The 112,745-nt window shown below is 65.7% G+C and carries 99 protein-coding genes and 1 pseudogene (2 of these 100 only partly in view); 35 read left to right on the top strand and 65 right to left on the bottom strand.

Annotated elements, in window-relative coordinates; translation table 11 throughout:
* On the bottom strand, positions 1–376 hold the start of the coding sequence (locus MRBLST15_RS11075; protein ID WP_367785917.1) for a S41 family peptidase. It extends 656 nt beyond the left edge of the window; only the first 376 of its 1,032 coding nucleotides appear in the window; it begins with the start codon at positions 374–376; its stop codon lies beyond the left edge, outside the window.
* Between the two features lie 374 nt (positions 377–750).
* Between MRBLST15_RS11075 and MRBLST15_RS11070 the strand changes: the two genes are divergently transcribed.
* Positions 751–1,173 carry a hypothetical protein gene (locus tag MRBLST15_RS11070; protein WP_367785916.1) on the top strand — a complete coding sequence of 141 codons (423 nt, stop codon included), beginning with the start codon at positions 751–753 and terminating at the stop codon, positions 1,171–1,173.
* 137 nt (positions 1,174–1,310) lie between these two features.
* Here the strand turns inward: MRBLST15_RS11070 and MRBLST15_RS11065 are convergent, their stop codons facing one another.
* The 6 genes from MRBLST15_RS11065 to MRBLST15_RS11040 all read right to left on the bottom strand — a co-directional run bounded on the left by MRBLST15_RS11065 (position 1,311) and on the right by MRBLST15_RS11040 (position 10,381).
* Positions 1,311–4,445 (bottom strand): autotransporter outer membrane beta-barrel domain-containing protein, encoded by a 3,135-nt coding sequence (locus tag MRBLST15_RS11065; protein WP_367785915.1) that lies wholly within the window; start codon positions 4,443–4,445, stop codon positions 1,311–1,313.
* Between the two features lie 285 nt (positions 4,446–4,730).
* Positions 4,731–5,798, bottom strand: coding sequence for an acyltransferase family protein (locus MRBLST15_RS11060; RefSeq protein WP_367785914.1), 1,068 nt, complete (start codon positions 5,796–5,798; stop codon positions 4,731–4,733).
* Entirely contained in the window at positions 5,798–6,946 is a 1,149-nt protein-coding gene (gene nagA / locus MRBLST15_RS11055) for an N-acetylglucosamine-6-phosphate deacetylase (protein WP_367785913.1), read from the bottom strand. Before nagA ends, MRBLST15_RS11060 begins: the two co-directional genes overlap by 1 nt.
* Positions 6,946–7,974: an SIS domain-containing protein gene (locus tag MRBLST15_RS11050; protein WP_312704740.1), complete on the bottom strand. Its 1,029-nt coding sequence runs from the start codon at positions 7,972–7,974 to the stop codon at positions 6,946–6,948. Before MRBLST15_RS11050 ends, nagA begins: the two co-directional genes overlap by 1 nt.
* 7 nt (positions 7,975–7,981) lie before the next feature.
* Positions 7,982–9,049 carry a LacI family DNA-binding transcriptional regulator gene (locus tag MRBLST15_RS11045; protein ID WP_099821016.1) on the bottom strand — a complete coding sequence of 356 codons (1,068 nt, stop codon included), beginning with the start codon at positions 9,047–9,049 and terminating at the stop codon, positions 7,982–7,984.
* A 39-nt stretch (positions 9,050–9,088) separates the two neighbouring features.
* On the bottom strand, positions 9,089–10,381 hold the full coding sequence (locus MRBLST15_RS11040) for a sugar MFS transporter (RefSeq protein WP_265952687.1): 1,293 nt from the start codon (positions 10,379–10,381) through the stop codon (positions 9,089–9,091).
* A gap of 384 nt (positions 10,382–10,765) precedes the next feature.
* Between MRBLST15_RS11040 and MRBLST15_RS11035 the strand changes: the two genes are divergently transcribed.
* The 3 genes from MRBLST15_RS11035 (at position 10,766) to MRBLST15_RS11025 (ending at position 17,056) form a co-directional block, all read left to right on the top strand.
* Positions 10,766–11,782 carry a glucokinase family protein gene (locus MRBLST15_RS11035; RefSeq protein ID WP_099820930.1) on the top strand — a complete coding sequence of 339 codons (1,017 nt, stop codon included), beginning with the start codon at positions 10,766–10,768 and terminating at the stop codon, positions 11,780–11,782.
* Positions 11,783–11,925: 143 nt separating this feature from the next.
* Positions 11,926–14,589 (top strand): TonB-dependent receptor, encoded by a 2,664-nt coding sequence (locus tag MRBLST15_RS11030; RefSeq protein WP_367785912.1) that lies wholly within the window; start codon positions 11,926–11,928, stop codon positions 14,587–14,589.
* 112 nt (positions 14,590–14,701) lie between these two features.
* Positions 14,702–17,056 (top strand): beta-N-acetylhexosaminidase, encoded by a 2,355-nt coding sequence (locus MRBLST15_RS11025; RefSeq protein WP_367785911.1) that lies wholly within the window; start codon positions 14,702–14,704, stop codon positions 17,054–17,056.
* Positions 17,057–17,146: 90 nt separating this feature from the next.
* Here the strand turns inward: MRBLST15_RS11025 and MRBLST15_RS11020 are convergent, their stop codons facing one another.
* A complete protein-coding gene (locus MRBLST15_RS11020; protein ID WP_367785910.1) occupies positions 17,147–17,539 on the bottom strand; it encodes a VanZ family protein in 393 nt (130 codons plus the stop codon).
* Positions 17,536–18,720: a class I SAM-dependent methyltransferase gene (locus tag MRBLST15_RS11015; protein WP_312704737.1), complete on the bottom strand. Its 1,185-nt coding sequence runs from the start codon at positions 18,718–18,720 to the stop codon at positions 17,536–17,538. The genes MRBLST15_RS11020 and MRBLST15_RS11015 overlap by 4 nt, the downstream gene beginning before the upstream one ends.
* Before the next feature lie 59 nt (positions 18,721–18,779).
* Between MRBLST15_RS11015 and MRBLST15_RS11010 the strand changes: the two genes are divergently transcribed.
* The gene (locus MRBLST15_RS11010) at positions 18,780–19,517 is read left to right on the top strand and encodes a pteridine reductase (protein ID WP_265952693.1); all 738 of its coding nucleotides are present in this window, start codon (positions 18,780–18,782) and stop codon (positions 19,515–19,517) included.
* A gap of 65 nt (positions 19,518–19,582) precedes the next feature.
* Here the strand turns inward: MRBLST15_RS11010 and folK are convergent, their stop codons facing one another.
* Positions 19,583–20,068, bottom strand: a complete 486-nt coding sequence (gene folK / locus MRBLST15_RS11005; protein ID WP_265952695.1) for a 2-amino-4-hydroxy-6-hydroxymethyldihydropteridine diphosphokinase — start codon at positions 20,066–20,068, stop codon at positions 19,583–19,585.
* 93 nt (positions 20,069–20,161) lie between these two features.
* Between folK and MRBLST15_RS11000 the strand changes: the two genes are divergently transcribed.
* A complete protein-coding gene (locus tag MRBLST15_RS11000) occupies positions 20,162–20,911 on the top strand; it encodes a 20S proteasome subunit A/B (protein WP_265952696.1) in 750 nt (249 codons plus the stop codon).
* 104 nt (positions 20,912–21,015) lie between these two features.
* Here MRBLST15_RS11000 and MRBLST15_RS10995 read toward each other — a convergent pair whose 3' ends face one another.
* From MRBLST15_RS10995 to MRBLST15_RS21060, 4 genes and pseudogenes are all read right to left on the bottom strand, one after another.
* Positions 21,016–22,527 (bottom strand): hybrid sensor histidine kinase/response regulator, encoded by a 1,512-nt coding sequence (locus MRBLST15_RS10995; RefSeq protein WP_265952697.1) that lies wholly within the window; start codon positions 22,525–22,527, stop codon positions 21,016–21,018.
* Positions 22,528–22,531: 4 nt separating this feature from the next.
* Positions 22,532–22,972: a response regulator gene (locus MRBLST15_RS10990; RefSeq protein WP_025878695.1), complete on the bottom strand. Its 441-nt coding sequence runs from the start codon at positions 22,970–22,972 to the stop codon at positions 22,532–22,534.
* Positions 22,969–24,786: a sensor histidine kinase gene (locus MRBLST15_RS10985; RefSeq protein ID WP_265952700.1), complete on the bottom strand. Its 1,818-nt coding sequence runs from the start codon at positions 24,784–24,786 to the stop codon at positions 22,969–22,971. Before MRBLST15_RS10985 ends, MRBLST15_RS10990 begins: the two co-directional genes overlap by 4 nt.
* A gap of 201 nt (positions 24,787–24,987) precedes the next feature.
* Positions 24,988–25,227 (bottom strand): annotated as a pseudogene (locus MRBLST15_RS21060) (BON domain-containing protein); the annotation flags it as partial.
* Between the two features lie 335 nt (positions 25,228–25,562).
* Here MRBLST15_RS21060 and MRBLST15_RS10975 point away from each other — a divergent pair.
* A complete protein-coding gene (locus MRBLST15_RS10975; protein ID WP_367785909.1) occupies positions 25,563–26,606 on the top strand; it encodes an oxidoreductase in 1,044 nt (347 codons plus the stop codon).
* A 290-nt stretch (positions 26,607–26,896) separates the two neighbouring features.
* Here the strand turns inward: MRBLST15_RS10975 and gnd are convergent, their stop codons facing one another.
* The 7 genes from gnd to MRBLST15_RS10940 form a co-directional block, all read right to left on the bottom strand.
* The gene (gnd, locus tag MRBLST15_RS10970; RefSeq protein WP_176019582.1) at positions 26,897–27,802 is read right to left on the bottom strand and encodes a phosphogluconate dehydrogenase (NAD(+)-dependent, decarboxylating); all 906 of its coding nucleotides are present in this window, start codon (positions 27,800–27,802) and stop codon (positions 26,897–26,899) included.
* A gap of 10 nt (positions 27,803–27,812) precedes the next feature.
* Positions 27,813–29,051, bottom strand: coding sequence for a hypothetical protein (locus MRBLST15_RS10965; protein WP_367785908.1), 1,239 nt, complete (start codon positions 29,049–29,051; stop codon positions 27,813–27,815).
* Between the two features lie 17 nt (positions 29,052–29,068).
* On the bottom strand, positions 29,069–29,704 hold the full coding sequence (locus MRBLST15_RS10960) for a DUF2242 domain-containing protein (protein WP_367785907.1): 636 nt from the start codon (positions 29,702–29,704) through the stop codon (positions 29,069–29,071).
* Between the two features lie 175 nt (positions 29,705–29,879).
* Entirely contained in the window at positions 29,880–32,057 is a 2,178-nt protein-coding gene (locus MRBLST15_RS10955) for a carboxy terminal-processing peptidase (RefSeq protein ID WP_265952704.1), read from the bottom strand.
* A gap of 280 nt (positions 32,058–32,337) precedes the next feature.
* Positions 32,338–33,348 carry a lipoyl synthase gene (gene lipA, locus MRBLST15_RS10950; RefSeq protein ID WP_367785906.1) on the bottom strand — a complete coding sequence of 337 codons (1,011 nt, stop codon included), beginning with the start codon at positions 33,346–33,348 and terminating at the stop codon, positions 32,338–32,340.
* Between the two features lie 17 nt (positions 33,349–33,365).
* On the bottom strand, positions 33,366–34,046 hold the full coding sequence (lipB, locus tag MRBLST15_RS10945) for a lipoyl(octanoyl) transferase LipB (protein ID WP_265952708.1): 681 nt from the start codon (positions 34,044–34,046) through the stop codon (positions 33,366–33,368).
* A 20-nt stretch (positions 34,047–34,066) separates the two neighbouring features.
* Positions 34,067–34,345, bottom strand: coding sequence for a YbeD family protein (locus MRBLST15_RS10940; RefSeq protein WP_032975372.1), 279 nt, complete (start codon positions 34,343–34,345; stop codon positions 34,067–34,069).
* Between the two features lie 294 nt (positions 34,346–34,639).
* Here MRBLST15_RS10940 and MRBLST15_RS10935 point away from each other — a divergent pair, with 294 nt between their 5' ends.
* On the top strand, positions 34,640–35,698 hold the full coding sequence (locus MRBLST15_RS10935) for a lipid A deacylase LpxR family protein (protein ID WP_414716158.1): 1,059 nt from the start codon (positions 34,640–34,642) through the stop codon (positions 35,696–35,698).
* A gap of 104 nt (positions 35,699–35,802) precedes the next feature.
* On the opposite strand, the gene MRBLST15_RS10930 is transcribed toward MRBLST15_RS10935, so the two are convergent.
* The 4 genes from MRBLST15_RS10930 to rodA (MRBLST15_RS10915) form a co-directional block, all read right to left on the bottom strand.
* Entirely contained in the window at positions 35,803–37,023 is a 1,221-nt protein-coding gene (locus MRBLST15_RS10930) for a D-alanyl-D-alanine carboxypeptidase family protein (protein WP_099820912.1), read from the bottom strand.
* Positions 37,024–37,125: 102 nt separating this feature from the next.
* Complete coding sequence (locus tag MRBLST15_RS10925; protein WP_367785905.1) at positions 37,126–38,370, bottom strand: septal ring lytic transglycosylase RlpA family protein; 1,245 nt, start codon at positions 38,368–38,370, stop codon at positions 37,126–37,128.
* Complete coding sequence (gene mltB / locus MRBLST15_RS10920) at positions 38,367–39,512, bottom strand: lytic murein transglycosylase B (RefSeq protein WP_099820910.1); 1,146 nt, start codon at positions 39,510–39,512, stop codon at positions 38,367–38,369. The genes MRBLST15_RS10925 and mltB overlap by 4 nt, the downstream gene beginning before the upstream one ends.
* Before the next feature lie 975 nt (positions 39,513–40,487).
* The gene (gene rodA, locus MRBLST15_RS10915) at positions 40,488–41,564 is read right to left on the bottom strand and encodes a rod shape-determining protein RodA (protein WP_367785904.1); all 1,077 of its coding nucleotides are present in this window, start codon (positions 41,562–41,564) and stop codon (positions 40,488–40,490) included.
* 424 nt (positions 41,565–41,988) lie between these two features.
* On the opposite strand from rodA (MRBLST15_RS10915), the gene MRBLST15_RS10910 reads away from it, so the two are divergent.
* Entirely contained in the window at positions 41,989–42,399 is a 411-nt protein-coding gene (locus MRBLST15_RS10910) for a hypothetical protein (RefSeq protein WP_265956148.1), read from the top strand.
* A 305-nt stretch (positions 42,400–42,704) separates the two neighbouring features.
* On the opposite strand, the gene rodA (MRBLST15_RS10905) is transcribed toward MRBLST15_RS10910, so the two are convergent.
* From rodA (MRBLST15_RS10905) to MRBLST15_RS10885, 5 genes are all read right to left on the bottom strand, one after another.
* Positions 42,705–43,817: a rod shape-determining protein RodA gene (gene rodA / locus MRBLST15_RS10905; RefSeq protein WP_312704725.1), complete on the bottom strand. Its 1,113-nt coding sequence runs from the start codon at positions 43,815–43,817 to the stop codon at positions 42,705–42,707.
* Complete coding sequence (gene mrdA / locus MRBLST15_RS10900; RefSeq protein ID WP_367785903.1) at positions 43,814–45,892, bottom strand: penicillin-binding protein 2; 2,079 nt, start codon at positions 45,890–45,892, stop codon at positions 43,814–43,816. The genes rodA (MRBLST15_RS10905) and mrdA overlap by 4 nt, the downstream gene beginning before the upstream one ends.
* A 3-nt stretch (positions 45,893–45,895) precedes the next feature.
* Positions 45,896–46,381 carry a rod shape-determining protein MreD gene (gene mreD, locus MRBLST15_RS10895; protein WP_265952016.1) on the bottom strand — a complete coding sequence of 162 codons (486 nt, stop codon included), beginning with the start codon at positions 46,379–46,381 and terminating at the stop codon, positions 45,896–45,898.
* Positions 46,378–47,505, bottom strand: a complete 1,128-nt coding sequence (gene mreC / locus MRBLST15_RS10890) for a rod shape-determining protein MreC (RefSeq protein WP_367785902.1) — start codon at positions 47,503–47,505, stop codon at positions 46,378–46,380. The genes mreD and mreC overlap by 4 nt, the downstream gene beginning before the upstream one ends.
* A 121-nt stretch (positions 47,506–47,626) precedes the next feature.
* Positions 47,627–48,673: a rod shape-determining protein gene (locus tag MRBLST15_RS10885; RefSeq protein ID WP_025877255.1), complete on the bottom strand. Its 1,047-nt coding sequence runs from the start codon at positions 48,671–48,673 to the stop codon at positions 47,627–47,629.
* Positions 48,674–48,955: 282 nt separating this feature from the next.
* On the opposite strand from MRBLST15_RS10885, the gene MRBLST15_RS10880 reads away from it, so the two are divergent.
* Positions 48,956–49,894 carry a carbohydrate kinase family protein gene (locus tag MRBLST15_RS10880; protein ID WP_049463859.1) on the top strand — a complete coding sequence of 313 codons (939 nt, stop codon included), beginning with the start codon at positions 48,956–48,958 and terminating at the stop codon, positions 49,892–49,894.
* 179 nt (positions 49,895–50,073) lie between these two features.
* On the opposite strand, the gene MRBLST15_RS10875 is transcribed toward MRBLST15_RS10880, so the two are convergent.
* The 5 genes from MRBLST15_RS10875 to ubiE form a co-directional block, all read right to left on the bottom strand.
* Positions 50,074–52,047, bottom strand: a complete 1,974-nt coding sequence (locus tag MRBLST15_RS10875; protein WP_367785901.1) for an LTA synthase family protein — start codon at positions 52,045–52,047, stop codon at positions 50,074–50,076.
* Positions 52,048–52,357: 310 nt separating this feature from the next.
* The gene (locus MRBLST15_RS10870; RefSeq protein WP_367785900.1) at positions 52,358–52,987 is read right to left on the bottom strand and encodes an HAD family hydrolase; all 630 of its coding nucleotides are present in this window, start codon (positions 52,985–52,987) and stop codon (positions 52,358–52,360) included.
* Complete coding sequence (locus tag MRBLST15_RS10865; protein ID WP_367785899.1) at positions 52,975–53,706, bottom strand: hypothetical protein; 732 nt, start codon at positions 53,704–53,706, stop codon at positions 52,975–52,977. Before MRBLST15_RS10865 ends, MRBLST15_RS10870 begins: the two co-directional genes overlap by 13 nt.
* A 124-nt stretch (positions 53,707–53,830) precedes the next feature.
* On the bottom strand, positions 53,831–55,759 hold the full coding sequence (locus MRBLST15_RS10860) for a M1 family metallopeptidase (protein WP_367785898.1): 1,929 nt from the start codon (positions 55,757–55,759) through the stop codon (positions 53,831–53,833).
* Between the two features lie 275 nt (positions 55,760–56,034).
* Complete coding sequence (ubiE, locus tag MRBLST15_RS10855) at positions 56,035–56,796, bottom strand: bifunctional demethylmenaquinone methyltransferase/2-methoxy-6-polyprenyl-1,4-benzoquinol methylase UbiE (protein ID WP_025877269.1); 762 nt, start codon at positions 56,794–56,796, stop codon at positions 56,035–56,037.
* A 79-nt stretch (positions 56,797–56,875) separates the two neighbouring features.
* Between ubiE and MRBLST15_RS10850 the strand changes: the two genes are divergently transcribed.
* The 4 genes from MRBLST15_RS10850 (at position 56,876) to MRBLST15_RS10835 (ending at position 58,687) form a co-directional block, all read left to right on the top strand.
* Positions 56,876–57,328 carry a nucleoside deaminase gene (locus tag MRBLST15_RS10850; protein ID WP_005411083.1) on the top strand — a complete coding sequence of 151 codons (453 nt, stop codon included), beginning with the start codon at positions 56,876–56,878 and terminating at the stop codon, positions 57,326–57,328.
* Between the two features lie 200 nt (positions 57,329–57,528).
* Positions 57,529–57,789 (top strand): hypothetical protein, encoded by a 261-nt coding sequence (locus MRBLST15_RS10845; RefSeq protein WP_367785897.1) that lies wholly within the window; start codon positions 57,529–57,531, stop codon positions 57,787–57,789.
* 75 nt (positions 57,790–57,864) lie between these two features.
* Positions 57,865–58,191, top strand: a complete 327-nt coding sequence (locus MRBLST15_RS10840; protein ID WP_265952008.1) for a hypothetical protein — start codon at positions 57,865–57,867, stop codon at positions 58,189–58,191.
* A 73-nt stretch (positions 58,192–58,264) separates the two neighbouring features.
* Positions 58,265–58,687 (top strand): low affinity iron permease family protein, encoded by a 423-nt coding sequence (locus tag MRBLST15_RS10835; RefSeq protein WP_265952007.1) that lies wholly within the window; start codon positions 58,265–58,267, stop codon positions 58,685–58,687.
* A gap of 169 nt (positions 58,688–58,856) precedes the next feature.
* On the opposite strand, the gene smeF is transcribed toward MRBLST15_RS10835, so the two are convergent.
* From smeF to smeD, 3 genes are read right to left on the bottom strand one after another with little or no spacing between them, the layout of a single operon-like run.
* On the bottom strand, positions 58,857–60,242 hold the full coding sequence (smeF, locus tag MRBLST15_RS10830; protein WP_265952006.1) for a multidrug efflux RND transporter outer membrane subunit SmeF: 1,386 nt from the start codon (positions 60,240–60,242) through the stop codon (positions 58,857–58,859).
* A 60-nt stretch (positions 60,243–60,302) separates the two neighbouring features.
* The gene (gene smeE / locus MRBLST15_RS10825; RefSeq protein ID WP_265952005.1) at positions 60,303–63,428 is read right to left on the bottom strand and encodes a multidrug efflux RND transporter permease subunit SmeE; all 3,126 of its coding nucleotides are present in this window, start codon (positions 63,426–63,428) and stop codon (positions 60,303–60,305) included.
* A gap of 12 nt (positions 63,429–63,440) precedes the next feature.
* Entirely contained in the window at positions 63,441–64,622 is a 1,182-nt protein-coding gene (gene smeD / locus MRBLST15_RS10820; RefSeq protein ID WP_099820612.1) for a multidrug efflux RND transporter periplasmic adaptor subunit SmeD, read from the bottom strand.
* Positions 64,623–64,849: 227 nt separating this feature from the next.
* Between smeD and smeT the strand changes: the two genes are divergently transcribed.
* A complete protein-coding gene (gene smeT, locus MRBLST15_RS10815) occupies positions 64,850–65,509 on the top strand; it encodes an efflux transporter SmeDEF transcriptional repressor SmeT (protein ID WP_099820611.1) in 660 nt (219 codons plus the stop codon).
* Between the two features lie 130 nt (positions 65,510–65,639).
* Here smeT and hslU read toward each other — a convergent pair whose 3' ends face one another.
* The 9 genes from hslU to MRBLST15_RS10770 form a co-directional block, all read right to left on the bottom strand.
* Entirely contained in the window at positions 65,640–67,019 is a 1,380-nt protein-coding gene (gene hslU, locus MRBLST15_RS10810; RefSeq protein ID WP_089236974.1) for an ATP-dependent protease ATPase subunit HslU, read from the bottom strand.
* A gap of 76 nt (positions 67,020–67,095) precedes the next feature.
* Positions 67,096–67,647: an ATP-dependent protease subunit HslV gene (gene hslV, locus MRBLST15_RS10805; RefSeq protein ID WP_025877284.1), complete on the bottom strand. Its 552-nt coding sequence runs from the start codon at positions 67,645–67,647 to the stop codon at positions 67,096–67,098.
* 74 nt (positions 67,648–67,721) lie between these two features.
* On the bottom strand, positions 67,722–67,922 hold the full coding sequence (locus tag MRBLST15_RS10800) for a DUF3079 domain-containing protein (protein ID WP_025877286.1): 201 nt from the start codon (positions 67,920–67,922) through the stop codon (positions 67,722–67,724).
* Between the two features lie 176 nt (positions 67,923–68,098).
* Positions 68,099–68,992, bottom strand: coding sequence for a tyrosine recombinase XerC (xerC, locus tag MRBLST15_RS10795; RefSeq protein ID WP_367785896.1), 894 nt, complete (start codon positions 68,990–68,992; stop codon positions 68,099–68,101).
* Between the two features lie 16 nt (positions 68,993–69,008).
* Positions 69,009–69,683 carry a DUF484 family protein gene (locus tag MRBLST15_RS10790; RefSeq protein WP_025877290.1) on the bottom strand — a complete coding sequence of 225 codons (675 nt, stop codon included), beginning with the start codon at positions 69,681–69,683 and terminating at the stop codon, positions 69,009–69,011.
* Positions 69,680–70,531, bottom strand: coding sequence for a diaminopimelate epimerase (gene dapF / locus MRBLST15_RS10785; protein ID WP_367785895.1), 852 nt, complete (start codon positions 70,529–70,531; stop codon positions 69,680–69,682). Before dapF ends, MRBLST15_RS10790 begins: the two co-directional genes overlap by 4 nt.
* On the bottom strand, positions 70,524–70,763 hold the full coding sequence (gene lptM, locus MRBLST15_RS10780) for an LPS translocon maturation chaperone LptM (protein WP_265952003.1): 240 nt from the start codon (positions 70,761–70,763) through the stop codon (positions 70,524–70,526). The genes dapF and lptM overlap by 8 nt, the downstream gene beginning before the upstream one ends.
* A gap of 128 nt (positions 70,764–70,891) precedes the next feature.
* The gene (locus MRBLST15_RS10775; protein WP_312704718.1) at positions 70,892–71,314 is read right to left on the bottom strand and encodes a YbaN family protein; all 423 of its coding nucleotides are present in this window, start codon (positions 71,312–71,314) and stop codon (positions 70,892–70,894) included.
* 56 nt (positions 71,315–71,370) lie between these two features.
* Positions 71,371–73,503 carry a S9 family peptidase gene (locus tag MRBLST15_RS10770; RefSeq protein ID WP_367785894.1) on the bottom strand — a complete coding sequence of 711 codons (2,133 nt, stop codon included), beginning with the start codon at positions 73,501–73,503 and terminating at the stop codon, positions 71,371–71,373.
* Positions 73,504–73,695: 192 nt separating this feature from the next.
* Here MRBLST15_RS10770 and MRBLST15_RS10765 point away from each other — a divergent pair, with 192 nt between their 5' ends.
* On the top strand, positions 73,696–74,880 hold the full coding sequence (locus tag MRBLST15_RS10765; RefSeq protein ID WP_207761043.1) for a pyridoxal phosphate-dependent aminotransferase: 1,185 nt from the start codon (positions 73,696–73,698) through the stop codon (positions 74,878–74,880).
* Between the two features lie 78 nt (positions 74,881–74,958).
* Here the strand turns inward: MRBLST15_RS10765 and MRBLST15_RS10760 are convergent, their stop codons facing one another.
* Both MRBLST15_RS10760 and MRBLST15_RS10755 read right to left on the bottom strand, forming a co-directional pair.
* The gene (locus MRBLST15_RS10760) at positions 74,959–77,055 is read right to left on the bottom strand and encodes a prolyl oligopeptidase family serine peptidase (protein ID WP_265951999.1); all 2,097 of its coding nucleotides are present in this window, start codon (positions 77,053–77,055) and stop codon (positions 74,959–74,961) included.
* Between the two features lie 69 nt (positions 77,056–77,124).
* Complete coding sequence (locus tag MRBLST15_RS10755; protein ID WP_265951998.1) at positions 77,125–77,442, bottom strand: hypothetical protein; 318 nt, start codon at positions 77,440–77,442, stop codon at positions 77,125–77,127.
* A gap of 126 nt (positions 77,443–77,568) precedes the next feature.
* On the opposite strand from MRBLST15_RS10755, the gene MRBLST15_RS10750 reads away from it, so the two are divergent.
* Positions 77,569–78,168, top strand: a complete 600-nt coding sequence (locus MRBLST15_RS10750; protein WP_265951997.1) for a lipocalin family protein — start codon at positions 77,569–77,571, stop codon at positions 78,166–78,168.
* Between the two features lie 79 nt (positions 78,169–78,247).
* On the opposite strand, the gene MRBLST15_RS10745 is transcribed toward MRBLST15_RS10750, so the two are convergent.
* From MRBLST15_RS10745 to MRBLST15_RS10735, 3 genes are all read right to left on the bottom strand, one after another.
* Entirely contained in the window at positions 78,248–78,937 is a 690-nt protein-coding gene (locus MRBLST15_RS10745; RefSeq protein ID WP_265951996.1) for a methionine ABC transporter permease, read from the bottom strand.
* Positions 78,934–79,941, bottom strand: coding sequence for a methionine ABC transporter ATP-binding protein (locus tag MRBLST15_RS10740; RefSeq protein ID WP_205405507.1), 1,008 nt, complete (start codon positions 79,939–79,941; stop codon positions 78,934–78,936). The genes MRBLST15_RS10745 and MRBLST15_RS10740 overlap by 4 nt, the downstream gene beginning before the upstream one ends.
* 178 nt (positions 79,942–80,119) lie before the next feature.
* Positions 80,120–81,016 carry a DMT family transporter gene (locus MRBLST15_RS10735; protein WP_265951995.1) on the bottom strand — a complete coding sequence of 299 codons (897 nt, stop codon included), beginning with the start codon at positions 81,014–81,016 and terminating at the stop codon, positions 80,120–80,122.
* A 254-nt stretch (positions 81,017–81,270) separates the two neighbouring features.
* Between MRBLST15_RS10735 and MRBLST15_RS10730 the strand changes: the two genes are divergently transcribed.
* A complete protein-coding gene (locus tag MRBLST15_RS10730; RefSeq protein ID WP_089236993.1) occupies positions 81,271–81,753 on the top strand; it encodes a YajQ family cyclic di-GMP-binding protein in 483 nt (160 codons plus the stop codon).
* Positions 81,754–81,791: 38 nt separating this feature from the next.
* On the opposite strand, the gene MRBLST15_RS10725 is transcribed toward MRBLST15_RS10730, so the two are convergent.
* From MRBLST15_RS10725 to MRBLST15_RS10715, 3 genes are all read right to left on the bottom strand, one after another.
* Positions 81,792–82,883, bottom strand: coding sequence for a helix-turn-helix domain-containing protein (locus MRBLST15_RS10725; protein WP_367785893.1), 1,092 nt, complete (start codon positions 82,881–82,883; stop codon positions 81,792–81,794).
* Between the two features lie 340 nt (positions 82,884–83,223).
* A complete protein-coding gene (locus MRBLST15_RS10720; RefSeq protein WP_367785892.1) occupies positions 83,224–84,351 on the bottom strand; it encodes an NAD(P)-dependent alcohol dehydrogenase in 1,128 nt (375 codons plus the stop codon).
* A gap of 17 nt (positions 84,352–84,368) precedes the next feature.
* A complete protein-coding gene (locus tag MRBLST15_RS10715) occupies positions 84,369–85,835 on the bottom strand; it encodes a benzaldehyde dehydrogenase (protein WP_367785891.1) in 1,467 nt (488 codons plus the stop codon).
* Between the two features lie 194 nt (positions 85,836–86,029).
* On the opposite strand from MRBLST15_RS10715, the gene MRBLST15_RS10710 reads away from it, so the two are divergent.
* Positions 86,030–86,596 (top strand): DUF1415 domain-containing protein, encoded by a 567-nt coding sequence (locus MRBLST15_RS10710; RefSeq protein ID WP_099820594.1) that lies wholly within the window; start codon positions 86,030–86,032, stop codon positions 86,594–86,596.
* A complete protein-coding gene (locus MRBLST15_RS10705) occupies positions 86,593–87,393 on the top strand; it encodes an SDR family oxidoreductase (RefSeq protein WP_367785890.1) in 801 nt (266 codons plus the stop codon). Before MRBLST15_RS10710 ends, MRBLST15_RS10705 begins: the two co-directional genes overlap by 4 nt.
* 134 nt (positions 87,394–87,527) lie before the next feature.
* Here MRBLST15_RS10705 and MRBLST15_RS10700 read toward each other — a convergent pair whose 3' ends face one another.
* Complete coding sequence (locus MRBLST15_RS10700) at positions 87,528–89,558, bottom strand: M3 family metallopeptidase (RefSeq protein ID WP_367785889.1); 2,031 nt, start codon at positions 89,556–89,558, stop codon at positions 87,528–87,530.
* A gap of 170 nt (positions 89,559–89,728) precedes the next feature.
* Here MRBLST15_RS10700 and MRBLST15_RS10695 point away from each other — a divergent pair, with 170 nt between their 5' ends.
* Positions 89,729–90,133: a hypothetical protein gene (locus tag MRBLST15_RS10695; RefSeq protein ID WP_180165554.1), complete on the top strand. Its 405-nt coding sequence runs from the start codon at positions 89,729–89,731 to the stop codon at positions 90,131–90,133.
* A 97-nt stretch (positions 90,134–90,230) separates the two neighbouring features.
* Here the strand turns inward: MRBLST15_RS10695 and MRBLST15_RS10690 are convergent, their stop codons facing one another.
* Positions 90,231–91,343: a PLP-dependent cysteine synthase family protein gene (locus MRBLST15_RS10690; RefSeq protein ID WP_180165552.1), complete on the bottom strand. Its 1,113-nt coding sequence runs from the start codon at positions 91,341–91,343 to the stop codon at positions 90,231–90,233.
* A gap of 126 nt (positions 91,344–91,469) precedes the next feature.
* On the opposite strand from MRBLST15_RS10690, the gene gloA reads away from it, so the two are divergent.
* Positions 91,470–91,988 carry a lactoylglutathione lyase gene (gloA, locus tag MRBLST15_RS10685; protein ID WP_312704710.1) on the top strand — a complete coding sequence of 173 codons (519 nt, stop codon included), beginning with the start codon at positions 91,470–91,472 and terminating at the stop codon, positions 91,986–91,988.
* A gap of 120 nt (positions 91,989–92,108) precedes the next feature.
* Complete coding sequence (locus MRBLST15_RS10680; protein ID WP_025877330.1) at positions 92,109–92,537, top strand: VOC family protein; 429 nt, start codon at positions 92,109–92,111, stop codon at positions 92,535–92,537.
* A 91-nt stretch (positions 92,538–92,628) separates the two neighbouring features.
* On the opposite strand, the gene MRBLST15_RS10675 is transcribed toward MRBLST15_RS10680, so the two are convergent.
* The 4 genes from MRBLST15_RS10675 to glmS form a co-directional block, all read right to left on the bottom strand.
* Positions 92,629–93,060 (bottom strand): CBS domain-containing protein, encoded by a 432-nt coding sequence (locus MRBLST15_RS10675; protein ID WP_367785888.1) that lies wholly within the window; start codon positions 93,058–93,060, stop codon positions 92,629–92,631.
* A 504-nt stretch (positions 93,061–93,564) separates the two neighbouring features.
* On the bottom strand, positions 93,565–94,026 hold the full coding sequence (locus MRBLST15_RS10670) for a DUF2846 domain-containing protein (RefSeq protein WP_367785887.1): 462 nt from the start codon (positions 94,024–94,026) through the stop codon (positions 93,565–93,567).
* A 108-nt stretch (positions 94,027–94,134) separates the two neighbouring features.
* Complete coding sequence (locus MRBLST15_RS10665) at positions 94,135–94,503, bottom strand: hypothetical protein (protein WP_265954364.1); 369 nt, start codon at positions 94,501–94,503, stop codon at positions 94,135–94,137.
* 112 nt (positions 94,504–94,615) lie between these two features.
* Positions 94,616–96,454 carry a glutamine--fructose-6-phosphate transaminase (isomerizing) gene (glmS, locus tag MRBLST15_RS10660; protein WP_312704709.1) on the bottom strand — a complete coding sequence of 613 codons (1,839 nt, stop codon included), beginning with the start codon at positions 96,452–96,454 and terminating at the stop codon, positions 94,616–94,618.
* Positions 96,455–96,670: 216 nt separating this feature from the next.
* Between glmS and MRBLST15_RS10655 the strand changes: the two genes are divergently transcribed.
* The 11 genes from MRBLST15_RS10655 to MRBLST15_RS10605 all read left to right on the top strand — a co-directional run bounded on the left by MRBLST15_RS10655 (position 96,671) and on the right by MRBLST15_RS10605 (position 109,542).
* Complete coding sequence (locus MRBLST15_RS10655; RefSeq protein ID WP_367785886.1) at positions 96,671–97,948, top strand: efflux RND transporter periplasmic adaptor subunit; 1,278 nt, start codon at positions 96,671–96,673, stop codon at positions 97,946–97,948.
* Between the two features lie 38 nt (positions 97,949–97,986).
* Entirely contained in the window at positions 97,987–98,709 is a 723-nt protein-coding gene (locus MRBLST15_RS10650) for an ABC transporter ATP-binding protein (RefSeq protein ID WP_032976565.1), read from the top strand.
* A gap of 10 nt (positions 98,710–98,719) precedes the next feature.
* On the top strand, positions 98,720–100,021 hold the full coding sequence (locus MRBLST15_RS10645) for an ABC transporter permease (protein WP_367785885.1): 1,302 nt from the start codon (positions 98,720–98,722) through the stop codon (positions 100,019–100,021).
* 18 nt (positions 100,022–100,039) lie between these two features.
* A complete protein-coding gene (locus tag MRBLST15_RS10640; protein ID WP_367785884.1) occupies positions 100,040–101,257 on the top strand; it encodes an ABC transporter permease in 1,218 nt (405 codons plus the stop codon).
* Between the two features lies 1 nt (position 101,258).
* The gene (locus tag MRBLST15_RS10635; RefSeq protein WP_367785883.1) at positions 101,259–101,651 is read left to right on the top strand and encodes a PDZ domain-containing protein; all 393 of its coding nucleotides are present in this window, start codon (positions 101,259–101,261) and stop codon (positions 101,649–101,651) included.
* A 136-nt stretch (positions 101,652–101,787) separates the two neighbouring features.
* Complete coding sequence (locus MRBLST15_RS10630; RefSeq protein WP_367785882.1) at positions 101,788–103,134, top strand: sigma-54-dependent transcriptional regulator; 1,347 nt, start codon at positions 101,788–101,790, stop codon at positions 103,132–103,134.
* Entirely contained in the window at positions 103,131–104,498 is a 1,368-nt protein-coding gene (locus MRBLST15_RS10625; RefSeq protein ID WP_367785881.1) for a sensor histidine kinase, read from the top strand. Before MRBLST15_RS10630 ends, MRBLST15_RS10625 begins: the two co-directional genes overlap by 4 nt.
* A gap of 234 nt (positions 104,499–104,732) precedes the next feature.
* Complete coding sequence (locus tag MRBLST15_RS10620) at positions 104,733–104,879, top strand: hypothetical protein (RefSeq protein ID WP_367785880.1); 147 nt, start codon at positions 104,733–104,735, stop codon at positions 104,877–104,879.
* 63 nt (positions 104,880–104,942) lie between these two features.
* The gene (locus MRBLST15_RS10615) at positions 104,943–106,121 is read left to right on the top strand and encodes a radical SAM protein (RefSeq protein ID WP_367785879.1); all 1,179 of its coding nucleotides are present in this window, start codon (positions 104,943–104,945) and stop codon (positions 106,119–106,121) included.
* Between the two features lie 82 nt (positions 106,122–106,203).
* Entirely contained in the window at positions 106,204–107,256 is a 1,053-nt protein-coding gene (locus MRBLST15_RS10610) for an aKG-HExxH-type peptide beta-hydroxylase (RefSeq protein WP_367785878.1), read from the top strand.
* Positions 107,257–107,331: 75 nt separating this feature from the next.
* Positions 107,332–109,542 (top strand): peptidase domain-containing ABC transporter, encoded by a 2,211-nt coding sequence (locus MRBLST15_RS10605; RefSeq protein ID WP_367785877.1) that lies wholly within the window; start codon positions 107,332–107,334, stop codon positions 109,540–109,542.
* Positions 109,543–109,738: 196 nt separating this feature from the next.
* Here MRBLST15_RS10605 and MRBLST15_RS10600 read toward each other — a convergent pair whose 3' ends face one another.
* Together MRBLST15_RS10600 and glmU are read right to left on the bottom strand one after the other, a co-directional pair.
* A complete protein-coding gene (locus MRBLST15_RS10600; RefSeq protein WP_367785876.1) occupies positions 109,739–110,272 on the bottom strand; it encodes a GNAT family N-acetyltransferase in 534 nt (177 codons plus the stop codon).
* Positions 110,241–111,608 carry a bifunctional UDP-N-acetylglucosamine diphosphorylase/glucosamine-1-phosphate N-acetyltransferase GlmU gene (gene glmU / locus MRBLST15_RS10595; protein WP_312705849.1) on the bottom strand — a complete coding sequence of 456 codons (1,368 nt, stop codon included), beginning with the start codon at positions 111,606–111,608 and terminating at the stop codon, positions 110,241–110,243. The genes MRBLST15_RS10600 and glmU overlap by 32 nt, the downstream gene beginning before the upstream one ends.
* Positions 111,609–111,687: 79 nt before the next feature.
* Between glmU and MRBLST15_RS10590 the strand changes: the two genes are divergently transcribed.
* The gene (locus MRBLST15_RS10590) at positions 111,688–112,071 is read left to right on the top strand and encodes a GtrA family protein (RefSeq protein ID WP_265952364.1); all 384 of its coding nucleotides are present in this window, start codon (positions 111,688–111,690) and stop codon (positions 112,069–112,071) included.
* Between the two features lie 77 nt (positions 112,072–112,148).
* Here MRBLST15_RS10590 and MRBLST15_RS10585 read toward each other — a convergent pair whose 3' ends face one another.
* Both MRBLST15_RS10585 and atpD read right to left on the bottom strand, forming a co-directional pair.
* Entirely contained in the window at positions 112,149–112,571 is a 423-nt protein-coding gene (locus tag MRBLST15_RS10585) for a F0F1 ATP synthase subunit epsilon (protein WP_025877355.1), read from the bottom strand.
* A gap of 112 nt (positions 112,572–112,683) precedes the next feature.
* Positions 112,684–112,745 carry the end of a F0F1 ATP synthase subunit beta gene (atpD, locus tag MRBLST15_RS10580; protein WP_089237045.1) on the bottom strand. The gene runs 1,345 nt beyond the window's last position, so 62 of the gene's 1,407 nt are visible here — the last part of the coding sequence; the start codon falls outside the window, past its right edge — the gene reads right to left on this strand; its stop codon occupies positions 112,684–112,686.

The following is a 112,745-nucleotide window of genomic DNA, read 5'->3' as shown; positions in this document are numbered from 1 at the left end:
GCCGATCCAGTAAATCGACCGGCACAGGCGCTTCCGGCGCGGTGGCCACTGCGGCATTGGAGCGACCAAGACGCCGCGCCTCCAATTGCAGCCGCTGGGAACTGATCCAGCGGCCATGACCACCGGAGCTGCGGTCAATCGCCTCGCGTAGAACGTCACGCGTCCTGCCCGGATCGCCCTGCGCGGTCTTCAGGCGCGCGCGGATGGCTGGCCATTCCACGCGGTCACGGTACAAGGCCTCGCGCTCCAGCATATCCAGCAGTTCGGCTTGCGCCTGCGGCGTTGGCAGTTCGATGGGCTCCCCTGCCACCGCTGGCATCGCGATGAAGAAAAGCGCCCCCAGTGCAGCGACCATCGGGCGGATATCAAGGTGCATTTGACGTTCCTTCGTCATTGGTGGGTACCGCAGCATACCGCCTCGGGATACGCGCAGCGTGTCGCATCAGGCACATTTGTATCGGATTGCGATTTACAACTTTGCTCATGTCATCGCGCGGGTGAAAGCACGAAGGTTGTTCTGCCACCGCGCTTTGCGTTGGCCGGGATTGGCGTCCCGAATCAAACATTCAAGCGATCAGATTGCCGCTTCAACGGCAATCACGACAATGCACCTGCTCGCTCATGGCGGGCGGTGCGTGGGGATCCTCGCGATCCGTCGGCTTTTTTCGCTTGGATTTTGACCGGCACGCCAACCCGCACCGCCCGCCACCTTGCATCCCGCAGGTGGCACAGCCCTGTGAGGTTGTTGCCATGACCACGCTCTACCCCACCTATCCTCGCCTGCACACACTGCTGGGCGATGCCCTGCCCGACCTGCAGCTGTCCAACGCCGCTGCCGAGGCATTGGAAGACGCGCTGACCGAAGCCGATGAAGCCGCTCCCACGCCCGCCTTTTTCAAGCGGTTGCGCGACATCACGCGCTGCCACGCCGCCGACGGCGAGCCGTGGACGGAACTGCGCATCACGCCGGCGCGTGCCCGCGATCTGGCCGGGACCACGCGCTGCCTGCTGGCATTGTCGGCATTGGGTGGCGTGTTGCTGGCGACGCAGGCCGCGCGTGAACTGGACGACGCGGAGGCGCAATGCCCGCCGGTGACAGAGGAAGGGTTGCTGCATGCGGTGCAGCTGCTGGCCGATCACGCGGGTGCGTTGCTGGGGCGTTCGCCGTTGTAATGCAGCAGCGTGGGGATTGATTGACTGCTGCCAAGGCGTGTCGACCTAGGTCGACACCTACCAGGGCGGTGCATGGCGCCCGTTGGATTCGTGCCGACCGAGGTCGGCACCCACCAAAGCAACCAAAGCAGCGGTCGTCACCAGTCAGCGCGCAGGCCGATGTTCCCTTCGATGATGCGGCGCTTGCCGTTGTCGCTGCCACCGACCTCGCGGGTGTAATCGGCCACGGCATACGCGCTGATCGTGCGGTTGAAGCGCCCGACCACGCCGACACCCGCTTCCAGTGCGCGCGAACGCTGCGAATTGATGATTGCATCGCTGTCGAACAGGATGCGGTCCTCGCCCGAGCGCCCGTGCCAGTAATTCAACTTGAAGTACGGCTGCCAGCCGTTGTCAGCCAGTTGGTAATCACCCGCCAGCCGCAGGCCGACGCGGCCGGTCCAGGCGTTGTCGTTGTCGAAGGAAATGGTGGACACCAGATCACGCTGGTCATCCAGCGAACTGCGTTGCCAGATCACCTGCAGCTGCGGTTCCAGCCACCACGATGACTGTCCGAACTGCAGCAGTGGCTTACCCGCTTCCAGCGACAGCGTGGTGCCGTCGCCCTTGAGGTCGATGCCCAGCCCGCGCGACGAACGCGTGCGGCCGTCGTAACGGCTCTGCATCGCCACTGCGTCGATGTAGCCGCCACTGTTGTCAGTCAACGTCCAGTACAGGCCCACGTGCTTGTCGTCCAACCGGCTCTGGCCGACCAGCACATTGTCCCAGCCCACGGCCAGGCCGGTGATCCTGCCATCGGCACGGGTACGGCCGACGAACACGCCGATCTGGTTGCGATGGTTATCGGCGGCAGCGGCCCATACGTCCAGGCCCGCCTGCACGCCCATCACGTCGCCATCGAAGCCGGGCCGTGCATCTCCCTTCCAGTGGATCTCGCTGCTCTGCCCCACCAGCCGCCCCCACGCGGTGCGGAACGCGCCCTGGCTGTACAGCAGGCGTTGTTCGCCCTGACGCTCGTGGAAGGTACCCAGGCTGGCCAGCGAGGTCTCGCGCAGCAGCGGGGGCACAACGGCGTAGGCCGCGGTCTCCAGGCGGTACAGCGGCACCAGGCCGTTCTCGTCCGGCGCAGCGGGTGTTGCTCCCGCACTGGGCGGCGGCGCACCGGTGCCGGGCAGACTGCCCCCGGCCACCGGCACGTCCGGCACCGGTGGATCGCTGGGCGGTGCCACGGGCGGCGGTTCCGGCGGCGGCGGCGGTGGCGCGGTCTCACCCGCGGTCAGGTTCGGATCGATGGCACCTTCCGGTGGCGGCGGGGGTGCCGGGGGAATCGGAGGCGGCGGTGCCACCGGGGGTGTCGGCGGCGGCGGTGGCACCACCTCGCCGCCACCGTTCGGTGCAGCGGTCGGCCCGACCGCAACCGTCGAGCGCAGGTACCAGTTCTCCCCGGTGCCGGCGCTGACACCACCCTTGAACAGGAAGTACTCGTAGGCACCAGCCGAGACCGGTGCGAACAACGAGAACGCACCGGGCGCCGTAGTTGCACCGTTCAGCGCCTGCACCACCAGGATGCCGTCGACCAGCGTGGCTGCCCCGCTGCCGCCCGCGTTGAGGATGCCGATGCCGGTGCTGCCGGTGGCCGTGCCGCCATCGATCACCAGCCGGTCGCTGGTGGCGTTGTCCGCCGCCAGCACGGTACGCAGGTACAGCCCGCCGCCATCGCCACGGTAGTTGCCGCGCACGGTAAACACATCACCCGGCGCGGAGCCGGTCAGATCGATGCGCCCGGCGTTGACCACATTGACCAACGCGCTGCCGGTGAAAGGACGCACTGCATGCGTACCGCTGCCTGCATAGATCGTGCTGGTGTCATCCAGGGTGAGTGAACCGGTACCGCTGACATTGTCACCGAGCACCAGATCGCCATCGAAGGTGAGCTCGGTGCTGCTGGCCAGGCTGATCGCTTCCCAGTTCTGCAAGCGCCTGACGCCAGCGGTCTTGACGTTGTTGAAGCCGAGGCGGTCGTTGCCGGCGCCACCATCGAACAGTGGCACGGCGCCCAGATTGGCCTGGTTGAGATTGCTCAAGGTCGCGACGTCATCGTCGGGCCCCTTGTCGATGGCGCCGTAGACGATGCCACCGCCGTTCCAGTTGAAGGTGTCGCTGCCGGTGCTCAGCAGCACCTGGCCACGTACAGTGCCGCCGGTGATGGTCACGCTGTCAGCGCCACCACTGACGCTGATGTTGCCGCCGATGTAGGCGTCGTTGGAGATGATGATGGTGTCCTGGTCGAAGCCGGTGACCACGTTACCGTCGACGGTGCCGCCGGACATGTCCCACAGATTCCTGTCCAGCTTCATGTTGACGCGGCCAATGCGGCCGCCGGTCATCCACGCCTGGTCGCCGTCTTCGAACGCGCCGACGATGCGGCCGCCGCTCATGCGGAAGGTATCGATGTTGTCGCCCTGCTGCAGGGCACCGATGGTGCCACCGGTCATGACGAAATCATCGCGACCACTGCCCTGAATCACCAACCCGGTGATGGTGCCGGCGTTGACGGTCAGCTGGTCATCGCCGTTGCCCTGGTCGAGACTGTCGAGGGTGCCACCGCTGAGCAGCAGCACATCGTTGCCATCACCCTGCTGGACGCCGCCGCTGATGCTGCCGGCCAGCATCTGCAGACGATCGTTGCCGGCGCCGAACTGCACGCCACCGGTGCCGCCGCTGATGGTGCCGCGGTTGAGCACGCTGCTGTCGCCTGCACCTTTGAAAGCGATGCCCCAGCCAGCGGCCGCACCGATCTGGCCGTCGTTGACCACGCCGCTGCCTCCCTGCAGATACAGCGCGTAGCCCTGTGCCGAGGAAATGCTGCCACTGGCGGCATTGTTGACCGTCACTACGGCGTCGGCATTGATGCCACCGGCGGTGCCGCTGCCGACGGTGCCGCTGGCCGCGATGCTGCCCTGGTTGTTGATGGTGCCGCTGGCCGTCGGGGCGACGTAGATCGCATTGGCGTTGCTGGTACTCAACTGCGCACCGCTCTGTACGTTCACGGTAACGCCGGTGGCTCCGGCGCCAAGGGTGACTGCCGTTGCATCGGGGTTGGGCGCCGCCGCACTACAGGTGACGGTCTGCCCGGCGGCGGGGGCGGACGCATCGCATCCCGCCCAGGCTGCCGGGGCGGCCAGTGCGAGCAGCGACGGCGCCGCCAGTATCTGTATCAAGGAAACGGTCAAACGGCGCCGGCGGAACCCGGGCGGGACGACATGGGACATGCGGCACTCCTGGGTCGGGGGATCAGGAACTGCGGATGCTATGTACGGCGCTGCTGACGCAGTCTGCCACTGCCAGGAATGATGTCGATAGGTGAAATTGCAGGCAACAGGTCACGTTTTCGATGTGAAATCGGGAAGTGCTCACGCGGCCCGCATATCGATGAATGCGTTCACCATCATTGGCCCGCCAAGAGCATCCACGCATGGCGTGGATCTATTGCAATCCTGGCCCAGTAGATCCACGCCATGCGTGGATGACCCGTTCGCTCCGACCTCTGCCCGCGCTCAGATCTTCAGATAAATGCGACGTCGGTCCAGCCACCACGCCACGCCCCACCACAGCGCGACGAACACCAATGCCTGCAGCATCGAGGCCAGCTCCAGGGCCTGCGGCATCGCTGCAGCCAGCTGTTGCCACACCCACTCCCAGGCACCGGTCGCCAGCAGGATCACCGACATCACCGAGGCCCCCAGATAGGCGGTGATCGCATTGACGCCGAAGCGACGGCCCAGTGCGGGCCATCCTTTGCGGTCGATCAGCACGTGGCCCAGCCACAATGCCAGCGCGGCCAGCCCCCCGGTCCACAGCACGTAGCTGGGCGTCCACAGCTGCTTGTTGAGCGGCAACACCGCCGCCAGCAGCAGACCGAGCACGGCGGTGACCACGCCCAGCGCAGCCAATGCACCGGCGCGACCACTGCGCAGCAGGCCACCGGCCAGCAGGCCCAGCACGGTGCTGGCCAATGCGCCAAGGCTGCTCAGCAATCCTTCGGGGTCATGGCCCAGGCCGGTATCGGCCTGCCATTGGTAGATCCACGGCGCGAACAGGGCGGTATCCAGACGGCTGGCCGGATTGGTCCACGGCGCCAGATCGCCGATGCCCAGCAGCAGCGCGGTGTAGCCGGCCAGCAGTGCCACCAGCACGGCCACCTGAATGCGCGGACGCGTGTACACCGCCAGCAGGCCCACCACTGCCGCGCACAATGCAATGCGCTGCAGCACACCCCAGATGCGGAAGTGATGCGTATGCAGTGCCCACCACACCAGCAGGTGCAGCAGCACGCCGGCAACGGCGATGCGCAGTGCGCGTTCCAGCACGCCACGTGCAAGTGCAGGGCGTGCAGCGGGATCAAGCGCCCGCGGTGCGACGCTGAAGGCCATCGACACGCCCACCAGGAACAGGAAGAACGGGAACACCAGGTCTGTAGGCGTGCAGCCATGCCATTCGGAATGGCGCAGCGGTGCGAACACCGCGCTCCAGTCACCGGGGTTGTTGACCAGCAACATCGCCGCCACGGTCATGCCGCGCAGGGCGTCGATCGAGCCCAACCGGCGTGGCGACGTGCTGTTCATCAAGCGGCCTCGTACTGGCCGGCGATCCACGTACCACGCACCTGCAGCGCGTCGTCCAGCAGCACCAGGTCGGCCTGGTAGCCCTCGGCGATGTGGCCCAGACGATCATCGACGTTGAGGAACTGCGCCGGATAGGTCGAGGCCATGCGCGCGGCTTCGGCCAGCGGCTGGCCCAGCAGCTGCACGGTGTTGCGCACGGCAGTGGCCATGTCCAGCGCCGAACCGGCCAGCGAGCCGGCCGCGTTGCGCACGACGCCGTCGATGGCCGTGATGGTTTCGCCATACAGCACGTAGCTGGGATCGTCGGCACCGACCGGCGGCATCGCATCGGTCACCAGCAGCAGGCGGCCACGCGGCTTGGCCGCCAGCGCCACGCGCAGGCTGGCCGGATGCACGTGCACGCCATCGACGATGATGCCGATCCAGCTGTCGCGATCTTCCAGCGCCGCGCCGACTGCGCCGGGCTCGCGGCCCTGCAGCGGCGACATCGCGTTGTAAAGATGGGTGAAGCCACGCACGCCAGCATCAAGGCCGGCACGGATCTCTTCATAGGTGCCGGCGGTGTGGCCAGCGGCGACGATCACCCCGCGTTCGACCAGCGCGCGGATGGTCTCCAGCGGCACGCGCTCGGGCGCCAGGGTCAGCAGGGTCACGCCATTGTCCAGCGACGACGCCAGTTCGATCTCTTCCGCGTCCGGCACGCGGAACTTGCTGGCATCGTGCGTGCCTTTACGCGCCGGTGCGATGTACGGTCCTTCCAGGTGGATGCCGATCACGCCCGGCACGCCCTGTGCAATGGCCTCGCGCATCGCACCGATCGCCTCGCGCATCACACCGAGGTCATCGCTGATCAGGGTCGGCAGCATCGCAGTCGTGCCGAAGCGGCGATGCGCACGCGCAATCGTACGCAACGCCTCCACGTCGGGCGTGTTGTTGAACAGCGCGCCACCACCGCCATTGACCTGCACATCGATGAAGCCGGGCAGCAGCCAGCCGCCCCCCAGGTCCACCTGCTCGTCGGCCGTGCCCAGCTGCGGCGCAGCGTCGGGCAGCAGCGCGCTGATGTGGCCGTCTTCGATGACCACCGCAAGATCATCGCGGAACTCATCGCCGGCAAGCATGCGGGCATTGCGCAGGACGGTTGCCATCACACCGTCTCCGTAACCTTGTTCAGATGCGGCGGCAGGTCCGGGTTGAAGCCGCGGCGCAGCGCCAGCGCATTGATCGCGCGGTAGAAGCTCTGCACCGTCAGCAGCGGCGCGCACAGCGGATGCGGGGCAGCGGCGACGGGCAGGTTGCCGCCGGCACCGGCCAGCCACACCTGGGCGCCACGCGCGGTGAATTCTTCGGCCACGGCGCGGGTACCGGCACCGGTTTCATCAGGCTGGGCGAAGGCCAGCACCGGGAAGCCGCGATCGACCAGCGCCATCGGCCCGTGCTTGACCTCGGCCGAGCTGTAGGCCTCGGCGTGCAGGCTGCAGGTTTCCTTGAACTTCAGCGCAGCTTCCTGCGCTGCGCCGAGGCCCAGGCCACGGCCGAGCACGAACAGGTTGTTGGCCTCCACCAGGCCCTCGGTCACTGCGCTCCAGTCGCACTGCCAGGCCTCGCGCATGGCATCGGGCAGAAGGTCCAGGGCATTGCGCAGCGCGCTGTCCTGCTTCCAGTACGCGGCAAGCTGCAGCAGCGCGGACAACGAAGCGAGGTAACTCTTGGTCGCCGCCACGCTTTTTTCCACGCCGGCATGCAGCGGGATTACCGTGTCGGCAAGCTGTGCCAGCGGCGAATCCTCGACGTTGACCAGCGCCACCACGCGCGCGCCAGCGGCCTTGGCCGCCTCGGCATTGCGCAGCAGGTCCGGGCTTTTGCCGGATTGCGAAATGACGATGAACAACGCACCGCGCAGCTGCAGCGGTGCGGCGTAGACCGAACCCACCGACGGCGAGGCCGAGGCAACGACCAGGCCCAGCTGGGTTTCCAGCAGGTACTTGCCGTAGGTCGCGGCATGGTCGGAGCTGCCGCGTGCGCAGGTCACCACGAACGGCGGCGGCGAAGCACGCAGGCTGGCTGCCAGCGTCTCCATCACGGCATGGTTGCGGGCGAACTGGCGGGCAACGACCTCGGCCGCTTCGGCGGCCTCGGCGAACATCAGGGTGGCGGTGGGGTCGGACAGCGACATGGCAGGCTCAGGAAGGATCAGAAGGAAGGGGGCGGGCGGCGGCAGGACGCATCGGTGCGGTCGAGCCACGCACCACCAGTTGCGGCACGAAGCCCTGGTTGTGCAGCGGCGCCGGCGCATCGTCGTAGGCATCACTGCGCAGCTGCGCGATCAGCAGGCGCGCGGCATGGCGGGCGATGTCTTCGGTGGCCTGCTTGGCGGTGGTCAGCGGCGGCCACGACTGGCGCGAGAACGGGCTGTCCTCGAAGCCGGCGATCGACAGGTCGTAGGGCACGTTCATGCCGGCCGACTTCGCGGCGGCCAGCACGCCGGCGGCGATTTCATCGTTGGAACCGAAGATGGCGGTAGGCGGTTCGCGCAGTGCCAGCAAGCGTCGCGCACCGCGGAAGCCGTCATCGAAGGTGTAGTCGCCCTGCACCACCAGATGCTTGTCCACGGTCATGCCGTAGTCCTTCAGCGCGGCCTCGTAACCGGCGTAGCGCTCGCCCGACGACCGGTGCGAGGTGCCACCCCAGAGGAAGCCGATGCGCTGGTGGCCCAGCTGGATCAGGTGTTCGGTGATTTCATAGGCGGCTTCGCGGTCGTCGACGAACACGCAGGCGCCATCGGCCGGATCTTCAGTGGCTGCGATGATCCGCACCAGCTTGATGCCACGCGCGGTGAGCGCCTGGATCAGGTCGCGACGCTCGGACATCGGTGCGGTCAGCACCAACCCGGCCAGGCGTGAGCGCTGCACCCAGTCGGCCAGTTCATCGGCCAGCAGCGGCGAACTGGAATCGCACGGATGGATCTGCAGGCCGAAGCCGGTTTCGCGGCAGGCAGCGAGCACGCCGTTCTGCACGCCGATGATGTGGTACGGGTTCGGGTTGTCGTACACCAGCCCGATCACGAAGGTGGTGCCGCTGCGCAGGTTGCGCGCGGAGGGATCGGGTTCGTAGTCGAGCTCGGCAATGGCACGCAGCACCCGCGCACGGGTGGCCTGCATCACCGAGGGCTCGTTGTTGATCACCCGCGACACCGTCTTCAGCGAGACCTTGGCCTTTTCGGCAACGTCCTTGATGGTCGCTCTGCGCATCGGCTTTTCCTGGGGTTGGCTGCCGTCCATCATCGCCGATCAGCCCTTGTCCTGCGGCAGGCCGACCCGATGGCCGACCACCGAGTAGAACAGGATGTACAGGTAACACGGCACCATCAGCAGCAGGAACACCAGCTGGAAATCGGTGTGCTGCTTGAGCACGGCGAACAGCTGCGGAATGATCGCGCCGCCGGCGATGCCCATCACCAGCAGCGCCGAACCGGTTTCGGTGAAGCGGCCCAGGCCACGGATCGCCAGCGGGAAGATTGCCGGCCACATCATCGCGTTGGCAAAGCCCAGCAGCGCCACGAAGGCGACCGACACATAGCCGTGGGTGAAGAAGGCGCCCAGGCAGAACAGCACGCCCAGTACCGCAGAGATGGTCAGGTAGCGCGACTGCGAGACCACCTTCGGGATCAGCAGCAGGCCCACCACGTAGCCCACCAGCATCGCGCCCAGGGTGAGCGAGGTGAACATCTTGGTCTGGTCCAGCGGCAGGTCGAAGCCATGACCGTAGGTACCGATGGCATCACCGGCCATCACTTCCACGCCGACGTAGACGAACAGGCACAGCACACCCAGCCACAGGTGCGGGAACTGGAAGATGCTGCTGCGCTCGGCCTTGCCCGGTGCGCCGGCCGGGGTGGCATTGGCCTCGGAGGCCTTGATTTCAGGCAGCGGCGAGAACAGTACCGCCACCGCCAGCACCACCAGCAAGCCGGCCATGGCCAGGTATGGCGCATGGATCTTGGCGGCGAATTCGTTCAGCAGCTGCGCCTTGGTCGCTTCATCGGCAGCGGCCACCGTGGCCGACAGATCGCCGATGCCGTGCAGCACCACCGTGCCGATCAGCACCGGCGCCAGCATGCCGGCGATCTTGTTGCAGATGCCCATCATCGCGATGCGCCGTGCGGCGGTTTCAATCGGGCCGAGGATGGAGATGTACGGGTTGATCGCGGTCTGCAGCAAGGCAAGTCCACTGCCGATCACGAACAGGCCGCCGAGCGCGCCGGGATACCAGCGCTGGGTGGCGAATTCACCGAACAACGCCGCGCCGCCGGCCATCACCAGCAGGCTCAGGCTCAGGCCCTTCTTCATGCCGGTGCGGCGCAGGATCCACGACGCCGGCAGGGCCAGGAAGAAGTAGGACAGGTAGAACACCATCAGCACCAGGAAGGCACCGACCTCGCTGAGCTCGAAGGCGAGTTTGACGAAGGTGATCAACGGGCCGTTGAGCCAGGTGAAGAAGCCGATCAGGAAAAACAGCACGCCGACGATGGCGATGGACGAGGCCACGTTCGGGCGTGCGCTTGCAGCGGGGACGGCTGACATCAGGAAGGCTCCTGCGGCGACGGCCGCAGAACACGGCGTCGGAGAGTGGCTGGGAACAACGTTGTCACATTCTTTCGGTGGACGACGACCGTTTGTCAACTTCCATGCACGGCCCACCCTACCGGATGCTGCACTGCGCAAGCCCGCTGCGCGGCCATCCGCTGAATGCGCTTGGCCCTTGAAGCCCCTTGCTGCAACGGTTCCGCCGAGGCCACCGCATTCACGCCATGTAAACGTTTACGGCGATCTGCATTCGTTGCGGCGCAGCAACGAAAGTGTCACGAACTCGTTGACATCGTTGTCAACGCGGTTACAGACTCCGCCCAATCGCCGGCTCCATCGTTGCCCTTCCCGGGGCCGGCCCCACCTGCTGCAGGAGCCCGCGTGACCGCCAGCCATCCCGCCCCGGCCCATGTCCTGTCCCGCGTCGCGCCCTCGTTCCTGGCTGCCGACGTTGGCGGCACCCATGTGCGTGTCGCCCGGGTCCAGGCCAGTGGCGACGATGCCCATCCGGTGCAGGTGCTCGATTACCGCAAGTACCGCAACGCCGACCATGCCGGGCTCAGCGCGATCCTCGCCGACTTCCTGGCCGAAGGCCCGCGCCCGTCGCACTGTGTGGTCGCCACCGCCGGCTATGCCCGCGAAGACGGAACGGTGATCACCGCCAACGTGCCCTGGCCGTTGTCGGCCCGGCAGATCGAGGCCGACGTCGGCCTGCAGCGGGTGCACATCGTCAACGACTTCGAAGCCGTGGCCTATGCCGCCGCACAGGTCGATGCCAGTGGCGTGCTGCACCTGTGTGGCCCGGACAGCGCACCGCGCGGCCCGACCCTGGTGGTCGGCCCCGGCACCGGCCTGGGTGCCGCGTTGTGGATTCCCACGGCCAACGGCCCGGTGGTGCTGGCCACCGAAGCCGGCCAGCCGACCCTCGCCGCCAGCACCGAACTGGAAATGGCGATCGTCCGCCACATGCAGCGCGACCGCGCGCATGTGTCCATCGAACATGCGATCTCCGGCCCCGGCCTGATGAACCTTTACCGCGCGATCTGCGCACTGCAGGACCAGGCACCGGCGCTGGCCAGCCCCGATGCGGTCACCGCCGCGGCAATGGCCGGTAGCGATCCGCTGGCACGGCAGGCGCTGGATGTGTTCTGCGGCCTGCTCGGCAGCACCATCGGCGACATGGCCCTGTTCTATGGCGCCCACGGCGGGGTCTACCTGGCCGGTGGAATCCTGCCGCAGATCCGCGAGTACCTGCGTACCAGCACCTTCGTCGAACGCTACCTGCAGAAGGGGCCGATGGGCGAAGCGCTGGCACGCATCCCGGTGAAGGTGGTCGAACACGGACAGCTGGGCGTGATCGGCGCTGCCAGCTGGTACCTGCTCCACGCCGACGCCTGAACCTGCAAACGGCTTCAACGCAATCGCAGCACGCAGTACGTGGCACGCCAATGCCCGGGACATCGCCGCCGCCCCGCGCACGTCATCGCAACCGCAATCCCATATCGCCGCCGGCATCCAATCGAGTGATGAGGAGAGACATCATGAATACCCGCAAGACCTTGCTTTCGGCCGCCATCGTCAGCTGCATCGCCTTCAGTGCGCACGCGCAGCAGGCCGCCCCGACCGCCACCGATCTGGACACCGTCACCGTTACCGGTATCCGCGGTTCGATGGAAAAGTCGCTGGACACCAAGCGCGAAGCCAATGCGCGCGTGGAAGTGGTCACCGCCGAAGACGTGGGCAAGCTGCCGGCGCACAACGTCGCCGATACCCTGCAGCGCCTGCCGGGCGTCAACATCAGCTCGTCCAGCGCCGATGAAGGCGGCTTCGACGAAGCCGACCGTGTCAGCCTGCGCGGCACCAGCCCCAGCCTCACCCAGACCCTGATCAACGGCCACACCGTCGGTTCGGCCGACTGGTTCGTGCTCAGCCAGGGCAACAATGTCGGCCGCAGTGTCAGCTACTCGCTGCTGCCGTCGGAACTGGTCAGCTCGGTGGAAGTGAACAAGTCCTCGCAGGCCAAGCTGCAGGACGGCGGTACCACCGGTACCGTCAACATCATCACCCGCAAGCCGCTGGAGTTCTCCAAGCAGTTCACCGCTGAAGGCTCGATCGGCATGGTGCGTTCGGACCAGGCCAAGTCGAACGACCCGCAGTACTCGGCATTGTTCAACTACAAGAACGAAGAAAACACCTTCGGCGTGATGGTGCAGGGCTTCAGCCAGAAGCGCGAGCTGCGCCGTGAAGCGCAGGAAATTCCGGGTGGCTTCTTCAAGATCGGCGCCGACGATCCTGTCGCCAAGACCAATCCGGACCTGATCGGCGTCAACGTTCCCGGCCTGCTGGGTTCGACCCTGTTCGAACAGACCCGTGAGCGCAAGGGTGGCCTGGTCTCGCTGCAGTTCAAGCCCACCGACACCCTCACCCTGGGCCTGAACGGTTTCAGCTCCGAGCTGAAGGCGAACAACTACAACCGCAACTTCATGATGTTCGGCAACAGCTTTGCCAAGGTGCAGGCGCCGAACCCGGGCTATGTGGTCAAGGATGGCGTGCTGACCAACGCCACCTATGCAGGCGTGCCGGGCACCAACTACGCGGTGTACGACATGATCTACCGCGAGTCGAAGGCCAAGTCGAGCTACGTCACCTTCGATGCCGACTGGCAGATCAGCGACAGCCTGACGGCCAAGTTCCAGGCCGGCAGCACCAAGGGCACCGGTGAGACCCCGCGCCAGTACATCGCCGAGGTCACCGTGGGCAGCGGCGGTGGCGCCAGCTGGGCTACCCATGGCGCCGGCTCGCCGATCGACTGGAACGTCGGCGGCGACCTCTCGCCCAATGGCGTCACCAGCTTCGGCACCTGGGGCAACCAGCAGGTCACCGCAGAAGACAAGGAGAAGTGGGCCACGCTCGACTTCAACCAGTACTTCAACGACGGCGGCGTGCTGAGCTCCATCGACTTCGGTCTGCGCTTCGCCGACCACAAGCGCGAAGCGCTGTCGCCGGAAGGTGCGACCCCGGGTGACATCTGGAGCGCGCTGAAGAACGGTGCCACCTCCAACTATCCGAACGGATTCGCTGGCGATATCGGCGGCACCTTCCCGCGCAACATCTGGTACTTCACCCCGGGTGCGCTGAAGGATGCGGTGACCAACAACTCCACCTGGCTGGCGGGCAACGACGGCCCGACCGGCCGCCACAACTACGGTGCCGAGTGGCAGGTGAAGGAAAAGAACTTCGCCGGCTACGTGCAGGCCAACTTCCGCGGTGACTGGTGGAGCGGCAACCTGGGCCTGCGCTACGTCAACATCAAGCAGGACATCGATACCTACAACGCGGTCAGCAATGCCGCCGATGCGGATGTCAGCAGCCTGTTCGGCATGTGGGAACGCATGGCCTTCCAGAACAAGCGCAACCGCGTGCTGCCCAGCGCCAACATCAAGTTCGACCTGGACGACAACCTCGTGCTGCGCGTGGCCGCTTCGCAGACCCAGACCCTGCCCGATTACTCGGCACTGGGTGCATCGTCCTACGGTTCGGATCTGAACCGGACCGGCGGTGGCGGCAACCCGAACCTCAAGCCGACCCTGTCCACCAACCTGGATGCGAACCTGGAGTGGTACTTCATGCCGCGCGGCCTGCTGTCGGTCGGCGCTTACCACATGGACCTGAAGGACTACATCGCCTTCGACGTGGTTTCGCGCCAGCTGTACAGCGAACTGACCAACCAGCTTGAGACCTACCAGATCTCCACCCCGATCAATGCCGACGGCAAGGTCACCGGCGTGGAAGTGGCCTACGAGCAGCCGATCGGCGAGTACTTCGGCATCAACGCCAACTACACCTATGCCAACGGCACGACCGCGCACACCTGGTCCGATGGTTCGCACAACCTGCTGGGCACCTCGAAGAACACCTACAACGTGGGCGCCTACTTCGAGAACGAGCGCTTCGGTGCACGGGTCAGCTACACCCACCGTTCCTCGTTCCTGATCAGCCTGTCTGGCACCAACCCGTACTACCAGGATGACTTCGGCACGCTGTCGGCGTCGCTGAGCTTCAAGGCCACCGACTGGCTGAGCATCAGCCTGGATGGCCTGAACCTCAACAACCCGACCTACAAGTACTACCAGACCGCAGCCATTCCGACCTCGTTCTACAGCAACGGTCGCCAGTACTATCTGAACTTCCGCTTCAAGTACTGATCCAGCGGCAGCTTCATCGCCGAGTCGTGCACGCACGCCGGGCCTGGGTCATTCCGGGCCCGGCGTTTTTCATGTATAGCGAACATCGCACCCGATCCAAGGAGTCCTTCCGATGACGAAGCCCACCCGCGCCAGGATGCGCAGCCTTCTGTTGCTGGGCAGCCTGCTGGCCGCCCTGCCCGTGCTGCCGGCACTGGCCGCCGATGCCCCGGTACTCGATACCGGCCCCGGCCCGCAGCTGCGCGCCGGCAGCCTGATGTTGATTCCCGCACCGGCCAACGTGCAGCGCGGCAACGGCGCGGGCATCACCATCGGCGCGGGCACCGTGCTGCAGGCCGATGGCGAAGCCGCCCAGCGCGTCGCTGCACAGTTCGCCGACCTGCTGGCGCGCAGTGGTGGGCCGCGCCTGGCAGTGGCCAACGGCAAGGCTGCTGCCAAGGGCGGCAGCATCCGCTTCCAGATCGTGCCGACCTTCCGCGACAGTGGCGAGGGCTACACGCTGGAAAGCACCGCGCAGGGCGTGCTGGTGCAGGCCGGCAACGAGACCGGCCTGTTCTACGGCGCCACCACGCTGGCCCAGCTCGCCACCGGCGGCAGCAACGGCGTGCTGCCGGCGGTGCAGATCCAGGATGCGCCGCGTTTCAGCTGGCGTGGCTTCATGCTCGACTCGGCGCGGCACTTCCAGAGCCTGGACGAGATCAAGCGCGTGCTCGATGCGATGGCCGCGCACAAGCTCAACACCTTCCATTGGCACCTGACCGACGACCAGGGCTGGCGCATGGAAATCAAGCGCTACCCGAAGCTGACCGCCGTCGGCAGCTGCCGCCTGCCGGCCGGTGACGGCGGCATCGATCCGGTCAGCGGCAAGGAGCATCCGTACTGCGGCTTCTACACGCAGGACCAGATCCGCGAAGTGATTGCGTACGCGGCCGCGCTGCATATCCAGGTGATTCCGGAGATCGATGTCCCCGGCCACGCCACCGCTGCCATCGCTGCCTATCCGGAACTGGGCACGATCGACACGCCACTGAAGCCGTTGAGCGAATGGGGCGTGTTCCCGAACCTGTTCAACGTCGAGGACGGCACCGTCACCTTCCTGGAAAACGTGCTGGAAGAAGTCATCGCCCTGTTCCCGGCCAGGTACGTGCACGTGGGTGGCGACGAGGCAGTGAAGGACCAGTGGGAGGCGTCAAAGCAGGTGCAACAGCGCATGCGCGCGCTCGGTATCAAGGATGAGATGGCCATGCAGAGCCACATCATCAAGCGCCTGGAAACCTTCCTGGAAGAACACGACCGTCGCTTGATCGGCTGGGACGAAATCCTTGAAGGCGGCCTGCCGCCGCAGGCCACGGTGATGTCCTGGCGCGGTACCGAGGGCGGGCTGGCCGCGGCCAGCGCGGGCCACGATGTGGTGATGTCGCCGGTCAGCCACCTGTACCTGGACTACCTGCAGACCGCATCGCCGAACGAGCCGCCGGGCCGGCCGACGCAGGTGAACCTGGCCAAGCTCTACAACTACGAACCGGTGCCGGCCGAACTGGCCGCCGACAAGCGCGGTCACATCCTCGGCCTGCAGGCGAACATGTTCACCGAGCACACGCGCACCTATGCACGTCTGCAGCACAACCTGTTCCCGCGACTGGCCGCCGTGGCCGAGACCGGCTGGAGCACGCCGGAGCATCGTGATTTCCGCGACTTCCTGGCCCGCCTGCCCTCGCAGCTGCAGCGCTATCGGGCCTGGGGCCTGGCGTATGCGCAGACGCCGTTCGAAGTAGGCGTGGCCTATACCGATAACCGCGCGGCGAACACGGTGACCGTATCGCTGGCCAACCCGCTGGGCTATGAAGTGCGCTACAGCAGCGACGGAAAGCCGGTGACCGCACAGTCGCCGCTGTACCAGCAGCCGCTGACGTCCACGCTGCCGGCGACGGTGCAGGCCGCTGCGTTCTACCAGGGCCAGCCACTGGCTGCGAAGCCGACGGTGGCGTCGTACACCGCGCAGTCGCTGCTGTCGCGGCACAGCGAAGAACTGCGCAGCTGTGTCGGCGAGAAGGGCCTGGTACTGCGCCTGGAAGACGATGGTCCGCGCGAAGGTGCGCGTGCCGTGTTCACCGTCGACATCTTCCAGCCCTGCTGGCGTTGGCCGCAGGCGCAGCTGGATGGCATCGGCAGCGTGCAGGTGCGCGCGGGCCGCATTCCGTACTACTTCCAGCTGGCCCACGACGAGCCGAAGCGCCGCTTCGAGAAGGCCCGGAGCGCGCACGGCGAAATGCTGATCCGTCGCGGTGACTGCACGGGCAAGGTGCTCGCGCAGGTGCCGCTGCCGGCGCAGACCGATGCCGATGGCTTCGTGACCCTGCGTGCGGATTTGCCGAAGGGCACCTCGGGTACGGGGGATCTGTGCATCAACTTCACCGGCGACACGCGCCCGGCGATGTGGGTGCTGGATGAGGTGACGCTCCGGTAGCTGCCAACCTTGGTTGGCGCCGGGGAGATTCATCCACGCATGGCGTGGATCTACTGTAGAGCCGAGCCCATGCTCGGCTCTACAGGAACGTTACCCCCGCCAGCGCAGCAGGATGTCGCGCAGCGGGGTCAATGCGGTGGCCATCCCCGCCAGCACGCCGATGGTGTTGGCCACCGCATCCATCGGATCGGCCATGCGGTTGCTGGTCAACGCGCCCTGCGCGAACTCGATGCCGATGCCCATCAGCACCAGGCCAGCCCCCACCCACAGCAACGGACGGCCACGCCGGAACAGCTGCACCGCGCTGCCGGCCAGAATGAAATAGGCCAGGAAATGCTCGCCCTTGTCGCTGTTTTCCGGCAGCGGGATCGGCGGCGGCGGAATCAGGCAGACCACGATCACCGTCAGCACCGCCAACACCCACAACGCGATCCACAGGCGTGGCCGCCGCAGCGGCTTGATCACCGGCAACGCTGCACTCACAGGCGCCAGCTCAGGTCGCCCAGTTCGAACGCCGGTTCGAAATCAACGTCGCGCTGCAGGCCAATGGCCTGGAAACGCTCGCCCATCTCCGTTGGCAGGGTCAGCTTCTTCACCTGGTCACGCAGCTGGATGCGGCCCACTTCATCGGTGCGCTCCTCGGCCAGGGTCAGTACCTGGTCCAGGCCGTTGCCGAGCAGGAAACTGGCCTGGCTGCAGTAACCGGCCAGTTCGAAACCGCCGTGCAGGCCGGCCTCCGCCATGGCGGTGAAATCGACCGATGCGGTGATGTCCTGCAGGCCCGGCCAGCGATGGATCTCGTTGTGCACGTGGTGGCGGTAGAACGCGCGCACGGTGCCATCGTCGCGCTCTTCCTGGTAGAACTCGCCCCGGTTGTAGCCGTAATCCACGAACAGCATCGCGCCGCGGCGCAGGCCACCGGCCACTGCCTGCAGCCAGTACGGCAGCTGAGGCAGCACCTCGGAACGGTAGCCATCGGCAAAGGGCTTTTCCAGGTAGCGTTCGAGGTGGCGCACCGCGCCGTTGAGCAGCAGGTCGGCCGGCTGCGCGCCACGGATGAAGTTGCCCTGCCCGTCCAGTTCGACGGTCTCCTCGTACACCTCGCCGTCCTTGATGAGGAAGCGCGGTGTCGGCAGCGCATCGATCACCTCATTGGCGAACACCACGCCGTCCCAGTCGTCCTCGAACGGACGATCCAGCCATTCCACCCGACTGGCCAGCTCGGGCGGCAGGTTCTGCTGCAGGCGCTCCTGCTGGCGCTGGCGCAGGTCCGCGCTGGGTTCGAGGATCGCGTAGCGGGCCGGCAGCGCGTCCAGCTCGGCCAGGCGCAGCAGCACCGCCTCGGCGAAGGCGCCGGTGCCGCCACCCAGTTCCAGCATCCGTGCCTGCGCATCAAGCTGACCGAACACCGGCGCCAGTGCATTGGCAACGCTGCCGGCGAACAGGCCGCCCAGCTCGGGGGCGGTGGTGAAATCGCCGCTGCCGCCGAATTTGCTGGCACCGGCGCTGTAGTAGCCCCAGCCCGGCGTGTACAGGCACAGCTCCATGAAGCGGGAGAACGGCATCGCCCCGCCCAGTGCGAGGATCTCGGCACGCAGGGCGGCGGCCAGCTGGTCGCTGTGGGCCAGGGCATCGGCTTCGGGCAGGGGGAAGGTAGGCTGCATGGCGTCTTCGAATGCGGTGACAATGGTGCACAGGATAGCCGAGCCTTGGAGGACCCTCGATGAGTGACACCGCCCCCGTGGCCCTGATCACCGGCAGCGCACGCCGGATCGGCGCGGCCATCGCCCGCCAGTTCCACGCCTGTGGCTGGTCGGTGGTGCTGCACGCCCATACCTCCAGCGCCGAACTGCAGCAGGCCGCCTTCAACCTGGACAACGAGCGCCCCGGCAGCGTGCTGGCGTTGCAGGCCGACCTGCGCGACGCCGACGCCCTGGCCGATCTGGTCGAGCAGGCAGTGACCCACTTCGGCCGCCTCGATGCGCTGGTCAACAACGCTTCCAACTTCTTCCCCACCCCGCTCGGCCAGGTCACCGCCGAGGCGATGGACGAGCTGTATGCGGTCAACGCGCGCGCACCGCTGCTGCTGGCCCAGGCCGCCGCGCCGTACCTGCGCCGCCAGCACGGCTGCATCGTCAACCTGACCGACCTGCACGGCACCGACCCGATGCCCAACCACGTCGCCTACACCATGGCCAAGGCCGCGCTGGAGATGGCGACCCGCTCGCTGGCGCTGGAACTGGCGCCGAAGGTGCGGGTGAATGCGGTGGCGCCCGGTGCGATCCTGTGGCCGGAACAGGGCAAGGACGATTTCGCCCGCGAGGCGCTGCTGGCGCGCACGCCGCTGGCGCGGATCGGCACGGTCGAGGAAATCGCCGAAGCGGTGTACTGGCTGGCGGCCGAGGCCAGCTTCGTCACCGGCCACACGTTGCGCGTGGACGGTGGGCGTACGGTGAGTTGAGGTGTTGCCGGGATCCAGGACGGGGTCAGATCCCTTTTCCCGATGGGAAAAGGGATCTGACCCCATCACTCAAGGTCAACCACCTCGAACGCTTCGCCATACTGCTTGTGCGCGCGCCACAGCGTGGCCAGGTCCAGGCCGCTGACCGGATCGATGAAATCCGGGGCGATATCAGCCAGCGGCTTCAGCACGAAGGCATGCTTCAGTTCCGGGCGCGGAATGCGCAGATGGCCGGGGCCTTCCACCACCAGGTCGCCATAGAACACCACATCGACGTCCAGGGTCCGGTCGGAGAAACGCGGACCGCTGCGGTCACGACCGTGCGCATCTTCCAGCGCATGCAGCCAGTCATCCAGCTCCTGCAGCGGCAGGTCGGTCTCGATGGCAACGCCGTTGTTGAGGAAGGCCGGACCCTCGAAACCGACGGCGGCGGTGCGGTAGGCGGCAGACACCTGCAGCGCACCAAAGCGCTCGCGCAGGGCCGCCACCGCAGCGTGGAGGTAGCGGCGGGGGTGGACGTTGCTGCCCAGGCTCAGGAGCACGGTGGTCATGCGGTTCCGGTGACGGCAATCAGGTGGAGCGCGGGCATGCCATCGTCACAACGGCCTGCCTACAATCCGGGACGCATATGATAGGGCACCGACATGACCTATTGCGTTGGAATCGAGGTGGACGAGGGCCTGGTCTTCGCCGCCGACACCCGCACCAATGCCGCGCTGGACGATGTCCGCGTGCACCGCAAACTGCACGTGTTCGAATATCCCGGCCAAGCCGCCTACGTGGTGATGGCCGCCGGCAACCTGGCCACGACCCAGCTGCTGGTGTCGCGGCTGAAGCGCGATGCCGACGAGCGGCGCACGCCGAACCTGCGCGACATGGCCCATCTGTTCGAGGCTGCGGCCTACGTCGGCTCCCTGCTGGTGGACAGCCAGGTGCAGAGCCAGCACACCGAACACGGCCATGACGGGGTGAACACCCAGGCGACGCTGATCTTCGGTGGGCAGATTGCCGGCGAGCAACCCGGCCTGTACATGGTCTACCCGCTGGGCAACGCCATCGCCGCCTCGCCGGAAACGCCCTATCTGCAGATCGGTGAATCCAAGTACGGCAAGCCGATCCTGGACCGCATCCTGACCCCGTCCACGCGCCTGGAAGACGCCGCACGCACCGCGATCGTGTCCCTGGATTCCACCATCCGTTCCAACCTGTCGGTGGGCCTGCCGGTCGACCTGGCGCTGCTGCGCGCCGGCGAGCTGCGGATCAGCCAGCAGCTGCGGCTGGGCGCCGATTCAGCGCTGTATGCCGACATCCATCAGAACTGGTCGCGGCGGCTGGAGCAGGCGGTGGAAAGCCTGCCGCGGTTTCCGTGGGAAACGACGGATCGCCCGGGCTGAAACGCCGCCGCCGCACACCTGTAGAGCCGAGCCCATGCTCGGCTGACGCAGCCGATGCAGACAGCAGCCGGGCATGGGCTCGGCTGTACAGCGTTCCCTCGACGTCAGCCCAGCGCGTCGGCCACCGCGCGGAATACCTGCTGCATCTGTAGCGGCTTGCGCAGCAGGTGTACCTCGATGCCGGCGGGGAACACACCGGCCGGCATTTCCCCGGCAGCATCTTCCAGCACCAGCGCCGGGCCGCGATAGCCGAGCGTAGCCATCTCGCCCAGCAGCTGGCTGGCCGACAACAGCTTGGAGCCAGCATCGGCAATCACCAGCGCCGGCATTGCCTCCTGCTGCATCCAGCGCAGCGCCGCCGGGCCATCGGAGGCCAGCTGCAGCTGATAGCCCTGGCTGGACAACGCATTGCCCAGCAGCGACAGGCGGGTGGCTTCACCATCGACCACCAGGATCGACTGGCCACTGCCCAGCGCCACCAGTTGTTCGATCGGTTCGCCGCCCTCGGCGCTGGCATGCATCGGCAAGCGCAGCTCGAAACACGTGCCCTGCCCCAGCTGGCTGTTGACGTGGATGCTGCCGCCGGCGCCTTCAACGATGCGCTTGCAGGAAATCAGGCCCAGCCCGGTGCCATCGGCCTTGGTGGTGAAGAACGGATTGAACAGATGCGACAGCGTGTCCGCATCCATGCCGGTGCCTTCATCGACCACCGCGATGCGCAGCCAGTCCTCGCCATCGCGCTGGCCACCATGGCTGGCGGTCAGGCTCAGGCTGCCTCCATGGGGCATCGCCTGGATCGCATTGAGCGCCAGGTTCAACAACACCTGCTGCAGCTCGGTGTAGTTGGCATCGACCACCAGGCCCTCATCCTCGACCACCAGGTCCAGGCGGACGCCATCGGGCACGTTGCTGCGCAACAGCAGCGCCACGGCCTGGAACAGGTCATCGATGTGGATGCGCTCGCTGGCCTTGCGCGACCCACGCACGAACGACAGCATCGATTCGGCCATCTCGTGGCCACGACGACCGCACTCGGCGATCACGTCGGCCAGGTGGTGCAGTTGCGGATCTTCGGTGCGCGCCTTCAGCAGGTCCGGCATGATCAGCAGCGGCTGCAGGATGTTGCGCAGATCGTGGCTGAGCCCAGCGGCCAGCAACGACAGGCTTTCCAACCGTTGCGCGCGCATCAGCTCGGTTTCCACCCGCGAGCGCTCGATGGCACTGCGTGCCTCACGCACCGCGCGCGCCACGGCCGACGGCAGGCGTGCCGGCTGGTGCTTGATGATGTAATCGTTGGCGCCCTTCTGCAGGGCCGCCACCGCATTCTCTTCGCCCATGGTGCCGGAGACGAAGATGAAGGGCACCTCCGGCAACGCATCGCGCACGATGCGCAGCGCGTCGTCGCCGGAGAAGCCTGGCATGCTCAGGTCGGACAGCACGATGTCCGGCTGGAAGCGCGCCAGCGCATGGCGCAGGTCGTCCGCACTCTCGACACGCTCGAACGTGGCCTCAAGGCCTGCATCGAGCATCTGTTCGGACATCAGCTCGGCATCCTCGGGGGAATCTTCCACCAGCAGGATGCGCAGGGCGCCGAGTGCGGGACCAGTCAGGGGCATGGGCCTACTCGATCTCCGGAGCCTGGTTGATCAGTGCCCAGAACTTGCCCAGGGTCTGCACGGCGCCGAAGAACTGGTCCACGTCCACCGGCTTGACCACGTACGCGTTCACGCCCATGTCCCAGCTGCGGGCCAGGTCGCTTTCCTCGCGCGAGGAGGACAGGATGACCACCGGCAAACGCTTCAGCTCATCGTGTTCGCGGATCTGCCGCAGTACTTCCAGGCCATCCATGCGCGGCATCTTGATGTCCAGCAGCAGTACCGCCGGCAGGCCTTCCTCGCGGCTGGCGAAGGCGCCACGGCGCAGCAGGTAATCCATCACTTCCACGCCGTCTTCGACGTGCACGATGGGATTGGCCAGGCGCGCTTCCTGCAGCGCATCGATCGCCATTTCGGCGTCGGCCGGGCTGTCTTCGGCAAGGAGGATGGTGCGCAGCGTCGTCATGCGATGGGGCCCTGTTTGTCCGTGTCGAGCACGGGGGGAAGATAGAAGTGGAAGGTGGCGCCGGCATCCGGTGCGGCTTCGGCCCAGATGCGGCCGCCATGGCGGGTCAGCACCCTGCGTACGCTGGCCAGGCCGATACCGGTGCCGGGATAGTCGCTGGCCTTGTGCAGGCGCTGGAATACACCGAACAGCTTGCCGGCGTAGGCCATGTCAAAGCCTGCACCATTGTCGCTGACCGTGAACTGATGACCGCCATCGGGCTGCTGCTGGTAGTCCACGCGGACCTTCGCAGGCTCACGGTTGGCCGAATACTTGACCGCGTTGCCCAGCAGGTTCAGCCAGACCTGGCGCAGCATGTTCTCGTCGCCCACCACGATAGGCAGCGGCGCGATGCTCCACTCCACCTGATGCGCATGGCCGCTGCTCTCGGCTTCGCTCTGCACGTTCGCGTCGAGCATCGCGCGCGTATCGGCCACCAGCGACTGCATGTCCACGGTCTGTTGGCGCATCGCTGCGCGGCCCAGGCGCGAATAGACCAGCAGGTCGTCGATCAACGTGGCCATGCGCCGCGCTGAACCGGAGATCACCCCCAGGTAGTGCTGGCTCTTCTCGTCGGCGGCCTCGCCCAGGTGCCGCGACAGCTTGTCCGAGAAACCGGCGACATGGCGCAGCGGCGCGCGCAGGTCGTGCGACACCGAGTAGCTGAACGCTTCCAGCTCGCGGTTGACCTCCGAGACCTGGGCAACCTTGCCCTCCAGCTGCCGGTTCAATTCTTCAACACGTGTCTGCACCGCACGCTGCACGGTCACGTCGCTGACGGTCAGCAGCACCACTTCATCGTCGGTGTCAGGCAGCGGCATGCGCCGCGCGTTGAGCAGCATGTAGCGGGACATGCCGTCGACGGTGCGTTGTTCGTGTTCGAAATCCCACAGTTCGCGGCCGCGCAGCAATACGTCGGCCAGACGCTGGCGAACCACCGGGTCACGCCATGCGCCGTCGCCTACGTTCTCCAGCAGCAGGCCATCGGCGCGCTCATCCTGCAACCCGTACAACTCGGAGAACGCGGGATTGTGCAGCTGCACGCGCAGCTCGCGATCCAGCAACACGATCGGTTCGCGCACGGTCTGCAGCACCGATGCCGCGCGCGCAGCGGCGCGCTGCGACTGTCGTTCAGCCTGCAGGCGGCGGCCAATCTGTCGTTGCAGCAGCCACAGCACCAGGCCGAGCAGCGCCAGCTGCACCAGCAGCGAGCTCCACGAGACGAAGTTGGTCTGCCGCTTCTGTCGCTCCGCCTGGGCGGCGCGCTGGGCCAGCAGCGCTTCCTCGCTGGCCTGCAGTTCTTCCACCAGGCCGCGGATCGGATAGCGCGTGCTCAGGTCCTGCACCAGTTCGCGCTGGTCGCTGTTGGGCTCGGACTTCGCCAGCTCACGCGCAACCCCCATACGCCCTTCCAGCATCGACTGGATGCGGCCGATGCGGATCAGCTGGTCGGGATTGTCGCGGGTCATCCGGCCCAGTTCGGCCAGGCGCTCGGGGATGTCGTTGGCCTTGGCCATGCGCTCGCGCAGGCCCGGCGCATCCACGCCCTTGGACAGCGTCAATGCAGCAGATTCGATGTCGCGCACGTCGGTCTGCAGCTGCTGCAGAGCTACGGTCACCTGCTGGGTATGGGTCACCCAGCCCATCGCCAGCTCGTTGTCCTGCTGCAGTTTGCGCAGGGTCAACCACGGGACCACGATGATGGCTGCCGCTGCCAGTGCCAAAGCAGGCAGTCGCCAGCGATCCCAGATGTCATCACTGAAAACCAGCGCCATAGTTCCTCGTCAGCTCAGCCGGGGAGAGCGATCCGGGCAGGATCAGCCACGGCGGAACCGGCAATATAGCGCAGCCGGTCACATCTCTGGGGTAATGGGTCGTTCGGCGGGGCGCCCACCAGCAGGCATCGCGCAGGCCCGACGTTACAAAAACAGGGGCGCCCCCGTGGGAGCGCCCCTGTAGGCAACCTGCGGTGTCGATCAGCGCTTCTTGGCGGCACTGACCTTCAGCGCGGCGGCATCAACGCGGGTCACGCCCTTGATGCCCTTGGCGGTGGCGATGGCCTTGTCATGCTCGGCCTTGGTGGCAACGGTGCCACTCAGGCTGACCACGCCATTGACCGTCTCCACCTTCACTTCGGTACCCGGCACATTGCTGCTGGCGAGCAGATCGGCCTTGACCTTGGTGGTGATCCAGCTGTCGGTGACCGGCTCGTTGGAATCATGGCGGTCGGCATGGGTCATCGCCGAATGATCGGTTTTCGGCGGGCTCTTCGCTGCGGCGTCCTGGGCGAATGCGGCCGAGGAGGACAGCGCCAGGCCCAGGGTGAGGGCGGAAGCCAACAGCGTACGGGTCGTGGTGCTCATCGTGTGGTTCTCCTACTGGTTGGTGCGCCCAGTGTCGCCAAGTGCTTGTAGTGCAGGCGTGGCGCTGCGGTCATGCTCACGTGAATGGGCATACCTGCAGCGGGAACGGTTCAGCTTCCGGGGGCGCAGTCATCTCGTTTACCCTGAGGTTCCTGTCCTGTACTTTCCGATCCGCGCGGAGTCTTCCCATGCGCCCCGAGCTGCAACTGGCCCTGATCGGCTACGGCCTGGCCGGCCGTGTCTTCCACGCCCCGCTGATCCAGCACACACCGGGCCTGGCCCTGCACAGCGTCGTCAGTTCGCAGCGCGATACGCTGCTGCGCACCTTCAGCGACGTCCACGTACGCGCTACCGCGCAGGAGGTCTTCGATGACCCTGCGGTGGATGCGGTGGTGATCGCCACGCCGAACGAACAGCACGCGCCGTTGGCCATCGCCGCGCTGGCCGCCGGCAAGCATGTGCTGGTGGACAAGCCATTCGCCGTGACCGTGGACGAAGCCGAGCAGGTGTTGGCCGCAGCGCGCAGTGCCGGACGCATCGCCACGGTGTTCCAGAACCGGCGCTTCGATGCGGACTTCCTGACCCTGCAGGCGCTGCTTGCCGACGGCACGCTGGGTGACATCGCCGAATGCCACGCCCATTTCGACCGCTACCGCCCGCAGGTGCGCGAACGCTGGCGCGAGCAGGAGGGGCCGGGCAGCGGCCTGTGGTACGACCTGGGACCACACCTGCTGGACCAGATGCTGGTGCTGTTCGGCTGTCCGCAGGCGATCGATGCGGACCTGGCGGTGCAGCGCGAAGGCGGCACTGGCATCGACTATTTCCATGCGGTACTGCACTACCCGCGCCATCGCGCGATCGTGCACGCCGGTTCACTGGTGGCGGCGCCTGCCCCCCGTTTCGCGGTGCATGGCACGCGTGCCAGCTGGATCAAGCATGGCCTGGACGTACAGGAGGCGCAGTTGCGTCGCGGCGTTGCGCCAGGCGCACCGGGATGGGGCATCGATCCGCGCCACGGCGAACTGATGCACTGCGATGCGGAGGACAACGTGCAGCGCAGCACCGTGGACAACCTGCCCGGTGATTACCGGCGCCTGTATGCCGACTTCGCAGCGGCGATGCAGGACGAGGGTGAGCCGACGGTCAGCGCGCAGCAGGCGCTGCAGGTGATGCGGTTGCTGCAGGCGGGGATGGACAGCGCGCGCGAAGGGCGGCGGGTGCGGGTGGGGTGATCGGCAGGGCTGCGCCCTGCACCCGCCGAATCGACGGCAACGGCAACGGCAACGGCAAAAGCGGGCATTCCGCGGGATGGCGGGATGGGTCCGGTTGCGGGGGACGCTGCAAGTACGTCCATGTAAGCTCGGTCGCGCCATCCATGGCGCTCACGCCCCCGCAACCGGCCCCCCCCGCCTTCGACAGATCTCCGCGATCTGTCTGAATGGCATTGCCTGCTCTTGGTGGATGTCGACCTTGGTCGACACAGTAGATCCACGCCATGCGTGGATCTACGTCAAAACGGTGCTTACGACTTCTTGATGGCGTGGCCGCCGAATTCGTTGCGCATCGCTGACAGCAGGCGGTCGGTGAACGAGTTCGATTCACGCGAACGCAGGCGTTCGAGCAGCGACAGGGTGATCACCGGTGCCGGCACGTCCAGCGCAATCGCTTCGGCGACGGTCCAGCGGCCTTCGCCGGAATCCTCCACGTACGGTGCGATGCCATCCAGCGAGGGATTGCGCTTGAGGGCTTCGGTGCTCAGGTCCAGCAGCCACGAACGCACCACGCTGCCGTGGCGCCACACCTCAGCCACCTGCGCCAGGTCCAGTTCCATCTCCTGCTTGCGCTCCATCAGCGCGAAGCCTTCGGCGTAGGCCTGCATCATTCCGTACTCGATGCCGTTGTGGACCATCTTGGTGAAGTGGCCTGCGCCGGACGGGCCGACGCGCGCCCAGCCGCGGTCCTCGGCCGGTGCCAGCGTGCGCAGCAGCGGTGCGATCTGTTCGACCACCGCGGCATCGCCACCCACCATGAGGCTGTAGCCTTCCTGCAGGCCCCACACGCCGCCGCTGGTGCCGCAGTCCACGTAGCCCAGGTCATCTTCGGCCAGCGCCTTGGCGCGACGGATCGAGTCCTGGTAGTTGGAGTTGCCACCGTCGATGACGACGTCTCCTTCGGCCAGGTGCGGGGTCAACTGGCCCAGCGTCTGGTCCACGGTCTCGCCGGCCGGCACCATCAGCCACACCACGCGCGGCACAGGCAGCGCGGCCACTGCGGCGGCCAGCGAATCCACCACCTCCAGGCCGGCCTCGGCGGCGCGCTGGCGGGCGCCCTCGCCCGGGTCGTAGCCGACCACGCGGTGGCCACCGCGGTGCAGGCGCTGGGCCATGTTGGCGCCCATGCGGCCGAGGCCGATCATTGCAATATCCATTGTTTCACCTTCAGTTGTTGTCGGAAGTCAGGCTGCCTGGCCGGCCGGTCGTCGCGCAGTGGCGCAGCTGCGCCTCGCGCCAACGCCGGTAGAGCGTGGTATGCAGATTGTGCAACGCCAGGTCGATGGAAAACGGCGTGCGCGGATTGCGGTCGAGCAGGCGGATGATGTGATAGCCGACAGGACGTATACCGCGTGGGTGCACGTAGATCACGAACTGCTGGTAGAACGCATCGTCCAGCAACTTGTCCATCTGCTGCACGGCGTCGCGATAGCGCGGGGCCAGCTGCCCACGCAGCGCCGGATCGCGCTCGTACAACAGCCGCTCGAAATAGCGTTGGCCGACACACGGAATGCCCTGCGCCAGCTGCCACAGGGCACGGTTGCGCTGGTCATACCAGGCCAGGCCGCCGTGCTCTGCCAAGGCCTGCGCGGCCCCCTCGCCCACTTCCACCACGACGAAGTTCTCCGCCTGGTTGCTGAGATCGTCCAGCGTGCCTTTGTCGAATACGTGTTCGATGAAGCCGGGCAATCCGACGAATGCCTGCCGCCCCATCGCCGACGTGCGCACGGCCTTGCCGTCGGCCAGGAACTGGCCAGCCTGTGCGCCCAGCAGGATGCTGTCGGTGTCGTGCAGACCCAGGAAGGTGCCGATGGACAGCTCCCCCGGCGCGAATTCCGCATCGAAGGCCGCATCGCCGTACAGCTCGCGCTGCGTAGCCAGCTGCGCGACCTGACGGCCGACACCGCACTCGGCACGCACCCGGCCGGTGTAGAACGCATCCAGTGCGCGGCTGTTGCTGGCGGCCGGCACATAGCCGCGGCCGAAGCTGCGGACCCGCTGCCATCCCTGTGCCGGGGCGCCGCGTGCGCCAAAGCCGATCCAGCCCAGCTGCACACCGGTGAAGCGGAAGGACTCATTGTCCTGCAGTGCCTGCGTGGCCCGTTGTACCGCCGCGCCCAGTTCGAAGGCGTAGGCACAGACCGTGGCCGGGTCATCCAGCAGTTGCTGCAACAGGGCCTGGCGGTCCGCATCGGCCAACGTCTCGGGCAAGCGCGCGCGTAGATCGCCGGCGGCCTGCGCTACGGCCAGCGAGGCTCGCGTACAGACCGGCCCGCCGTGTACCTGCGGCGCGGTGATCGCTGCGGTTTCGAAGCGCCAGCCCAACCGCTGCAGCAGGCCTTGGCTGCACTCGGCCGTAGCGGCCAGCGCGCTCAAGGGCCAGCCCAGCAGCAGGGCCCACGCCATCACCCTGCCGCGCACGTTCAGCCCTGGTCCGTTGCTGCCGGCGCGGGTTCGGGCTCAGGCCCGGCAGGAGGCGGCGGCGACGCGGCCGGTTGTGGTTGTGGTTGCGGTTGTGGTTGCGGTTCTGCTTTCGCTGCCGCCGGCAGGTACTGCTGCAGGCGCTGGAAGAAGCGCCGATAGAACTCGGCATCGGTGATCGTGCTGCTGGCCACTTTCACCAGCGAGTCGTCATTGCTGCCGAACGGCAGCGACACCGAGCCCAGCGCGCCCACGCCGACGCTGGCCGAGGTCGGGCTCTTCTTCAGCGCATAGCGGTCCTGCACGGCGCTGACGAACACCAGCGCCTGGCTGCCACGCGGCGCGCACGAGATACGCAGCACCAGTTGTTCGTGGTCATCCTCGCGCGGCTGGAAATTCTTGTTGCCTTCCACCTGCGCGTCGTCCGACCGTGCGATGGCATAGCCCTGGCTGAGCAGCGTGCGCCGTGCCGCCTCGCAGGCGTCGGCCGGGCGCCCATCGACGGTGCGCGAGAAGGTGTCGCCGGAGTCGAAGGACTCCCGCAACAGACTACTGTCGGCGGCACGGCCACCGCACGCGGTCAATGCCAGGGCACTGGTGGCGGCCAACAGGGAAGCGGAGAGAAGGGAGGCCCGCATGGGTACTCCTGCAAAGACGATAGCCCCGAGGGTAGCCCCCTGCCCGTGTGCGCCGGGTCGATACTGCTTGGCCCGTCCCCCACCGTTGCTCCCGGTTCATGCAAAAAGGGGACGGAGGGGCTTAAGTCGTTTGTGCCACCAACGACTTAAAGCCCTTCGTCCCCTCCTCAGTCAATCAGTCGGCCCAGCGGCCTGCGGCGGTGGACTGCGGCAGCACCTGTGCCGACAGCGGACGGTCGGCCTCCAGCAGGTTCACTGCGTCGGCCAGAATCGAGGCCGATTCACGCAGCAGCGGGTCCGGGCGCTTCTCGGCGGCCTTCTCGCGGGCGGCATCCTTGACGATGTCGCGCTCGTTGCCGGTCAGGCCGTCATCGCTGCTGTCATCGGCCAGCGGGTCCAGGGCCAGGCCCAGTTCCTTGCGCACGATCTGGCGCTGCTTGCGCTGGGTGTCCTGGCGCTCGCGCTCGGCACGACGGGTCGCTTCATTCAGCGAGACGTACTTCTTCGCGGCTTCGGTACGGAACTGCTCCACGTCCTCGTTCCACCACTGGAATTCCTTGTCGGTGGCGATGCGCGTGTCGTGGCGCGTTTCCAGCTTCGGCAGCAGCGGCGCGAAGTTGCCGTACTGGGTGTGCGGCACCGCGGCGATGCGGGTCCACGGCAGTGCGTTGTCGTAGGTGCTCTCGCCGAACTCGGTGGCATCGACGCTGGCCGGGAACGCCAGGTCCGGCACCACGCCCTTGTGCTGGGTGCTGCTGCCACTGATGCGGAAGAACTGGGCGATGGTCAGCTTCACCTGGCCAAAGCGCTGGGCTTCGCCACTCGGCCAACGGTCCAGGTCGACGATGTTCTGCACGGTGCCCTTGCCGAAGCTGGTTTCACCGATGACCAGGCCGCGGCCATAGTCCTGGATGGCACCGGCGAAGATCTCCGACGCCGACGCCGAACCACGGTTGATCAGCACCGCCAGCGGGCCGTCCCATGCCACGCCCTGGTTGCGGTCGCTGTTGACGGTGACACGGCCACCGGATTCGCGCACCTGCACTACCGGACCCTGCTCGATGAACAGACCGGTCAGCTCGATCGCTTCATCCAGCGAACCACCACCGTTGTTGCGCAGGTCCAGCACCACGCCGTCCAGCTTGTCGGTCTTGAAACCAGCCAGCAGCTTGGCGACGTCGCGGGTGGCCGACGCATAGTCGGTGGCGTTGCGACGACGGCCTTCGAAGTCCTGGTAGAAAGTCGGCAGCTTGATCACACCAACCTTGCGTGCCGGCTCGCCATTGGCGGCCGGGATGGTCATGGTCTCGCCCTTGGCGGCCTGTTCGGCCAGGCGCACCTTCTGCCGGGTCAGCACCAGTGTGTGATGCTTGCCGTCGACGCCCGCTTCGGCAGGAATGAATTCCAGCTTGACGTCGGTGTCCTTGGCGCCACGGATCTTGGCCACCACATCATCAATGCGCCAGCCGATCACATCTTCCACCAGCCCGGACTTGCCCTGGCCGACGCCGACGATACGGTCACCCGGCTTCAGCGTGCCGTCCACGGCCGCCGGACCACCGGCGATGATCTCGCGGATCACCACCACATCGTCCTGGCGCTGCAGCTGCGCACCGATGCCTTCCAGCGACAGCGACATCGCCTGGTTGAAGTTCTCGGCGGTACGCGGGGTGAAGTAATCGGTATGCGGATCAACCGCGCTGGTGTAGGCGTTCATGAAGAACTGGAAGGTGTCTTCGCCCTTCAGCTCGTTGACCGACTTTTCCAGGGTGGCGTAACGCTTGTCCAGCGTCTTGCGGATGTCATCGGACTTCTTGCCGGCCAGCTTCAGGCGCAGCCAGTCGTTTTTCACCGACTTGCGCCACAGCTCGTCGAGCTCGGCATTGGACGCCGCCCACGGCACCTCCTTGCGGTCGTACTCGAAGCGCTCATCGGTGGTGAAATCCGGTTCCTGCTTGAGCAGCTTGCGCGCATAGGCCACTCGTTCGCCGACGCGCTGCTTGTAGACCGCGAACACCTGGAAGGCCGGCTCCAGTTCGCCGCCGCGGATGGCATTGGCGATGCCGGCCTGGAACGGAGCGAAGCGGGTGATGTCGGCCTGGGTGAAGTACTGCTTGCCGCCGTCCAGCGTCTCCAGGTAGCGCTTGAACACATCCTTGGAGGTGGCTTCATCGAGCGCACGCGGACGGTAGGCGTAGCGGCTGTCGGACAACAGGCCGTAGACCAGCTTGGAGGTGGTCACCTGATCGGCGGTGGCGGCAGCCGGCAACGCCGGTGAGTCGGCCTTGGCCGCCAGCGCCAGCGGCGCGACCAGCGCCAGGGCCATCAGGAATGCGGGGGCTTTGAATTTCATTGACGTGCTCGAAGGCGCCTTGCCAAGGGGGAGACTGCAGGGTGTTCAGACACCGCGACAGTGCCGAAAGTTGCCGGGTTTGTCACCCGCCCACGTTCGGTGGAAAACCAGCCTAGCGGGGCCGGTGTAGCAAATTGTGAATGCACGTAGAGCCGAGCCCATGCTCGGCTGGCCGGCAGCAAGCAGCCGAGCATGGGCTCGGCTCTACGGCAGGCAGAGGTGTGCGGACCAAAACGGTCCGCACCCACAGGAGAAGCAGCTCCCACCCAGCAGCAGGGTGTCAGGAAACGCCGGCGCCCTTGGCCTGCACGTCGGCGTGGTACGACGAGCGCACCATCGGGCCGGAGGCCACGTGGCTGAAGCCCAGCTCGTAACCGTAGACTTCCAGCGCCTTGTAGTCTTCCGGCGTCCAGTACTTCAGCACCGGATGGTGATGCGCGGTCGGCTGCAGGTACTGGCCGATGGTGATCATGTCCACGTTGTGCGCACGCAGGTCGCGCATGGTGGCCTTGATCTGTTCGAAGTCTTCGCCCAGGCCCAGCATGATGCCCGACTTGGTCGGCACGTCAGGGTGCTGCGCCTTGAAGTTCTTCAGCAGGTTCAACGACCACTGGTAGTCCGCACCCGGACGCACGTTGCGGTACAGGTCCGGCACGGTTTCGATGTTGTGGTTGAACACGTCCGGCGGGTTCTGCGCGAGGATCTCCAGCGCGCGCTCCATGCGGCCCTTGCCACGGAAGTCCGGGGTCAGCACTTCGATGCGGGTGCCCGGCGACTTCTCGCGGATGGCGGTGATGCAGTCGACGAAGTGCTGGGCACCGCCGTCGCGCAGGTCATCGCGGTCGACGCTGGTCACCACCACATACTTCAGGCCCATGTCGGCCACGGTCTGGCCGAGGCTGGCCGGCTCGTTGGCATCGGGCGGCTTCGGCCGGCCGTGGGCCACGTCGCAGAACGAGCAGCGACGGGTGCAGACCTCGCCCAGGATCATGAAGGTGGCGGTGCCGTGGCCGAAGCATTCGTGGATGTTCGGGCAGCTGGCCTCTTCGCACACGGTCACCAGACGGTTCTCGCGCAGCTTGGCTTTCAGGTTCTGCACGGCATTGCCCGAAGGAATGCGCACGCGGATCCAGGAGGGCTTGCGCAGCACCGGCACGTCGGCGAACTGCACCGGCGAGCGGTTGATCTTGTCCCCACCCATCTGCTTGACCCCGGCCTGCAACGGCGCGGAGGACGGAAGCTCGGCCTGCACGATCTGCAGGGGAATGGTGCGGGCAGTGGTTTCAGTCATGGCGTTTCCGGGGGCGGTCAGGCGGCCGCAGAGAGATCAGGCAGTTCAGGCATGGGCTGCAGCAGCAGGCCGAACTGGCGGGCCAGGTGGTCCAGCAGCACCGGCTTGACGGCGTCCATCCCGGACGGTCCGCCCAAGTCTAGCACCGTGGTCACCTGCAACCCCTCGTAACCACAGGGGTTGATGCGGTGGAAAGGATCCAGGTCCATGGCCACGTTGAAGGCCAGGCCATGGAAGGTGCAGCCGCGACGAACGCGGATGCCGAGCGCGGCGATCTTGGCGCCGCCGACATAGACGCCCGGGGCGCCGTCGAGCCGTTCGGCACCGATGTTCCACTCGGCCAGTGTGTCGATGATGGCCTGCTCGATGCGGCACACGTAGTCGCGCACGCCGATGCCCAGCCGCGGCAGGCGCAGCAGCGGGTAGATCACGATCTGGCCGGGGCCGTGGTAGGTCACCTGGCCGCCGCGATCGACGTGGACCACCGGGATCTCGCCCGGCGCCAGCACGTGTTCGACCTTGCCGGCCTGGCCCAGGGTGAACACCGGATCGTGCTCGACCACCCACAGCTCGTCGAGCGTGTCGTCGTCGCGCTGGTCGGTGAAACGCTGCATGGCGTGCCAGACCGGTTCGTAGGGCTGGCGCCCCAGGTCACGGACCACTGCCGGGCGCGGCGGACGCGCCTCGGGGGCCGCCACTTCGGCAGGGCAGCTGACGGCTACACCGTCCACTTCACTTCCGGGTGGTCGCGCAGGGCCTGGTGGGCCACGTCGTACTGTTCACGGTTCTCGGCCCGGAAGACCAGGCGCACCGAGACGTACTTGCCGTTGGATGAATGCTTCCAGCTGATGCGCTCGTTCACCACGTCAACGCCAGCAGCCAGCAGCAGGCGGGGGAGTTCATGCTCCAGGCCGCGGTTGGCCGGGCCCATCGCGCTGAGCTCGAACTGACCGGGGAACTGGAAGCCGTGTTCGGGATTGTCGGACTTGATTTCCATGCGCCCATTATCGGGCCGCAGGGCAACAAACCCAAGAGTATTCATAAAGGCCGACGGCACCGCAGGCGGCCCGCTGCGTTGCAGCTGAACATCCATTCAGGCAGTACTCACCTGCCAGGACCGCTGCCCCATCGCTGCGGCTTCACCGGCAGCAACCGATTGTATCGATCAGACAATGTTGTTTTCGGAACAGACAAGTGATCCCAGCGCGCTCGTTCCATCACAGCGCCGGGAGTACCGTGTCGTTGCATAAAACGACAGACAAAAGCCCCCTTCCCCATGATCATCCCATCCATGCGCCACCTCGCATCCTTTGGATTGTCCGGCCTGCTGGCCACCGCCCTCCCCCTTTCCGCCTACGCAGCCGAGCAATGCGGCCCGGACGCGATGCGCGAGCATCCGCCGCAGGTCAATTTCCGCGTCGACAACGACCTGTTCGGCGGCCGCCACCAGGACCAGGGCTATACCAACGGCGCCCAGCTGACCCTGGTCTCGCCCAACCTGGTGGACTACACCGATGACCCGTGCCTGCCGCGCCTGGCGCGCTGGGTGAACAGCCACCTGGAAGCATTGCACCCGGGCAAGTTCGAACAGCAGAACATGATTTTCAGCCTGGCCCAGGGCATCTTCACGCCCACCGACCCGACCCGCAGCGACCTGATCGAGGATGACCGGCCGTATGCCGGCGTGCTGCTGGTCAGTTTCGGCTTCAACGCGCGCAGTGGCGATCGCCTGCAGACCACCCAGCTCTCGCTGGGCGTGGTCGGGCCGTGGGCACAGGGCAAGCAGGTGCAGGACGCGGTGCACAGCGTGCTGGGCGATGAGAAGTTCAAGGGTTGGGACAACCAGCTGCACAACGAACCGGTGTTCATGCTGACCCACGAGCGCATGCGCCGCTGGCCCGGCGATGCCAGCATCAATGCCGACGGCTGGGGCTGGGATGCGATCAGCCACTACGGCGGTTCGATCGGCAACCTGGAAACCAAGGCGAACCTCGGCGGCGAAGTGCGTTTCGGCTGGAAGCTGCCGGACGATTTCGGCAGCACGCCACTGCGCCCGGCGGGCGAGAACACCGCGCCGACCCGCGGCGGCAAGCCGTCCGGCTGGTCATGGCACCTGTTCGCCACCACCGATGCAGCGTGGGTGATCCGCGATATCACCCTGGACGGCAATACGTTCCGCAACAGCCACAGCGTGGACAAGCGTCATGTGGTCGCCCAAGGCGGTTATGGCATCGCGGTGATGCGCGGCCGCTGGAAGTTCGCGATGGCGCGTTACCACAGCACCCGCGAATTCGATGGCCAGCGCCAGTCGCCGGTGTTCGGCAGTTTCACCGTCAGCCGCTCGCTGTAAGCGATCGGGCTGGTAGTGCCGGCGGGATTCATGCGGAGCCGGCTCCCGAAACAGAAAAGGCCGGCATTCGCCGGCCTTTTCCGTTCACCGCAGCACGCTGCGGATCATTCCGATTCCCACCACATCCAGAAGCTGTCCCACAGGCGCTTGAAGAAGCCGGCCTGCTCGACGGCGGCCACCGCCACCAGCGGCGCTTCGGCCACCAGCTTGCCATCCAGGGTGACCTTCACGGTACCGATCTGCTGGCCCGCGGTGAACGGTGCCTCCAGGGTCTTGGGCACGTCGATGCTCGGCTTCAGGTCGTTGTAGCGACCGCGCGGCACGCTGACCAGCATCGGCTGGGCCACGCCCAGCTGCACCTTGTCGGTGGTGCCCTTCCAGACCTTGTGCTCGGCCACGGCCTTGCCCGGCTCGTACAGGCGGTGGGTTTCGAAGAAGCGGAAGCCCCAGTTCAACAGGGCAAGGCTGTCGTCGGCGCGCTGCTTTTCCGACGCGCCGCCCAGCACCACCGCGACCAGACGCTGGTCACCGCGCTGGGCCGAGCTCATCAGGCAGTAACCGGCTTCGGAGGTGTGGCCGGTCTTGATGCCGTCCACGCTGCCATCGCGCCACAACAGCAGGTTGCGGTTCGGCTGCTTGATGGTGCCGACCTGGAATTCCTTGATCTTGTTGTACGCGTAGGTTTCCGGGTAATCACGCACCATCGCGCGACCCAACAGGGCCAGGTCGTAGGCGCTGCTGTGGTGGCCCGGGGCGGTCAGGCCGTGGGCGTTCACGAAGTGCGAGTTCTTCATGCCGATCTTGGCGGCGTAGCTGTTCATCAGCGAAGCGAAGGCTTCTTCGCTGCCGGCCACGTGCTCGGCCAGGGCGATCGCGGCGTCATTGCCGGACTGGATTGCCATGCCCTTTTCCATGTCTTCCAGACGTGCAGTCTGGTTGACCGGGAAGCCGCTGTAGCTGCCATCGGTGCCGGCGCCACCTTCGCGCCAGGCGCGTTCGCTCATCATCACCTGGTCGTCCGGACGGACCTTGCCGTTCTTGACCTCGGCGGCGATCACGTAGGACGTCATCACCTTGGTGATGCTGGCCGGGGCCAGCTGTTCGTTGATGTTTTCGCCTGCCAGCACCTGGCCGGTGGCGTAGTCCATCAGCACCCAGGCCTTGGACACGCTGGGTGCGGGCGCCGGCGGCGTGGCCACGGTGGCGGGGGCAGCAGCGGCAGCGGCAGGCGTCGGGGTGGCCGGGGTCGGCAGCGGCGTCTGGGCGGAGGCCAGGCCCACCACCAGGGTGGCGGCCAGGGCAGTGGCGGCGGAACGGAAATTCATGGGACAGCAGGCTCCAGGGGACGGCCGGAAAATGAAGGATGGGACAAGGTGGCCATTGTAAGGCCGGGGTGGCAAGGGCCGGCAGCACCGGCCCGGGCGGAATCAGTCCTTGACGATCTGTGGCGAGCCAAAGCCCAGACCCGAGATGCGCCCGGCAAGTTCCGCCGCGCTGGCATGGTCGCTGGCGGGAACCCGCAGACGCCACAGGGTACGACCACCGGCAGCGATGTCGCTGATGGTGGCACCGACGATGCCGGCAGCGTTGAGCTGGCCCATCGCCCGGTTGGCGTTGTCGCGGTTGGAGAAGCTGGCGACCTGCAGCATCACTGCGCCCACCACCTTCTGCGACAGGCTGGGGCTGCTGGTCGAGGCCGGGCTGCGTGGCACGGCGGTAGCCACGACCGGCGCGGCGGGACGCGGCGCGGGCGCGCTGGGCGGCAGGCTGCTGACCGCCACCTCCGGCATCGTGCTGACGGCGGCCTGGGTGGTGGCCGGCTGGCCACGCGCTGGCGCTCCATCGGCAGGCAGGCGGTTGACCAGGCGATCGATGTCACTGTCGGCAACCGCACGAGCGGCGGGTGCAGGGCGCGCGCTGGCGACGGCAGCGGTGGCCGCCGCCGCTTCAGCAGCACGGCGCTCACGGCGCGACGGCTTCTGCGCCATCAGGTTGGTTTCACCCGGCTGCACCGCGCGCACTTCCACGTTGCCGGTACCGCGCTGGGTGATGCCCAGGCGCACGGCGGCGGCATAGCTGAGATCGACCACGCGGCCATCGTGGAACGGACCACGATCATTGACGCGCACGATCACCGATTCGCCGTTGTCCAGGTTGGTCACGCGGGCGAAGCTGGGCAGCGGCAAGGTCTTGTGCGCGGCGGTGAACTGGTACATGTCGTAGACCTCGCGGTTGGAGGTCAGGCGGCCGTGGAACTTGGCGCCGTAATACGAAGCGGTGCCACGTTCAACGTAGTTGCGGGTGTCGTCGAGCACCTTGTACTGCTTGCCCAGCACCACGTAGGGCGATTTGTTGCCGATCGCCGAGCGGTCTTCATTGGTGACCAGCGGCTCGGGAATGCAGGCTACGTTGGGCACGTAACTGGGCGTGGTGTCTTTCACGCCGGGCTTGTACAGGCCGCCAGCGGTGTAGTTGCCACGGGTGGACAGGTCCTCGGTGGCGGCCGCGTACGGCGAACCCTCCGGACAATGCGCCGGACGCCCGCCCTTGCCCTGCACCACCGTGCCGGACGGCTTGCCACCGTGGCCGGCGGTCGCCGGCTTCTTCGGCGCGCTGCTGCAGGCGGCCAGCGCGAGGACGATCAATCCAGGGACCAGCCATCTGATGTTCATGCCGGGGGCAGCTCCTGTCCGGCAATGGCCTGCGACAACTGGAACACGGCCATCGCGTACATTTTCGAGAGGTTGTAACGGGTGATCGCGTAGTAGTTCTGGAAGCCCAGCCAGTACTGCTTGCCGGTGCTGCCTTCAAGCGTGATGGGGGTGGCGGTGGCGCCCGGCTGCACCGGTGCGCTCGGCTGGTAGCCGCGCTGGGCCAGATCGGACAGCGACCAGGTGGGCATCCACTCGGTCGGATTGAACTCTTCGCGGCCGGCGGCGAGCGTGGCCGGCACGGCGACCTGGCCGCCGCGCACCCAACCGCCCTTCTTCACGAAGTAGTTGGCGATGGAGGAGAACACGTCGTCGTAGCTGGTGAACAGGTCACGGCGGCCATCGCCGTTGCCGTCCACCGCGTAATCCAGATAGCTGGAGGGCATGAACTGGCCCATGCCCATCGCGCCGGCATAGCTGCCCTTGAGCGTGGTGATGTCCAGCTTTTCCTCGCGGCCGAGCTCGAACAGCTTGGCCAGTTCATCGCGGAAGAACAGCTCGCGGCGCACTTCGCGTTCCAGCTTGGCCGGGTCACCACTGCGCGGGTAATAGAAGGCCAGCGTATACAGCGCATCGAGCACGCGATGGCTGCCGGCATTCTTGCCGTAGCTGGTTTCCACGCCGATGATCGCCACGATCACTTCAGCCGGTACACCGGTGCGCTGCTGCACACGGTCCAGTTCAGCGCGATGCTGGGCAAGGAAGGCCTTGCCGCCGTCGATGCGCGCCTTGCTGATGAACATCGGACGGTATTCGTTCCACGGCTTGACCCGCTCTGCCGGCCGCGACATGGCGGCGATGATCGGCTGGCGCACCTGCGCCTGGTCGAGCACGTTGCGGATCTCATCGGGCTTCAGTCCGTAACGCTTGGCGGTATCGGCAATGAACCTGGCGCGCGCGGTTTCGAACGGCACCGGGGTGAGATCGACCGGCGCAGCCGTAGCGGCTGCCGCTTCCGGCGCGGCTTCGGCCGGGCCCTGAGGCTTGGCCGCCGGGTGGCGCGGCGTACTGCTGGCCTGGGGCGAAGTCGGTGGGGACGTCGGCTGGGTCGCACAGGCGACCAGGCCGAGGGTGAGCATGCAGGCCAGAGAACGTCGAATCATCACCGCAGGTTAGCAGGTCATGGATGAATTAAAACCCCTAAGACCATGAATCACAACGATTTGCTCGCGTTCAGCGAGAAATGTGAAGACGTCGTGATTGACCTACCCCATTCAGGCAGAGGTTGCCGGTTGCGTCCCCATCCCCGCAGACGCAACCGGCCGCCGGACCCGGTCGGTACCTGCGCGGCTGCCGCTCCCCAGTGGCAGTGCTCCGCGCTCCTTGTACCTGTTGGATCAGTACTGCTTTCCCATCCGACGCCCCTCGCGCTGCATCAAAGACGGCGCGCCATGCCGAACGGGCCGCCATTGTGCAGGCCGATTGCGACAAGTCCATTGATCAGGATCAACGCGGCGTCAAAATGTGAATTGGCGCCCACTTTTTATGGAACTTCGTCAGCGGACATGCTGCTGTGCGGCGTTGTGGGAACGATTACAGAAATGCGCTTGCGCAGATTCATGCGTACATCGGCGGCGAAGGTCGGCGAACGGCGCAGCCCCTTGTGAGTGGCCGCGAAGCGATTCATGGGGAGGGCCGGGTAGATGGGCTGCGCAGGGGCCGCTGCAAGTACGTCCCTGTAAGCTCGGTCGCCGCATCCATGCGGCTCACGCCCCTGCGCAGCCCATCTACCCGGCCACGGACACGTTCCTGTGGCGTCTACCCACGGAAAAGAAAAAGAAGAGCAACAGCGGGTCGCTTCGCTCTGAGCTGAGCGCGGGCTCGGCTCTACTGGAAGCGCGGGCAACCGGCCATGCTGCTTTTGCTTTTGATCTTTTTCCTTCTTGCGTGGGTGGACGCCGCAGGAAACCGTCAGAGGCCGGGCGGGTTGGGTTCGCGGGGGTGTCCGCGCCATGGATGGCGCGGCCAAGCCTACAGGGACGTATTTACGGCGTCCCCCGCGAACCCAACCCGCCCGGCCCAATCGATGAATCGCATTGAGCGGCCACCCACGAGGGGCTGCGCCGTTGGCTGGAAACCTACGCGTGTACCGGCCGATGCCCGCACACCGCCATCACCAGACCGATGCCCGCCAGCAACGACACCGCCGAGGTGCCGCCGTAGCTGATCAGCGGCATCGGAATACCCACCACCGGCAGCAAGCCGGAAATCATCCCGCCGTTGACCAGCACGTACACGAAGAACGCCAGGCCCAGGCTGCCGGCCAACAACCGCGCGTGCGTGTCGCGTGCCTGCACCGCGATCGACAGGCAACGCCCGACCACGAACAGATACAAGGCAAACACCGTCACCACCCCGATCCAGCCGAACTCTTCGGCCAACACCGAGAACGCGAAATCAGTGGTGTACTCGGGCAGGAAATCCAACGTCGCCTGCGTGCCCTGCCCCCAGCCACGTCCCTGCATGCCACCGGAGCCAATGGCGATGCGCGACTGCAGGATGTTCCAACCGGTGCCCAAGGGATCGGCGGCAGGATCCAGGAAGGTCAGCACACGGTTCTTCTGGTACTGCCGCAGCAGCCCGAACCACGCCAGTGGCGCAGCCACCGACACCGCACTCAAGCCGGCCACCACCCAACGCCACTGCAGGCCAGCCAGCAGCAACGCAAACACGCCGCTGGCGGTCACCAGCGTGGCCGTACCCAGGTTGGGCTGCATCAGGATCAGCACCGCTGGCACCCCGATCAATACTGCTGCCGTCAGCACCGTGCGCGGTGACGGCGGCAACGGCTGACGGTGCAGATACCAGGCCATCATCAACGGCAGGCTGAGTTTGAGCAGCTCCGAGGGCTGCAGATAGAACACGCCGAGGTTGAGCCAGCGTTGCCCGTATTTACCGGTACCGATCACATACACCGCCATCAACGGCAGCATCGACAATGCATAGATGGCAGGTGTCCACGCGCGCAGGCGCAGCAGCGAGACCCGCGACAACAGCCACATCGCCACCAGGCCACCGGCGAAGCGCATCGCCTGCCCCGCCACCGGTCCGTTCACGCTGTGCAGCACCGCCAGGCCCGCGCCCATCAGGATAAACAACGCGACCAGCAACGGCAGATCGATCGTGCGCACTGCCTCACGGCAGCCGCCAAGCATTCGTTTCCATTTCACCCGTGGCACGGTAGCAACCGGCGCTTTCGCGAAGCTGTCAGCGCTGTTTGTCGCTATCGACACTCCGCGTGACGGATCCCTTTCGTGTGCGGATTTTCCGGGTTTCAAACAATTCTGATTGGAGCAGCGGGGGCTCCCGTGCACATCATGTAGTGCCACCGACAACGGGTGGCACGGGACTCCAATCCCGTTGACCCAAGTGTTGTTTACGCTTGCCAGCCGGCGTCGCTTTCTCCTTGTTGAGCGGCGTCGGCTGGCAATCCGTCCGTGCGTCTTTGGCGGGCGGTGCGTGGAGGGCCTCGTGCCCGCCGGCGCTTTCACACTTGGTCACCGGTATTGGAGCCACGCATCGTCCGCCCCCCTCGCATGCACGGGGGGTGGCCCTTGCCTACCGCACAAGGATGCCGCCATGTCCGCTTCCACCTACCCGTACCTGTTCGCCACGCTGGGCGAGGCCGCCCACCAGCTGCCGGACGACATCGCCCGCGCACTGGAAACCACGCTCACCGCCACGCAGGCCGCCAACAGTCCAGGCAGCCCTACCCTGCTGGACTGCCTGCAGCGCATCCGCCAAGTGGAAGCCGCCGACGGCCAGCCGTGGCCACGCAAGGGGCGAACGCACGCGCAGTGCATGGCGATGGCACGCATCGACCGCGCCAATGCCGGGCTGACCTTCCTGCTGGAACTGCTGCACGCCAGCGAACGCGTGCGCGTGGACGGCGACGACACGCAGCAACTGGGCGACGACGCCCGCGAAGGTCTGCTGCTGGCCTGCCGAGGCCTGTCGGAATATGTGGACGTGCAGTTGCAGGCGGCGTGATGCGTGCGTCCCTGTGGAGCCAAGCCCACGCGCGCACGCAGGCCCTGAGCCGAGCATGGCTCGGCACTACAAAGAGCGAAGCGACCCGCTTCTGCTCTGCTTTATTTCTCTTTGCGTGGGTGGCCACCGCAGGAAACTGTCCGAGGCCGGGCGGGGTGGGTTCGTGGGGGTGTCCGCGGCATGGATGCCGCGGCCAAGCCCCCAAGGATGGGTTCACGGCGTCCCCCGCGAATCCACCCCGCCCGGCCAACCACGGCTGTTGCTTTCAGCAACCACCCACGAGGGGCTGCGCCGATGGCTGGAAACTACCCGTAACCACCATGCACCGGATTGTGACGACGCACCGCCATCACCAACCCGAACCCCGCCAGCAGCGACACCGCCGACGTACCGCCGTAACTGATCAACGGCATCGGCACGCCCACCACCGGCAGCAGGCCCGAGATCATCCCGCCGTTCACCAGCACATAGACGAAGAACGCCAGACCCGTGGCACCGGCCAGCAGGCGCGAGTACGAATCGCGCGACTGGCTGGCGATCCACAGGCAGCGCCCGATCACCACCAGATACAGCGTCAGCACCAGCGCCACGCCGATCCAGCCGAACTCCTCGCTCAGCACCGAGAACGCGAAGTCCGTGGTCTGCTCGGGAATGAAATTGAGGTGCGACTGCGAGCCTTCGCCCCAGCCCTTGCCATCGAAACCACCCGAACCAATGGCGATCTTCGACTGGATGATGTTCCAGCCCGCGCCCAGCGCATCCATTTCCGGATCCAGGAACATCATGATGCGGTCCTTCTGGTACGGCCGCAGCAGCCAGAACCAGGCGACGGGTGCGACCGCGGCCACACCGCCCACGCCCAGCCCCACCCACCACCACGGCAGGCCGGCCAGCAGCAGCACGAACACACCACTGGCGGCGATCAGCACGCCGGTGCCGAAGTCCGGCTGCAGCATCACCAGCCCGGTCGGTACGCCGATGATCACCATCGCCACCAGCACCGTGTTGAAGCGCGGCGGCAGCGGCATCTTGTGCAGGTACCAGGCCACCATCATCGGCAGGCTGACCTTGAGCAGCTCGGCCGGCTGCAGGTAGAAGAACTTCAGGTCCAGCCACTGCCGGCCGTACTTGCCCGTGCCCAGCACGAACACCGCCAGCAACGGAATCATCGAGATGGCATAGATCAGCGGCGTCGCCGAGCGGATGCGCAGGATCGGCACCCGCGAGATGCCCCACATCGCCGCCAGGCCCACAGCAAAACGCACGCCCTGCGCCATCACCAGGCCATCGCCGCCAGCACTCTTCAACGTCGCCAGGCCGATCACCATCAGCGCGCCCAAGGCAAGGCACAGCAGCCAGTCGAGGCTGCTGAAGAACCGCTGCAGCATTTCGCCGGCCCAGCGCAGGAACTCCTTCATCGCGCAGCCTCCGCAGCAGGGGTCGGGCGCGTGCCGGCCGGCACGGTTGCCGCAGAAGGCGCACCGGGCGCAGGTACCGGCACAGGCTCCGGCGCAGGAACACCGATCAGCACCGGATGCTCGGCCAACTGTGCGGCCGCGATATCGCCGGCCTGGCGTGCGCCCACGTCTTCATTGTCGAAGGCAGTCGCACCGATCGCGGTGGTGCCGCGCTCGCTGTCCAGCGGCTGCATGCCTTCAGGCATCTTGCCCAGCAGCCAGGCATCGAAGATCTTGCGCGCGATCGGTGCGGCCGCCGCGCCGCCGTAACCGCCGCCTTCCACGGCGATGGCCAACGCGATCACCGGCTGCTCGGCCGGCGCGAAGCCGACGAACAGCGCACGGTGGCGCAGGTGCATCGGCAGGCTTCTGGGATTGACCGCGGCGGTGCCCTTGCGGCTGACGACCTGCGCGGTACCGGTCTTGCCCGCCATCGTGTACGGCGCGCCGGCCGCCATGCGTGCGGCGCTGCCGCCGGGAAGCATGGTGGCCATCATGCCTTCGCGCACGGCCTGAAGATTGTTCGGGTTGGGGCTGACCGGCTTGCTCGGGCCGGGCTCTGTCGCCACCCAGTCACTGTCGAAACCCGCACGCTGCTGCATCACCAGGTGCGGCGTGCGCAGCTGGCCATTGGCCAGGCCGCTGACACCACGGGCCAGCTGCAGCGGGGTGACCTTCCAGTCACCCTGGCCGATGCTGATGTTCACCGTGTCGCCGGGATACCACGCTTCCTTGCGGCTCTTCCGCTTGTAGGCCGGCGACGGCAGGATGCCGGAGATCTCGCCGGTCAGATCGATGCCGGTCGGCTGGCCGAAGCCGTAGTACTCCATGTAGTGGTCGAACCGCTCGATGCCCAGGTCCAACGCCAGCCGGTAGTAATACGTATTGACCGACTGCGCGATGGACTTGCGCAGATCGGTCCAGCCGTGACCGCCACGGTGCGAATCGCCCCAGCCACGCGAGGTGCCCGGCAGGTAGAACATGCCGGTCGACAGCACCTTGTCCTCCGGACGACGAACGCCCGAATCGAGGCCGGCCAGGCCAATCAACGGCTTCAGGGTGGAACCGGGAGCGACGCCGCCGAGTACCAGGCGATTGAACTGCGGGCGCGACGGGTTGTCGTTCAGCGCCTTGAAATCAGCATGCGAGATGCCGTTCACGAACAGGTTCGGGTCGTAGGACGGCAGGCTGACCATTGCCAGCACTTCACCGGTACGCGGGTCCATCGCCACCGCCGAGCCTTCCTGATCGCCGAAGGCGGCCACCATCGCGCGCTGCAGGTCGGCGTCGATCGACAGACGCAGGTCGGCGCCGGATTGCGCGGCGACACGGCCGATGGTGCGGATCGCGCGGCCCTGCACGTTGGTCTCGACCTGCTCGTAGCCGACCTTGCCGCGCAGTTCCTGCTCGTAATAGCGCTCCAGGCCGGACTTGCCGATGTGGGTCAGCGCGGCATTGCCTTCGCCGAGGATCTCCAGATCCCTGTCGTCCACGCGGCCGACGTAGCCGATGATGTGCGCGAACAGGTCGCCATAGGGATAGCGACGGGTCAGGTAGGGCTCCAGCTCGACGCCGGGAAAGCGCCAGCGGTCCACGGCGAAGCGCGCCATTTCTTCATCGCTCATGCGCAGCTTCAGCGTGACCGGCAGAAACTTGCGGCGCGCCTTGCGCGACTTGTTGAACGCTTCCAGCTCTTCCGGGCTGATCTGGATGATCTTCGCCAGCCCTTCCAGGGTGGCATCCATGTCCTTGACCTTGTCCGGGGTCACATCCAGGCGGAACGCCGGCACGTTCTCGGCCAGCAGGCGACCGTTGCGGTCATAGATCATGCCGCGCCCTGGCACTACCGGCCGCGGCTTGATGCGGTTGGCTTCGGAGCGGGTGGCGTAGATGTCGTGGTCCAGCACCTGCAGCTTGAAGTACCAGCCGCCCAGGCCCAGCAGGCAGACCAGCACGCCGAAGAAGCCCAGCGCCGCGCGGCGCCGGAACTGTTCGGCTTCGGCGTGCGGATTCTTGACCTGGCGGCGCGGCAGCATGGCTCAGCGCCCGCGCTTGCCGAAGCGCACCGCATCCAGCAGCACGAACACCAGCGGCCACAGGCCCATGCCGAGCAGCGGTGCCCACCAGTACGACCACGGCAGGGTGGGCTCGCCCACCATGATGTGGACCAGCGCGCTGACGATGCGGTCGTTGAACAGCAGGCCGCCGATGGCCAGCATCTGCTGCGACATCGGGAAGAAGCGGATGCGCGCGCGGAAGCGCTGCAGGATGAAGGCCAGCATCACCAGCCGCAACGCCTGTTCGCCCAGCACCCCGCCATACAGCAGGTCGGCGACGACGCCGCTGGCGAAGGCGATGCCAAGACCGACGCGCTCGGGCGCTTCGATCACCCAGTAGGCCAGCACCAGGGCCAGCCAATACGGGCGCAGCGGCTGCAGCAGCGTCGGCAACGGCAGCAGGCCCAGCAGCAGGGCCACCACCACGCTGGCCGGCAGCACCCAGCGGTTGTCGCGAAGGCGGCTCATCGTTGCGCCTCCGGCTGCGGTTGGGTCTGCTGCGGTTGCCGGCCAGCGGCCGGCACTACCGGAGAGGTTTGCGTCGCCGAAGGTGTGGGGGCAGCCGTCCCCGTCGAAGACGAGGACGGTTGCCGGCCAGCGACCGGCACTCCCGTGGAGCTGGCTGGGGGAGAGCCCCCCTCTTGTTGAGGAGGGCGCGCCGAAGGCGCGGGGGTAAGGTGGGATGCCCCCTCGGCAGCCTGTTTTGCCGAAGGCGAACCTGGCTGAAGCGATTCGCTGGCCGCAGGCAAGCGAATGGCAGCGCCGGGGCGCAGCAGCAGCACGTCGCGACCGCGATCAAGCTGCGCGGCCGGTTTCAGTTCACCCACCAGGAAGGCATGGGTATCGTCCGGGCGCAGCGCGGTGATGGTGCCCACCGGGAATCCGGCCGGGAAGCGACCGCCAAGCCCGGACGTGACGATCTCATCGCCCACTTCCACGCCGGCGCTGAGCGGGATGTCGCGCAGTTCCAGCTTGTCGCCGCGGCCGTAGACGATCAGGCGCACGCCGTTGCGGGCCACGGTCACCGGCACCGCGTGGTCGGGGTCGGTCAGCAACAGCACGGTGGAACTGCCCGCAGTCACGTTGATCACCTGGCCCATCAGGCCGCCGGAATCGATCACCGCCTGGCCGACGTGCACGCCTTCGCGGCTGCCAGCATCCAGCACCAGGCGCTGCTTGACCGGGTCCAGGTCGATGTCCAGGATCGGCGCCAGCTGCACGTCCAGGCCACTGCGCTCGGCCACGTTCAGCAGTTCGCGCAGCTGGGCGTTGTCCAGCGCGGCGGTCTGCAGACGGGTCAGGCGGGCGTTGGCCAGCAGCAGCTGGTTGCGCAGCTCGCGGTTCTCGGTGACCAGCTGGCCGTGGCTGGCGGCGGAGTCGCGCACCTGCCCGCCGAGCTTGCCGGGCAGGCCGGCCAGGGCCCACACCGGCTGCACCAGGCTGTTGGCCTGCTCGCGCAGACGCGCCAGCCAGCCGGCCTGGTCGTCAAGGACGATCAAGGTGATTGCCAGTGCGAGATAGGCCAGCAGCCGCAGCGGGCTGGCGGCATCACCGGATCGGGAAGCGACGGGAGGTCCGGCGTAGGGCGGCACGGCAGCGATTCAACTGGCAGAAGACGGATGGGAAACACGCGGGCGCCCCGCCGGTGCCGGCCCGCCGATGTGGCAGGCCGCACCCCGGAGGGGCGCTGCGGGCGCAGGCAGCCGGGACGGCTTATTCCGGCGCAAAGAACTCGTTGCCGTGCATGTCGACCAGTTCCAGCGCACGACCGCCACCGCGGGCCACGCAGGTCAGCGGGTCGTCAGCCACCTGCACGTGCAGACCGGTCTCCTCGGAAATCAGGCGGTCCATGTCGCGCAGCAGTGCGCCACCACCGGTCAGCACGATGCCGCGCTCGGCGACGTCGGCGCACAGTTCCGGCGGGGTCTGCTCCAGTGCCAGCTTGACCGCGCTGACAATGCCCGACAGCGGCTCGTGCAGCGCTTCAAGCACTTCGTTGGAGCTGATCTTGATCATCTTCGGCACGCCCTCGGCGAGGTTGCGGCCGGAGATTTCCATCTCGATCGCTTCCGCCTGCGGGTAGGCACAGCCCAGTTCGACCTTGATGCGCTCGGCGGTGGCTTCACCGATCAGCATGCCGTGGTTGCGGCGCACGTAGTTGGTGATCGATTCGTCGAAGCGGTCGCCGCCGATGCGTACCGACGCGGAATAGACGATGCCGTTGAGCGAGATCACCGCCACCTCGGTGGTGCCGCCGCCGATATCGATGACCATCGAGCCACGGGCTTCGGTGACCGGCATGCCGGCGCCGATCGCGGCTGCCATCGGCTCTTCGATCAGGAACACGTCACGGGCACCGGCCTCCTCGGCCGACTCCTTGATCGCGCGGCGCTCGACCTGGGTCGAGCCGGCCGGAACGCAGACCAGCACGCGCGGGCTCGGGCGCAGGAAGCGCGACTTGTGCACCTTCTTGATGAAGTGCTTGAGCATCGCCTCGGTGTAGGTGAAATCGGCGATGACGCCGTCCTTCATCGGGCGGATGGTGGTGATGTGGCCCGGGGTACGGCCGAGCATCTGCTTGGCCTCGGCGCCAACGGCTGCCACCGACCGGGTACCACCAATGGCGCGATCCTGGCGCACTGCGACCACGGACGGTTCGTTCAGCACGATTCCCTGCCCACGCACATAGATGAGGGTGTTGGCCGTGCCCAGGTCGATGGACAGGTCATTGGAGAACATGCCGCGCAGTTTCTTGAACATCTGGGAGTTGATCCTGAGGGGTGTCGCGCCCAACGCGGGATGGCGAAAAAATGGGCAGAAATCGAGGTCGACAAGCCTAGCAACCCGCCTGCCGCCGAGCAAGGAGAAATCCAGCTGAACCCGCGCCTTCACAGGCTTTCGGCCTGATCAGGCATCACCCGGTTCTGGCCCTGAGCGGCACCAGCGGGTAACCTTTGCGCCGTCGGGCGCCCAAGGGCGCCGTTTGCTTGCCTGCCGAAGTGGGCCGGCCCACCCCAAAATTCACCGCATAGGCTTACATCGATGTCCGCTCTGATCTGTGGTTCTCTTGCCTTTGACACCATCATGGTGTTCCCGGACCAGTTCAAGAATCACATCCTGCCGGACAAGGTGCACATCCTGAACGTGTCGTTCCTGGTGCCGCGCATGCGCCGCGAGTTCGGCGGCTGCGCCGGCAACATCGCCTACAACCTGCACCTGCTGGGTGGCGATCCGATCCCGATGGGCACGGTGGGTTCGGACTTCGGCCCGTACCGCGAGCACTTCGATGCACTGGGCATCGACCTCACCCGCGTGCGCGTGATCGATGAGCTGTTCACCCCGCAGGCGTTCATCACCACCGACCACGACAACAACCAGATCACCGCCTTCCACCCGGGCGCGATGATGCGTTCCTACGAAAACCACGTGCGCGACGTGCCGGGCGTCAGCCTGGGCCTGGTCGGCCCGGACGGCCGCGAAGGCATGATCCAGAACGCGCTGGAATTCCACGAAGACGGCGTGCCGTTCATCTTCGACCCGGGCCAGGCGATGCCGCTGTTCAACGGCCCGGAACTGCGCGAGTTCATCGAGCAGGCCGATTACGTGGTGGTCAACGACTATGAGTCGAACCTGCTGCAGGAACGCACCGGCTGGAACGAAAAAGAGATCGTCAGCCGGGTCAAGGCCTACATCACCACCCGCGGCCCGAAGGGCGCGGTGATCCATACCCCGGAAAAGAGCTACGACATCCCGCCGGCGCACGAGCGTCGCGTGGTCGATCCGACCGGCTGTGGCGACGCCTTCCGCGCCGGCCTGATCTACGGCATCCAGAAGGGTTTCGACTGGCTGACCATCGGCCGCATGGGCAACCTGATGGGCGCGCTGAAGGTCGAACACCCAGGCACCCAGAACCAGCGCTTCACCTTTGATGAGTTCAATGAGCAGTTCAAGCAGCAGTTCGGTTACGCGTTGAGCGTGTAACCGAACTGCCCGCGCACCCGCTCGGTGGGTGTCGACCTTGGTCGACACCGCCGGCCAGCGGCCGGCACCGCTCTGGTAGCGCCGGTGCCATGCCCGGCGGCTTTCCGACCAGACACCTTCGATTCTGGATGCAGCACGCGCTTCGCGCTCGCCGGGCATGGCCCGGCGCTACCCCCAGCTCAGGGCTTGGCCTTCTCCGGCAAGCGGTACAGCTCTTTTTCGTAGGCCAGCGTGCCCCACATCGCGTAGGCATGTGCGCGCCGCGCCAGTTCCGGCCGCAGCGGCTGCGGCTGCAACTGATCGCTGGCCGGGTCGTAGCGGAAGCCCTGCGCTGGCTTGTCCGGCTGCAGGATGGCCACATCGTTACCCTCCATCCACGCCAGGTTGCGGTCGTACTGCATCAGCGCGCGTCCCGGCTGCAGCCGTTGCAGGTCGGTCAGGTCCTGCCCCACCGTGGGGGTGGGATCGGCAATGCCCAGCAGTGACAACAGCGTCGGCGGCAGATCGATCTGGCTGACGATGCGGGTATCGCGGCGCGCCTCGATGCCGCCGCCGAGGATCAACCCGGGAATATGGAAGTTGCCGATCGGCACCATGTTCTTGCCGAACACCCGCGAATCATGGTCAGCCACCACCAGGAACACGGTGTCCTCCCAGTACGGTGAGGCCATCGCCTTGCGGAAGAACTCGCCCAGCGCGTAGTCGGCGTACTTGGCAGCGTTGTCGCGGGTCTGTTTCGGCTGCTCGTACAGGTCGATGCGGCCGTCCGGGAACTCGAACGGATCGTGGTTGCTGGAGGTGAACACCAGGCCGAAGAACGGCTTGCCCTGCGCTTTCAGCTGCCGGAACTGCTGGTCGGCGCGGCCGAACAGGTCTTCATCCGACGCGCCCCAAGAGCCGACAAATGCCGGCTTGCGGTAATCCTTGCGGTCCACGATGCGGGTGAAGCCGTTGGCGAGGAAGAACTCGCGCATGTTGTCGAAGTGGCTTTCGCCGCCGTAATAGAAGCCGGTGTCGTAGCCATGCCGCCCCAGCACATCGGCCAGGGTGAAAAAGCGCTGGCGGCTGGCAGGCAGCTTCACCACCGATTCGGCCGGGGTCGGCGGGAACCCGGTCAGGACCGCCTCGATGCCGCGCACCGAACGCGTGCCGGTGGCATACAGCCGCTCGAACGCCCAACCCTGTGTGCTCAGGCGATCGTAGTTGGGTGACAACGGTCGTCCGCCGAGACTGCCGATGAACTGCGCGCCCAGGCTTTCTTCCAGCACGATCACCAGATTGCGCGGCTTGCCCTGGTACTGCGGCGGACGCAGCACCAGGCTCGGCAACACGTCGGAGACGTACGCCGATGCCGGCAGGCCGCTGCTGGCGCGCAGTTCGCTGACCACCTCGGCAAGCGGCAGGTCACCGTAGACGCGAGAGGTTTCGCTGCGGGTCGCCAGTTGCCGCGCGGCATAGCCGACGGTGTACAGCGAATTCAGCGGCAAGGCGTTGATGGTGGGGTCGGTGGAGAATGCCACCAGCGCCGGATTCAAGGGCCGATGACCCAGGCTGGAACGCACGCCCAGCGCCGCCAGCAGCAGCACCAGCAACGCCAATGGCAGCCGCCATAGCCATCCGGCTTCGACTGCGACCGTCGGGCTGTTGCCGACCCAGCGCCGCGACCCGCGAAGCAATGCCCAGAACAGCACGATCACCGCTGCTACTTCGATCACCACAGCCACCAGATGACCGCGCAGCAGCGTCATCCCGACTTCTTCGGGATAGATCAGATATTCCAGGAACAGGCGATTGGGGCGCAGGCCGTACTCGGCCATGAAGCTCGGCGTGGCCAGCTCCATGAACACCAGCAGCACGCTCGCCAGGATCAGCCACCACCGCAGCAGATGGCGCCAGGCGCGGCCCATGCGCCCTTCCAGCGGCAACAGCAGCGCCAGCACTGCCGGGATGCCGTACAGCAGGCACAGGGTGGCCACATCCACCCGCAGGCCCTGCAGCAGCACCGTGGCCCAGCCATCGGCAGCACTGACCCGCGCAGCGTGCCACAGCGCCAACCCCAGTCGCGACAACGACAGGGCGGCCAGGCCAAACAGGAAGAAGGCGGCAATCGGACACAGACGCCGGTACAGCGACACCCACACAGCTCGGAGCATGAAAGGAATCCAGAAATGGAGCCAAGGACACCCATGCCCCATCCTTGGCAGCGGGCCACACCGTACAACGTGCAACCCGACACACCCGCCAGCGCGGCAGGACCACCCGCCGCCACCTCCAACGCTCGCCGCAGCGCCGATCAGGCCGCGGCAGTGAGCGGCGACGGTTCCCCGACCACCTGCGCTTCACCCCCTGCCGGGCGTTAGAAGCGCGTCCAGGCGGCCTCGCACAATACACTGTGATGACAGTCGAGAGTTGACCGCCGGCGCGGTCCTCAGGTGCCCGCCACAACGCGTCGAGCGCGCCGCGCTAGCCTCGCCAGCGCTCCAGCACGGCCGCGCAATCGGCCAGGTGCCAACAGGCCATGTCCGGCCACAGGTTGTCCGGGGCATTGACCAGCAGCGTGCGGCTGCCCGCCGCGCGGCCGCATTCCAGATCGAAGCGGTAGTCGCCTACCATCACCACCTGCGAAGGTTCCACCTGCCAACGCCGCAGGAAGTACTGCAGCCCGGCCGGTGAGGGTTTCGGCTCGGCCTCGTCGCGGCCGATGATGTCGTCTTCGGCAAAGACGTCGCCCAGCCCGATCGCCTGCAGGGTGACCTGCGCCAGGCTGCGCACGTTGCGGGTCAGGATGCCCAGCCGGCAGCCGGCGCCCTGCAGCGCGCGTACCAGCGCCACCGCTCCCGTTGCCGGCTGGGAAGCAGCGGCCAGCGCACGCTCGTGCGCCAGCAGCCAGGCGTGCTTGGCGCTGGCCTCTGCGGCCGGCAACCCGGCCAGATGGGTGAGGATGTCATCCTCCTGCGGAATCGCCAGTTCGCGCTTGATCCGCGCGAAATCATGCACCGCCACGGTCAGCGTGCCATCCATGTCGAACACCCAGTGGCGGATCGCCGACAGCGACGAAGCAGCCGCCGGTGCCTGCACGGTCAACGCCACCACGCCGGCATGCGGCTGGCATCCACGCCACCGGTCTCGAACACGGCCGTGCGCGTGCCACCGGCCTTGACCGGGAATTCGATGCGGATCGACTTGCCCTTGGCTGCCAGCTTCCATAGCGCCTTCTGGTCGGTGATGAACAGGGCGATCGCCTCGTCGGTCTTCGGCCGCCATGCCGCCATGGAGATCGGCTTGCCATCGTCCACCGTGACTTTCACCGTGCACTGCGGGCAGCGGAAATCGCCGGCCTGCAGCACCAGGTAGGCATGACGCTTCCATTCGGGATGATCGCGGAACACCAGCTGCACCGGCTTGGCGCCGCTGCCATCCACGTCCACCCGCTCCTTGCTGAAGATCTGTGCCGACACCTGGTTGCCCTTGCTGCCGACCGGAATCTGGTTGTACTGCCACAGCGCCTGCATGCGGCGCAGGTCGCGCGCGGCATCGCCCTTGGCCTTGACCTCGTCGAAGCCGGCGGCGATGCGCTCGGCGGCGGCGGTGTCCTTGTACTGGTCCAGCAGCGAGGCGCCATGCAGGCGCGCGCGCTCCCAGTCCTGCGCGGCCACGGCCATGTCGTACTGCTTGGCCACATCCTCGGCCTTGGCTTCCTTCTGCGCCTGTACGGCGGCAGCGGCGGCCTCCTGCGCCTTGCGTTCTTCCTCGGGGTTGCTGCAGGCGGCCAGGGCCAGCGTGCAGGCGGTGAGCAGGATCAGTCGTTTCATGGAGGAGGTCCTTCGTGTTTGCGCTTTTTTGTAGAGTCGAGCCATGCTCGACTGCTGTTGAAAAGCCCATCGAGCATGGCTCGACTCTACAAAAAAAGCGCCGGGCAGTGCCCGGCGCGTTTTCTTACTTGGCTTCAGCCTTGGCCAGCATGTCCTGCACCGAGGCGGTGGTGATCGGGTGGTAGCCCGGCTTGGCCTTCTCGAACGCCTGCTTGGCCAGCTCCAGCCCCTTCGGGGTCTTCACCAATTCAGCGTAGATCGGCAGGATCAGCTTGCGACGGCCGACACGCTCGATGAACGCGGCAGCCGCTTCATTGGCCTGCTCGTAGCCGCTGCGGATGGTCAGCGGGTACCAGCGCATGGCGATCTCGCCATTCGGGGTGCCGGTGAAGTGGAAGGCCTTGTCCAGCGTGGCCAGCTTGTCCAGCGGCTGGGTGGCGCCCAGGCCGTCGATGAAGCGCACCCACTCCTGGGTGCTCCACTCAGCGATCACCTGGCTGCTTGGCACGGTGCCGGCGCTGGCGAAGGCGATGCGCGCGGTATCGACGCTGCTGAAGTTGCGCGACTGCGCCTTGGCCGCGAACGACGGAATGCCCGGCTCGTCCAGCCACGCCTTCAGTTCGGCCTCGGTGACCGCCGACGGATTCTTCGGCAGCAGGTTCTTCTTCAGGTACTCGACGAACTGGTCGGTGTTGGCGCTCTGGAAGGCGTGGTCATCGAACCAGCCGCGCAGGAACGGATCGAAGGTTTCGCGGCCGAAACGCTGTTCCAGGAATTCCAGGAACCACGAACCCTTGACGTAGGCCACCTGGCTGAGGGCTTCGTCCGGGTCACGTTCGTTCAGCGGCGGCAGCGCCAGCGCCTGGTCGGCCGGGCTCATGTCCTTCACTTCGGCCAGCAGATCGGTCTGGTCGATCTGCTTTTCCATCTCGGCCATCTCCTTGCCGTACAGGGCTTCGGTGATGCGGCCCTGGACGTAGGTGGTGAAGCCTTCGTTGAGCCAGATGTCCTTCCAGCTGGCGTTGGTCACCAGGTTGCCCGACCAGCTGTGCGCCAGTTCATGGGCGACCAGCGAGACCAGCGACTTGTCGCCGACGATCACGGTCGGCGTGGCGAAGGTCAGGCGCGGGTTTTCCATGCCGCCGAACGGGAACGACGGCGGCAGCACCAGCATGTCGTAGCGGCCCCAGCGGTATTCGCCGTACAGCTTCTCGGCGGCCCCGATCATCTTCTCGGTGTCTTCGAATTCCTTGGCGGCCTTGTTGACCATGGTCGGCTCGGCCCAGACGCCGGAGCGGCCGGAGATCGGCTCGAACACCAGGTCGCCGGCGGCGATGGCCAGCAGGTAGGACGGAATCGGCTGCGGCATCTTGAAGGTGTAGTCACCGTCACGCGCGGCCTTGGGATCGTTGTCGGCGCTCATCAGCACCATCACGTCCGGGCGCGAGACCACGTGCGCGCTGTAGGTGAAGCGCACGCTCGGGGTGTCCTGCAACGGTACCCAGGAACGGGCGTGGATCGCCTGCGACTGGCTGAACATGAAGGGCAGCTTCTTGCCCTCGGTCATCGACGGCGCCAGCCACTGCAGGCCCGAAGCGGTCGGTGCGGTGTGGTAGGTCACTTCGACCTTGGCCGGCTGTTCCGGGGTTTCGATGGTCAGCTTGCTGCCGAACACCTTGTCGGCCGGGGCCAGCACGAACTGCAGCGGGCTGCGCGCACCGTCAGCGGCGATCGCTTCGACCTTGGCGATGCTCAGCTCGCGGGTGTCCAGCACCAGCTGCTTGGCGTCCTTCTGCTTCCATTCCAGGGTGTAGGTGGCGGTGCCGCCGATCTGCTTCTGGTCGAAGTCCAGCTTCAGGTCCAGCGCGATGTCCTTGACGACGACCTTGTCCGGCTCGGCGTACGAGCTTTCATCGTGGCTGCGGTTTTCGGCGTTCACGGGGGCGGCGGGAGCCTTCTGGGCAGTCGGGGCGGCGGCGGGTGCGGCCGCCTCCTGGGAGCAGCCGGCGGCCAGGGCCACGGCCAGCGGAAGGAGCATCAGCGGATTGCGCATGAATCGGGACCGTTACGGGGGATCAAACCCCAATGGTACCTCTCCCCCGGCCGGGAAGCGTTGCGCGGTGCGGGGTAATGGTCGCCCCCGCGATGGCCCGGCAGGTGCCAACCAAGGTTGGCAACTACCACGGCGGATTGCTGCGTCATCGCTCGCGGGCGGGCCCTGGGCCCACCTTCCTGCCTCTGGTAGGTGCCAACCTTGGTTGGCACGGATCCATCACCGCTCGCGAACGGGCATGTGCCAACCAAGGTTGGCACCTACCAAAGCGAGGCTTACAGCTTGTAGCCGGAGTGGATCGAGACGATGCCGCCGGTCAGGTTCTTGTAGTGGCAGCGCTCGAAGCCCGCCTGTCCCATCATCGCCTTCAGCTCTTCCTGCGGCGGATGCTTGCGGATGCTCTCGGCCAGGTACTGGTAGCTGTCCGAATCGTTGGCGAACAGCTTGCCCAGCTTCGGCAGGATCTTGAACGAGTGGAAGTCGTAGATCGGCTTGAACCAGTCCGCAGTGACTTCGGAGAACTCCAGCACGCGTGCCTGGCCACCCACCTTCAGCACGCGGAACATCTCGCGCAGGCCAGCGTCCTTGTCGGTCACGTTGCGCAGGCCAAAGGCGATGGTCACCAGGTCGAAGCTGTTGTCCGGGAACGGCAGGGCTTCGGCGTTGCACTGCACGTAGTCCAGGCCGAGCACCAGGCCGCGGTTGGTCAGGCGGTCACGGCCGACCGACAGCATGCCGGCGTTGATGTCGCCCAGCACCACCGAACCCTCGGCACCGACCCGCTCCTTCAGCAGCGCGGCGATATCGCCGGTGCCACCGGCCAGGTCGAGCACGCGGTCACCCGGCTTCACCTGCGCGGTGGCTACGTAGTAGCGCTTCCATGCCCGGTGCACGCCCATGCTCATCAGGTCGTTCATCAGGTCGTAGTTGCGCGCGACCGACGTGAACACCTGGCCGACCAGCTTCTGCTTGTCCTTGGCGTCAACGTCGCGGAACCCGAAATGGGTGGTACCGGATTTGTAGGGGGATTCGCTCATGCCCCGATTATCGCACCGCCGGGCCCCTGCGGGGAACGCTGGCCGTATCATGGCGCCCCACGACCTACCGGAGCCCCGCATGATCACCACGCCCGACTACCAGGCCCTGCTGCAGACCGCCATTGCCGAAGCCCGCCAGGGCCTGGCCGAAGGCGGTGTGCCGATCGGCGCGGCGCTGTACCACAACGACGGCCGCCTGCTCGGCTGCGGCCACAACCGCCGCGTGCAGGAAGGCGACCCGTCCGTGCATGGCGAGACCGATGCCTTCCGCAAGGCCGGCCGCCAGCGCCGCTACCAGGACACCATCATGGTCACCACCCTGGCGCCCTGCTGGTACTGCTCGGGCCTGGTGCGGCAGTTCAACATCGGCACGGTGGTGGTCGGCGAATCGCGCACCTTCCAGGGCGGCATCGACTGGCTGCGCGAAAACGGCGTCAACGTGATCGACCTGGACAGCCAGGAGTGCGTGGACCTGCTCGGCGGTTTCATTGCGCAACATCCGGAAATCTGGAACGAAGACATCGGCGAATGAGCATCCGCTACGGCTGATGAGTCCGCCTTGATGAACGCTTCAGTGCCGGCACAGCCTTGTGCCGGCAGCGTCTGCCTGCTTCAACGTGAACTGCTGCGCAGTCAGCTGCGTGCAGTGCATACGCGCCACTAACATCCTGCTGCGCCGCCACGTCTAGGGTGGAAGGCAACCGGGGCCCCCGCCCCGGGTTGGAGCCGACCATGCAAGCGCATGCCGTACGTCCTCCCAGCGACCCGGCCCTGGCCGCGATCTGGGACCGACTGCAGCAGCAATACGCACTGCACCAGCGCAGTGCCTCGTTCTGGAGCGCCTACCAGGACATGCAGCAGGATCTGCTGCACGACCATCCCCGCGACCTGGTGCGCCTGTGCAATGCGATGGCCGCCATGGCCGAACGCCTGGGTGCAGTTGAACACGCACAACTGCTGCGCCATCGCCACGCTGGCTGCACATCGCGCTGACGCGCCATGCACCACCGCCCGGGCCACACTGTAATGGGCCCTCACTCCCTTTCACCTTCAACCGATTGGATCGTCATGCACGCTGAAGTTCCCGCCATTCCCCCGGTCATCAATGTCGATGCGGAGCTGGATTACTGGCGCCGCCAGCACGCCGATGGCGCACTCGCGCACACCTCGTTCGGCACCTATGTGCCGTGGATCAAGTTCGCCTGTGATTCGCTGATCACCCAACCACGCGCCAGCAATGCGCAGCGCGATGAGCTGTTCCAGACCCAGTACGCCCTGCAGATCATGCCGCGCATGACCGAAGAGCAGGCCCGCGAATTCGTCGAACGCTGCTGGCAGCACGTCTACCTGGCCAGCCCGGTGCGCAGCCAGGAAGCACCGCGCCTGCGCGCCTGAGCCCACGCTCGACTGCACGGCACCTGCACGCCCACGTGCCGATGATCGTCGTCATTCCAGTGGATCGATGACGATGAGCGCAAGGAACCTGTTCAATACGATCGCCAAGAAGGCCGCGGCCGCCACCGGCTCGCCGTGGACCTTCCTGGCTGCGGTGGCGATCGTCGTGCTGTGGGGCATCAGCGGCCCGATATTCAAGTTCAACGATACATGGCAGCTGGTGATCAACACCGGCACCACGATCATCACCTTCCTGATGGTGTTCCTGATCCAGCACACGCAGAACTCGGACACGGCGGCGATGCAGATCAAGCTGGATGAACTGATCCGCGCCACTGCCGAGGCCAACAACGAGCTGTTGGACCTGGAAGAACTGGACGAAGAGCGTCTGGAAGAGATCCGCGCCGAGTACGAAAGGATGGCGCGCGAAGCCGGCGACGCGCTGACCCGGGTACGCTCCTGCCGCAGCGAGCGGCGGGATGACGAAGCGGTGTGACCGGTGGTGCCGGCCGCTGGCCGGCAACTTCACGATCTCCGATGATCCCGACCCGCTGGTAGCGCCGGGCCATGCCCGGCGAGCGCGCAGCGCAGCCTGCTTCAGGCGCCCTGAATATTGGGTGGAAGAGCCGCCGGGCATGGCCCGGCGCTACCGGAATCAGCGCGGCTTACCCGCGCTCGTGCCAGCCGCCGCCCAGCACCTTGTACAGCGTGATGCGGTTGGACTGCTGCGCCAGCTGCGTCTGCAGCTGTGACTGCTGCGCGTTGTAGGCGGTACGACGTGCATCCAGCAGCGTGACGAAGCTGTCCAGGCCGGCGTCATAGCGTGCCTGCGACAGACGGTTGGCCTGCTCGGCTGCTTCCACCAGTCGCTGCTGCGAGGCAGCCTGCTCATCCAGGCTCACGTTCAATGCCAGCGCGTCGGCGGTTTCGCGGAAACCGCTCTGGATCGACTTTTCGTACTGCGCCAGTGCGATATCGCGATCGGCGTTGGCCACCGCCAGGTTCGCGCGCAGCTTGCCACCCTGGAAGATCGGCAGGGTGATCTTCGGCAGGAAGCTCCACACCCGCGTACCGCTGTCGAACAGGCCCGACAGCTCATTCGAGCCACTGCCGATGCTGCCGGTCAGCGAGATGCTGGGGAAGAACGCAGCGCGTGCGGCACCGATGTTGGCATTGGCGGCCAGCAGCTGATGTTCGGCCGCCATGATGTCCGGGCGCTGCAGCAGCACGTCGCTGGGCAGGCCGGCCGGCGGTGGTGCCAGCGCAAGCACCTGCGGCGCGATGCTGTCCGGCAGCAGCGCCGGATCCAACTGGCCACCGGCCAGCAGCGCCAGCGCGTTGCGGTCCTGGGCCAGCTGCCCGCGCAGACGCGCCGCATCGGTGCGCGCGGTCTCGACCAGGGTGCGGGTCTGGGTCAGTTCCAGCGCCGAACTGCCACCACGCTCATGGCGTGCTTCGGCCAGCCGCAGCGAATCCTCATAAGTCTTCACCGTGGCTTCGGCGATCGCCAAGCGCTGCTGGTCGGCGCCGTAGGTCAACCAGGCGGTGGCGGTCTCGGCCACCAGGCTCAGCTGTGCGTTGCGGCGGTTGGCGGCTACGGCGAAGTACTGCTGCAGCGCGGCTTCACTCAGGTTGCGCACGCGACCGAACAGGTCCAGTTCGAACTCGGCCACGCCAACGCCCGCGCTGAACTGCTCGGTCACCGGCACGTCGCCACCGCGGCGATCCATCTGCCCGGTCACGGCCACGCCCGGCACGCGGTCAGCGCGCTGCACGCGGTATTGGCCACGCGCCTTCTCGACGTTGAGCACGGCCACGCGCAGGTCGCGGTTGTTGTCCAGCGCCTGGCCGATCACCTGCTGCAGGCGCTCATCGGTGAAGAAGTCGCGCCAGCCGACCGCGGCCGCATCGGCCACTTCGCCCTGTGCGGCTTCCGCCGGCCACTGCGACGGAATGGCCGGGGCCACGGCGGTGTTCTTCGGTGCCAGGGTGCCGCACGCGCTGAGCGCGAGCGCGGTGGCAAGGGATATTGCAAGAGAAGAGAATTTCATAGCGACACCTTGGGGGTCACGGTGGTAGCGCCGGGCCGGGCCCGGCGCTACCGGTTGTCATCACTCGGCGGCGTTGCGCTTCTTGAACACGCGCTGCACCACGACGAAGAACAGCGGTACGAAGAACACGCCGAGCACGGTGCCGACCACCATGCCGCCGAGCACGCCGGTGCCGATCGCCTGCTTGGCGCCGGAGCCGGCACCGCTGGAGATCGCCAGCGGCAGCACGCCCATGCCGAAGGCCAGCGAGGTCATGATGATCGGGCGCAGACGGTCGCGCACTGCATGCATCGTCGCTTCGATCAGCCCTGCGCCCTTCTCAAGATGCTCCTTGGCGAACTCGACGATCAGGATCGCGTTCTTGCTGGTCAGGCCCACCGTGGTCAGCATCGCCACCTGGAAATAGATGTCGCGCTCCATGCCGCGGAAGGTATTGGCCAGCACCGCGCCGAGGATGCCCAGCGGCGCCACCAGCAGCACCGAGGTCGGCACGCTCCAGCTTTCGTACAACGCAGCAAGGCACAGGAACACGATCATCAGCGACAGCGTGTACAACAGCGGCGTCTGCGAGCCCGCCTGGCGTTCCTGGTAGGACATCGCCGTCCACTCGACGCCGAAGCCCGCCGGCAACTGCTTGGCCAGCTGTTCGATCTCGGCCATGGCATCACCGGAGGCCACGCCCGGGGCCGGTTCGCCCTGGATTTCGGTGGCCGACACGCCGTTGTAGCGTTCCAGGCGCGGCGAACCGTAATCCCAATGCTTGCTGGCGAAGGCGCTGAACGGAACCATCTCACCCTTGTCGTTCTTCACCGACCAGAGATCGAAGTCCTCCGGCACCATGCGGAACGGCTGGTCAGCCTGCACGAACACGCGCTTGACGCGGCCGCGATCGATGAAGTCATCGATGTACGAACTGCCCCACGCGGTGGCCAGGGTGGTGTTGACCTGGTCGATCGACAGGCCCAGCGAGCTGGCCTTGGCCACATCGATATCGATGCGGAACTGCGGGGTGTCTTCCTGGCCGTTCGGACGCACGTTGGCCAGCTTCTTGCTGCCGGCCGCCAGGCCGAGCAGCTGGTTGCGGGCCGCCAGCAGTGCCTCATGGCCCTGGCCGCTGTTGTCCTTCAGGAAGAAGGTGTAACCCGAAGCCGTACCCAGCTCCGGAATGGCCGGCGGCGGGAAGGCAAAGATGAAGGCATCCTTGATCTGCCCCAGTGCAGCCATCGCACGTCCGGTGATCGGCATCACACCGTTGTCGGCGTCACGATCCTTCCAGTCCTTCAGCTTGACGAACGCCATGCCCGCGTTCTGGCCCATGCCGGCGAAGCTGAAGCCCTGCACCGAGAACACCGATTCGACGGCACCCTTCTCGTTTTCCATGAAGTGCTTTTCGAGCGCGGCGATCGATTCCAGCGTGCGCTCCTGGGTTGCACCCACCGGGGCCTGCACCAGCGCCATCAGCACGCCCTGGTCTTCATTGGGCAGGAACGAGCTGGGCAGGCGCACGAACAGCACGCCCATCAGCAGGAACAGTGCGGCCACGATGCCCATGAACCGCCACGGGCGATGCAGGATGCCGCGCACGCCGCGCTGGTAGCTTTCGCTGGTACGGTCGAAGCCGCGGTTGAAGCCGTTGAAGAAGCGACCGGCGAAACCGCGGTGGGCGACATGGTGCTCGCCCTTCTTCAGCGGCTTGAGCATGGTCGCGCACAGCGCCGGCGTCAGCACGATCGCCACCAGTACCGACAACGCCATCGCCGACACGATCGTCGCCGAGAACTGCCGGTAGATCACACCGGTGGAGCCGCTCATGAAGGCCATCGGCACGAACACCGCCGACAGCACCAGGCCGATACCCACCAGCGCACCGGTGATCTGGCTCATCGACTTGCGGGTGGCTTCCAGCGGCGACAGGCCCTCTTCGGACATGATGCGTTCAACGTTCTCCACCACCACGATGGCATCGTCCACCAGCAGGCCGATGGCCAGCACCATCGCGAACATGGTCAACATGTTCACCGAGAAGCCCAGCACCGACAGCACGCCGAAGGTACCCAGCAGCACCACCGGCACGGCGATGGTCGGGATCAGGGTGGCGCGGAAGTTCTGCAGGAACAGGTACATCACCACGAACACCAGCACGATCGCTTCGAGCAGGGTCTGCACCACGCCCTTGATCGACACGCGCACGAACGGGGTGGTGTCGTACGGGATCTCGGCCTTCAAACCGGCCGGGAAGAAGCCTTCCAGTTCCTTCAGGGTTTCATCGACACCGGCCGCGGTATCCAGCGCGTTGGCGCCGGTGGCCAGGGTGACCGCCAGGCCGCTGGCCGGCTGGCCGTTGTAGCGGGTGACGAAGTCGTACGACTCGGCGCCCAGCTCGACGCGGGCAACGTCGCCCAGGCGCAGTTCGGCACCGTCCTGCGCGCCGCGCACGATGATGTTGCGGAACTGTTCCGGGGTCTGCAGGCGCGACTGCGCGTTGATGGTGGCGTTGAGCTGCTGGCCCTTCACCGACGGCGCACCACCCAGCTGACCGATGGCCACCTGCGCGTTCTGTGCCTTCACCGCAGCAACCACTTCCGGCACCGACATGCCGTAGGTGTGCAGCTTGTTCGGGTCCAGCCAGATGCGCATGGCGTACTTGCCACCGAACACCTGGATGTTGCCCACGCCCGGCACGCGGCTGAGACGGTCCACGACATTGGAGCCGACGTAGTCGGCGATGTCGTTGGCATCCATGCTGCCGTCTTCGGACACGAACGCGATGACGTTCAGGAAGCCCGAGCTGGACTTGGCCACGTTGATGCCCTGCCGCTGCACTTCCTGCGGCAGCAGTGGCATCGCCAGCTGCAGCTTGTTCTGCACCTGCACCTGGGCGATGTCGGGGTTGGTACCGCTCTCGAAGGTCAGGGTGATGGTGGCCTGGCCGTTGGACGAGCTGTTTGAGGAGAAGTAGATCAGGCCATCAAGGCCCTTCATGTTCTGCTCGATGATCTGCGTCACCGAGTCTTCGACCACCTTGGCCGAAGCACCCGGGTAGCTGGCGCTGATTTCCACCGCCGGCGGTGCGACGTTGGGGTACATCGAGATCGGCAGCTTGAACAGGGCCAGGCCGCCGGCGAGCATGATGATGATCGCGATGACCCACGCGAAGATGGGTCGATCGATGAAGAAACGTGCCATAGGGTTCTCCGCTTACTTCGCGCCTGCGGCCGCAGCTGCAGGTTGGGCGGCGGCCGGCTTGGCCGGGGCGGCGCCCTGTTCGGTGGCGTTCACGGGCATGCCCGGGCCGATCTTCTGCAGGCCTTCGACGATGACCTTGTCACCGGCCTTCAGGCCGTCCTCGACCAGCCACTTGTCGCCGACGGTGCGGCTGACCTTGACCGGGCGCACTTCGACCTTGTTGTCCTTGCCGACCACCATCGCGCTGGTATCACCCTTCGGATCGCGGGCGATGCCCTGCATCGGCACCAGCACCGCATCGCTGCGCACCCCGCCGCCGATCACCGCGCGCACGTACATGCCCGGCATCAGCAGGCCATCGGGATTGTCGACCTTGACCCGCAGCGCGAAGCTGCCAGTGGCTGGATCGACGCTGACTTCGGAGAACTCCAGCGTGCCCTTGTGTTCGAAGGTGCTGCCGTCTTCCATCAGGATGCTGACCGGCGTCTGCTGGTTGTCCTGCAGGCGGCCGGCGGCCAGTTCGCGGCGCAGCTGCAGCAGCTCGGCCGAGGACTGGGTGAGGTCGACGTAGATCGGGTCCAGCTGCTGCACGGTCGCCAGCGCCGTGGCCTGGCCGGCGCTGACCAGCGCGCCCTGGGTGACGCTGGACTTGCCGATGCGACCACTGATCGGCGCGGTGATGCGCGCATAACCGAGGGTCACGTTGGCGGCATCCAGTGAGGCCTTGGCGGCGCCGACATCGGCCTCGGCCTGCTTCTGCGCGGCCACGGCGTTTTCCAGATCCTGCTGGCTGACCGCGTCGACCTTGGCCAGCTCGGTGATGCGCTTGGCGCTCAACCGCGCCGCATTGGCGGTGGCTTCGGCGCGGGCCAGCTGTGCACGCGCACTGTTGGCCTGGGCGCGATAGCTGGCGTCCTCGATCTGGTACAGCGGCTCGCCGGCCTTGACCATCCCACCCTCGGTGAACAGGCGCTTGGCGACGATGCCGTTGACCTGCGGGCGCACTTCGGCGACCAGGAAGGCGTTGGTGCGGCCCGGCAGCTCACGGGTCAGGCCGACGGTCTCGGACTTCAGCGTGACCACGCTGACCTGGCCCGGTCCCTGTTCGGGCGCCTGGGGTTGGCCGCCGCAGGCAGCGACGGTCGCAGCGATCGCCAGCGACAACGCGAAGGGTCGGATTCGGCTCAGCAACATGATGGGAATGGCTCTTGAGGGGAGGGATCTCAGTCGGCTCTGGTACGGAGGACCCTCCCCTTGCAGGAGCGGAGACCGCGCGGACAGCGCCCACCCGGGTGGAGTGGGAGCCAGGACAGGCCTGCCACGCACACGACGGGAATGATGGGAGGGAAATATACATACATGCGTGTTTGTTTGTAAACCGGTACAATTCAGCCACGTTTCACGCTAACTCGTACCCACTCATGGCCCGCAAGACCAAAGAGGACACCCAGGCGACCCGGGAAGGCATCCTGGACGCCGCCGAAACCTGCTTCCACGAGCACGGCGTCGCCCGCACCACGCTGGAGATGATCGGTGCGCGCGCCGGCTACACGCGCGGCGCGGTGTACTGGCACTTCAAGAACAAGGGCGAAGTGCTGGCGGCGATGATCGAACGGGTGCACCTGCCTTTCATGCAGGAACTGGAGCGCACCTCCAGCGACCAGCGCGATACTCCGGTGCACGATCTGCGCGCGGTGATGATCCACTCGTTCATCGAGCTGTCCGAGGACGAGCGCCTGCGCAAGACCATGGAGATCATGCTGCGCAGCGATGCCTCGGCTGACACCAGGGTACTGACCGAACTGCAGCAGGCCGGCTTCCGCGATGCCCTGGACCGGATGGAACGCGCCCTGCGCCGTGCCCAGGACCTGGGCCAGCTGCGCGACGGCGCCGACCCGAAGATCGCCGCGCGCATGCTGCACGCCACCGTGCTCGGCGTGCTGCACGGGGCGATGGTCGAGCCGGACCTGATGGACCTCAAGCGCGATGGCATGCTGGCGCTGGACATGACCCTGGCCGCCTACGTGAAGGAAGGCGTGTTCGTACCGGGTTCGGTGCCGGAGCCGCTGCCGGAGGCGTGAGCGGCACAAGGGTCGGATCCCTCTCCGCCCGGAGAGGGCTCTGACCCGTTGCAGGTGGGGTCAGAGCCCTCGCCAGAGCGAGGGATCCGACCCCGCAACGAAAAAGGCCGCCTTCCGGCGGCCTTTTCATTTACAGGATGTAACGGCTCAGGTCCGGATCCTGCACCAGCTCACCCAGGTGCGCATCGACATAGGCACTGTCGATGGCCAGGGTTTCACCATCGCGATCAGGCGCTTCGTAGCTGAGCGAATCCAGCAGGCGCTCCAGCACGGTGTGCAGGCGGCGCGCACCGATGTTTTCCTGGCGCTCGTTCACCTGGAACGCGATCTCGGCCAGGCGGTCGATCGCATCAGTGGTGAAGCTGACCTTGACGCCTTCGGTGGCCAGCAGCGCTTCGTACTGCTTGGTCAGCGCAGCCTTCGGTTCAGTCAGGATGCGCACGAAATCGGCCTTGCTCAGCGCACCCAGCTCCACGCGGATCGGGAAGCGGCCCTGCAGCTCGGGGATCAGGTCGCTGGGCTTGGCCAGGTGGAAGGCGCCCGATGCGATGAACAGGATGTGGTCGGTCTTGATCGTGCCGTACTTGGTGGACACGTTGGACCCTTCCACCAGCGGCAGCAGATCGCGCTGCACGCCTTCGCGCGAGACATCACCGCCAGACGAGCCTGCGTCACCCCGCTTGGCGACCTTGTCGATCTCGTCGATGAACACGATGCCGTGCTGTTCGCAGGCTTCGATCGCGGCAGTGCGGATATCGTCCTCATTGACCAGCTTGCCGGCTTCTTCTTCCTGCAGCAGCGGGCGCGCGGCCTTGATGGTCAGCGTGCGCTTGTGCGCCTTGGCACCACCGCCGAGGTTGGCGAACATCGACTTCAGCTGCTGGCCCATTTCCTCCATACCCGGCGGGGTCATGATGTCCATGCTGACGTTGGCGGTCAGGTCCAGCTCGATCTCGCGATCATCCAGCTCGCCGTTGCGCAGCATCTTGCGGAACTTGATGCGGGTCTCGTTGTCCTGCGCCGACGGCTCGTTGCGCGCCGCCTCCGGGTCGAAGCCGATGCCACCGCTGCGGCGCGGCAGCAGCGCATCGAGGATGCGGTCTTCGGCGCGCTCTTCGGCCTGCGTACGGACGCGCACCTTGGCCTGCTCGCGGTACAGCTTGACGGCGGTATCGGCGAGGTCGCGGATGATCTGCTCGACGTCCTTGCCGACATAGCCGACTTCGGTGAAGCGGGTCGCTTCGACCTTGACGAACGGCGCGTTGGCCAGCGTGGCCAGGCGGCGCGCGATCTCGGTCTTGCCGACGCCGGTCGGGCCGATCATCAGGATGTTCTTGGGCATGACCTCATTGCGCAGCTCGGGCTGCAGCTGCATGCGGCGCCAGCGGTTGCGCAGGGCGATGGCGACTGCGCGCTTGGCGTCGTGCTGGCCGACGATGTGCCGGTCCAGTTCCTGCACGATCTCGCGCGGGGTCATGGTGGCGGAGGAAACTTCGATCTTGTGCGGCATGGGTGTGCTCACGAATTCGTTGTCGGTAGCGCCGGGCCATGCCCGGCGGATCGGGAATGCCTGTGACGGTTCCCCGTCACAGCTCCTCGACCACCACGTTGCGGTTGGTGTAGATGCAGATGTCGCCGGCGATGTTGATCGCTTCGCTGGCAATGGTGCGTGCGTCCAGTTCGGTGTGCGCCATCAGCGCGCGTGCAGCGGACAGTGCATAGGAACCACCGGAACCGATGGCGATGATGCCGTCCTCCGGCTCGATCACGTCGCCGGTGCCGCTGATGATCAGCGAGGTTTCCTTGTCGGCCACCGCCAGCAGGGCTTCAAGCTTGCCCAGGCGGCGCTCGGTGCGCCAATCCTTGGCCAGTTCCACCGCAGCACGCTGCAGCTGGCCGTGCTTTTCCAGCTTGGCCTCGAACAGCTCGAACAGGGTGAAGGCATCGGCGGCAGCGCCAGCGAAGCCGGCCAGCACCTGGCCATCGCGGCCGAGGCGGCGGACCTTGCGTGCGTTGCCCTTCATCACCGTGTGGCCGAGGGTGACCTGGCCGTCGCCGGCAATGGCCACGTGCTCGCCGCGACGAACGCAGACGATGGTGGTGGCGTGGAAAACGGTGGGATTCTGACTGGGGTCCATGCGGCCTCCGATAGCTGTTCACGGGACATGGGGACAGCCGCCGAAGCGATCAAGCCCGTGCCGATGGCTGCCGTTCAGCGCTTGGCATGCGATGGCCGGTCCGGATTGGGCTCGATGCCCCATGCCACATACCAGTCTTCACCCTGCGTCTCGATCGGGTGCTGGGTGCGGCCGGAGCCGTTGCCACAGGCCAGTGCGTCGGCGGCGCAGTAACGGTCGCAGCCCCAGCAGATGCGCTCGGGGTGCTTGGGACGCAGCGGAATGGGCTTTGCCATGGTCGGTATCGCTTCGTGGCCTGCGGCCACGATGCGCCGATCGCCCCTGCGCTGCCCTGATCAAGATCAAGCGGCGGCCGTTCCGGTAGCGCCGGGCCATGCCCGGCGAGCGCGCAGCGCGAGCTGCGTCGCATGCACGCGAATTGGATCGCACAGCCGCCGGGCATGGCCCGGCGCTACTCCCCCTTGTCGGGCGGGTCTTTGCGGCGTTTCGCGCGCGGGTGCGCCGCATCGTAGACCTTGGCCAGGTGCTGGAAGTCCAGGTGCGTGTAGATCTGCGTGGTGGCGATGTCGGCATGGCCGAGCAGTTCCTGCACACCGCGCAGATCGCCGGAGGATTCCAGGATGTGGCTGGCGAAACTGTGCCGCAGCATGTGCGGGTGCACGTGCTTGAACAAGCCTTGGCGCTGCGCCAGCTGGCGGATGCGGATCTGCACCGCGCGCTGGCTGATCGGTCCGTTGCGGCCGGGAAAAACCGGTGTGGCAGCACCACCACCGCTTTCGCTGCGCCAGGTCAGCAGCGCTTCGCGTGCCGGCTTTCCGAAGGGAACGCGACGTTGCCGGTTGCCCTTGCCCATCACGTTGACCAGGCCACTGGCGAAATCCAGGTCGCGCCAGGTCAGCGCACAAACTTCGCTCAAGCGCAGGCCGGAGGAATAGAACAGTTCCAGCAGCGCGCGGTCACGACGACCCAGCTCGCCTTCCGGTTCCAGTTCAACCAGCTGCACGGCTTCGTCGGCGTCGAGTACCTGCGGCAATCGTCTCGGTGCGCGTGGTGCTTTCAGCGTCGCTGCCGGGCTGGCCTCGATACGGCCATGCTTGAGCAGCCAGGCATAGAAGCTGCGGCAGGCCGACAACCGGCGCTGCAGGCTCTTGGCCGACAGGCCACGGCGGTGTTCGTCGGCCACGAACTGGCGCACCGCGTCGGCGTCCAATGCCTCCACGGCCACGCCGCGGGGTTCGGCCCACGCCGACAATGCGTCCAGGTCGCGGCGGTAGGCATCGAGCGTATGCGCCGACATCCGCCGCTCCACCTGCAGGTGCTGCAGGAACGCCTGCACCGCGCTCATCGTCGTCGTTTCCCGCTCAATCCGCGAAGCGCTTGAGCCCGGTCACCAGGGCCTCGCCCATCATCCGCAGGAACAGCGTGCCCATGCCGGGATAGAAGCGGTTCGGATCGTGGCTGCCCACCGCGATCAGGCCAACGCCCGGCAGCGGCAGCAAGGCGGTGGTCTGCACTTCCTCACTGCGCGCGCCGTACAGCACCGCGTTCTTGTCGCTGTGCAGGCGGCCACAGATCGGCTCGCCATCCTTCAGGCAGTCGCGGAACGGGCCCAGCTGCGCATCATCGGCAGCCAGCACCTGCAGCCACTCGGCCTGCTCCAGCCCGGCCACCGGCGCATGCACCACCAGCCGCACCAGATCGCCGGCAAAGTCTTCCTGCAGCGACGCCGCCATCGCGCGCAGCGTGTCGGCGGCGTTGTCCTGCTTCATCAGCGCCAGGGTGAGCTGATGCGTACGCACCGCCAGCCGCTCGTTGACCTGCGCGGTCGCGCCCAGGTCGGCCAACCGTCGCGCCAGCTCGCGGTTCTTCTCGCGCAGCACTTCCAGCTGGTAGCTGGCCAGCGATGCGGTCGGGCCGTCATCGCGTGGCACCACCAGGGTCAGCGCCAGGTCCGGGAACTGCTTGAGGAAGCCCGGATGACGCCGCAACCAGGCGGCGACTTCATGGGCGCCGAGCTTGTCGACGGTCTCAGTCATGCGATCCACTCCCCTTCGAAGACGAATGCGGTCGGGCCCGCCATCACCACCGGCTGGCCATCGCCCGGCCACTGGATGCGCAGGTCGCCACCAGGCAGGCTGATGCGCGCATCGCGCTGCAGGCGGCCGCGATGCATCAGGGTCACCGCAGCCGCGCAGGCACCACTGCCGCAGGCCAGGGTTTCACCCACGCCGCGCTCGAACACGCGCAGGCGTGCATGTTCCGGGCCCATCACCTGGGCGAAGCCCACGTTCACCGACTTCGGGAACGAGGCATGCTGCTGCAGCAGTCCGCCCACGCGCTCGACCGGTGCAGCGTCGACCAGGCCCACTTCGATCACCGCGTGCGGATTGCCCATCGACACCGCCGCGAAGCGCACGGTCTCGCCCTGCAGTGGCAGCAGGTATTCCTCGCGCGGGTGGGCGAAGCCGATCAGCGGCACCTGCGCCGGCTCGAACAGCGGTACGCCCATCGACACTGCGTACTGGCCATCGCCGAGGACATCCACGGCATGGCTGGCCAGCGGGCTGTCGATCACGAAGCGATCGCCCTGCGCACTGCCCTCGCGCACCAGCCAGGCGGCGATGCAGCGCGCGCCGTTACCGCACTGCTCGGAATTGGAACCATCGGCGTTCCAGATGCGGTACGAGGCGACCGAGCCTTCGGCGCGCGGCGGCTCGATGGTCAGGATCTGGTCGCAGCCGACGCCGGTATGGCGGTCGGCCAGGCGCGCGGCCAGTTCCGGGGTGGGCGGCGGGGTGCCGTCGCGCAGGTCGATCACTACGAAATCGTTGCCCGCGCCGTGCATCTTGCTGAAGCGCAGGCCGTTGCTACCGGCCCTACTCATTCCCGTCGTCCACCTTCTTGACCGGGTCCGGGGTGACCGACGGACTGCCGTCACCGGTGCTCTGGGTGGCCGCGGGCGTAGTGTCGGCATCAGTGGCCGGTTCGACGGTTTCTTCCACCGGCACCGGCTTCTGCGGCAGCACCAGCGGACCCTTGTTGCCGCATGCGGCGAGGAACAGCAGCGAGGCCGCTGCCAGCGGAATCAGGATGACATTGCGATGGGGGATGTTCATGCCCCGAGTATAGCCATTGGCGGCTGAGCGGTTGGTGCAGGGTGCCGCGCCACGCATCCGCCGGGCATGGCCTGGCGCTACCGCATCCCGGCACCGTGGTAGCGCCGGGCCATGCCCGGCGGGAGAGATCACTCGGCCGGTGGCAGCGGCCGGGTCCACAGCCAGATCGCCACCACGGTCATGCTGCCGATGGAGAACCACTTCACCCAGGCCACCGGCACGCACCACAGCATGATGCCGGCGCACACCGCCATGGTGATCGTGGCCATCCACTTGCCATAGCGGCTGACCGCACCATGTGCCTGCCAGTTGGTGATGGCCGGGCCGAACCGCGGGTGCTGCAGCAGCCAGCCGTGCAGGCGCTCGGAGCCGCGCGAGGCGGCCCAGGCCGAGATCAGGATGAATACGGTAGTGGGCAGCCCCGGCACGAAGATGCCGACGATGCCGGTGCCCAGGCTGGCATAGGCCAGCAGCCACCACGCCCAGCGGAACCGCACCGGCCGGGTGGGCGCAGGCAGATCCTGGGTGGCGGGCGGTTCGGGCAGATTCATCGCGCAAGGATACCCAGCGCAGGTGGCGGCGGCGATATCACCGCCGCCACGATGCGTCATTCCGTCGCAGCGCCGGCGGCCGGCATTTCGATGCCCAGCTGCTGCAGCACGAACGCATACGACTCGGACAGTTCGCGGTAACGCTGGAAGCGCCCGGACTTGCCGCCGTGGCCGGCTTCCATGTTGGTGCGGAACAGGATCGGGAAGTGACCGGTGTTGTCATCACGCAGCTTGGCCACCCACTTGGCCGGCTCCCAGTACTGCACCTGCGAATCCCACAGGCCGGTACCCACGAACAGCGACGGATAGGCCTGTTTTTTCACGTTGTCGTAGGGCGAGTAGGACAGCATGTACTCGTAGTACGGCTTCTGCTCGGGGTTGCCCCACTCGTCGTACTCGTTGGTGGTCAGCGGGATGGTCGGGTCGAGCATGGTGGTGACCACGTCCACGAACGGCACCTGCGCCACCAGTACGCGGTAGTCCTGTGGCGCCTGGTTGGCGATGGCGCCCATCAGCAGGCCACCGGCGCTGCCACCGGAGGCGGCGACACGATCCTTCGCCGCCCAGCCCTGTGCCACCAGGCCACGGGTGACGTCGATGAAGTCGTTGAAGGTGTTCTGCTTGTGCAGCAGCTTGCCGTTCTCGTACCAGTCGCGGCCCATTTCCTGGCCACCGCGGATGTGGGCGATGGCATACACCACGCCACGATCGAGCAGGCTCACCGCGGTCTGGTTGAAGTACGGGTCCATCGACATGCCGTAGCTGCCGTAGGCGTACTGGAACAGCGCGCCGGTGCCATCCTTCTTGTAGCCCTTGCGATAGACCAGCGACACCGGCACCTTCACCCCGTCGCGCGCGGTGATCCACACCCGGTCGGTTTCGTACTTCGATGCGTCATAGCCGATCACCGGCTGCTGTTTCAGCTGGCGACGCTCGCCGTTGGTGGTGTTCAGTTCGTACACCGTGGTCGGCGTGGTCATCGAGGTGTAGACGTAGCGCAGCCAAGTGGTGTCAGCCTCGGTGTTGTCGCCCAGGCCCATCGAATAGGCCGGTTCGTCAGCCTTTACGTAGTCGTTGCGACCGTCCTTGAACAGCAGCCGGATGCGCTCCAGGCCTTCGGAACGTTCGGCGATGGCGGTGTAGGTATCGAACAGTTCGAAGCCTTCGATGAAGACCGCATCGTCATGGGCAATCCAGTCCTTCCACTGCGCGCGCGAGGTGGCGTCGGTCGGTGCGGTCACCAGTTTGAAGTTCTTCGCACCATCGTTGGTGCGGATCACCCAGCGGCCGTCGTAGTGGTCGGCGTCGTACTCCACGTCGCGCTGGCGCGGGGCCAACACGGTGAACGTGGTGGGGTCGCTGGCCGGGGCGTAGCGCTCTTCGGAGGACACGGTGCTGTGCACGCCGATGGTGATGAAGCGATCGTCGCGGGTGCGGCCGATGCCCATGTAGAAGCTGTCGTCCTTTTCTTCGTAGACGACGGTGTCGGCGCTGGCCGGGGTGCCCAGCACGTGCTTCTTCACCCGTACGGTCAGCAGGGTTTCCGGATCATTCTCGACGTACAGCACGGTGCGGTTGTCGTCGGCCCAGACCAGGTCGCCGGAGGTGCCGGTGATCGTGTCCGGCAGCACCGTGCCGGTGCGCAGGTCCTTGAAGCGGATGACGTACTGGCGGCGGCCCACGTCATCGTCGGCCCAGGCCAGCAACTGGTTGTCCTGGCTGACCTCCATCGAGCCGACGCTGAAATAGCCCTTGCCGGCAGCCATCGTGTTGACGTTGAGCAGGACTTCCTCTGGCGCGTCCATGCTGGCCTTGCGGCGCGCATGGATGGGATAGTCCTGGCCGGTTTCGTAGCGGCTGTAGTACCAGTAGCCGCGCTCGCGCGCCGGCACACTGGCATCGTCCTGCTTGATGCGGCCGACGATCTCGCCGTACAGCGCATCCTCCAGCGGCTTCAGTGGTGCCAGCAGCTGGTCGGCGTAGGCGTTCTCGGCCTGCAGGTAGGCCAGCATGGCCTTGTCCTCGCGCTTGTCGTCGCGCAGCCAGTAATAGTCATCGTTGCGGGTCGCGCCGAACGGCGCCTTGACCACGTGCGGACGCTTCTCAACATCCGGCGGAACGGGCGGGGTGGCGGCGGTAGCGGTGCTGGTCATCAGGCTCGCAAGCAACAGGCAGAGAGTGGATTTCATGAAATAAGGCTCCAGGCGCTTCAATGCAATGGTCTCGACGGGGTCAGATCCCTTTTCCCGAAAAGGGATCTGACCCCAATCGCGGCGAAGCGGCAACCCTGCGGATCGTCATGGGCGCGGTTCCTGTTGGGGTCAGAGCCCTTTTCCATGCAAAAGGGATCCGACCCCGGCACCCGGCGTACCATGTGTGGCATGAGTACCCTGCCCCACACGCCGGGCTACAGCCGGCGCAGCCACGAAATCGCTCCCTTCCATGTGATGTCCCTGCTGGCCCGCGCGCAGGCGCTGGAACAGGCCGGTCACGATGTGATCCATCTGGAGATCGGCGAACCGGACTTCACCACCGCCGAGCCGGTCGTGCGGGCCGGCCAGGCGGCGCTGGCCGCCGGCCACACCCGCTACACCGCCGCACGCGGCCTGCCGGCCCTGCGCCAGGCGATCAGCGGCTTCTATCGCAGCCACTACGGCCTGGATATCGACCCCGAACGCATCCTGGTCACGCCGGGCGGCTCCGGCGCGCTGCTGCTGGCCAGCAGCCTGCTGGTCGATCCGGGCCGCCACTGGCTGCTGGCCGATCCCGGCTATCCGTGCAACCGCCACTTCCTGCGACTGGTGGAAGGCGGCGCGCAGCTGGTGCCGGTGGGCCCTGAAACGGCCTACCAGCTGACCCCTTCGCTGGTGCAGCAGCACTGGAACGGCGACAGCGTCGGCGCGCTGGTGGCATCACCGGCCAATCCCACCGGCACCGTGCTGTCCGCCGATGAACTGGCGGCACTGTCGGCGTCGCTGCATGCGCGCGGCGGCCACCTGGTGGTCGACGAGATCTATCACGGCCTGACCTACGGCCTGGATGCGGCGAGCGTGCTGCAGGTGGATGACAGCGCGTTCGTGCTGAACAGCTTCTCCAAGTACTTCGGCATGACCGGCTGGCGACTGGGTTGGCTGGTGGCGCCGCCGGCGGCGGTACCCGACCTGGAGAAGCTGGCGCAGAACCTGTACATCAGCGCCTCGAGCATCGCCCAGCATGCGGCCCTTGCCTGTTTCAGCGAAGAGGCGATGGCGATCTTCGAACAGCGCCGCCAGGCCTTCCAGCAGCGCCGCGACTTCCTGCTGCCTGCCCTGCGCGAACTGGGCTTCCGCATCGAAGTGGAACCGCAGGGGGCGTTCTACCTGTACGCCGACGTCAGCGCCTTCACCGATGACGCGCAGGCGTTCTGTGCGCACTTCCTGGAGACCGAGCACGTAGCGTTCACCCCGGGCCTGGATTTCGGCTTCCATCGATCGAACCAGCACGTACGCCTGGCCTATACGCAGGAAGTGCCGCGGTTGCAGGAAGCGGTGGAGCGGATCGCGCGCGGGTTGAAACATTTCCGGTAGCGCTGGCCCATGCCCGGCGCTACCGTTCAACGAATGCGCAACGAAAAACGCCGCCCGAGGGCGGCGTTTTTCATTCCATCATTTACCGCCCAACCGCTCCCACAGGAAGCTGTAGGCCAGTGCGGACATGTGCGCGGCCTGCGCGTTGTTGGCCGCACCGCCATGACCGCCTTCGATGTTCTCGTAGTAGGTCACGTCCTTGCCGGCATCGATCATCTTCGCGGCCATCTTGCGGGCGTGGCCCGGATGCACGCGGTCATCGCGGGTGGAGGTGGTGAACAGCACCGGCGGGTAGCTCTTCTTCGCGTCGAACAGGTGGTACGGCGAGAAGGTCTTGATGAACTCCCAGTCGCTGGTGTCCGGGTTGCCGTACTCGGCCATCCACGACGCGCCGGCCAGAAGGTGGCTGTAGCGCTTCATGTCCAGCAGCGGAACCTGCACCACCACCGCACCGAACAGCTCGGGGTACTGGGTCAGCATGTTGCCGGTGAGCAGGCCACCGTTGCTGCCGCCCTGCACGCCCAGGTGCTTGGCCGAAGTGATCTTGCGGGTGACCAGGTCCTGGGCAACGGCGGCCATGTCTTCATAGGCCTTGTGACGGTTCTGCTTCAGCGCCGCCTGGTGCCAGCGCGGGCCGTATTCGCCACCACCGCGGATGTTGGCGACCACGTACACGCCGCCCTTCTCCAGCCAAGCGCGGCCCATGCCACCGGAATACGACGGGGTCAGCGAGATCTCGAAGCCACCGTAACCGTACAGCAGGGTCGGGTTGGAGCCATCGAGCTTCATCGCCTTGTCGTGCACCACGAAGTACGGCACGCGGGTGCCGTCCTTGCTGGTGGCGAAGTGCTGTTCGATGACCTTGCCGTTGGCATCGAAGAACGCCGGCATGGTCTTGAGCACTTCTGGCGCCTTGCCGATGTCGGCGATGGCCAGGGTGGTCGGGGTCAGGTAGTCGGTGGCGGTCAGCCACACTGCATCGCTGTCATTGCTGTCGACCGCACTGACGCCCAGGGTGCCGAAGGCCGGCGCGCCGACGAAGTCGCTCTTCTGCCAGCCCTTGGCGGTCGGGGTCAGCACCGACAGGCGGTTCTTGACGTCGTCCAGCACGTTCAGCACCAGGTGGTTCTTGGTCCACGAGGCACTGGCCAGCGAGGTGGTCGCGGTCGGGGTGAACAGCACCTCGAAGTCGCGCTTGCCGGCCAGGAAATCATCCAGCCTGGTCACCAGCAGCGCGCCGGAGGCGTAGGTCTTGCCACCCACGGTCCACGGATCGCGCAGTTCCAGGGTCAGCCACTGTTTGTGCAGGCCCTTCTCGGCCGAGTTCGGCGCATCGATCCTGGTCAGCTTGCCATCGTCGCCGCGCAGGTAGATCTCGTTGTTGTAGAAGGCCAGCGTGCGGCTGACCAGGTTGCGCTCGAAGCCCGGGGTGTCATCGTGCATCGCCGCGATGTACATGTCTTCCGGCTTGCCTTCATAGACCAGGCTGGCCGCGGACATCGGCGTGCCACGCTTCCACAGCTTGGCCACGCGCGGGTAACCGGAGGTGGTCATCGAACCGGTACCGAAATCGGTGTAGACGAACACGGTGTCCTGGTCGATCCAGCTCAGGCCGCCTTTCGATTCGGGACGGAAGAAGCCGTCCTTGATCCAGCTCTTGCTGGCCAGGTCGAACTCGCGGGTGACATCGGCGTCGGCGCCGCCGCGCGACAGCGCGATCAGGCAACGGCTGTAGTCCGGACGCAGGCAGTCGGCGCCGTGCCAGACCCAGTTTTCGTTCTCGGCCTTGTTCAGCGCATCCAGGTCGAGCACGGTCTCCCAGGTCGGCGAGGCCTTGCGGTACTCGGCCAGGGTGGTGCGGCGCCACAGGCCGCGCTCGTGCTGCTTGTCCTTCCAGAAGTTGTAGTAGTAGTCTCCGATCTTCTGCACGCCGGGAATCTTGGCGTCCGAGTCGAGCACCTCGCGGATGCTGGTTTCCATCTGCTTGAAGGCCGGGGTCTGCGCCAGGCGCGCCTCGGACTTGGCGTTCTGTTCCTTGACCCAGGACAACGGCTTGTCGCCGGTGACGTCCTCCAGCCAGGCGTAACGGTCGGTGTCTTCAGCGGCCACGGCGGTACCCACCGAGGCAGCGGTCATCATGCCGGCCAGCAGGCAGGCGGAAGCGAATCGTGACATTGCAGCTCCAGGCAGTCATTAGCCTTGGGACGCTAGCATGGATCGCCCGGGCCGCCCCCGTGTCGAAGGTCAGGCCGTGGCGGTGTGCGCCTTGCGCGTACGTGGCTGTGAGCGGCGCCGGGCCTGCCCGGTGTCGCGTCGCAACCAGCGCCGCACGGCCCGCGTTGGCAACGGGCAGCGCAGCAGGGCCCACCAGGCCGCCAGCGGCATGCCGACCAGCCACAGCGGCAACCAGCCCAGCCAGGCACTGCTGCCGCGCGCAGCCGGCCACACCAGCACCACGGCCAGCCCGGCCAAGGCGAGCTGCGGCACCACCCGCAGCAGGCGGGGATCGGCACGTTCGCTGACGCGTTCAGTTGGCGGGCGGTGGCGGGGACGTGTGCGCATGCGGATTTTCCGGTGGTCGATGCACGCCAGCTTGGCTGCGGGGCTTCTCACCGGCTGCGACACCATTGACGGATTGCGTGCACACAGTGACCATGCGCGGGCAAGCCCACTGGAGCCCGCTCCCGCATGACCTCGATCCGCCCGCTCTGCGCTGTGTTGCTGGCCCTGTCCCTGGGCGGTCCGGCAGTGGCTGCCGATTCCCCACCGTCGTCCCGCAACAGCGCCGCGGAAGCCTCTGCAGACGGGGCGATCGACCTGCAGCGCTTCATGGGGACCTGGTACGTGATCGGCCGCGTGCCGAACTTCATCGAACGCGGCCACGTCACCAGCGTCAACCAGTACGAGCTGCGCGAGGACCACAAGGTCGCCATCACCTATCGCTACCGCGATGGGTTCGGCGAGCCTCTGCAAGAAATCCGCGCGCGTGCCAGTGTCGATCCGGACAGTGGCAACCACGGCTGGCGCACCTGGTTCTACCGGGTCGTGCCGACTCATTCGCGTGTGCTGGAAGTGGCGCCGGACTATTCCTGGGCGCTGATCGGCTACCCGGGGCGCGAGATGGCCTGGATCTTCTCGCGTACGCCGGACATGGACAAAGGCCTCTACAAGGAGCTGGCCGAGCGCTTGCGTGACGAGTACGGCGTAAACACCGACAAGCTCAAGCGCGTGCCGCAGCACGCCGATCAGGTGGGCAAGCTGGGCTACGAAGTGCCGAACGTGCGTTGAGACGCCGCCGCCGGGCATGGCCCGGCGCTGCCGCGCGAACGTTCCGGTAGCGCCGGGCCATGCCCGGCGGAAGCCCCAGTTACTTGCGGCTGTAATGCGCGACCAGGCGGTCGCCCAGCATCTGCAGCAGCTGCACCAGCACCAGCAGCAGGACCACGGTGACCAGTGCCACGTCGGTGTGCGAGCGCTGGTAGCCGTCGCGGAACGCCAGGTCACCCAGACCACCGGAACCGATCGCACCGCCCATCGCCGTGAAACCGATCAGGGCCACGGTGGTCACCGTCGCACCGGCAATCAGGCCCGGCCGTGCTTCGGGCAGCAGCACGCGGGTGACCAGCTGCCAGGTGGTGGCACCCATGGCCTGGGTCGCCTCGATCACGCCACGATCCACTTCACGCAACGCGGTTTCCACCAGGCGCGCATAGAACGGCGCAGCGCCGATGACCAGCGGCACGATCGCGCCACGCACACCCAGCGAGGTACCCATCATGAACAGGGTCACCGGGATCAATACGATCATCAGGATGATGAAGGGCACCGAGCGCAGCAGGTTCACCACCAGCGCGAGCACGCCGTAGGCGAACGGCCGGCGCTTCAGCTGTGGCGCACCGAACAGGTACAGCAGCACGCCCAGCGGCAGGCCGATGGCCAGGGTCAGTGGCAGCGAACCGGCCAGCATCAGCAGGGTGTCGATGGTGGCCTGGCCGATGTCGGCCCACTTGCCTGCATCCAGGTGGCGGAAGAAGCCGCCGGCGGTGGCGATGATCATCGACGCAGTTCCTCAACGTGCACGCCGGCAGCCACGAACGCGGCCTGCGCGGCGGACTGGTCGCCGCCCACCAGGGCGACGATCAGCTGGCCATACGGGGTGTCCTTGATCCGGTCGATACGGCCGGACAGGATGTTGTAGTCGACCCCGGTCTGCCGCGCGACGCTGCCGAGCAGGGGTTCGTAGGTGTCGGCGCCGAGGAAGGTCAGGCGCACGACACGGCCGCCGACCGCGTCGAAATCGCGGTGCAGCGTGCCCTCGTCCACCTGCTCCGATTCGCTCACGAAACGGCGGGTGGTCGGGTGCTGCGGGTGCAGGAACACCTTCGTCACCGGTCCGGTCTCGACCAGCTGGCCGGCATCGAGCACGGCCACGCGGTCGCAGACGCGACGGATCACGTCCATCTCGTGGGTGATCAGCACGATGGTCAGGCCCAGTTCGCGGTTGATCTTCGACAGCAGCGCCAGCACCGAGGCGGTCGTCTGCGGATCGAGCGCGCTGGTGGCCTCGTCGCACAGCAGGATCTGCGGGCGGGTGGCCAGTGCCCGGGCGATGCCCACACGCTGCTTCTGCCCGCCCGACAGCTGCGCCGGGTACTTGTCCGCATGCGCCTGCAGGCCGACGGTCTGCAGCAGTTCGGCCACGCGCGCGTCGATCTCGGCCTTCGGCGTACCGGCCAGTTCCAGCGGGAAAGCGACGTTGCCGGCCACCGTGCGCGAGGACAGCAGGTTGAAGTGCTGGAAGATCATGCCGATCCGGCGGCGCAGCGCGCGCAGGCCCTCCGGCTCCAGTGCGGTGACATCTTCACCGGCGATCAGCAGACGGCCGCCGCTGGGCTCTTCCAGGCGGTTGATCATGCGGATCAGCGTCGATTTGCCCGCACCGGAATGGCCGATGATGCCGAACACCTCACCGGCCTCGATGGTCAGGTCCAGCGGCTGCAGCGCGCTGACCGCGCGGCCGGCAACGGCATAGGATTTGTGCAGGCGCTGGAACTCGATCACGGGATCAGCTCACCGGGAGGTCGATGGAAGGGGGCGTGCAGCCTACCAGCGCCGGCGCTCGCGCGCCCGCGCCATGGGCCAGAATGTTATTCCTTTTGGTTCTAAGGCGCTCGCAACGGCGCATTGGCCGGGGCCAGAGCCCCTGCGGGGATCTGTCCCATTCCCCAGCCACACCGGTTCAGGGATGGTCCAACGGTTTCGGCGGTTCCTGCCGGTTCACCCGCTCGCGGTGCAGCAGATAGAGGCCCGAGGCGACGATGATCGCCGCGCCCGCCCAGGTGTAGGCGTCCGGCAGCTGCCCCCAGAAGGCCAGATCCCAGCCGATCACCCAGACCAGGCCGCTGTACTCCAGCGGCGCGATCATCGAGGCCTCACCCAGCTGGAAGGCCTTGGTCAGCGCGATCTGGCCCAGCGCACCGGCCAGGCCCATGCCGGCGATCAATGGCGCATGCGCCATCTGCAGCGGCACCCACCCGGGGATCGCCAGCAGCCCGGCGCCGATGGCCATGATGACCAGGAACCAGACCACCATCGACTGCGAGGTATCGGTGCGGGTCAGCAGGCTGACGGTGATCGCGGCGATGGCATAGGCGGTGGCAGCGGCCAGCACCATCAGCCCCGGCACCGAGATGAAACCGCCCACGCCCGGCCGCAGCACCACCAGCACGCCGACCAGGCCGATGCCGATGGCGACCCAGCGCCGCGGCCCCACCCGCTCGCCCAGCAGCGGCACCGACAAGGCAGCAATCAGCAGCGGCGCGACGAAATAAATGGTGTACGCGGTGGACAGCGGCAGGTCGCGCAGGGCGAACACGAAGCAGCCGATCATCGCCATGCCCAGCCCGCCGCGCAGCAGGTGCAGGCCCCAGCGGCGCGGGATCAGCGAACGTGGCCCGGCACTGGCCAGCACCCAGACCAGCACGAAGGGCAGCGACGCCACGCCCCGCAGGAAGGTCACCTCCAGCGAGGGATAGCTGGCCGAGAGCTGCTTCATGCCGGCGTCCATCAGCGAGAAACAGGCGACAGCCGCGACCATCCAGGCCACGGCGCGCGAAGGGGAGCGTTGCAGGTTCATGGCCCATTATCGCCGAGCGCGCCGGATTGTAGAGCCGAGCCCATGCTCGGCTGGCGGTCTTGTAGAGCCGAGCCCTTGCTCGGCTGGCGGTCTTGTAGAGCCGAGCCCATGCTCGGCTGCTCTTCACAACGCAGCCGAGCATGGGCTCGGCTCTACAGAAAAGCGACAGCCACGGCATGGGCCCGGCTACAGAAAGCGGGCACCCAGGCCCACGCGATAGAATGACCGCCACTGATTTCTGCGGAGTAACGCCCATGCCTTCCTTCGACGTTGTGTCCGAAGTCGACACCCACGAACTGACCAATGCGCTCGACCAGGCCAACCGCGAGCTTGCCACCCGCTTCGACTTCAAGGGCGTGGACGCCAGGTTCGAGCGCGAGGGTGAAGTGATCACCCAGTCCGCACCGAGCGAGTTCCAGCTCAAGCAGATGAACGACATCCTGCGCGCACGCCTGGCCGCCCGCAGCATCGACGTGCTCAGCCTGGAATATGGCGACGTGGAAACCAACCTGGCCCAGGCCCGGCAGAAGATCACCGTCAAGCAGGGCATCGAGCAGAAGATCGCCAAGAAGATCGCCGCGGCGCTGAAGGAAGCCAAGCTGAAGGTGGAAACCCAGATCAACGGCGACAAGCTGCGGGTGATGGGCAAGAAGCGCGACGACCTGCAGGACGCCATCGCCGTGCTGAAGGCCGGCAAGTTTGAACTGCCGCTGCAGTTCAACAATTTCCGCGATTGATCGACGCCGGGGTGTAGCGCCGGCTCCGACCGCCGGCCTCACTCGCGCAGCAGTCTGTACAGCGTTGTCCGCGAGATTCCGAGTTGGCGTGCAGCGAGGCTGAGGTTGCCGTCGGCGGCACGTGCGGCGCGGCGCGCTGCATCGCGCTGCTGGTCACGCAGTGGCGCCGCCTGCACGGGCGCCGCGGGCGCTGCAGTTGCACGCGTCCGTGCAACGCGCGGTGCCTGCAGATACTGCAGATGGACCGCACTGCCCTCGCCCAGCCGCACCCGATACGCAGGACCGGACTCCAGCAGTCGGCGTCGCTGTGCGGCGCTGGCGCCGGCAAACAGCGTGTCCAGCGAAAGCAGCGGCAGCGGCCCACGCCGTGGCAGTCCGAGCAGACGCCGGGCGACGCGGTTGGCGGCAAGCAACTGGCCGTCTTCCTGCACCGCCAACAGGCCCTGCAGCGGTGATGCCAGCCAGCGCGGATCATGCTGCACCGCCAGCAGGTGCACATCGCTGAGCGTGTGCATCAAGCGGTTCTCGATGGCCAGCGCTGCCTGCCGAAAATAGCCCTGCAGCAATGCCGGGTCGCGTTCCCCCAAGCCGGTGATGTCGATCGCACCGCAGACCTGCCCCTGCAGGTCATGCAGCGGCTCACTCAGGCAGAACACGGGGGCAAACCGCTGCAGATAGTGTTCGTTGCCGCGCACCAAGGCGGGCAGGTCGTCGGCCAGGCTGACCGCAGGCGCGGTGGTGCCGATCTCGGCCTCGCCCAGCCGCCGGCCCACCTGGATCGGCCGCAGCAGCGGCGCATCCTCCAGGCCATGGGCGCGATGCACGATCACCATGCCCTCGCGGTTGGCGCAGAACATCGTCCATCCCCGCGCACCGAACGCGGACCACAACTGCTCCAGCTCAGGCTGCACGCAACGCGCCAAGCGACGGTCGTCGCGGGACTCCAAGCGAAGGCCGTTGCTCTGCAGTGGCGGGTAGTACGGCTCCTGGCCGGGACGCACACCAGCCGCATGCGAACGCTGCCAGGACTGCTGCAACGGCAAGGGCAGCATCGCCAGCGACTGCACATCGCCCTCGGCGAACGCGGCACGCGCCGCCACCAACTGCTGTTGCCCGACTGTCGTGGCCATCATGGACGCAGAGTACACCCGCGCACGCAATGCCCGCGTTACGTCCCGGCAACGGAGCGTTTCCGTTTTCGTCAGGCATTCATCCACGCATGGCGTGGATCTATGTGTCGACCAAGGTCGACACCTACCAACAGCAACGGAGATCTGTCGAAGGCGGGGTGGGTCCGGTTGCGGGGGTGTCCGCGGCATGGATGCCGCGGCCAAGCCCCCAGGGATGGGTTCACGGCGTCCCCCGCAACCGGACCCACCCCGCCATCCCACGGAATGCCCGCTTTTGACGTTGCCGTTGACGTTGACGTTGATTCGGCGGGTGCAGGGCGCAGCCCTGCAAACCCTCACCTCACGCCGCGATCCGCAGAATCGGCTTCAGGGTAATGCCCCGCGTACTGTCCTCGGCCGCCTGGTTGATCTGCTCCAGCGGATAGAACTTCACCAGCCTGTCGAACGGGAAGCGCCCCTGCTGATACAGCGTCACCAGCTGCGGAATGAACACCTGCGGCACGCTGTCACCCTCGACGATGCCACGGATGCTACGGCCACCCAGCAGCAGGTTGTTCACATCGAAGCTGGCGGTCGTGCCCAATTTCGGCGCGCCAACCACGCCCATCATGCCCAGCCCGCCCAGCGCCTCGATACCTGCGGAGAGAACCTCCGGACGACCAGTGGATTCCAGCGCGAAATCGGCACCGCCACCGGTGATCGCACGCACGGCCTCGATCACGTCGGTCTCGCGGCTGTTGACCACGTGGGTGGCGCCCAGCTCCTTGGCCAGTTCCAACCGCGAAGGCACCACGTCGATGGCGATGATGGTGGTGGCACCGGCAACCTTGGCCGCCATCACCGCACTCAGGCCGACCGCACCGGCGCCATAGCTGGCGAAGCTGCTGCCCGATCGCACCTGCAGCGAGTTGAGCACCGCACCGGCACCGGTCTGGATGCCGCAGCCCAGCGGGCCGAGCAGCTCCAGCGGCGCATCGTCAGGCACCTTGATCGCGTTGATCTCGCGCGCCAACGCAAACGTGGCAAACGACGACTGTGCGAAGAAGTGATCGTGCAGCGGTTGGCCCTGCGCATCGGTGATGGCGGTATGGCCGTGGCCATCAACGCCACCGAAGTTCAGCGCGAAGAAATCGCGGCAATACGCACCATGTCCACCACGACAGGGATTGCAGTGGCCGCACTGGCCGTAGGTCAGCACGACGTGGTCGCCGGCCTTCAGCTCACGCACGTTAGGGCCGACCGCCTCGACGATACCCGCGCCCTCATGGCCCAGCACCGCCGGCAGCGGCACCGGGTAGTACTGGTCACGCACGATCAGGTCGGTATGGCACAGGCCGGTCGCTACGATCTTCACCAGTACCTCGTCGTCCTGCGGGCCGCGCAGGCGCGCCTGCTCGATGACGAACGGCTGTTCCTTGCCGCGCACCACGGCGGCGGTGATGTCACGCGATCCACTGTTACTGCTCATCGTTGCGTTCTCCTCGATCAGATGGGATAGGCCGGGGCTTCGCCCTTGACCGTCATCCATTGCCACTGGGTGAATTCCTCCACGTTGGCCGGGCCGCCGATGCTGGTGCCGTTGCCGGACGCCCCGACCCCACCGAAAGGATTGATGACCTCATCGTTCACGGTCTGGTCGTTGATGTGCAGCAGGCCGGTACGCAGGCGCTCGCCCAGCGTCAGCGCGCGGCCGACATTGCGGGAGACGATCGCCATCGACAGGCCGTACTCACTGTCATTGGCCAGCCGCACGGCCTCGTCGTCGTCATCGAACGGCACCACCACCGCTACCGGCGCGAAGATCTCTTCGTTGAACGCCGGATTGTCGGCGCTGACGTTGCCGAGCACGGTCGGTGCGAAGAACAGATCCTGATGCGTGCCGCCGGTTTCGAGGGACGCACCGGCCTTCACTGCGTCGTCGACCACGCGCGCCGCATGGTCGCGTTGCGCGGCATTGATCAATGGCCCAAGCGCCACGTCCTCGCGTGCCGGGTCGCCCACCTTCAGCGACTTCGCCTTGGCCACCAGCTTCTGCAGGAACGCCTGATGGATGCTTCGCTGTACCAGCACACGGCCGGTGGCCATGCAGATCTGGCCCTGGTGCAGGTACACGCCCCAGGCGGTGTTGGCCACGGCCAGATCGAGATCGGCATCGTCGAGGATGATCAGCGCGTTCTTGCCGCCCAGCTCCAGCGACACCTTTTTCAGGTGCTTGCCAGCGGCTTCGCCAACCTTGCGTCCCGCCGCCGTCGAGCCGGTGAACTGGATCATCGCCACATGCGGGTCACTGGTCAGCGCGGCACCGGCGGCGCCGTCGCCGGGCAACATGTGCAGCACACCCTGCGGAAGACCGGCCTGCTCGAACAGGCGTGCGATCACCGCACCACCGCACACCGCCGTGCGCGGATCGGGCTTGAGCACCACGGCATTACCGAGAGCGATGGCCGGGGCCACCGCGCGCATCGCCAGGTACAGCGGGAAATTGAACGGTGAGATCACCCCCACCACACCCAGCGGACGGCGCCGCGCCAGATTCAGTCGCCCGGGCTCGGACGGCAGGATCTCGCCCACGCTGCGCGAGGGCAGTGCGGCGGCCTCATGCAGCGCCTTGATGGTCACCTTGGCCTCGAAACCGGCCTTCAGCCGGGTGGAGCCGCTTTCGCGGACCAGCCAGTCGACCAGCGTGTCAACGTTTTCCTCGGCCAGTCGTGCAGCCTTGCGCAGCACCTCGGCGCGCTGTTCGTAAGGCGCCGCCGCCCAGGCCTGTTGTGCCTGCGCCGCAGAGGCTGCAGAACGCGCGACCTGTGCGGCGTCGGCCAGACCGATCTCGCCAAGCGACTGCCCGGTGGCGGGCTCGATCACCGGCTGGCGCTGCTCAGCGGCGCTCCATTGGCCATCGAAGAAGGCGCCTGACCAGAGTGCGTCCGGCAGCCATGGGGAAGATGCAGTCATGTGAAGTCCTCCTGTGTCGTGCCGCCATTGCACGCCTGGCCCGCAGCGCCGGCAATCGGCCATTGGCGTGATATCGGCAAGGGATTGAATCAAAGGGAATTTCCAGCATCGCCGTTGTCCAGTTCCTGCACAGTGAACGGCGCCCCGCACCGTCACGCCTACAATGACCACCCCCGCCAGCCGATGCGCCCGCCATGACCGACACCCCCCTGCCCACCGATGACCCGATCGCCGCCACCCGCCTGTGGCTGGAGCGCATCGTCATCGGCCTGAACCTGTGCCCGTTCGCCAAGGCGGTGTACGTGAAGGACCAGGTCCGCATCGTGCTGAGCGACGCGACCACACCGGAAGCCCTGGTGGAAGAACTGGCCGAAGAACTGGTGCTGCTGCGCGACACGCCGGCCGAGCAGATCGATACCACCCTGATCGTGCACCCGCAGGTGCTGACCGACTTCCTCGACTACAACGACTTCCTCGACAACGCCGATGCGGCGATCGAGGCGCTGGACCTGCAGGGCATCCTGCAGGTGGCCAGCTTCCATCCGGACTACCAGTTCGATGGCGTCGCCGCCGATGACGCCAGCAACTACACCAACCGTGCGCCCTTCCCCACCCTGCACCTGCTGCGCGAAGACAGCGTGGCACGCGCGGTGGATGTCTACCCGGACCCGGACGTGATCGTCGAACGCAACATCCAGACCCTGGACCGGATCGGTGTTGAGGGCTGGCACCGTCGCCTGCGCGGTGAAGACCTGTCATGAGCACGGTACCGCCGATTGCCACCTGGCCGGTTGCGCCGCTGCACGGCAGGGTCGTGCTGGTCACCGGCGGTGCCAATGGCATCGGCCGCGGCATCGCCCAGGCGGTGCTCGGGGCCGGCGGCCGGGTGCTGATCGGCGATCTGGATGTGGAAGCGGGCCAGGCCTGCCTCGCCGAATGGCAACGCGGTGAGGATGCCGCATTCCAGCGGCTGGACATCACCGACGAATCCAGCGTGCGCGACTTCATCGCGGTGGCCCTGCAACGCTTCGGCCGCATTGACGGCCTGGTCAACAATGCCGGCATCGCCGGGCCGCACGGCACCCTGCTGCAGGACATGGAGTGGGAAGAATGGCAGCGCCGGCTTTCGTCGCTGCATGGTGCGTTCCTGTGCAGCAAGCATGCGTTGCCGGCGCTGTCGGCCGATGCAGGCGCAATCATCAACATCGCGTCGACGCGCGCCTGGCAGTCCGAACCGCACAGCGAAGCCTACGCAGCGGCCAAAGGCGGGCTGGTGGCCTTCACCCATGCGCTGGCGATCAGCGCCGGACCGGCGGTGCGGGTGAACAGCATCAGCCCCGGCTGGATCAGCACCGATGCCTGGCAGGCACCGTCGCGCCGGCACGACCCGCAGTATTCGGCCAGCGACCATGCCCAGCACCCGGTGGGTCGGGTCGGGCAACCGGAGGACATCGGCGCGCTGGCGGTATACCTGCTTTCATCGTTGTCCGGATTCAGCACCGGCCAGGATTTCGTCGTCGACGGCGGCATGACCCGGAAGATGATCTACGCCGAGTGATCCCGGGCCACGACACCCGGTAGATGCCAACCTTGGTTGGCATGGTTCCCGTGCCAACCAAGGTTGGCACCTACCAGGGCATCAGGCATCGATTTCCAGTAGATCCACGCCATGCGTGGATGACGGTAGCGTACTTACGCCATGCCGGAATGCCGCAGCAGCGCATCGATCTGCGGCGCACGGCCGCGGAACGCCTTGAAGTTCTCGGCGGCCGGACGACTGCCGCCACGCGACAGCACCTCGTCGCGGAAACGCGCGCCGGTTGCAGCCAGCGCCTGCGGCGCTTCCTCGAACGCGGCGTAGGCATCGGCGCTCAGCACTTCGGCCCACTTGTAGCTGTAGTAACCGGCAGCATAACCACCGGCGAAGATGTGGCTGAACTGATGCGGGAAGCGATTCCAGCTCGGCGGATGGTTCACCGCCACTTCCGCACGCACGCGCTCAAGCAGTGCCAGCACGCTGTCCTGCGCTGCTTCGAACTGGCTGTGCAGCAGCATGTCGAACAGGCCGAATTCGAGCTGGCGCACGGTCGCCATGCCGCTGTGGAAATTGCGTGCGGCCAGCATGCGCTCGTACAGCGCGCGTGGCAGCGGCTCACCGCTGTCCACATGCGCGGTCATGCCCTGCAGGTGGTCCCATTCCCAGCAGAAGTTCTCCATGAACTGGCTCGGCAGCTCGACCGCATCCCACTCCACGCCGTTGATGCCGGCCACGCCCAGCTCGCCGATACGGGTCAGCAACTGATGCAGGCCGTGGCCCATTTCATGGAACAGTGTGGTCACTTCATTGTGGCTGAAGGTTGCCGGCTTGCCGTCGGCACCACGGCCGAAGTTGCACACCAGGTACACCAATGGCGTCTGCACGCTGCCATCGGCGCGCTCGCGGCGGTTGCGGCAGTCATCCATCCACGCGCCGCCACGCTTGCCCTCACGGGCGTACAGGTCCAGGTAGAACTGGCCCACCAGCTTGCCCTGCGCATCCACCAGGCGGAAGAAGCGCACGTCCTCATGCCAGACCGGCGCGCTGTCTTCCTGCACGCGCAGGCCATACAGCTGCTCGATCACCGAGAACAGGCCGCCGAGCACTTTCGGCTCGGTGAAGTACTGTTTCACCTCCTGCTCGGAGTAGCTGTAACGCGCCTGCTTCAGGCGGTCGGCGGCGAACGCCAGATCCCAGGCCTGCAGGCTGTCGATACCGAGATGCTCGCGGGCGAACTGCTCCAGCTCGGCACGATCCTTGGCCGCGAACGGCTTGGCGCGCGCGGCAAGGTCGCGCAGGAAACCCAGCACTTCGGCGGGGTCCTTGGCCATCTTGGTGGCTACCGAATAGTCGGCGTAGGAATCAAAGCCCAGCAACGCGGCCAACTCGGCACGCAGTGCAAGGATGCGATCGATGTTGCCGCCGTTGTCCAGCGCATCATCGCCGAACTCGGAGGCGCGCTGCGCGCTGGCGCGGTAGAGGATCTCGCGCAGGTCGCGGTCCTCGCCCCAGGTCTGCACCGGCAGGTAGCACGGCATCTGCAGGGTCAGCTTCCAGCCCGTCTTGCCGTCCTTCTCCGCAGCAGTGCGTGCCGCAGCCTTCACGTCGTCCGGCACGCCAGCCAGGCGCGCCGGGTCTTCGACGATCAGCGACCACGCATCGGTGGCGTCGAGCACGTTCTGCGAGAACTTCGCCGACAGCGCCGACAGTTCTTCCTTGATGGCGGCGAAACGCTGCTGCGCGTCCGCATCCAGTTCGGCACCGCCGAGGCGGAAATCACGCAGGGTGTTGTCCAGCACCTTGCGGCGCGCCTCATCGAATCCGGCCGCTTCGGTGCTGGCCGCCAGGGCCTGGTACTGGCGGTACAGCGCAAGGTTCTGGCCCAGCGCACTGGCAAAACGGGTCACCCGCGGCAGGTTGCTGTTGTACGCCTCACGCAGCTCGGGCGTGTTGACCACGCCCTGCAGATGGCCGACCAGGCCCCAGGCACGCCACAGGCGTTCGGTGGCATCGTCCAGCGGGGTAACGAAGGTCTGCCAGCTGACCGGCTGCACCTGCTCGGCAGCGCTGACCGCCGCCTCCGCCTGCGCCAGCAGCACGTCCAGCGCCGGCGCCACATGCTCGGGGCGGATCGCCTCGAAGCGCGGCAGGCCGGAAAAATCGAGCAGGGGGTTGGCAACGGTCACGGCAGATCTCCAGAGTACGGGCCCGGCAGCGCGGGCAGCCAAGTCGATATGGCGCTTGCCTGGCTGGCAGACAAGGGGCGGCGGGCCACTGTTCACGTCGGCCTTACGGCCGTCGGCTGAAGCTTGCAGCGCGGGGGAGACCGCAGCGGAACGTGTCGAGGAGGCCCCACATGGAAGGTCTGGCTCCAGCTCCATCCGCAGTACGTTCACCATCGCTGGCGCTGTCGGCCAGCCCGACCGAACTGGCCTGGATCGCCGCGCTGTGCGATGCGGGCGACGATGCGCCGCGCCACCTGCAGCAGCTGCAGGCACTGCAACACCAGGGCGGCAGGTTCAGCGACGAGCAGGAATGGTATCCGTTCGAGGTTATCGAGCGCGGTGCCAGCCAGGTACGGCTGGGCCACGAGCGCGAGTTCGTCATCTGCGTGCTGCTGTGGCTGCAGGCCCTGGCCCAGGGCCGGGCCAGCAGCCTGGACCCGCGCCTGCACCTTGACGACCGCGCCGTGGAGATCGAGGCCCTGCCCGATGCCCTGCGCGATGCGGTACTGGATGCCTTCATGGCCGCGGGGTACTGAGCGCGATCCAATGCGCCGCTGCGCTCGCCGGGCATGGCCCGGCGCTGCCGACCTGTCTTGGTAGCGCCGGGCCATGCCCGGCGGATGCCTGATGGGCTTACAGCGCTTCCAGGCTGCACCACGGCAATCCAGGCAGACCCTGCCCGGCCGCTGCCGCCGCCACCTGTGCATCGGCGGTTTCCACATCGATCCCCTGCCGCACATACCAGGCCGGGTCGTAGTAGCTGTGCGCGTAGCGATCGCCGCTGTCACAGAGGATGCTGACGATGCTGCCCTGCCGGCCAGCCTCGCGCATCCACTGCGCGGCCTGCAGCACGCCGATGAAATTGGTACCGGTGGAGCCACCGACGCGGCGCCCCAGCTGGCGGCTGACGTGGCGCATCGCAGCCAGGCTCAAGGCGTCGGGCACCTTCACCATGGCGTCGACACTGGTCGGAATGAAGCTCGACTCCACCCGCGGCCGGCCAATGCCTTCCACCCGCGAGCCGCCGTTGCAGGTCATGCCGCGCCACTCGTTGCCACCGGCCAGGGCGGCCTGGTAGCCGTCGAAGAACACCGACACTTCCGGGTCCGCACACAGGATGCGGGTGTCGTGCCGGCGATAACTGACGTAGCGCCCGAGTGTTGCGGCCGTACCGCCGGTGCCGGGGCTGCACACGATCCAGTCCGGAATCGGGCTGGGTTCCTCGGCCATCTGCTTGAAGATGGATTCGGCGATGTTGTTGTTGGCACGCCAGTCGGTGGCGCGCTCGGCATAGGTGAACTGGTCCATGAAGTGGCCGCCGGTTTCGCGGGCCAGCTTTTCCGAATCGCAGTTGAGGTCGCAGGCGCGCTCGACCAGATGGCAGCGGCCGCCGTGGAATTCGATCGCCGCGATCTTCTCCGGCGACGTCGTGGCCGGCATCACCGCGATGAACGGCAGGCCGAGCAGTCGCGCGAAGTAGGCCTCGGACACGGCGGTCGAGCCGCTGGAGGCCTCGATCACCGGCCGCCCTTCGCGCAGCCAACCGTTGGCCAGCGCATACAGGAACAGCGAGCGCGCCAGCCGGTGCTTGAGGCTGCCGGTGGGATGGCTCGATTCATCCTTCAGGTACACCTCGATGCCATCGAACCCGGGCAAGGCCAGCGGGATCAGGTGGGTATCGGCGGAACGGTTGAAATCGGCTTCGATCTTGCGGATGGCGGCGGCCACCCATTCACGCTGCGACATGGCGGGCAATGGTCATCAGGACGGAACGGTGCGATCCGGCCATTGTACGTCGCGGTGCCGTCAGCTGCCGCCCCGTAGAATGGCACCCATCCGGCCGGCAACGGCCTTGTCTGAAGGACCTCCCCCATGACCATTCCCGCCCTGCGCGATGTCCCCGGCGTCGCCGCCCAGGCCCCGGCCGAAACCACCGGTTTCGTCTTCAACCACACCATGCTGCGGGTCAAGGACGCCACTGCCTCGCTGGACTTCTACACCCGCGTGCTCGGCTACCAGCTGATCGACAAGCGCGACTTCGCCGAAGCCCAGTTCAGCCTGTACTTCCTGGCCTACGTTCCGGCCGGCGCCACGGTGCCGGAAGATGACGACGCCCGCCGCCTGTGGATGGCCGGCCTGCCGGGCGTGCTGGAACTGACCCATAACCATGGCACTGAAACCCAGGACGGCGCGGTCTACCACGACGGCAACAGCGACCCGCGCGGCTTCGGTCACATCTGTGTGTCGGTGCCGGACATCGAAGCCGCCTGCCAGCGCTTCGAGGACCTGGGCGTGACCTTCCAGAAGCGCCTGACCGACGGCCGCATGAAGAACCTCGCCTTCATCAAGGACCCGGACGGCTACTGGGTCGAGATCATCTCCAACGCCTGACCCAGAAAGGGGCACAATTCCGGTAGCGCCGGGCCATGCCCGGCGGCCTTGAGCAGGCCGCGCTGCGCGCTCGCCGGGCACGGCCCGGCGCCGACTCCGCCCCCTTTTTGCGAGGTTCGTATGGAAACGATGGAACTGCACCGTGGCCGCCTGATCGACCACATCCAGCTGGTCGTGCGCGACCTGGCCGCCAGCCGCCGCTTCTACCAGGCGGTGTTCGACACGATCGGCATCCCGGTGGCCGGTGAAGGCGATGACTACTTCTGGGCCGACGAACTGTTCATTTCCAGTGCCAGCAGCGAGGCCGCCGCCGGCCAGTTGACCGGTCGCCACCACCTGGCGTTCCAGGCGCGCGATACCGCCACCGTCGATGCCTTCCACAGCGCTGCGCTGGCGGCGGGTGGCAAGGACAACGGTGCGCCCGGCGAGCGCCCTTACCATCCCGGCTACTACGGCGCCTTCGTGCTCGATCCGGATGGCAACAACATCGAGGTGGTCTACCACGGCCCGGCGAACTACAGCGCCGATTCGGTCAAGGTCAGCTTCTGATTCCTGCGCTACGCGCTCGCCGGCATTGCCCGGCGCCACCAACGAAGAAGCCGGGCAATGCCCGGCTTCGTCTCATCGCACTGCGCAGGCCTCAGTGGGCCGCCATGTAGATGTCCTGCAGCACGGCCTTTTCCAGCTCCAGCTCGCCCAGCAGGTTCTTCACGATGTCACCCAGGCTGAGGATGCCGACCAGCTGGTTGCCATCGGTGACCATCAGGTGGCGACGACGCGAGTAGGTCATGAGCGACATGGCCTGCTTCAACGTGGCGTCCGGCGCGATGCCTTCCAGACCGGTGGACGGCAGGCTGGAAATCACCCGTCGGCCGGCCTGCGGACCATCATCGGCCAGGCTGCGGACGATGTCCTTTTCGGAAATGATGCCGACCGGGGCATCATCCTTCATCACTACCAGTGCGGCGATTTTATTCGCGCTCATCTTGTGCGCGGCGGCACCGATCGTGTCTTCCGTGTCGATGGTGATGACAGTTTCTTTCTTGGATTGCAGGAGCTCGCGGACGTTCATTCTTGTTTCCTGGTGCAGGTCACTCAAGTCAAAAAAGTGTGCTCTGCCGATTCGCCCCCTCCCCGGGAACAGACCCTTCAGCGCACGTCTGGCGCACTTTGCCGGATCTGGCATTTCGCCAGCAGGCGGGCTAGGTGCTGCAACGCGAACGAGGCGGATTCAACGGCTCAACCCGGATCTCGGTCAACTTGATTCTACGACTGCGTCCATCGGTCACTAGCGGCATCGATGGGACAGTACGTCGTAGGAACCTTCGACACTTCCGAGAATCGCACCCGGCCTGAAACCGGCGCTGAATGCAGTGGGTGCCCCGCCCTCAAGTTCGCGCAGGGATGGCCGACGCCGGTGCAACCGCCCGACCCTGCAAAGTCAGGGTGGTCAGACCCGATCCGTCGCGGGAGGTACCGATACCAGCACCCGCAGCGCGCCGACAACACCGGTGCGAAGCATGCGCTGCGGTATGTGCGGATGCGTCGACTCACGACCGGCGCATCCGGCCCGATGCTATCGGGAGCATTGCCCCTTCTGGGCCAACTTCAACTGCGCCACCTGGCGCCGCCCCTCCGCCTCTGGAACGACAGTGAGTTTGGCGCCACCAACGAACACCCCCATCTTGATGGTCTGCTCGATGAAGTAGTTCTTTCCCGCCTCGACAAGCAGCTTGATGTCATTGGGCGAGAACTCCGATTCCGTCGAGATCGCATGTTCCTGGTTGCCGGACAACAGGGTGTAGAAGAACACCTTGTTCGCGGTCTCACCCAGGCATTCGCCATCGATCCAGAGATCCTTCTTCAGTGCCTGGCCGACAAAACTGTTGCGATAGATATAGACACCTACCTTGCCTTCCTCCGGCACCGGGAAGGTCTTGGCCAGCTCCATCTGCCCCTTGTCCGCTGCCGGGACACTCGCACACGCAGACAACATTGCAATTGACGTTGCCAGTGCAACCACCTGCCACTTCTTCATCTACCGCCCCCTGTTATGCGCGTCGATGCGCGCGGATTGAATATTTCATGGACCGTGCCGAGGGAGGCCCGCACAGCCTCACGCGGACCCGCCACTGCCCGGCAGGCTTCACCACTGCGGATGATAGGCATCCCTGTACTCGGATTCGGTCACACCCGAGTTGACGAAGCGCCGCATATCCGCGCTCAGTGCGCGCCGAGCGTGCTCAAGTGCGGCCTCGATGCTGGCGAATGATGCACTCTGTGCGTCGTCCGGATCGGGCGCGACGCTGGGAAAGCTGTAGATGTCCAGATACTCCGCAGTGCCCACGTCGGCAACCTCGTGCAAGGTCACTGCCCACTGCCCTTCCCGTTCGAGATGGATGACCAGAAAGCGGATGATCCGCCCGTCGGCATCCTGGCCGGCTGGCAGCAACTGTTCAACGCTGCGACCATTGCGCAGGTTGGCGAGCACATCGAATGGATCAAGATGGCGCATGCATCCTCCGTGATGCGGCAGACCTGGTGGACGCATGGTGCCACGCGGGAACGAAAAAGGGCGGTCCTCCCGGACCGCCCCTTGTTTCGCTCTCAACCAACCACGTCCGGCCTTACTCCACCGTCACGCTCTTGGCCAGGTTGCGCGGCTTGTCCACGTCGGTGCCGCGCGCCAGTGCAGTGTGGTACGCCAGCAGCTGCACCGGGATGGTGTGCACCACCGGGCTGAGCACGCCGGCATGGCGCGGGGTGCGGATCACGTGCACGCCCTCGGACTCGTTGAAGTTGCTGTCCTGGTCGGCGAACACGAACAGCTCACCGCCACGCGCACGCACTTCCTGCATGTTGGATTTGACCTTCTCCAGCAGGCTGTCGTTGGGCGCGATCACCACCACCGGCATGTCCTCGTCCACCAGCGCCAGCGGCCCGTGCTTGAGCTCGCCGGCCGGGTAGGCCTCGGCGTGGATGTACGAGATTTCCTTCAGCTTGAGCGCGCCTTCCAGGGCGATCGGATAGTGCAGGCCACGGCCAAGGAACAGCGCACTGCTCTTGCGCGCGAAGCGTTCGGCCCATGCGGCGATCTGCGGTTCCATGTTCAACGCATGCTGCACACTGCCTGGCAGGAAGCGCAGCTGCTCCAGGTAGTCTGCTTCCTGCGCGGCATCGACGCGACCATGCAGCTTGCCCAGTACCACGGTCAGCTGGAACAGCGCCGCCAGCTGGGTGGTGAAGGCCTTGGTCGATGCCACGCCGATCTCGGCGCCGGCGCGGGTGTAGCAGACCAGTTCGCTGGCGCGCGGAATCGCACTTTCCGGCACGTTGCAGATCGACAGCGTGTGCTTGTGGCCCAGCGACTTGGCGTACTTCAGCGCTTCCATCGTATCCAGCGTTTCGCCGGACTGGGAAATGGTCACGATCAGATGCTTTGGATTGGCATACGCGGCGCGATAGCGGTACTCGCTGGCGATCTCCACGCTGCACGGCAGGCCGGCGATGGCCTCGATCCAGTAGCGCGCGGTCAGGCCCGAGTAGTAGCTGGTACCACAGGCGAGGATCTGCACGCCTTCGATGCCCGACAGCACCGCTTCGGCATTCTTGCCGAACAGTTCGGCCGGGAAACCACCGGCGTCGATCGCCGCTTCGATGGTGTCGCCCAGCGCGCGGGGCTGCTCGTGGATTTCCTTCTGCATGAAGTGGCGATACGGACCGAGCTCCAGCGAGGCCAGCGAGACGTCGGAGAGATGCACGTCGCGCTCGATCGGCTGATCGTTGCCGTCGAAGATGCTTACCCCATCACGGCGGATCTCGGCGGTGTCGCCCTCTTCCAGGAAGATCACCTTGCGCGTGGCCGACAGCACGGCCGACACATCGGACGCCACGAAGTTCTCGCCCTCGCCCAGACCGACCAGCAGCGGGCAGCCCATGCGGGCGCACACGAAACGTTCTGGTTCAGCACGGCTGACCACAGCCAGTGCATAGGCACCGGTCAGTTCCTTCACCGTGTGCTGCAGCGCCACCAGCAGGTCGTCGCCGCCCTTCAGGTGATGGTGCATCAGGTGCGCGATCACTTCGGTGTCGGTCTGCGACTCGAAGGTATAGCCCAGCGCGCGCAGCTTCTCGCGCTGCTCTTCATGGTTCTCGATGATGCCGTTGTGTACCAGCGCCACGCCATGGCTGATGTGCGGATGCGCGTTCGCCTCGGTGACGCCACCGTGGGTAGCCCAGCGGGTGTGGCCGATGCCAAGGCTGGCAGTGAAGCCTTCAGCCTCGGCAGCAGTTGCCATCTCCGAGACACGGCCGGTACGGCGCACGCGGCGCACGTCGGGCCGTTCGGCCTGATCGATCACCGCAATGCCGGAGGAATCGTAACCGCGGTATTCCAGTCGCTTCAGTCCTTCGATCAGCAGCGGCACCACGTCGCGCCCGGCGATCGCACCCACGATTCCACACATGTCACGCATTTCCTTGAAGACGGTCGCCGCATTCTAGCCTGCGTGTCCGCCAGCCCCCCCTCCTGTCCGCTTAATGAAAGTGTCCGGAAAGGTGTCCGCGGACACCCGGACAGTAGCGGCGCCTCTGCAAATCATTGATGGAAAAGGAAATAAAGTTGGCACGCTGTGTGCTTTGCATAGGGCACCACTCTGGCACCACCGACAGGCACGAACCCGATGATCCGCGACACCTCCGCCCAGGACCAGATCGTTTCCTCCGCTTCGGCCAGTGCTCCCAAGGCCGCATGGCACCGTTACCGCTGGCCGGCCCTGGCCGGCATCGCCCTGCTCGCCGGCATCGGCTGGGCCGTGCATGCCTGGTCCAACGCCAGCCGCTCGTTCGACAGCAGCCGGGTACGCGTGGCCGAAGTGCAGCGCGGCGACCTGGTGCGCGACATCGCTGCCGACGGCCGCGTGATCGCCGCCAACAGCCCGGTGTTGTATGCGATTTCCGCCGGCACGGTGGACCTGAAGGTCGTGGCCGGTGACGTGGTCAAGAAGGGCCAGGAACTGGCGATCATCGACAGCCCCGAGCTGCGCAGCAAGCTCGCCCAGGAAGAGGCCACCCTGGCGGGTCTGGAAGCCGAGGCCAGCCGCGCCAACCTGGATGCCACCCTGGCCCGGGCCAAGTCACGCAAGGACACCGACCAGGCCAACATCGAGCGGCAGGCTGCCGACCGCGACCTGCAGCGCTACCAGCGCGGCTTCGATGGCGGTGCGGTGCCGCAGATCGATCTGGCCAAGGCCCAGGACACCCTGAAGAAGGCCGACATCAGCTTGGCCAATGCCACCACCGATGCACGCCTGCAGAGCCAGGGCGCGGATCTGGACGCACGCAACAAGCGCTTGCTGGCCGACCGCCAGAAGGCCGTAGTGGCCGAAGTGCAGCGCCAGGTCGACGCCCTGACCCTGCGCGCCCCGTTCGATGGCCAGGTCGGCCAGGTGCAGGCCGTGCAGTCCACCAACCTGGCCGCCAATGCGCCGGTGCTGGGTGTTGTCGACCTGTCCAAGTTCGAGGTCGAGATCAAGGTGCCGGAAAGCTTCGCGCGCGACCTGGCGATCGGCATGCCGGCGCAGCTGACCGGCGGCAACGGCCAGCCGTTCCCGGGCGAGATCAGTGCGGTGTCGCCGGAAGTGGTCAATGGCGAGGTCAACGCGCGCGTCCGCTTTGCCGCGGCCCAACCCGAGGGCCTGCGCCAGAGCCAGCGGATGTCGGTGCGGGTGCTGCTGGATACCCGCAGGAACGTCATGAAGGTTGAACGCGGCCCGTTCGTGGAACAGGGCAACGGCGTGGCGTACGTGATGGATGGCCGCACCGCGGTGCGCCGTCCGATCGAACTGGGCGTCAGCAGCCTGGGCGAAGTGGAAATCAAGTCGGGTGTGCAGCCGGGGGACCGCATCGTGGTCTCGGGCAGCGACCTGTTCAAGGACGCCGAACGCGTCTCCGTCAACTGATCACCGATAACTGACACATCCTGGAGAGAGGACATCCCATGTACATGCTCGAAATGCGTTCGGTCGCCAAGGTCTTCCGTACCGAACAGGTGGAAACCCACGCGCTGCGTTCACTGGAACTGCAGGTCAAGGAAGGCGAGTTCGTCGCCGTCACCGGTCCGTCCGGCTCCGGCAAGACCACCTTCCTCAACATCGCCGGCCTGCTGGAAACCTTCACCAGCGGTACCTACATGCTGGATGGCCAGGACGTCAGCAAGCTTGGCGATGATGCACGCAGCCGCCTGCGCAACCAGAAGATCGGCTTCATCTTCCAGGGCTTCAACCTGATCCCGGACCTCAACCTGTTCGACAACGTGGACGTGCCGCTGCGCTACCGCAAGATGAGCGCCGGCGAGCGCCGCGAGCGCATCGAAAAGGCGCTGAGCCAGGTGGGTCTGGGCTCGCGCATGAAGCACTACCCGAACGAACTCTCCGGCGGCCAGCAGCAGCGCGCGGCGATCGCCCGTGCCCTGGCCGGCAGTCCGCGCCTGCTGCTGGCCGACGAACCGACCGGCAACCTGGACACACAGATGGCGCGCGGGGTGATGGAACTGCTGGAGGAGATCAACGCCGCCGGCACCACCATCGTCATGGTCACCCACGACCCGGAACTGGCCGCGCGCGCGCAGCGCAACGTGCATATCGTCGACGGCCAGGTCACCGACCTGGTGCGCGAGCCGGTACTGGCTACCCCACGTCGCATCGTCGCCGTCAACGAGTGAGGGCACGACCATGTTCGCCTACTACGCCCGACTGGCGGTGCGCAGCTTCCGCCGCAACAAGGTACTGACCGCGCTGATGGTGGTGGCCATCGCGCTGGGCATCGGTGCTTCGATGACCACCCTGACCGTGTTCCATGTGCTGTCCGGCGATCCGATCCCGGACAAGAGCGACCGTCTGTTCTACGTGCAGGTCGATCCGCGACCGCGCTCGGGTTACCTGACCGGCGAAGAGCCGGAGACCCAGATGACCCGTTTCGATGCTGAGGGTCTTTTGCGGCAAGCAAAGGCCGAGCGGCAGGCAATGATGATTGCCGGAACTGGCACGATTGAACCTGCCGGAAGCTCGCTTTCACCGTTCTCCGTGGATACGCGTTGGACATCATCAGATTTTTTCCGGATGTTCAACGTCCCATTGCGCTACGGTCAACCTTGGACCCACGTCGACGATGAAGGGCGGTCGAGGGTCGCGGTAATTTCCCAAAGCTTGAACGAAAAGCTGTTCGGCGGAAGAAACAGTGTCGGCCAAAGCGTGCGCATCAATGGCCAATCACTCCGCATTGTGGGCGTTCTTGAATCTTGGAATCCGGAGCCCTATTTTTTTGACATCAACAACGGGAGTTTTGGAAAGCACGAGGATCTTTTCATGCCAGCCTCCACATCGTTCGATCTGAGTTTCGGAACCAACGGCAATATGAACTGCTTTGGAGAAAGTCCCAACGGGGATAGCACATCTCTGAACGCTCCTTGCTCATGGATTCAATACTGGGCAGAGATGGACCCAAGCCGAAAGGAATCCTATCGAGAGTATCTCCAGAACTACTCCAATGAGCAGCAGAGAGCTGGCCGATTCGAGCGCCCGGCAAATGTTCGCCTGAGGAACGTAATGGAGTGGCTCGATTTCAACGGATCGGTACCAAGCGACGTTCGATTGCAAGTTTGGCTCGCGCTGGGATTCCTTGTCGTATGCCTGACCAACACAGTCGGCCTGCTTTTGGCCAAATTCCTGCGACGCAGCGGAGAAATCGCAGTTCGGCGCGCGCTTGGAGCGAGTCGTGGCCAGATCTTCCTGCAATGCCTCGTTGAAGCCGGGGCAGTTGGCGCGATCGGCGGAGTATTTGGAGTTGGCCTGGCAATGCTGGGCCTGTACGCGGTCCGACAGCAGCCCGTGGAGTACGCAAAACTCGCGAACATTGACGGGGCCATGCTTCTGCTGGCACTTGCTTTATCGCTGCTGGCCAGCATCGCAGCCGGCTTCCTTCCAGCTTGGCGAGCTATGCAGGTCCCGCCGGCAATCCAGCTCAAATCTCAGTAAGCACATCTCGAGGACACCATGGACATCCGCCCTATACTGAGCACCCTTTCCCGGCACAAGACTGCAGCAGCATTGATTGTGCTGGAGGTCGCCCTGACCTGCGCGATTGTCTGCAATGCGCTTTTCCTTGTCAGTCAGCGACTGGAAAAGATCAGCATGCCCAGTGGCATCGTCGAGAATGAGCTCGTTATCATCCGCCTGAGCGGCATAGGAAAGCATACGGACGGCATGGTCCGTACTCGGGAAGATCTGAATTCGATGCGAGCCATCCCGGGCGTAAGGAATGTAACCACGGTCAATCAGATCCCCTTTCGCAGCGGTTCCTCCAGCAGCAGCATTTCTAGAGAGCTGAATCAGGACCGTCCAACAATGGACGCATCAATGTATACCATTTCCGAAAACGCCATTTCCACACTCGGCTTGCAGTTGATCGCCGGTCGCGACTTTCTGCCGAACGAGTTCATTGACTACGACGCAGTCGTCAAGCAAGGTGCGGCCCGAGATCGGGCGATGCCGGTGATCTTCAGCCGAGAAACTGCTCGAGAGATGGACCCGACAGGGAACGCAGTGGGCAAAAAATTCTATCTCGGAAAGCAACCATTGACTGTCGTTGGAGTCGTCGATCAGCTGTCTACCCCAGGTGGTTGGGACGGAAATTGGACGAAGTCGATGATCCTCCCGATGCGACGCTCCTTTGACGAAAGCACCTATGTGCTTCGAACGGACCCGTCTCGCCGCGATGAAGTGCTGAAGGGTGCGCTGGCCGCGCTGGAGCACAACGACCCCAACCGCCTGGTGCGCGAGAAACTGACCTACCAGGAACAGCGTGCCGACTACTTCAAGAACGACCGCTCGATGGTCGGCCTGCTGGTAACGGTCTGCGTGGCGCTGCTGGTGGTCACCGCCCTGGGCATCGTCGGCCTGGCCAGCTTCTGGGTGCAGCAGCGCAGCAAGCAGATCGGCATCCGCCGCGCATTGGGCGCCACCCGTGGGCAGATCCTGCGTTACTTCCAGACCGAGAACTTCCTGCTGGCCACGCTGGGCATCGTGCTGGGCATGCTGGCGGCCTATGCCATCAACCTGGCGCTGATGAACATGTACGAGCTGCCGCGCATGCCGCTGCTGTACCTGCCGCTGGGTGCGGTGCTGCTGTGGATGCTGGGCCAGATCGCCGTGTTCGGCCCGGCCCGCCGCGCCGCTGCCGTGCCGCCGGCCGTCGCCACGCGGGGGGCGTGAGATGCGCGCCGGCCTGCTGCTGGTGTTGTTGGCCCTGCCGCTGCCGGTACTCGCCGGCAGCAGCAGCGCGCAGACGCTGGAGTGGCGCCAGGACGATGCGCGGCTGGCACTGCGCTCGACCGAGGGCGTGGTACGGGTGGACGCCGCCAGCCCGGAAGCCCGCTTCGGTGTGCGCAGCGGCGACCGCATCCTGCGCGTGAACGATTCGCCGGTGCGACAGATCGAGCAGCTCGCCGATGCCATGCAGGCGGCATCGACGGCCACCGTCTACCTGCTGCTGCGGCGCGATGGGCGGATGCTCACCGTGCCGGTGAACGTGGCCCAGTGGCGCCCCGCGCTGGCGCCGCCACCACCACCGCCGGCTCCCCCGCCTCCGCCTCCGCCACGGCGCTGAGGCCCGGCGGCTCCTGCGCCGCCATCGGTTTGGCTATGCTTGGTGGGTGGCGCCGAAAGCTCCGGCGTCATCCACCCTTTTCCGTGCGCGGCGCCGACGCTTTCCGGCGCTTCCCTGCCCTCCCAGAAGCCGCCGAATGCCCGCGATCCTCATCATCGACGACAACGCCAGCGTGGGAACCGCGCTGGACGTGCTGTTCTCCCTGCACGACATCGACACCCTGCTGGCGCAGAGCCCGGCCGAAGGGCTGGCGCTGCTGGAATCGCAGCCGGTGGACCTGGTGATCCAGGACATGAACTTCAGCGAGGACACCACCTCCGGTGAGGAGGGCGAGGCGCTGTTCGCACAGATCCGCGAACGCCACCCCGATCTGCCGGTGATCCTGCTGACGGCCTGGACCCACCTGAGCAGCGCGGTGGACCTGGTCAAGGCCGGTGCCGCCGACTACCTGGCCAAGCCCTGGGATGACCGCAAGCTGCTGACCACGGTCAACAACCTGCTGGAACTGTCCGAAGCGCGGCGCGAACTGGACCAGCGACGCCAGCGCGAACAACGCCAGCGCCATGCACTGGAAGACAAGTACGCGTTGTGCGGCGCGGTGTTCGCCGACCCCGCCAGCGAGCGGGTGATCGCCCTGGCCTGCCAGGTCGCGCGCTCGGAGCTGCCGGTGCTGATCACCGGCCCCAATGGCGCGGGCAAGGAGAAGATCGCGCAGATCATCCAGGCCAACTCGCTGGTGGCCAAGGGCCCCTTCGTGGCGGTGAACTGCGGCGCCCTGCCCTCCGAGCTGATCGAGGCCGAACTGTTCGGTGCCGAGGCCGGCGCCTACACCGGCGCCAACAAGGCGCGCGAAGGCAAGTTCGAGGCGGCCGACGGCGGCACGCTGTTCCTGGATGAAATCGGCAACCTGTCGCTGGGTGGGCAGATGAAGCTGCTGCGCGTGCTGGAGACAGGACGCTTCGAGCGCCTGGGTTCCAACCGCGAACGCCAGGTCAAGGTGCGCGTGGTCAGTGCGACCAATGCCGACCTGCCGGCAATGATCCGCGAGGGTACGTTCCGCGAAGACCTCTACTACCGGCTCAACACGGTGGAACTGGCGCTGCCGCCGCTGGCCGACCGCCCCGGCGACATCGTGCCGTTGGCCGAGCATTTCCTCAGCATCGGCAAGCCACTGTCCAGCGCGGCGGCCAGTGCACTGCAGCGGCACCCGTGGCCGGGCAACGTGCGCGAGCTGCGCAACGTGATCCAGCGTGCCGAACTGCTGGCCACCGGCACCCGCATCGACGTGGCCGATCTCAACCTGCCGCGCGCGCCTGCTGCGCCACGCCCGACGCCCAGCGCCGGCAATGATCCCGACCGCGCGCGCATCGAAGAAGTGCTGGCGCGCAACCACGGCGTCATCGCACAGGCGGCCAACGAGCTGGGGCTGAGCCGGCAGGCACTGTACCGGCGCATGGATCGTCACGGTATCCCGCGCGAATGAAGCGACGCTCCTTCACCTTCCGCCTGTTCCTGCGCCTGCTGCCGGTGCTGGCGCTGGCTGCCGCGCTGCCGTGGCTGCTGGCGTACTGGATGGACCATGGCTGGGTGGTGACCACGGTCTCCACGATCGTCCTGCTCTCATTGATGTGGTGGACGCTGCGTCGTGCCACTGCACCGGTGCGCTCGTTGATGCGGGCGCTGTCGGGCACCACCAGCAGCTACCGCGACGGTGAGTACAACTTCGGCATCTACTGGCCCGGCAATGACGAGCTGGGTGACCTGGTGCAGGCGCACCGCGAACTGGGCGAAGTGCTGCGTGCACAGCGCCAGGGCCTGGTGCAGCGCGAACTGCTGCTGGACACCATGGTGCAGAACACACCGGTGGCGATGCTGCTGATCGCCGCTGGTGGCGATGGCATTTCCCGCGTGGTGTTCTCCAACCTGGCCGCGCGCAAGCTGCTGCACAGCGGCTGGAAGCTGGAAGGCCAGCGCATGGAAGACGTGATCGAGCAGCTGCCGGTGGAACTGCGCGATGCCATCGGCCGCGGCGGCGACAGCCTGTTCGCGGTGAAGTCCGAACACGAAGACGGCGTGGAGGGAGACGAGGACGACGAACAGGTCTATCACCTGTCGCGGCGCGCGTTCCAGCTCAACGGCCGCCCCCATGACCTGTTGCTGGTGCGCCAGCTCACTGCCGAACTGCGCCGGCAGGAAGTGCAGACCTGGAAGAAGGTGATCCGGGTGATCAGCCACGAACTCAACAATTCGCTGGCGCCGATCGCATCGCTGGCGCACTCCGGTGGCGAACTGGTCAAGCGCGAGCGCTTTGACCGGCTGCCGGAGATCTTCACCACCATCGAAGACCGCGCACGGCATCTGGAAGGCTTCATCCGGGGCTATGCGCGTTTCGCCAAGCTGCCCCAGCCGCAGCTGCAGACCGTGCACTGGGCGCCGTTCCTCTCCAGCCTGTGCCAGCAGATTCCGTTCACGATGGAGCGTGAACCCGACGCGGAACTGAGCAGCCGGATCGACATCGCCCAGTTCGGCCAGGCCCTGCTCAACCTGCTGAAGAATGCACACGAGGCCTGCGCCGAAGCCGATCCGCCCAACGACGACGTGCAGGTGCAGCTGACCCGGCTGCCGCAGTGGCTGCGGCTGGATGTGCTGGACCGCGGCAAGGGCATGAACGAGCAGGTGCTGCAGAATGCGCTGATGCCGTTCTATTCGACCAAGCGCAACGGCACCGGGCTGGGGCTGGCCCTCACCCGTGAGATCGTCGAGGCGCACGGTGGTCGCGTGTCACTGCAGAACCGGACCGAGGGTGGACTGTGTGTGTCGATCCTGTTGCCGGTGGTGATCGGGTAGAACGCCCAGATCGAGGGCAAGCCGATCAAGTAGGAAGGCGGCGCGCCCTGTCGTAACTGAGTCGAACACGTCTTGGCGGGGCCATTTGATGATGCCAGTCGCGTCATTGTGGGGCTAGCTTTGGAAAACTCGTCACGCTTTCATAAAATAAAATGAAAAATTAACAACTTGACGAGCTATTCAAGATACATACTCCCTTGCCGCATTCGCGGCGAACCCAAAGGAGAGGAAATCATGGAAAGCAAGGAAACATTCCGTCAGGAAGACATGATGGGGATCGAAGATCTGATCGCAGAGAACATTGACCAGGTATCTGCCGGGAATGCAAATTTCTGGCAACACCAAAGCAATGAGAATTGCGGCGGCGATCAGTGCTTCTAACCATTTGCAAGGCCCCTTCCCAATAGGGGAAGGGGCTTAACGTCGAGCAATGGAGATGCAGTGATGTTCCAGCCCAGCAAGCGCCTTGGAATAGTGTTCAAAATAAGCGAACGATGCAACCTCAAGTGCGAGTACTGTTACTTCTTCTTCAGTGGCGATGAAACATGGAAGAAGCGCCCGCCACTTGTCACCGATGATACGGTCCATGGACTCGGACGATTTTGCTCAGAAGCCGCGCGATCCTATAATCTCAACGAGATCGTCATCACCCTCCATGGCGGCGAACCATTATTAATGCGAAAGAGTAGATTCGACTGGATGTGCAGAACGTTGCGCTCGTATGAATCTGGCTTTCGCTTCATTTTTCACCTCCAGACGAATGGCGCTCTGATAGATCATGAATGGGTGAGCCTACTTGCCAACCACAGAGTGGGCGTTGGCATTTCATTGGATGGAGACAAATCCCAGAACGACATCTTTCGGCTCGACAAGCGAGGCCAAAGCTCATATGACCGCACAGTAAATGGACTGCGTTTATTGCAGACTGCCGCAAGCAACCGGGTCTGCCCACCTCCCGGCCTGTTGGGCGTGATAAATCCAGATGAGGATGGAGCACGCGCGTTCAACCACTTCGCTTCAGACCTCGGCGCGAAGCAGATGAATTTCCTGGTACCCGATTACAGCCATGACAGTGGTATTACGCCAGGTTACGCAGAAGGCGTCGGAACCTATCTCAACTCAGTAACCAAGGCATGGGCGAAGCTGCGCAAGCCAGGAGTCCGCATCCGATTCCTCCATCAGATCATCACACTCATGGCATCAGACGAAGATGAAATGAGAAAGACGGTACCTCATGACTTCCGCCACCTTCTTGTAGTTTCTTCAGACGGGCGGATAGGGCCGGAAGATACACTTCATGGGTTGGCCGAACGCTTTAGAAGCATGCCAGGCGTAGTGGGAGAGGCTCGAGCAGAAGATGTATTCGAATCCGATGTCTGGGCAGAACTCGAGGACACAATCTCCGGCCCGGACGCCTGCCAATCATGCCAATGGCTGCGCGTATGTAGAGGCGGCAATCCTGCCAACAGGTTCTCATCCGAGAGGGGCTTCAACAACCCATCCATATTTTGCACCCAACTAAAATCGCTCTACCAGAATGTCCGCAACATGCTCGAAGCCAATTCCGTGCCCAAAGCCCTTATCGACCGAAATCTGGAATACAGGCATGACAATGCAGCTTAGATTCGCGCAAGTGTTCGCGGCACCTGGCGGAGGCGACCTAACGGCCGTACTTTGCCGAATTGGAACAGCGAGAGCGCTCCTGATGGCACGGCGCTTGGGCTTTTCTGAAGCTGAGATTGAGAGTTTTGGAGCACAACTTCTGTCCCGCGGGGCAAGCGCATATTCCCCAGAACTGGGCATCACCTCATCACTGATGAAGAATGGGGAAATGGATCTCGCGAAGGCCCAGTTGGCAGTCTACCTTGTTGGAAATGGATGTACTGTTGACTGTGAGTTCGCCATAAAAACGCCTACTTACATCTACTCATGTGGCAACTACTTCGAGACGCAGGGCGCACTTCGGCCCATGCACGCCGTGAAGCAATGGAACAATCCATCGGGGAGCGCAACAGCAGTATCCCGGGCTAGGAGCAAGCGTGAGGAGTTGGGGGCACTATGGCACACATACTCCCCGGTCGATGGCCTCGACTTCGGACTGAGTGAAACTGGGCTGAAGGTTGACATTGGACAATTCCCCTCTGCCCAGTGCACTGGCGCATCGCCCCGATCAATCGATGAACCGGGCATGCAGGCAGACGTTCAGCATTTCCAGAAAGCTTGCCTGGAGTTGCAACTCACGTGCCCAGATCACGCTGCCTGGGTAAATACCCTAGTGAGGCAGGTCTATCTTGCAAGCCTCAGTACAAGCAATGTAGATACATCTGGAAGTTCGGGAGGATTTCCAGGCTGCATCTATCTCAACCCGCATCCAACTCCACTATTGACGGCCGAAGCTCTGATTCATGAAGCTTGCCATATGGCGCTCAACGCAGCCAGTGACCTTCACCCCTTGATTTGCCCAGATTCAAGCGAGGCATTTTACTCGCCGATAAAGGGAACCGAACGCCCGCTGGAAATGGTCTTCTATGCCGCGCACGCGACTGTGAGCACCGCAATCTTCCTGAGCATCGCATCCCGTCGGCGAGAGTTGATCGAAGTGGAACAGAAGCAGCTCACACTCTGGCGCAACTTCTTCGAAACCTACTCGACGGCAATGGAGGATGCGAAGAGTCTGACCGCCTTTGGGCGGGCAATCTGGGATGCAACTTCGTCACGTTACGAGGAGCATTTCAGCACAAGAGAACGAGCAGCCTGACGAGAACCCGATCGTAAACCCTACGACTGGGTAAGCATTGATGCAACCAGATTGATCAAGGACTCGTTGAAAGTCATGCAACAACAGTTCAGAAAGTCCGCAGTGCGGGCTGCGATCTCAAGAAATCTAGGCAGCCCCTCCGATTCTCAGAGTTTCAAGTCAGGAGGTTTGGCAAACAGACTGCTTCGAGGCCAGAGTCGATCGGAGAAAATTGGACCCGTCGTACACCGGTTCCAATCATCCCCAACGGATTGTGGATCTGCATGTCTGGCTATGGTAGCAGGCGCTTGGGGCATTGATCTTTCACCAAGCAAGCTTGATTCGCTGTTTGGGAACGCGGCCAACGGCACTTCTCTGCGAGGCCTTATCCGGGCTGCCGATGCCATAGGACTGTCTGCGAGGCCAGTACGTGTTGGCCTGGGTCGTCTCGCTGATCTGCAACTGCCTGCCATAATTCACTGGGAGATGAATCACTTTGTCGTCCTAGAGCGCGTTGATGATGAGCATCTCCTGATCGCGGATCCGGCGCTTGGCAAGCTGGAAATTCCCTTGCATCTCGCGGATGATAGGTTTACCGGCGTTGCGGTGGAGATATCTCGACATAGCGATGTCCAGCCAATCAAGGATGCCGAGTCCTCGCCGCCCAGCCTGATGTCAATCGACAGAAGATTGGTCAGGCAGATCATGGTGACAAGTTTGATCATGCTTTTGTTGCAAGCTGCCATTCTCGCTCAACCTTTTTTGCTAAGAGATCTAGTAGTAGCGCTCTCTAAACCCGCCAGCCACGGGCTGATTCTGATCTTCTTAGGGTTGGCGGGGCTTCTAGGAATGCAGTTTGCTCTGAACCTACTTCGGGCCCGAGCACTGGATGCGCTTGGCATCGAAGTCACTCGAAAGTTCTCCCTTCGCGTCATGGGACTGATTCTGGCCGCGTCTCCCGACTTCATTCGCAGACGAGCGGAGAGTTCAGTAAGTATGCAGATCCAGTCACTTGAGACAATCCGCAGAAGTGTTGTCGATGAATTCATACCAGCCGGAGCGGATGCGATAATACTTCTGTTCGCCGCCATTTTAGCTACGATTTTTAACCCGACCGCAGGAGCCATAATTCTTACTTTTGTAATTTCTGACACTGCAATCCGTCTATCCAACATAAAGTCTGAGGCACGGGCAGCAGCTAGCATCATCAATGCCAACAGCTCAGAGTCTGCTTATCTGTACGATACGACCCGCGGCTTCCAGAGCATAAAAATATTTGGCGGCGAGGAGACAAGACTTTCACAGTGGCGCAGCATCCTACTGGACATTTCCAGTGCACAGTCCGGTGTCCTGCGTGGTCGGGCATTAAGAAGCTCCCTGTCTTCAATCCTGCTGCCGATGGAGTTCACCGCGCTGATCCTGATTGCCACTGGAGCGCATCAAGGCACTTCCGGAATAGCCACTCTGTTCGGAATCTTTGCATTCAGATCGATCATCCGCGAAAAAGCATCCTCGCTGCTAAATCTAGCCCCATCCTACCTCGGATTCCGCGAGCGCATGGCTCGTCTCGACTATCTTCGGCACATCAACCCCGAGCGTAGCAAAGGGCACGCCCCAGTCCGTCCAGGCCTTTGCACAATTGAACTCAGTGAGGTCACATATCGAATAGGTGAGGCCGCCCCTCTGCTCGATGGACTGTCTCTTACCGTTCACCCGGGAGAGTTCATCGTCATTTCTGGAAAATCGGGATCGGGGAAATCAACGCTCGTAAGATTACTGCTCGGATTCACGGACCCTATATCTGGGACTATTCGCTATGGCGACAGCCACATCGCAAATAGTGACCTTCGAAGCTGGAGAGATAATTTCTCGGCACTACTACAAGAGGACATTCTGTTCAACGGATCAATCGCGGAGAACATTGCACTGTTTGAACCGACCACGAATCTGGAGAAAATCAGGTCTGCTGCGAGGATGGCCGAGATAGACGATGAAATCATGTCCATGCCTATGAACTATCTAACCCCCATCGCGGAGGGCACTGCCCTCCTCTCCGCAGGACAGCGCCAGCGGATTCTCATAGCACGAGCCATCTATCGCAACAGCCCGGTCACAGTTCTTGATGAGGGCACGGCTCATGTGGATTCCGAATGCGAAAGAAGAATTGCCAAGGCACTTACCTCCATCAAGGGAACCCGCATAGTAGTTGCCCACCGCTCTGCACTTTTCTCGTTTGCCGATCGCATACTTGAACTTGAAAATGGCAAGTTACGTGAAGTCAGCCAATCCACTCGGAGCAGCACGTAGGGATGCCTATAGCCATTCTGAGCTCGCTTGCCATCAGACCGAATGCGCAATAGGCCATGCTTGGAACCAATATCACGCCCCTGCCCAACCATGCTATCTGCTAGACATGTATGGCTCGGGTTTGCCAGCTCTGCGCAGTAGGTCCCGGCGTCGGCACCTTCCTTGGACAGCACCCGCTAGGCAAGCGCACCCGGCGTCACAGTACCCGCCGCATCGCCACCCGCAGGTGCATCGGGAATCCCAATGCGGCTTCCTCGGCCATCACCCCTCGCAGGCCCGCGCCCCACTCTGGCTCCGGCAGCAGGGTGAATCCTTCGCTGGCATAGAACGCCGCATTCCACGGCACATCGGACAACGTGGTCAGCACCGCCGCCGGATAGCCAAGCGCCTTGGCCTCGGCGAGTGCATGCTGCAGCAACGCCCGTCCGTAGCCTCGGCGAGCATGATTGGGATCCACATCCATCTGCAGCACATGGAAATCGCCGTCGAGCGTACCGCCCAGCAGGTAGCCGGCGATGCCGCCAGCGGCGCCTTCGATGATCCACAACAGGCCACGCCGCAGTCCGGCCTGCAACGTGGGAAGGTCCAGTCCATGGCCGGAGAACACCGGGTACGCCTCGTGCCCGCGCAGCAGTTCACCCGCACGCTGTTCGATGCGGGGCAACGCGTCGAGCTCGTCAACGCGCGGTGGTCTCGGCTCAGCTTTTCTTGATGGGTCGCTGCCAGCCATCGATCGTTTCCTGCCGCGCACGGGCTACGGTCAGCTTGCCGTCCGGCGCGGTGCGGGTGATGACCGAACCTGCAGCGATCGTCGCCCCTTCGCCGATCAGCACCGGCGCCACCAGCGAACTGTTCGAGCCGATGAAGGCGTTGTCGCCGATGGTGGTGGTCGACTTGTTCACCCCGTCGTAGTTGCAGGTGATGGTGCCCGCACCGATGTTGACCTTGCTGCCGATCACCGCATCACCCAGGTAGGTCAGGTGGTTGGCCTTGCTGCCTACCCCCAGGGTGACTTTCTTGGTTTCCACGAAGTTGCCCACGTGCACGCCATCGGCCAGCACGGTACCGGGGCGTAGGCGCGCGAACGGACCGATCTGTGCCGCACCCTCGCTGATCACGCCTTCCACATCGCAGTGCGCACGCACTTCGGTGCCCGCGCCGAGGGTGACGTCCTTCAGACGGGTGAACGGGCCGATGGTCACGCCATCGCCCAGCACCACCTTGCCTTCCAGGATCACATCAACATCGATCATCACGTCGCTGCCGACGATCACCTCACCGCGGATATCCACCCGCGCCGGATCCCGCACGCGCGCGCCCTGGATGCACAATGCACGCACCGCGCGCCGCTGCCAGGCCCGTTCCAGCTGCGAGAGCTGCCAGGGATCGTTCGCGCCTTCCGCGTCCTGCGCATCGGCCACCAGGGCCATCTCCGCCGGAGTGAACTCGCGGGCGGCGAAGGCGAACACATCGGTCAGGTAGTACTCGCCCTGCGCGTTGCTGTTGGACAGCTGTGACAGCCAACGACGCAGTGCCGTCGACTCGGCAGTGATGATGCCGGTGTTGATGATGCGCACACGGCGCTGTTCGTCATCGGCGTCCTTCTGCTCGACGATCGCCCCCACCTTGCCTTCGGCATCGCGCAGCACGCGACCATAGCCGGTGGGATCGTCGACATCGGCAACCAGCACCGCCAGACGGCCCGGCTGGTCCAGCAGGTCGCGCAGGGTCTGCGCACGGATCAACGGCACATCGCCGTACAACACCAGCACCTGCGCGGCGTCGGGCACCTCCGGCATGGCCTGGGCAACGGCGTGACCGGTACCCAGCTGCTGCGCCTGTTCGGCCCACAACAGGTCCGGCTGGTCAGCGAAGTAGTGCCGCACCTGGTCCCCGCCATGGCCGTACACCACGTGGATGGCGGCCGGCTGCAGTTCGCGCGCCGTGGCGATCACATGTGCCAGCATCGGCTGCCCGGCAATCGGCTGCAGTACCTTGGGCAGCACCGACTTCATGCGCTTGCCGGCGCCAGCGGCGAGGATGATCACGTGCAGGGGTTGGGTCATGCGGGCAGTCCACGATTCGATGGCGGTGATTCTAGAACGGGGGCCGTTAACATGGAGCCCCCACCCTGATCCCGGCACCATGAGCCTGCTGCGCCAAGGCCGTTCCTATCTCGTCGTCGGGCTGCTGCAGCTGCTGCTGGACTGGGCGGTGTTCGTACTGGCGACGGCAGCCGGCATGCCTGCTGCGCCCGGCAACGTCTGCGGGCGCGTGGCCGGCATGCTGCTGGGCTTCTGGCTCAATGGACGCATCACCTTCGCCGATGCCGATGGGCAACGCCTGGGGTGGCGCCGCTTCGCGCGATTCCTGCCGCTGTGGTTGCTGCTGACCACGGCCAGCACGCTGCTGGTGGCCGCCGCCGACCATGCGCTGGGCCTGCAGTACGCCTGGCTGGCAAAGCCGCTGGTGGAAGCGGGCCTGGCGGTGGTGTCCTTCCTGCTGCTGCGCCACCTCGTGTACCGGTAACGGCGTTCCCGCTGCGTCGCTGACACATACAAAAACGCCGGCACATGGCCGGCGTTCCTGCTTGATGGCGGTGAGCCTCAGTGCTTGAGGGTCTTGCGCAGGCGCTCCAGCGCCTGCAGCTGGACGACGGCCTCTGCCAGCTTCTGCTGCGCTTCAGCCACTTCCATCGCTTCGCCGCGGTTGGCCAGGATGCGCTCGGCTTCTTCCTTGGCCTTGCGGACCGAGGCTTCGTCGATGTCCTGTGCGCGGATCGCGGTGTCGGCCAGCACGGTCACCACCTGCGGCTGCACTTCCAGGATGCCGCCGGAAATGGCGAAATCCAGCTGCTCGCCGCTCGGCGTGGTCACTACCACCTTGCCCGGCTTCAGGCGGGTGATCAGCGGTGCGTGCTTGGGCGCGATGCCCAGTTCGCCCAGCTCACCGGTGGCCACGACCAGGGTCGCTTCGCCACGGAAGATTTCCTGCTCGGCGCTGACGATGTCGCAACGGATGGTGCTCATGTAACTCTCTTCGCTAGGGGGCGGGTCGAACCCACCGCAGGGATTCCGCAGCGGTGGGCGCAGGCCCACCCCGTGTCACGGTCGGGACGGGCGTGTGCCCGTCCCTGCCGCATCAGGCCTTCTCGGCCATCTTCTTGGCCTTCTCGACCGCTTCTTCGATGCTGCCGACCATGT

The sequence above is a fragment of the Stenotrophomonas sp. LST15-1-1.1 genome, from assembly GCF_040815575.1.
GTDB lineage: Bacteria > Pseudomonadota > Gammaproteobacteria > Xanthomonadales > Xanthomonadaceae > Stenotrophomonas > Stenotrophomonas lactitubi_B.
The sequence above is the reverse complement of the archived record's forward strand: the minus strand, read 5'-3'. Positions and strand labels throughout refer to the sequence as shown.

What these genes read in the sequence shown, in the direction of transcription:
- MRBLST15_RS11045 (WP_099821016.1), bottom strand. Translation starts at nt 9,049, where the DNA reads ATGCGCAGAGCGACCATCAAGGACGTTGCCGAAAAGGCCAAGGTCTCG.
- smeD (WP_099820612.1), bottom strand. Translation starts at nt 64,622, where the DNA reads ATGTTGCTGAGCCGAATCCGACCCTTCGCGTTGTCGCTGGCGATCGCT.
- MRBLST15_RS10865 (WP_367785899.1), bottom strand. Translation starts at nt 53,706, where the DNA reads ATGAAACGACTGATCCTGCTCACCGCCTGCACGCTGGCCCTGGCCGCC.
- smeT (WP_099820611.1), top strand. Translation starts at nt 64,850, where the DNA reads ATGGCCCGCAAGACCAAAGAGGACACCCAGGCGACCCGGGAAGGCATC.
- MRBLST15_RS10765 (WP_207761043.1), top strand. Translation starts at nt 73,696, where the DNA reads ATGAGTACCCTGCCCCACACGCCGGGCTACAGCCGGCGCAGCCACGAA.
- mreD (WP_265952016.1), bottom strand. Translation starts at nt 46,381, where the DNA reads ATGAGCCGCCTTCGCGACAACCGCTGGGTGCTGCCGGCCAGCGTGGTG.
- nagA (WP_367785913.1), bottom strand. Translation starts at nt 6,946, where the DNA reads ATGGCAACCGTCCTGCGCAATGCCCGCATGCTTGCCGGCGATGAGTTC.
- MRBLST15_RS10885 (WP_025877255.1), bottom strand. Translation starts at nt 48,673, where the DNA reads ATGTTCAAGAAACTGCGCGGCATGTTCTCCAATGACCTGTCCATCGAC.
- MRBLST15_RS10675 (WP_367785888.1), bottom strand. Translation starts at nt 93,060, where the DNA reads ATGAACGTCCGCGAGCTCCTGCAATCCAAGAAAGAAACTGTCATCACC.
- MRBLST15_RS11010 (WP_265952693.1), top strand. Translation starts at nt 18,780, where the DNA reads ATGAGTGACACCGCCCCCGTGGCCCTGATCACCGGCAGCGCACGCCGG.
- rodA (WP_312704725.1), bottom strand. Translation starts at nt 43,817, where the DNA reads ATGAAGGAGTTCCTGCGCTGGGCCGGCGAAATGCTGCAGCGGTTCTTC.
- MRBLST15_RS11040 (WP_265952687.1), bottom strand. Translation starts at nt 10,381, where the DNA reads ATGTCAGCCGTCCCCGCTGCAAGCGCACGCCCGAACGTGGCCTCGTCC.
- smeE (WP_265952005.1), bottom strand. Translation starts at nt 63,428, where the DNA reads ATGGCACGTTTCTTCATCGATCGACCCATCTTCGCGTGGGTCATCGCG.
- MRBLST15_RS10695 (WP_180165554.1), top strand. Translation starts at nt 89,729, where the DNA reads ATGGAAGGTCTGGCTCCAGCTCCATCCGCAGTACGTTCACCATCGCTG.
- MRBLST15_RS10755 (WP_265951998.1), bottom strand. Translation starts at nt 77,442, where the DNA reads ATGCGCACACGTCCCCGCCACCGCCCGCCAACTGAACGCGTCAGCGAA.
- MRBLST15_RS10600 (WP_367785876.1), bottom strand. Translation starts at nt 110,272, where the DNA reads ATGGCTGGCAGCGACCCATCAAGAAAAGCTGAGCCGAGACCACCGCGC.
- ubiE (WP_025877269.1), bottom strand. Translation starts at nt 56,796, where the DNA reads ATGAGCGAATCCCCCTACAAATCCGGTACCACCCATTTCGGGTTCCGC.
- MRBLST15_RS10750 (WP_265951997.1), top strand. Translation starts at nt 77,569, where the DNA reads ATGACCTCGATCCGCCCGCTCTGCGCTGTGTTGCTGGCCCTGTCCCTG.
- MRBLST15_RS11060 (WP_367785914.1), bottom strand. Translation starts at nt 5,798, where the DNA reads ATGAACAGCACGTCGCCACGCCGGTTGGGCTCGATCGACGCCCTGCGC.
- MRBLST15_RS10985 (WP_265952700.1), bottom strand. Translation starts at nt 24,786, where the DNA reads ATGGCGCTGGTTTTCAGTGATGACATCTGGGATCGCTGGCGACTGCCT.
- MRBLST15_RS10875 (WP_367785901.1), bottom strand. Translation starts at nt 52,047, where the DNA reads ATGCTCCGAGCTGTGTGGGTGTCGCTGTACCGGCGTCTGTGTCCGATT.
- MRBLST15_RS10655 (WP_367785886.1), top strand. Translation starts at nt 96,671, where the DNA reads ATGATCCGCGACACCTCCGCCCAGGACCAGATCGTTTCCTCCGCTTCG.
- MRBLST15_RS10650 (WP_032976565.1), top strand. Translation starts at nt 97,987, where the DNA reads ATGTACATGCTCGAAATGCGTTCGGTCGCCAAGGTCTTCCGTACCGAA.
- MRBLST15_RS10990 (WP_025878695.1), bottom strand. Translation starts at nt 22,972, where the DNA reads ATGACGACGCTGCGCACCATCCTCCTTGCCGAAGACAGCCCGGCCGAC.
- lipA (WP_367785906.1), bottom strand. Translation starts at nt 33,348, where the DNA reads ATGACTGAAACCACTGCCCGCACCATTCCCCTGCAGATCGTGCAGGCC.
- MRBLST15_RS10725 (WP_367785893.1), bottom strand. Translation starts at nt 82,883, where the DNA reads ATGGCCACGACAGTCGGGCAACAGCAGTTGGTGGCGGCGCGTGCCGCG.
- lptM (WP_265952003.1), bottom strand. Translation starts at nt 70,763, where the DNA reads ATGAACATCCCCCATCGCAATGTCATCCTGATTCCGCTGGCAGCGGCC.
- MRBLST15_RS10585 (WP_025877355.1), bottom strand. Translation starts at nt 112,571, where the DNA reads ATGAGCACCATCCGTTGCGACATCGTCAGCGCCGAGCAGGAAATCTTC.
- MRBLST15_RS11015 (WP_312704737.1), bottom strand. Translation starts at nt 18,720, where the DNA reads ATGCAGCCTACCTTCCCCCTGCCCGAAGCCGATGCCCTGGCCCACAGC.
- MRBLST15_RS10880 (WP_049463859.1), top strand. Translation starts at nt 48,956, where the DNA reads ATGTCCGCTCTGATCTGTGGTTCTCTTGCCTTTGACACCATCATGGTG.
- MRBLST15_RS10590 (WP_265952364.1), top strand. Translation starts at nt 111,688, where the DNA reads ATGAGCCTGCTGCGCCAAGGCCGTTCCTATCTCGTCGTCGGGCTGCTG.
- MRBLST15_RS10705 (WP_367785890.1), top strand. Translation starts at nt 86,593, where the DNA reads ATGAGCACGGTACCGCCGATTGCCACCTGGCCGGTTGCGCCGCTGCAC.
- glmU (WP_312705849.1), bottom strand. Translation starts at nt 111,608, where the DNA reads ATGACCCAACCCCTGCACGTGATCATCCTCGCCGCTGGCGCCGGCAAG.
- MRBLST15_RS10940 (WP_032975372.1), bottom strand. Translation starts at nt 34,345, where the DNA reads ATGGAAATCAAGTCCGACAATCCCGAACACGGCTTCCAGTTCCCCGGT.
- MRBLST15_RS10710 (WP_099820594.1), top strand. Translation starts at nt 86,030, where the DNA reads ATGACCGACACCCCCCTGCCCACCGATGACCCGATCGCCGCCACCCGC.
- MRBLST15_RS10775 (WP_312704718.1), bottom strand. Translation starts at nt 71,314, where the DNA reads ATGAATCTGCCCGAACCGCCCGCCACCCAGGATCTGCCTGCGCCCACC.
- MRBLST15_RS11070 (WP_367785916.1), top strand. Translation starts at nt 751, where the DNA reads ATGACCACGCTCTACCCCACCTATCCTCGCCTGCACACACTGCTGGGC.
- mrdA (WP_367785903.1), bottom strand. Translation starts at nt 45,892, where the DNA reads ATGCTGCCGCGCCGCCAGGTCAAGAATCCGCACGCCGAAGCCGAACAG.
- MRBLST15_RS10840 (WP_265952008.1), top strand. Translation starts at nt 57,865, where the DNA reads ATGCACGCTGAAGTTCCCGCCATTCCCCCGGTCATCAATGTCGATGCG.
- MRBLST15_RS10910 (WP_265956148.1), top strand. Translation starts at nt 41,989, where the DNA reads ATGTCCGCTTCCACCTACCCGTACCTGTTCGCCACGCTGGGCGAGGCC.
- MRBLST15_RS11050 (WP_312704740.1), bottom strand. Translation starts at nt 7,974, where the DNA reads ATGTCGCTGTCCGACCCCACCGCCACCCTGATGTTCGCCGAGGCCGCC.
- MRBLST15_RS11025 (WP_367785911.1), top strand. Translation starts at nt 14,702, where the DNA reads ATGACGAAGCCCACCCGCGCCAGGATGCGCAGCCTTCTGTTGCTGGGC.
- MRBLST15_RS10735 (WP_265951995.1), bottom strand. Translation starts at nt 81,016, where the DNA reads ATGAACCTGCAACGCTCCCCTTCGCGCGCCGTGGCCTGGATGGTCGCG.
- MRBLST15_RS10960 (WP_367785907.1), bottom strand. Translation starts at nt 29,704, where the DNA reads ATGCGGGCCTCCCTTCTCTCCGCTTCCCTGTTGGCCGCCACCAGTGCC.
- gnd (WP_176019582.1), bottom strand. Translation starts at nt 27,802, where the DNA reads ATGGATATTGCAATGATCGGCCTCGGCCGCATGGGCGCCAACATGGCC.
- MRBLST15_RS10760 (WP_265951999.1), bottom strand. Translation starts at nt 77,055, where the DNA reads ATGTCACGATTCGCTTCCGCCTGCCTGCTGGCCGGCATGATGACCGCT.
- MRBLST15_RS10860 (WP_367785898.1), bottom strand. Translation starts at nt 55,759, where the DNA reads ATGCGCAATCCGCTGATGCTCCTTCCGCTGGCCGTGGCCCTGGCCGCC.
- MRBLST15_RS10770 (WP_367785894.1), bottom strand. Translation starts at nt 73,503, where the DNA reads ATGAAATCCACTCTCTGCCTGTTGCTTGCGAGCCTGATGACCAGCACC.
- MRBLST15_RS10715 (WP_367785891.1), bottom strand. Translation starts at nt 85,835, where the DNA reads ATGACTGCATCTTCCCCATGGCTGCCGGACGCACTCTGGTCAGGCGCC.
- MRBLST15_RS11030 (WP_367785912.1), top strand. Translation starts at nt 11,926, where the DNA reads ATGAATACCCGCAAGACCTTGCTTTCGGCCGCCATCGTCAGCTGCATC.
- MRBLST15_RS10630 (WP_367785882.1), top strand. Translation starts at nt 101,788, where the DNA reads ATGCCCGCGATCCTCATCATCGACGACAACGCCAGCGTGGGAACCGCG.
- dapF (WP_367785895.1), bottom strand. Translation starts at nt 70,531, where the DNA reads ATGAGTAGGGCCGGTAGCAACGGCCTGCGCTTCAGCAAGATGCACGGC.
- MRBLST15_RS10955 (WP_265952704.1), bottom strand. Translation starts at nt 32,057, where the DNA reads ATGAAATTCAAAGCCCCCGCATTCCTGATGGCCCTGGCGCTGGTCGCG.
- MRBLST15_RS10935 (WP_414716158.1), top strand. Translation starts at nt 34,640, where the DNA reads ATGCGCCACCTCGCATCCTTTGGATTGTCCGGCCTGCTGGCCACCGCC.
- MRBLST15_RS10745 (WP_265951996.1), bottom strand. Translation starts at nt 78,937, where the DNA reads ATGATCATCGCCACCGCCGGCGGCTTCTTCCGCCACCTGGATGCAGGC.
- MRBLST15_RS10790 (WP_025877290.1), bottom strand. Translation starts at nt 69,683, where the DNA reads ATGACTGAGACCGTCGACAAGCTCGGCGCCCATGAAGTCGCCGCCTGG.
- rodA (WP_367785904.1), bottom strand. Translation starts at nt 41,564, where the DNA reads ATGCTTGGCGGCTGCCGTGAGGCAGTGCGCACGATCGATCTGCCGTTG.
- MRBLST15_RS10850 (WP_005411083.1), top strand. Translation starts at nt 56,876, where the DNA reads ATGATCACCACGCCCGACTACCAGGCCCTGCTGCAGACCGCCATTGCC.
- MRBLST15_RS10665 (WP_265954364.1), bottom strand. Translation starts at nt 94,503, where the DNA reads ATGCGCCATCTTGATCCATTCGATGTGCTCGCCAACCTGCGCAATGGT.
- MRBLST15_RS10845 (WP_367785897.1), top strand. Translation starts at nt 57,529, where the DNA reads ATGCAAGCGCATGCCGTACGTCCTCCCAGCGACCCGGCCCTGGCCGCG.
- folK (WP_265952695.1), bottom strand. Translation starts at nt 20,068, where the DNA reads ATGACCACCGTGCTCCTGAGCCTGGGCAGCAACGTCCACCCCCGCCGC.
- MRBLST15_RS10640 (WP_367785884.1), top strand. Translation starts at nt 100,040, where the DNA reads ATGGACATCCGCCCTATACTGAGCACCCTTTCCCGGCACAAGACTGCA.
- MRBLST15_RS10670 (WP_367785887.1), bottom strand. Translation starts at nt 94,026, where the DNA reads ATGAAGAAGTGGCAGGTGGTTGCACTGGCAACGTCAATTGCAATGTTG.
- hslV (WP_025877284.1), bottom strand. Translation starts at nt 67,647, where the DNA reads ATGGACCCCAGTCAGAATCCCACCGTTTTCCACGCCACCACCATCGTC.
- MRBLST15_RS10620 (WP_367785880.1), top strand. Translation starts at nt 104,733, where the DNA reads ATGGAAAGCAAGGAAACATTCCGTCAGGAAGACATGATGGGGATCGAA.
- MRBLST15_RS10930 (WP_099820912.1), bottom strand. Translation starts at nt 37,023, where the DNA reads ATGAATTTCCGTTCCGCCGCCACTGCCCTGGCCGCCACCCTGGTGGTG.
- MRBLST15_RS10995 (WP_265952697.1), bottom strand. Translation starts at nt 22,527, where the DNA reads ATGCCCCTGACTGGTCCCGCACTCGGCGCCCTGCGCATCCTGCTGGTG.
- MRBLST15_RS10645 (WP_367785885.1), top strand. Translation starts at nt 98,720, where the DNA reads ATGTTCGCCTACTACGCCCGACTGGCGGTGCGCAGCTTCCGCCGCAAC.
- MRBLST15_RS10720 (WP_367785892.1), bottom strand. Translation starts at nt 84,351, where the DNA reads ATGAGCAGTAACAGTGGATCGCGTGACATCACCGCCGCCGTGGTGCGC.
- MRBLST15_RS11000 (WP_265952696.1), top strand. Translation starts at nt 20,162, where the DNA reads ATGACCTATTGCGTTGGAATCGAGGTGGACGAGGGCCTGGTCTTCGCC.
- MRBLST15_RS10730 (WP_089236993.1), top strand. Translation starts at nt 81,271, where the DNA reads ATGCCTTCCTTCGACGTTGTGTCCGAAGTCGACACCCACGAACTGACC.
- MRBLST15_RS10625 (WP_367785881.1), top strand. Translation starts at nt 103,131, where the DNA reads ATGAAGCGACGCTCCTTCACCTTCCGCCTGTTCCTGCGCCTGCTGCCG.
- MRBLST15_RS10925 (WP_367785905.1), bottom strand. Translation starts at nt 38,370, where the DNA reads ATGAACATCAGATGGCTGGTCCCTGGATTGATCGTCCTCGCGCTGGCC.
- MRBLST15_RS10975 (WP_367785909.1), top strand. Translation starts at nt 25,563, where the DNA reads ATGCGCCCCGAGCTGCAACTGGCCCTGATCGGCTACGGCCTGGCCGGC.
- mltB (WP_099820910.1), bottom strand. Translation starts at nt 39,512, where the DNA reads ATGATTCGACGTTCTCTGGCCTGCATGCTCACCCTCGGCCTGGTCGCC.
- MRBLST15_RS10690 (WP_180165552.1), bottom strand. Translation starts at nt 91,343, where the DNA reads ATGTCGCAGCGTGAATGGGTGGCCGCCGCCATCCGCAAGATCGAAGCC.
- glmS (WP_312704709.1), bottom strand. Translation starts at nt 96,454, where the DNA reads ATGTGTGGAATCGTGGGTGCGATCGCCGGGCGCGACGTGGTGCCGCTG.
- smeF (WP_265952006.1), bottom strand. Translation starts at nt 60,242, where the DNA reads ATGAAATTCTCTTCTCTTGCAATATCCCTTGCCACCGCGCTCGCGCTC.
- gloA (WP_312704710.1), top strand. Translation starts at nt 91,470, where the DNA reads ATGACCATTCCCGCCCTGCGCGATGTCCCCGGCGTCGCCGCCCAGGCC.
- MRBLST15_RS10605 (WP_367785877.1), top strand. Translation starts at nt 107,332, where the DNA reads ATGCAACAACAGTTCAGAAAGTCCGCAGTGCGGGCTGCGATCTCAAGA.
- MRBLST15_RS10680 (WP_025877330.1), top strand. Translation starts at nt 92,109, where the DNA reads ATGGAAACGATGGAACTGCACCGTGGCCGCCTGATCGACCACATCCAG.
- MRBLST15_RS10965 (WP_367785908.1), bottom strand. Translation starts at nt 29,051, where the DNA reads ATGGCGTGGGCCCTGCTGCTGGGCTGGCCCTTGAGCGCGCTGGCCGCT.
- MRBLST15_RS10835 (WP_265952007.1), top strand. Translation starts at nt 58,265, where the DNA reads ATGAGCGCAAGGAACCTGTTCAATACGATCGCCAAGAAGGCCGCGGCC.
- MRBLST15_RS10800 (WP_025877286.1), bottom strand. Translation starts at nt 67,922, where the DNA reads ATGGCAAAGCCCATTCCGCTGCGTCCCAAGCACCCCGAGCGCATCTGC.
- MRBLST15_RS11065 (WP_367785915.1), bottom strand. Translation starts at nt 4,445, where the DNA reads ATGTCCCATGTCGTCCCGCCCGGGTTCCGCCGGCGCCGTTTGACCGTT.
- MRBLST15_RS10635 (WP_367785883.1), top strand. Translation starts at nt 101,259, where the DNA reads ATGCGCGCCGGCCTGCTGCTGGTGTTGTTGGCCCTGCCGCTGCCGGTA.
- MRBLST15_RS10610 (WP_367785878.1), top strand. Translation starts at nt 106,204, where the DNA reads ATGGCACGGCGCTTGGGCTTTTCTGAAGCTGAGATTGAGAGTTTTGGA.
- xerC (WP_367785896.1), bottom strand. Translation starts at nt 68,992, where the DNA reads ATGAGCGCGGTGCAGGCGTTCCTGCAGCACCTGCAGGTGGAGCGGCGG.
- MRBLST15_RS10615 (WP_367785879.1), top strand. Translation starts at nt 104,943, where the DNA reads ATGTTCCAGCCCAGCAAGCGCCTTGGAATAGTGTTCAAAATAAGCGAA.
- hslU (WP_089236974.1), bottom strand. Translation starts at nt 67,019, where the DNA reads ATGCCGCACAAGATCGAAGTTTCCTCCGCCACCATGACCCCGCGCGAG.